General features: G+C 63.0%; 108 protein-coding genes, 2 tRNA genes and 1 pseudogene (2 of these 111 cut by a window edge). 56 read left to right on the forward strand and 55 right to left on the reverse strand.

Annotation, left to right across the window (positions count from 1 at the left end; translation table 11 throughout):
* Positions 1 to 581 carry the 3' portion of an arylamine N-acetyltransferase family protein gene (locus JGU71_RS26945; RefSeq protein ID WP_199708147.1) on the forward strand. Its footprint begins 256 nt before the window's first position, so the window shows 581 of its 837 coding nt (coding positions 257-837); the start codon falls outside the window, past its left edge; the stop codon is at positions 579 to 581.
* A gap of 22 nt (positions 582 to 603) precedes the next feature.
* Here JGU71_RS26945 and JGU71_RS26950 read toward each other — a convergent pair whose 3' ends face one another.
* The 7 genes from JGU71_RS26950 to JGU71_RS26980 all read right to left on the reverse strand — a co-directional run bounded on the left by JGU71_RS26950 (position 604) and on the right by JGU71_RS26980 (position 6268).
* Positions 604 to 1407 carry an ABC transporter permease gene (locus JGU71_RS26950; RefSeq protein WP_199708150.1) on the reverse strand — a complete coding sequence of 268 codons (804 nt, stop codon included), beginning with the start codon at positions 1405 to 1407 and terminating at the stop codon, positions 604 to 606.
* Positions 1404 to 2402 (reverse strand): ATP-binding cassette domain-containing protein, encoded by a 999-nt coding sequence (locus JGU71_RS26955; RefSeq protein WP_199708152.1) that lies wholly within the window; start codon positions 2400 to 2402, stop codon positions 1404 to 1406. The genes JGU71_RS26950 and JGU71_RS26955 overlap by 4 nt, the downstream gene beginning before the upstream one ends.
* A gap of 128 nt (positions 2403 to 2530) precedes the next feature.
* A complete protein-coding gene (gene dinB / locus JGU71_RS26960) occupies positions 2531 to 3751 on the reverse strand; it encodes a DNA polymerase IV (protein WP_199708154.1) in 1221 nt (406 codons plus the stop codon).
* A 25-nt stretch (positions 3752 to 3776) separates the two neighbouring features.
* The gene (locus JGU71_RS26965) at positions 3777 to 3995 is read right to left on the reverse strand and encodes a hypothetical protein (protein ID WP_199708156.1); all 219 of its coding nucleotides are present in this window, start codon (positions 3993 to 3995) and stop codon (positions 3777 to 3779) included.
* A gap of 181 nt (positions 3996 to 4176) precedes the next feature.
* A complete protein-coding gene (locus tag JGU71_RS26970; protein ID WP_199708158.1) occupies positions 4177 to 4722 on the reverse strand; it encodes a dihydrofolate reductase family protein in 546 nt (181 codons plus the stop codon).
* A 59-nt stretch (positions 4723 to 4781) separates the two neighbouring features.
* Positions 4782 to 5375 carry an NADPH-dependent FMN reductase gene (locus JGU71_RS26975; RefSeq protein WP_199708160.1) on the reverse strand — a complete coding sequence of 198 codons (594 nt, stop codon included), beginning with the start codon at positions 5373 to 5375 and terminating at the stop codon, positions 4782 to 4784.
* Complete coding sequence (locus JGU71_RS26980; RefSeq protein WP_199708162.1) at positions 5375 to 6268, reverse strand: alpha/beta fold hydrolase; 894 nt, start codon at positions 6266 to 6268, stop codon at positions 5375 to 5377. Before JGU71_RS26980 ends, JGU71_RS26975 begins: the two co-directional genes overlap by 1 nt.
* A 109-nt stretch (positions 6269 to 6377) precedes the next feature.
* Here JGU71_RS26980 and JGU71_RS26985 point away from each other — a divergent pair, with 109 nt between their 5' ends.
* Entirely contained in the window at positions 6378 to 9578 is a 3201-nt protein-coding gene (locus tag JGU71_RS26985) for an AfsR/SARP family transcriptional regulator (protein WP_199708164.1), read from the forward strand.
* A 62-nt stretch (positions 9579 to 9640) separates the two neighbouring features.
* On the opposite strand, the gene ligA is transcribed toward JGU71_RS26985, so the two are convergent.
* The gene (ligA, locus tag JGU71_RS26990) at positions 9641 to 11632 is read right to left on the reverse strand and encodes an NAD-dependent DNA ligase LigA (RefSeq protein ID WP_199708166.1); all 1992 of its coding nucleotides are present in this window, start codon (positions 11630 to 11632) and stop codon (positions 9641 to 9643) included.
* 112 nt (positions 11633 to 11744) lie between these two features.
* On the opposite strand from ligA, the gene JGU71_RS26995 reads away from it, so the two are divergent.
* A complete protein-coding gene (locus JGU71_RS26995; protein WP_199708169.1) occupies positions 11745 to 12122 on the forward strand; it encodes a nitroreductase family deazaflavin-dependent oxidoreductase in 378 nt (125 codons plus the stop codon).
* Between the two features lie 55 nt (positions 12123 to 12177).
* Here the strand turns inward: JGU71_RS26995 and JGU71_RS27000 are convergent, their stop codons facing one another.
* On the reverse strand, positions 12178 to 13680 hold the full coding sequence (locus JGU71_RS27000) for a multicopper oxidase family protein (RefSeq protein WP_372433238.1): 1503 nt from the start codon (positions 13678 to 13680) through the stop codon (positions 12178 to 12180).
* A gap of 193 nt (positions 13681 to 13873) precedes the next feature.
* Between JGU71_RS27000 and JGU71_RS27005 the strand changes: the two genes are divergently transcribed.
* Positions 13874 to 15385, forward strand: a complete 1512-nt coding sequence (locus tag JGU71_RS27005; RefSeq protein WP_199708172.1) for a flavin-containing monooxygenase — start codon at positions 13874 to 13876, stop codon at positions 15383 to 15385.
* Positions 15386 to 15447: 62 nt separating this feature from the next.
* Here JGU71_RS27005 and JGU71_RS27010 read toward each other — a convergent pair whose 3' ends face one another.
* Positions 15448 to 16377, reverse strand: a complete 930-nt coding sequence (locus JGU71_RS27010) for an acyl-CoA dehydrogenase family protein (protein ID WP_199708175.1) — start codon at positions 16375 to 16377, stop codon at positions 15448 to 15450.
* A 115-nt stretch (positions 16378 to 16492) separates the two neighbouring features.
* On the opposite strand from JGU71_RS27010, the gene JGU71_RS27015 reads away from it, so the two are divergent.
* On the forward strand, positions 16493 to 16696 hold the full coding sequence (locus tag JGU71_RS27015) for an excalibur calcium-binding domain-containing protein (RefSeq protein ID WP_199708178.1): 204 nt from the start codon (positions 16493 to 16495) through the stop codon (positions 16694 to 16696).
* A gap of 55 nt (positions 16697 to 16751) precedes the next feature.
* Here JGU71_RS27015 and JGU71_RS27020 read toward each other — a convergent pair whose 3' ends face one another.
* The 16 genes from JGU71_RS27020 to dnaA all read right to left on the reverse strand — a co-directional run bounded on the left by JGU71_RS27020 (position 16752) and on the right by dnaA (position 32746).
* The gene (locus JGU71_RS27020) at positions 16752 to 17114 is read right to left on the reverse strand and encodes a DMT family transporter (protein WP_199708180.1); all 363 of its coding nucleotides are present in this window, start codon (positions 17112 to 17114) and stop codon (positions 16752 to 16754) included.
* The gene (locus JGU71_RS27025; protein WP_199708333.1) at positions 17111 to 17431 is read right to left on the reverse strand and encodes a DMT family transporter; all 321 of its coding nucleotides are present in this window, start codon (positions 17429 to 17431) and stop codon (positions 17111 to 17113) included. The genes JGU71_RS27020 and JGU71_RS27025 overlap by 4 nt, the downstream gene beginning before the upstream one ends.
* Before the next feature lie 89 nt (positions 17432 to 17520).
* Positions 17521 to 17997 carry a MarR family winged helix-turn-helix transcriptional regulator gene (locus JGU71_RS27030; protein ID WP_199708183.1) on the reverse strand — a complete coding sequence of 159 codons (477 nt, stop codon included), beginning with the start codon at positions 17995 to 17997 and terminating at the stop codon, positions 17521 to 17523.
* Between the two features lie 78 nt (positions 17998 to 18075).
* A tRNA-Ala gene (locus JGU71_RS27035) sits at positions 18076 to 18148 on the reverse strand.
* 45 nt (positions 18149 to 18193) lie between these two features.
* Positions 18194 to 18304, reverse strand: coding sequence for a DLW-39 family protein (locus JGU71_RS30075; protein WP_233530165.1), 111 nt, complete (start codon positions 18302 to 18304; stop codon positions 18194 to 18196).
* A 30-nt stretch (positions 18305 to 18334) separates the two neighbouring features.
* Positions 18335 to 18408 (reverse strand) — tRNA-Ile (locus JGU71_RS27040).
* A 114-nt stretch (positions 18409 to 18522) separates the two neighbouring features.
* On the reverse strand, positions 18523 to 19731 hold the full coding sequence (locus JGU71_RS27045; RefSeq protein WP_307829916.1) for a DUF3566 domain-containing protein: 1209 nt from the start codon (positions 19729 to 19731) through the stop codon (positions 18523 to 18525).
* A complete protein-coding gene (gene gyrA, locus JGU71_RS27050; protein ID WP_199708186.1) occupies positions 19728 to 22241 on the reverse strand; it encodes a DNA gyrase subunit A in 2514 nt (837 codons plus the stop codon). The genes JGU71_RS27045 and gyrA overlap by 4 nt, the downstream gene beginning before the upstream one ends.
* Positions 22242 to 22282: 41 nt before the next feature.
* Positions 22283 to 24331: a DNA topoisomerase (ATP-hydrolyzing) subunit B gene (gyrB, locus tag JGU71_RS27055; protein WP_199708189.1), complete on the reverse strand. Its 2049-nt coding sequence runs from the start codon at positions 24329 to 24331 to the stop codon at positions 22283 to 22285.
* Between the two features lie 228 nt (positions 24332 to 24559).
* Positions 24560 to 25486, reverse strand: coding sequence for an alpha/beta fold hydrolase (locus tag JGU71_RS27060; protein WP_199708192.1), 927 nt, complete (start codon positions 25484 to 25486; stop codon positions 24560 to 24562).
* Between the two features lie 45 nt (positions 25487 to 25531).
* Positions 25532 to 26662 (reverse strand): PDR/VanB family oxidoreductase, encoded by a 1131-nt coding sequence (locus tag JGU71_RS27065; protein WP_199708195.1) that lies wholly within the window; start codon positions 26660 to 26662, stop codon positions 25532 to 25534.
* A complete protein-coding gene (locus JGU71_RS27070) occupies positions 26662 to 27558 on the reverse strand; it encodes a metal-dependent hydrolase (RefSeq protein ID WP_199708199.1) in 897 nt (298 codons plus the stop codon). The genes JGU71_RS27065 and JGU71_RS27070 overlap by 1 nt, the downstream gene beginning before the upstream one ends.
* A 99-nt stretch (positions 27559 to 27657) precedes the next feature.
* Positions 27658 to 28230, reverse strand: coding sequence for a DUF721 family protein (locus tag JGU71_RS27075; protein WP_199708201.1), 573 nt, complete (start codon positions 28228 to 28230; stop codon positions 27658 to 27660).
* A 62-nt stretch (positions 28231 to 28292) separates the two neighbouring features.
* Complete coding sequence (recF, locus tag JGU71_RS27080; RefSeq protein ID WP_199708203.1) at positions 28293 to 29465, reverse strand: DNA replication/repair protein RecF; 1173 nt, start codon at positions 29463 to 29465, stop codon at positions 28293 to 28295.
* A gap of 3 nt (positions 29466 to 29468) precedes the next feature.
* Positions 29469 to 30653, reverse strand: a complete 1185-nt coding sequence (gene dnaN, locus JGU71_RS27085; protein ID WP_199708204.1) for a DNA polymerase III subunit beta — start codon at positions 30651 to 30653, stop codon at positions 29469 to 29471.
* A 500-nt stretch (positions 30654 to 31153) separates the two neighbouring features.
* Positions 31154 to 32746: a chromosomal replication initiator protein DnaA gene (dnaA, locus tag JGU71_RS27090; RefSeq protein ID WP_199708205.1), complete on the reverse strand. Its 1593-nt coding sequence runs from the start codon at positions 32744 to 32746 to the stop codon at positions 31154 to 31156.
* 501 nt (positions 32747 to 33247) lie between these two features.
* Between dnaA and rpmH the strand changes: the two genes are divergently transcribed.
* The 9 genes from rpmH to JGU71_RS27135 all read left to right on the forward strand — a co-directional run bounded on the left by rpmH (position 33248) and on the right by JGU71_RS27135 (position 43554).
* A complete protein-coding gene (rpmH, locus tag JGU71_RS27095) occupies positions 33248 to 33391 on the forward strand; it encodes a 50S ribosomal protein L34 (RefSeq protein WP_199708206.1) in 144 nt (47 codons plus the stop codon).
* A 27-nt stretch (positions 33392 to 33418) separates the two neighbouring features.
* Positions 33419 to 33823 (forward strand): ribonuclease P protein component, encoded by a 405-nt coding sequence (gene rnpA, locus JGU71_RS27100; RefSeq protein WP_199708207.1) that lies wholly within the window; start codon positions 33419 to 33421, stop codon positions 33821 to 33823.
* Complete coding sequence (yidD, locus tag JGU71_RS27105; protein WP_199708208.1) at positions 33820 to 34155, forward strand: membrane protein insertion efficiency factor YidD; 336 nt, start codon at positions 33820 to 33822, stop codon at positions 34153 to 34155. The genes rnpA and yidD overlap by 4 nt, the downstream gene beginning before the upstream one ends.
* A 4-nt stretch (positions 34156 to 34159) precedes the next feature.
* Positions 34160 to 35299: a membrane protein insertase YidC gene (yidC, locus tag JGU71_RS27110; RefSeq protein ID WP_199708209.1), complete on the forward strand. Its 1140-nt coding sequence runs from the start codon at positions 34160 to 34162 to the stop codon at positions 35297 to 35299.
* Positions 35300 to 35349: 50 nt separating this feature from the next.
* Entirely contained in the window at positions 35350 to 35916 is a 567-nt protein-coding gene (locus tag JGU71_RS27115) for a Jag family protein (RefSeq protein ID WP_199708210.1), read from the forward strand.
* A gap of 103 nt (positions 35917 to 36019) precedes the next feature.
* Complete coding sequence (gene rsmG, locus JGU71_RS27120) at positions 36020 to 36691, forward strand: 16S rRNA (guanine(527)-N(7))-methyltransferase RsmG (protein WP_199708211.1); 672 nt, start codon at positions 36020 to 36022, stop codon at positions 36689 to 36691.
* A 3931-nt stretch (positions 36692 to 40622) separates the two neighbouring features.
* A complete protein-coding gene (locus JGU71_RS27125) occupies positions 40623 to 41618 on the forward strand; it encodes a ParA family protein (protein ID WP_199708213.1) in 996 nt (331 codons plus the stop codon).
* Entirely contained in the window at positions 41615 to 42634 is a 1020-nt protein-coding gene (locus JGU71_RS27130) for a ParB/RepB/Spo0J family partition protein (protein WP_199708214.1), read from the forward strand. Before JGU71_RS27125 ends, JGU71_RS27130 begins: the two co-directional genes overlap by 4 nt.
* Positions 42635 to 42828: 194 nt before the next feature.
* Positions 42829 to 43554, forward strand: a complete 726-nt coding sequence (locus tag JGU71_RS27135) for a GNAT family N-acetyltransferase (RefSeq protein ID WP_199708215.1) — start codon at positions 42829 to 42831, stop codon at positions 43552 to 43554.
* 34 nt (positions 43555 to 43588) lie between these two features.
* Here the strand turns inward: JGU71_RS27135 and JGU71_RS27140 are convergent, their stop codons facing one another.
* From JGU71_RS27140 to JGU71_RS27175, 8 genes are all read right to left on the reverse strand, one after another.
* Complete coding sequence (locus JGU71_RS27140; RefSeq protein ID WP_199708216.1) at positions 43589 to 44788, reverse strand: N-acetylmuramoyl-L-alanine amidase; 1200 nt, start codon at positions 44786 to 44788, stop codon at positions 43589 to 43591.
* A gap of 126 nt (positions 44789 to 44914) precedes the next feature.
* Complete coding sequence (gene trxA, locus JGU71_RS27145; RefSeq protein ID WP_199708217.1) at positions 44915 to 45238, reverse strand: thioredoxin; 324 nt, start codon at positions 45236 to 45238, stop codon at positions 44915 to 44917.
* Positions 45239 to 45286: 48 nt separating this feature from the next.
* Positions 45287 to 46300, reverse strand: coding sequence for a thioredoxin-disulfide reductase (trxB, locus tag JGU71_RS27150; RefSeq protein WP_199708218.1), 1014 nt, complete (start codon positions 46298 to 46300; stop codon positions 45287 to 45289).
* An 80-nt stretch (positions 46301 to 46380) separates the two neighbouring features.
* Positions 46381 to 47097: an RsmA family anti-sigma factor gene (locus JGU71_RS27155; RefSeq protein WP_199708219.1), complete on the reverse strand. Its 717-nt coding sequence runs from the start codon at positions 47095 to 47097 to the stop codon at positions 46381 to 46383.
* Between the two features lie 108 nt (positions 47098 to 47205).
* The gene (gene sigM / locus JGU71_RS27160; protein ID WP_372433240.1) at positions 47206 to 47757 is read right to left on the reverse strand and encodes an RNA polymerase sigma factor SigM; all 552 of its coding nucleotides are present in this window, start codon (positions 47755 to 47757) and stop codon (positions 47206 to 47208) included.
* A gap of 278 nt (positions 47758 to 48035) precedes the next feature.
* Positions 48036 to 52064: a lipid II flippase MurJ gene (locus tag JGU71_RS27165; RefSeq protein ID WP_199708221.1), complete on the reverse strand. Its 4029-nt coding sequence runs from the start codon at positions 52062 to 52064 to the stop codon at positions 48036 to 48038.
* Positions 52061 to 54499 carry a glycoprotein gene (locus JGU71_RS27170; RefSeq protein WP_199708223.1) on the reverse strand — a complete coding sequence of 813 codons (2439 nt, stop codon included), beginning with the start codon at positions 54497 to 54499 and terminating at the stop codon, positions 52061 to 52063. Before JGU71_RS27170 ends, JGU71_RS27165 begins: the two co-directional genes overlap by 4 nt.
* Complete coding sequence (locus JGU71_RS27175; RefSeq protein WP_199708225.1) at positions 54496 to 55068, reverse strand: NUDIX hydrolase; 573 nt, start codon at positions 55066 to 55068, stop codon at positions 54496 to 54498. The genes JGU71_RS27170 and JGU71_RS27175 overlap by 4 nt, the downstream gene beginning before the upstream one ends.
* 77 nt (positions 55069 to 55145) lie before the next feature.
* On the opposite strand from JGU71_RS27175, the gene JGU71_RS27180 reads away from it, so the two are divergent.
* On the forward strand, positions 55146 to 56636 hold the full coding sequence (locus JGU71_RS27180; RefSeq protein ID WP_199708226.1) for a CCA tRNA nucleotidyltransferase: 1491 nt from the start codon (positions 55146 to 55148) through the stop codon (positions 56634 to 56636).
* A gap of 17 nt (positions 56637 to 56653) precedes the next feature.
* Here the strand turns inward: JGU71_RS27180 and JGU71_RS27185 are convergent, their stop codons facing one another.
* Both JGU71_RS27185 and JGU71_RS27190 read right to left on the reverse strand, forming a co-directional pair.
* The gene (locus JGU71_RS27185; RefSeq protein WP_199708227.1) at positions 56654 to 57511 is read right to left on the reverse strand and encodes an SRPBCC domain-containing protein; all 858 of its coding nucleotides are present in this window, start codon (positions 57509 to 57511) and stop codon (positions 56654 to 56656) included.
* The gene (locus JGU71_RS27190) at positions 57508 to 57825 is read right to left on the reverse strand and encodes an ArsR/SmtB family transcription factor (RefSeq protein ID WP_199708228.1); all 318 of its coding nucleotides are present in this window, start codon (positions 57823 to 57825) and stop codon (positions 57508 to 57510) included. Before JGU71_RS27190 ends, JGU71_RS27185 begins: the two co-directional genes overlap by 4 nt.
* Before the next feature lie 79 nt (positions 57826 to 57904).
* On the opposite strand from JGU71_RS27190, the gene JGU71_RS27195 reads away from it, so the two are divergent.
* The gene (locus tag JGU71_RS27195; RefSeq protein WP_199708229.1) at positions 57905 to 58510 is read left to right on the forward strand and encodes a hypothetical protein; all 606 of its coding nucleotides are present in this window, start codon (positions 57905 to 57907) and stop codon (positions 58508 to 58510) included.
* A gap of 4 nt (positions 58511 to 58514) precedes the next feature.
* Here the strand turns inward: JGU71_RS27195 and JGU71_RS27200 are convergent, their stop codons facing one another.
* Entirely contained in the window at positions 58515 to 59315 is an 801-nt protein-coding gene (locus JGU71_RS27200) for a hypothetical protein (protein WP_199708230.1), read from the reverse strand.
* 138 nt (positions 59316 to 59453) lie between these two features.
* Between JGU71_RS27200 and JGU71_RS27205 the strand changes: the two genes are divergently transcribed.
* Positions 59454 to 59903 (forward strand): hypothetical protein, encoded by a 450-nt coding sequence (locus JGU71_RS27205; RefSeq protein ID WP_372433241.1) that lies wholly within the window; start codon positions 59454 to 59456, stop codon positions 59901 to 59903.
* Here JGU71_RS27205 and JGU71_RS27210 read toward each other — a convergent pair.
* The gene (locus JGU71_RS27210; RefSeq protein WP_199708231.1) at positions 59896 to 61212 is read right to left on the reverse strand and encodes an MFS transporter; all 1317 of its coding nucleotides are present in this window, start codon (positions 61210 to 61212) and stop codon (positions 59896 to 59898) included. The genes JGU71_RS27205 and JGU71_RS27210 overlap by 8 nt on opposite strands.
* Positions 61213 to 61334: 122 nt before the next feature.
* Here JGU71_RS27210 and abmR point away from each other — a divergent pair, with 122 nt between their 5' ends.
* Both abmR and JGU71_RS27220 read left to right on the forward strand, forming a co-directional pair.
* The gene (abmR, locus tag JGU71_RS27215) at positions 61335 to 61889 is read left to right on the forward strand and encodes an ATP-binding transcription factor AbmR (protein WP_199708232.1); all 555 of its coding nucleotides are present in this window, start codon (positions 61335 to 61337) and stop codon (positions 61887 to 61889) included.
* Between the two features lie 156 nt (positions 61890 to 62045).
* Positions 62046 to 63680, forward strand: coding sequence for an ATP-binding cassette domain-containing protein (locus JGU71_RS27220; protein WP_199708233.1), 1635 nt, complete (start codon positions 62046 to 62048; stop codon positions 63678 to 63680).
* On the opposite strand, the gene JGU71_RS27225 is transcribed toward JGU71_RS27220, so the two are convergent.
* Positions 63660 to 64040 carry a VOC family protein gene (locus JGU71_RS27225; RefSeq protein ID WP_199708235.1) on the reverse strand — a complete coding sequence of 127 codons (381 nt, stop codon included), beginning with the start codon at positions 64038 to 64040 and terminating at the stop codon, positions 63660 to 63662. The two genes, JGU71_RS27220 and JGU71_RS27225, sit on opposite strands and share 21 nt — an antisense overlap.
* Before the next feature lie 115 nt (positions 64041 to 64155).
* Between JGU71_RS27225 and aroQ the strand changes: the two genes are divergently transcribed.
* From aroQ to JGU71_RS27240, 3 genes are all read left to right on the forward strand, one after another.
* Positions 64156 to 64596, forward strand: coding sequence for a type II 3-dehydroquinate dehydratase (gene aroQ / locus JGU71_RS27230; RefSeq protein WP_199708237.1), 441 nt, complete (start codon positions 64156 to 64158; stop codon positions 64594 to 64596).
* A 119-nt stretch (positions 64597 to 64715) separates the two neighbouring features.
* A complete protein-coding gene (locus JGU71_RS27235; protein WP_199708238.1) occupies positions 64716 to 65108 on the forward strand; it encodes a DUF4189 domain-containing protein in 393 nt (130 codons plus the stop codon).
* Between the two features lie 125 nt (positions 65109 to 65233).
* On the forward strand, positions 65234 to 65857 hold the full coding sequence (locus JGU71_RS27240; RefSeq protein WP_199708239.1) for an NAD(P)-dependent oxidoreductase: 624 nt from the start codon (positions 65234 to 65236) through the stop codon (positions 65855 to 65857).
* A 4-nt stretch (positions 65858 to 65861) separates the two neighbouring features.
* Here the strand turns inward: JGU71_RS27240 and JGU71_RS27245 are convergent, their stop codons facing one another.
* Positions 65862 to 67001 (reverse strand): helix-turn-helix transcriptional regulator, encoded by a 1140-nt coding sequence (locus JGU71_RS27245; protein ID WP_199708240.1) that lies wholly within the window; start codon positions 66999 to 67001, stop codon positions 65862 to 65864.
* Between the two features lie 420 nt (positions 67002 to 67421).
* Complete coding sequence (locus tag JGU71_RS27250) at positions 67422 to 68519, reverse strand: GAF domain-containing protein (protein WP_199708241.1); 1098 nt, start codon at positions 68517 to 68519, stop codon at positions 67422 to 67424.
* Positions 68520 to 68585: 66 nt separating this feature from the next.
* Between JGU71_RS27250 and JGU71_RS27255 the strand changes: the two genes are divergently transcribed.
* Entirely contained in the window at positions 68586 to 69218 is a 633-nt protein-coding gene (locus JGU71_RS27255) for a GNAT family N-acetyltransferase (RefSeq protein WP_199708242.1), read from the forward strand.
* Here JGU71_RS27255 and JGU71_RS27260 read toward each other — a convergent pair.
* Positions 69202 to 70314 (reverse strand): glycerate kinase, encoded by a 1113-nt coding sequence (locus tag JGU71_RS27260; protein ID WP_199708243.1) that lies wholly within the window; start codon positions 70312 to 70314, stop codon positions 69202 to 69204. The genes JGU71_RS27255 and JGU71_RS27260 overlap by 17 nt on opposite strands.
* A gap of 74 nt (positions 70315 to 70388) precedes the next feature.
* Positions 70389 to 71627 (reverse strand): acyl-CoA dehydrogenase family protein, encoded by a 1239-nt coding sequence (locus JGU71_RS27265; protein WP_199708245.1) that lies wholly within the window; start codon positions 71625 to 71627, stop codon positions 70389 to 70391.
* Positions 71628 to 71700: 73 nt separating this feature from the next.
* On the opposite strand from JGU71_RS27265, the gene JGU71_RS27270 reads away from it, so the two are divergent.
* A complete protein-coding gene (locus JGU71_RS27270) occupies positions 71701 to 72015 on the forward strand; it encodes a GNAT family N-acetyltransferase (protein ID WP_199708247.1) in 315 nt (104 codons plus the stop codon).
* 51 nt (positions 72016 to 72066) lie between these two features.
* Here the strand turns inward: JGU71_RS27270 and JGU71_RS27275 are convergent, their stop codons facing one another.
* On the reverse strand, positions 72067 to 72804 hold the full coding sequence (locus JGU71_RS27275) for a lysophospholipid acyltransferase family protein (protein ID WP_199708249.1): 738 nt from the start codon (positions 72802 to 72804) through the stop codon (positions 72067 to 72069).
* Between the two features lie 9 nt (positions 72805 to 72813).
* The gene (locus JGU71_RS27280; protein WP_199708251.1) at positions 72814 to 73404 is read right to left on the reverse strand and encodes a TetR/AcrR family transcriptional regulator; all 591 of its coding nucleotides are present in this window, start codon (positions 73402 to 73404) and stop codon (positions 72814 to 72816) included.
* 79 nt (positions 73405 to 73483) lie between these two features.
* On the opposite strand from JGU71_RS27280, the gene JGU71_RS27285 reads away from it, so the two are divergent.
* The 7 genes from JGU71_RS27285 to JGU71_RS27315 all read left to right on the forward strand — a co-directional run bounded on the left by JGU71_RS27285 (position 73484) and on the right by JGU71_RS27315 (position 81149).
* Entirely contained in the window at positions 73484 to 74059 is a 576-nt protein-coding gene (locus tag JGU71_RS27285) for a dihydrofolate reductase family protein (RefSeq protein ID WP_199708252.1), read from the forward strand.
* A 77-nt stretch (positions 74060 to 74136) separates the two neighbouring features.
* Positions 74137 to 75111 carry a pirin family protein gene (locus JGU71_RS27290; protein ID WP_199708253.1) on the forward strand — a complete coding sequence of 325 codons (975 nt, stop codon included), beginning with the start codon at positions 74137 to 74139 and terminating at the stop codon, positions 75109 to 75111.
* Between the two features lie 235 nt (positions 75112 to 75346).
* A complete protein-coding gene (locus tag JGU71_RS27295; protein ID WP_199708254.1) occupies positions 75347 to 76777 on the forward strand; it encodes a sugar porter family MFS transporter in 1431 nt (476 codons plus the stop codon).
* A gap of 127 nt (positions 76778 to 76904) precedes the next feature.
* Complete coding sequence (locus tag JGU71_RS27300; RefSeq protein WP_199708259.1) at positions 76905 to 77675, forward strand: pirin family protein; 771 nt, start codon at positions 76905 to 76907, stop codon at positions 77673 to 77675.
* A 20-nt stretch (positions 77676 to 77695) separates the two neighbouring features.
* Positions 77696 to 78169, forward strand: coding sequence for a DUF4190 domain-containing protein (locus JGU71_RS27305; protein ID WP_199708261.1), 474 nt, complete (start codon positions 77696 to 77698; stop codon positions 78167 to 78169).
* A gap of 105 nt (positions 78170 to 78274) precedes the next feature.
* Complete coding sequence (locus JGU71_RS27310) at positions 78275 to 79147, forward strand: intradiol ring-cleavage dioxygenase (protein WP_199708262.1); 873 nt, start codon at positions 78275 to 78277, stop codon at positions 79145 to 79147.
* Between the two features lie 13 nt (positions 79148 to 79160).
* A complete protein-coding gene (locus JGU71_RS27315; protein WP_199708264.1) occupies positions 79161 to 81149 on the forward strand; it encodes a M13 family metallopeptidase in 1989 nt (662 codons plus the stop codon).
* Between the two features lie 4 nt (positions 81150 to 81153).
* Here the strand turns inward: JGU71_RS27315 and JGU71_RS27320 are convergent, their stop codons facing one another.
* Positions 81154 to 82104, reverse strand: a complete 951-nt coding sequence (locus JGU71_RS27320; RefSeq protein WP_199708266.1) for a helix-turn-helix transcriptional regulator — start codon at positions 82102 to 82104, stop codon at positions 81154 to 81156.
* Positions 82105 to 82209: 105 nt separating this feature from the next.
* On the opposite strand from JGU71_RS27320, the gene JGU71_RS27325 reads away from it, so the two are divergent.
* The 4 genes from JGU71_RS27325 to JGU71_RS27340 are packed head-to-tail and all read left to right on the forward strand — an operon-like array spanning position 82210 to position 84843.
* Positions 82210 to 82635 (forward strand): VOC family protein, encoded by a 426-nt coding sequence (locus JGU71_RS27325; RefSeq protein WP_199708267.1) that lies wholly within the window; start codon positions 82210 to 82212, stop codon positions 82633 to 82635.
* A 1-nt stretch (position 82636) separates the two neighbouring features.
* A complete protein-coding gene (locus JGU71_RS27330) occupies positions 82637 to 83230 on the forward strand; it encodes a YdeI/OmpD-associated family protein (protein ID WP_199708268.1) in 594 nt (197 codons plus the stop codon).
* 31 nt (positions 83231 to 83261) lie between these two features.
* Positions 83262 to 83429, forward strand: coding sequence for a hypothetical protein (locus JGU71_RS27335; protein WP_199708269.1), 168 nt, complete (start codon positions 83262 to 83264; stop codon positions 83427 to 83429).
* A 22-nt stretch (positions 83430 to 83451) separates the two neighbouring features.
* A complete protein-coding gene (locus tag JGU71_RS27340) occupies positions 83452 to 84843 on the forward strand; it encodes a protein kinase domain-containing protein (RefSeq protein WP_199708270.1) in 1392 nt (463 codons plus the stop codon).
* Between the two features lie 134 nt (positions 84844 to 84977).
* Here JGU71_RS27340 and JGU71_RS27345 read toward each other — a convergent pair whose 3' ends face one another.
* The 3 genes from JGU71_RS27345 to JGU71_RS27355 all read right to left on the reverse strand — a co-directional run bounded on the left by JGU71_RS27345 (position 84978) and on the right by JGU71_RS27355 (position 87022).
* Positions 84978 to 85853 (reverse strand): L,D-transpeptidase, encoded by an 876-nt coding sequence (locus tag JGU71_RS27345; protein WP_199708271.1) that lies wholly within the window; start codon positions 85851 to 85853, stop codon positions 84978 to 84980.
* Between the two features lie 356 nt (positions 85854 to 86209).
* Positions 86210 to 86416, reverse strand: a complete 207-nt coding sequence (locus JGU71_RS27350; protein WP_199708272.1) for a dodecin — start codon at positions 86414 to 86416, stop codon at positions 86210 to 86212.
* A 108-nt stretch (positions 86417 to 86524) separates the two neighbouring features.
* Positions 86525 to 87022, reverse strand: a complete 498-nt coding sequence (locus JGU71_RS27355; RefSeq protein WP_199708273.1) for a DUF6764 family protein — start codon at positions 87020 to 87022, stop codon at positions 86525 to 86527.
* A gap of 248 nt (positions 87023 to 87270) precedes the next feature.
* Here JGU71_RS27355 and JGU71_RS27360 point away from each other — a divergent pair, with 248 nt between their 5' ends.
* The gene (locus tag JGU71_RS27360; RefSeq protein WP_199708274.1) at positions 87271 to 88035 is read left to right on the forward strand and encodes an SHOCT domain-containing protein; all 765 of its coding nucleotides are present in this window, start codon (positions 87271 to 87273) and stop codon (positions 88033 to 88035) included.
* A 91-nt stretch (positions 88036 to 88126) separates the two neighbouring features.
* On the opposite strand, the gene JGU71_RS27365 is transcribed toward JGU71_RS27360, so the two are convergent.
* Both JGU71_RS27365 and JGU71_RS27370 read right to left on the reverse strand, forming a co-directional pair.
* On the reverse strand, positions 88127 to 89170 hold the full coding sequence (locus JGU71_RS27365; RefSeq protein ID WP_199708276.1) for an ATP-dependent DNA ligase: 1044 nt from the start codon (positions 89168 to 89170) through the stop codon (positions 88127 to 88129).
* Between the two features lie 33 nt (positions 89171 to 89203).
* On the reverse strand, positions 89204 to 89572 hold the full coding sequence (locus JGU71_RS27370) for a VOC family protein (protein ID WP_199708278.1): 369 nt from the start codon (positions 89570 to 89572) through the stop codon (positions 89204 to 89206).
* Positions 89573 to 89681: 109 nt separating this feature from the next.
* Here JGU71_RS27370 and JGU71_RS27375 point away from each other — a divergent pair, with 109 nt between their 5' ends.
* On the forward strand, positions 89682 to 91151 hold the full coding sequence (locus tag JGU71_RS27375) for an MFS transporter (RefSeq protein ID WP_199708279.1): 1470 nt from the start codon (positions 89682 to 89684) through the stop codon (positions 91149 to 91151).
* Entirely contained in the window at positions 91148 to 92875 is a 1728-nt protein-coding gene (gene ilvD / locus JGU71_RS27380; RefSeq protein WP_199708280.1) for a dihydroxy-acid dehydratase, read from the forward strand. Before JGU71_RS27375 ends, ilvD begins: the two co-directional genes overlap by 4 nt.
* A 79-nt stretch (positions 92876 to 92954) precedes the next feature.
* Here ilvD and JGU71_RS27385 read toward each other — a convergent pair whose 3' ends face one another.
* The gene (locus JGU71_RS27385) at positions 92955 to 93614 is read right to left on the reverse strand and encodes a chymotrypsin family serine protease (RefSeq protein WP_199708281.1); all 660 of its coding nucleotides are present in this window, start codon (positions 93612 to 93614) and stop codon (positions 92955 to 92957) included.
* 53 nt (positions 93615 to 93667) lie between these two features.
* Positions 93668 to 94396 (reverse strand): DUF6319 family protein, encoded by a 729-nt coding sequence (locus JGU71_RS27390; RefSeq protein WP_199708338.1) that lies wholly within the window; start codon positions 94394 to 94396, stop codon positions 93668 to 93670.
* A 131-nt stretch (positions 94397 to 94527) separates the two neighbouring features.
* Between JGU71_RS27390 and JGU71_RS30280 the strand changes: the two genes are divergently transcribed.
* From JGU71_RS30280 to JGU71_RS27445, 11 genes are all read left to right on the forward strand, one after another.
* The gene (locus tag JGU71_RS30280) at positions 94528 to 95577 is read left to right on the forward strand and encodes an adenylate/guanylate cyclase domain-containing protein (protein ID WP_199708282.1); all 1050 of its coding nucleotides are present in this window, start codon (positions 94528 to 94530) and stop codon (positions 95575 to 95577) included.
* Positions 95578 to 95703: 126 nt separating this feature from the next.
* Positions 95704 to 96558 carry an MlaE family ABC transporter permease gene (locus JGU71_RS27400; RefSeq protein ID WP_199708283.1) on the forward strand — a complete coding sequence of 285 codons (855 nt, stop codon included), beginning with the start codon at positions 95704 to 95706 and terminating at the stop codon, positions 96556 to 96558.
* On the forward strand, positions 96558 to 97430 hold the full coding sequence (locus tag JGU71_RS27405; protein WP_199708284.1) for an ABC transporter permease: 873 nt from the start codon (positions 96558 to 96560) through the stop codon (positions 97428 to 97430). The genes JGU71_RS27400 and JGU71_RS27405 overlap by 1 nt, the downstream gene beginning before the upstream one ends.
* A gap of 13 nt (positions 97431 to 97443) precedes the next feature.
* Complete coding sequence (locus tag JGU71_RS27410; RefSeq protein ID WP_199708286.1) at positions 97444 to 98931, forward strand: MCE family protein; 1488 nt, start codon at positions 97444 to 97446, stop codon at positions 98929 to 98931.
* The gene (locus JGU71_RS27415) at positions 98931 to 99983 is read left to right on the forward strand and encodes an MCE family protein (protein ID WP_199708287.1); all 1053 of its coding nucleotides are present in this window, start codon (positions 98931 to 98933) and stop codon (positions 99981 to 99983) included. The genes JGU71_RS27410 and JGU71_RS27415 overlap by 1 nt, the downstream gene beginning before the upstream one ends.
* Positions 99983 to 100993 carry an MCE family protein gene (locus tag JGU71_RS27420; protein WP_199708288.1) on the forward strand — a complete coding sequence of 337 codons (1011 nt, stop codon included), beginning with the start codon at positions 99983 to 99985 and terminating at the stop codon, positions 100991 to 100993. The genes JGU71_RS27415 and JGU71_RS27420 overlap by 1 nt, the downstream gene beginning before the upstream one ends.
* Positions 100993 to 102081, forward strand: coding sequence for an MCE family protein (locus tag JGU71_RS27425; protein ID WP_199708289.1), 1089 nt, complete (start codon positions 100993 to 100995; stop codon positions 102079 to 102081). Before JGU71_RS27420 ends, JGU71_RS27425 begins: the two co-directional genes overlap by 1 nt.
* Entirely contained in the window at positions 102081 to 103184 is a 1104-nt protein-coding gene (locus JGU71_RS27430; protein WP_199708290.1) for an MlaD family protein, read from the forward strand. The genes JGU71_RS27425 and JGU71_RS27430 overlap by 1 nt, the downstream gene beginning before the upstream one ends.
* The gene (locus JGU71_RS27435) at positions 103181 to 104350 is read left to right on the forward strand and encodes an MlaD family protein (RefSeq protein ID WP_199708291.1); all 1170 of its coding nucleotides are present in this window, start codon (positions 103181 to 103183) and stop codon (positions 104348 to 104350) included. The genes JGU71_RS27430 and JGU71_RS27435 overlap by 4 nt, the downstream gene beginning before the upstream one ends.
* Before the next feature lie 102 nt (positions 104351 to 104452).
* Positions 104453 to 105175 (forward strand): hypothetical protein, encoded by a 723-nt coding sequence (locus JGU71_RS27440; protein ID WP_199708292.1) that lies wholly within the window; start codon positions 104453 to 104455, stop codon positions 105173 to 105175.
* 44 nt (positions 105176 to 105219) lie between these two features.
* Entirely contained in the window at positions 105220 to 106140 is a 921-nt protein-coding gene (locus JGU71_RS27445; RefSeq protein WP_199708294.1) for an Rv1363c family protein, read from the forward strand.
* Between the two features lie 3 nt (positions 106141 to 106143).
* Here JGU71_RS27445 and JGU71_RS27450 read toward each other — a convergent pair whose 3' ends face one another.
* Positions 106144 to 106662 (reverse strand): ribonuclease H family protein, encoded by a 519-nt coding sequence (locus tag JGU71_RS27450; protein WP_199708295.1) that lies wholly within the window; start codon positions 106660 to 106662, stop codon positions 106144 to 106146.
* A 244-nt stretch (positions 106663 to 106906) separates the two neighbouring features.
* Here JGU71_RS27450 and JGU71_RS27455 point away from each other — a divergent pair, with 244 nt between their 5' ends.
* Positions 106907 to 108163 carry a DUF445 domain-containing protein gene (locus JGU71_RS27455; protein WP_233530200.1) on the forward strand — a complete coding sequence of 419 codons (1257 nt, stop codon included), beginning with the start codon at positions 106907 to 106909 and terminating at the stop codon, positions 108161 to 108163.
* Between the two features lie 14 nt (positions 108164 to 108177).
* On the opposite strand, the gene JGU71_RS27460 is transcribed toward JGU71_RS27455, so the two are convergent.
* Entirely contained in the window at positions 108178 to 108789 is a 612-nt protein-coding gene (locus tag JGU71_RS27460; RefSeq protein WP_199708297.1) for a TetR/AcrR family transcriptional regulator, read from the reverse strand.
* A gap of 169 nt (positions 108790 to 108958) precedes the next feature.
* Between JGU71_RS27460 and JGU71_RS27465 the strand changes: the two are divergent.
* The 6 genes and pseudogenes from JGU71_RS27465 to JGU71_RS27490 form a co-directional block, all read left to right on the forward strand.
* Positions 108959 to 109639, forward strand: a pseudogene (locus JGU71_RS27465) (energy-coupling factor ABC transporter permease); the annotation flags it as partial.
* Positions 109616 to 110041, forward strand: coding sequence for a PDGLE domain-containing protein (locus JGU71_RS27470; RefSeq protein ID WP_233530201.1), 426 nt, complete (start codon positions 109616 to 109618; stop codon positions 110039 to 110041). The pseudogene JGU71_RS27465 and the gene JGU71_RS27470, both read left to right, overlap by 24 nt.
* Positions 110038 to 110796, forward strand: coding sequence for a cobalt ECF transporter T component CbiQ (cbiQ, locus tag JGU71_RS27475; RefSeq protein ID WP_199708298.1), 759 nt, complete (start codon positions 110038 to 110040; stop codon positions 110794 to 110796). Before JGU71_RS27470 ends, cbiQ begins: the two co-directional genes overlap by 4 nt.
* Entirely contained in the window at positions 110793 to 111515 is a 723-nt protein-coding gene (locus JGU71_RS27480) for an energy-coupling factor ABC transporter ATP-binding protein (RefSeq protein ID WP_199708299.1), read from the forward strand. Before cbiQ ends, JGU71_RS27480 begins: the two co-directional genes overlap by 4 nt.
* Positions 111516 to 111590: 75 nt before the next feature.
* Positions 111591 to 114887 carry an exodeoxyribonuclease V subunit gamma gene (gene recC, locus JGU71_RS27485; protein ID WP_199708300.1) on the forward strand — a complete coding sequence of 1099 codons (3297 nt, stop codon included), beginning with the start codon at positions 111591 to 111593 and terminating at the stop codon, positions 114885 to 114887.
* Positions 114884 to 115343: the 5' end (the start) of a UvrD-helicase domain-containing protein gene (locus JGU71_RS27490; RefSeq protein WP_199708302.1), read on the forward strand. The gene runs 2846 nt beyond the window's last position; 460 of the gene's 3306 nt are visible here — the first part of the coding sequence; the start codon lies at positions 114884 to 114886; its stop codon lies off the right edge, out of view. Before recC ends, JGU71_RS27490 begins: the two co-directional genes overlap by 4 nt.

The raw sequence follows: 115343 nt of genomic DNA on the forward strand, positions 1-115343 counted from the left end.
TGCTGGAGGTCCTGGAGAAGCTGGGATTCGACGTCACACCACTTGCCGCGCGCGTGCTGTGGTCGGGCGAAATCGACGCTGTTCCCAAGCGGTCGCACATGTTGTTGCGTGTCGACATCGACGGTCGGCCGTGGGTTGTCGACGTCGGTTTCGGCGGAATGACGCTGACCGGTGTGCTGAGTCTGGAACGCGACGTCGAGCAGGCGACACCACACGAACCGTTCCGCGTGATCGATCTCGACGGCGACTATGCGATGCAGGCAAAGGTCCGCGACACCTGGAAGACGACGTACCGGTTCGACCTGCAGCGGCAGTATCGCGTCGACTACGTTGCGACGAATTGGTACCTCTCGACCTCGCCCGAATCGGGCTTCGTGCAAGGTTTGATGCTTGCGCGCCCGGCCGCAGACCGCCGTTTTGCGCTCAACGGCCGCAGGTTGGCTGTCCACCATCTCGACGGTCCGACAGAGCGAACGGAGTTCACGACCGCTGCCGGACTCATCGAGTGTCTGGAGGAAACCTTCCTGGTCCACATGCCAGATTGGCGACCGCTCGAAACGGCCTTCGGCCGGCTGACGTAGGCGAGCTGGACGACGGAAGCTGCTAGCGACTGACCGCCTTCTGATACCTGTAGATGGCCAACGGCACGAAGATGACCAGCAGCAGCACGATCCACAGCAGAGTCGCCGCGATCGGATTCTGCATCGGCCAAGCGTCCGACACTTGCATCGCAGAGTTGGTGTTGCCGAACAGTTCTCGCGCCGCCTGCGTGAGCGCCGATACCGGATTCCAGTCGGCTATCGCCTTGAGCACCGTCGGGAACCGCGAGCTGTCCACAAAGGTATTCGCGACGAACGTGAGCGGAAAGATGATCATGAAGGTCGCGTTGTTGAACACCTCGGGGGTGCGGATCCACAACCCGACGACCGCCATCACCCAGGAAACGGCGTAGGCAAATAGCACAAGCAGGCCGAAGGCGGCAAGCGCTTCCAGCAGTGACGTTCTGACTCGCCATCCCACGAGCAAGCCGGTCAGCGACATCACGATCAGGCTGATCACGTTGATGATGATGTCGCTCGTGGTGCGTCCGACCAGCACGGCCGCGGGTGACATCGGCAGTGAGCGGAATCGGTCGATGATGCCCTTCTGCAGATCCTCAGCGAGGCCCAGGCCGGTGAAGGTGCTGCCGAAAATCACTGTCTGCGTGAAGATTCCGGCGATCAGAAACTCTCGATACGAGATGCCCTCCATCGGGATGACGCTGCCGAAGACGTAGGCGAACAACAGGACGAACATGATCGGCGAGAGCACCGTGAACACAAGCAGGTCGGGCACTCGTTTGATCTTGATGACGTTGCGTTTGGCGATCGTGAGGCCGTCGACCGCCGCCATCTGTATCGCGTTCATCGGCTGTACTCCTTGCTTGTCGCGATCTGGTCTTCGTCGTCGCCGCCGGTCTTTGCTTCGGCCTCGTGGCCGGTCAGGGAAAGGAACACATCGTCGAGCGTCGGTCTGCGTAGCCCGACATCGCGCACCTTGATACCGCTGGCGTTCAGTCGAGCCAGCGCATCGGCCAACGCAACCGCACCGTCGGATACCGGCACCGTGAGTTGCCGAGCGTTGGTGTCGGTCTTGATCTCACCGACTGCGAAGCCGGTCAACGTTTCCCGCGCGGTGCCGAGGTCCGCGGGATCTACGACGGTGAGTTCGATACGCTCGCCGCCGATCTGGTCCTTCAGCTCATCGGCCGTTCCCAACGCGATGACCTTGCCGTGATCGACAACAGCGATCTTGTCCGCAAGGCGATCTGCTTCCTCCATGTACTGCGTCGTCAACAGCAGCGTTGTGCCACCGGCAACCAGTTCTTCGATCACATCCCACAACCCGATGCGGGCGCGAGGGTCGAGTCCGGTTGTCGGTTCGTCGAGAAACAACACAGGAGGATCGGCAACCAGGGCTCCCGCGAGGTCGAGCCTGCGGCGCATGCCACCGGAATAGCCCTTCACCGGACGATCGGCGGCGTGTGCCAGTTCGAAGCGGTCCAACAGTTCGCGGGCGCGGACCTTGGCACGCTTTGTGCCGAGGTGGTAGAGCCGCCCGACCATTTCGAGGTTCTCCGCACCCGTCAAATACTCGTCGACGGCCGCGTACTGGCCTGACGCTCCGATGTGCGCACGCAATTGGCGTGCCTGCTTCACGACATCGAACCCGGCGACCTCGGCGTGGCCGGAATCGGGTTTCAACAAGGTCGTCAGCACTCGAACCGTCGTTGTCTTTCCTGCACCGTTCGGGCCGAGCAGGCCGAAGACCGTGCCTTCGGGAACGGTCAGTTCCATCCCGTCGAGAGCGACTACATTCCCGTATCGCTTGACCAGGCCTTCGGCCACAATCGCGTCGGTCATCTCGTTCCTTCGCTGGTTCTGTTTCGGATATCGGTTGGTCGCTTGTCCACTCGCCGAGGGTAGGTCGGTAGTTCTCGAAGCGCACATGAATTAGGACTGGAGAAACTGTCACGGCTCATCGGTTCACCTCAGTCCGGAAGCATCGGGACGGTCATACCTTGGTCGCGGCCGATCAGCACCGCTTTGGTCACCGCGGTCGACCCGAACCGATCCCGGAGCGAATCGATGGTGCAGTCGAGCGACCCGTTCGAATCGGCGTCGAACGGCAGCGCAAGCTGAATTGCGTCGTCGTCGTCCAGATTGCTCAACGACAATCCGATCAGGGTGCACCCACGCTCGGCAATGAGTGGCAGTGCGTCGTCGAGCAGTCCCCGAGCCACCTGCAGGATCAGGTCGTTGCGTGCGGTCGGCTCGAACACCGTGCGAGATCGCGTTGCTCTGGTGAAGTCGTCGAATCGCAACCGCAACACGATCGTTCGAGTAACCCGGTGCGCCGAACGTAACCGCTTGCCGAGCCGCTCGACGATTCCGACGACGATCGCGTCGAGTTCCGCGGGTGGGCGTGGCCTGCGACCGATTGCCCGCTGCGAACCGATCGACCGTCGCCGTTTGCCGACCTGCACGTGTCGTGGATCCCGCGCCCACGACAGGGCGTACAGATGCCGCGACGACGCCCGGCCCAGAATCGACGACAACGTGGACTCGTTGCGTTCGGCGATCTGCCCGACCGTTCGAATGCCGTGCTCGTGCAATTTCTTTGCCGTGACGGCGCCGACGCCCCACAGCCGCTCGACCGGTAGCGGGTGCAGAAACTCGAGCTCCGTTTCCGGCGGCACAAGCAACAGTCCGTCCGGCTTGCCGACCGCACTCGCAACCTTCGCCAAGAACTTGGTTCGGGCGATGCCCACCGTGATCGGCAGCCCGACCTCGTCGCGAACCCGCTGCCGCAGCTTCTGCGCGATCTCCGACGGCGAGCCGGCGATCTTGCGCAGACCACCGACGTCCAGAAAGGCTTCGTCGACCGATATGCCTTCGACCAGCGGCGTCGTGTCGCGAAAGATGTCGAAGACCGCCTTGCTGGCGTCGGAGTAGGCCGACATCCGGGGCCCGACAACCACTGCCTGCGGACACAATCGCAGTGCCTCCCGACCGTTCATCGGCGACCGCACCCCGAACGCTTTGGCCTCGTAACTCGCAGCGAGAACGACTCCCCCACCGACCAGCACCGGACGACCCCGCAACGTCGGATCGTCGCGCTGCTCGACAGACGCATAGAACGAATCGAGATCCGCGTGCAGGATCGTCGCCTCGGTGCGCGGAACAGCTGGATGGGAAATCGACACGAACATATGTTCGCATCCGGTACCGACAGGTTTACGCGACCTGCAGAACCGGCCTGCGCAGCAACTGCAGCGCGTGCTCGTGAGCGGCAGCAGCGATGGCGCTCTCGCGGGCGCTGTCGGGACCACCCTGGGCCGCGATGTGCTCGTGCAACTTGGACTTGGCCTCGTACCAGGCAGCAATCGTCTCGACACTGGCGTCGGCGCTCGGACGACCGATCGACAGGGCGGTCATTTCGATCAACACGTTCATTTCGATCCTCCTCGTCTCGGGCGCCGGCTGCTTGATTGTTCGGCTACTGGGAACTACATCGCCGGTTCTGCCTCTATTGATACGTCGAATCACCGACACGTTTTTCGACACCCCGCGCAGACGAATGTGGCATCGGTCCCGCATAGCGGTGCCGATGCCACATTCGCTCCTCGATAGCTGCCTACGCGGGCGTGTAGGTCAGGATCACAACACCCGATCCGAGGACCTTCGTGTCTGCCAACTGCAACCGCGCCTCGGCTGACGGCCGGAACAGGATGTCCTCGGATGCACCCTTCCCCCAGAACAGTGGATGGATCCACAGGTGAATTTCGTCGAGCAGATTGTGCTCGAGCAGTAGCCGTGCGACCGGACCGTGGCCGTACATCACGATGTCGCCGTCGGTTTCTTCCTTCAGCGCGGCAACTTCACCGGCCACATCGGACCCGAGCACCGTCGTGTTGTTCCAGGTCGGATCCTTCAACGTCGTCGAGGCGACGTACTTCTTCATGCTGTTGAACTTGTCCGAGAATTCGTCTCCGCTGCGCTGCGTCCACGCCTCGGCGAAGCCGTCGTAGGTCCGTCGGCCCATCAGCATGGCGTCGCTGCGCCGCAGCAACCCCGCTGCGAACTCCATGGCGCTCGGATCGAAGTAGTCGAAGGACCACAGTTGCGGATCTTCCATAACTCCGTCGAGGGTCACGTACGTCGATTCGATGATCTTTCCCATTGTCTTACCCTTCTGTTGTTGGATACTGCTGAATTCGGATGAGCCCGAGTGTCGAGATATCAAGTCGGACAGGGTTGCTCGGCGCGGGCGTCACGGAGTGCGTGTGCCCACCAGATCAGTTGGTCGACGGTTGTGCGTACAACTTCGTCGAGATTGGATGGCGCGGTCCGCGCTTTCGGCCAACTTCCGTCGGCGGCGAACTGCTCCCAATAGCAAGGCAGGCTGACGCTGTTGCGGATGGTGACGGCGTTGAGTTCGCTGAACACTTCCCGCAATTGCGAGGCGGCATGCAAGCCTCCTGATTCCCTACCGTAGGAGACGAAGGTGACCGGCTTGCCTGCCCATTCGTCGTAGAACCAGTCGATTGCGACCTTGAGCGCTGCGGGAAAACTGCGGTTGTACTCCGGTGTGACGATCACAAACGCATCCGCTGCGGCGAGGCGCGGTGCCAGTGCCGCTACCTGCGGCGGGCGAACTTCGTCGTCACGCATCGTGGCCGGTAGGTCGGTCTCGGCAAGATCGATCGGGTCGAGGGACAGTTCGGTCCGGCGGCGTGCCTGCTTGGTGAACCACGCTGCTGCGGTGGGCCCGAACCGTCCGCTGCGGGTGCTTGCGATGATGACCGCGACCCGAAGCGGACCGTCGGTGCGCATCACTTGCCGCCGGCGTCGAGGAACGATCCGATGATGGGAAGCAGAACCGCGGGCTGCTGCACGAGGGTGATGTGCGACGTACCGGGGATGACGGCCAGTTGCGACTTCGGCAGACCCTGCGTGCCCTCGATACCACCGCCGAGCAGGCGGTACATCTCGGTGGTGTGTTCCGGGGTCACGATGTCGTTGTCGGCGGCGATGATCAGTGTCGGCGCCTGGATGCCCTTGATCTGCTCCGGCGTGTAGTTGATGGTGCTTTCGTCGGTCTCCTTCATCCGCTGCAAGGTCTTGTCGAACTGGTCCGGATGCGGTGCGATGGCAACGAATTCGTCCTTGAACGGTGTCCCGTCCATCATCTCCGACGTGATCTGGCCGACGCCTTCCGTCATTCCCGGCTGCATGCCCGACGTGTTGTACGAAACGGTCGCCAGGACAGCCTTGCGGACCTTCTCGGGATGGCTGACCTCGATTTCCAAAGCGATGCCGGCCCCGATGCTGTAGCCGAAGAAGTCGGCCTGCTCGACGCCGATCTGATCGAGGAGATCGAGGGTGTCGTCGGCCATCGTCGCGATGGTGACCGGTCGGTCGATGTCGGCGGTGTGGCCGTGAGCTTGCTGCTCGATGGAGATGACCTGACGACCCTCGGCGAGACCCGGAAGCAACTGGCCGAACGACGTTCCCGTTGCCGAAAGTCCACCGTGCAGCAGGACGAGCGGCGGCTGACCGTTGGCCTCGCCGTGCACCTCGTAGTACATGTTCAGGCCGTTCACCGATGCGTAGCGGCCGGGCTCGGCGGCGGTGTCGGCGCTCGAGTCGGTGTCGCTTCCGCATCCGGTGAGTGCAAGAGCTGCCACCGCGACTGTGGCTGCGACGGCGGTAAAGGTCTTCTTCATCGTGTTCTCCCTGGTGAGTGGCTTGTTCCTGCGTTGTGGATCACTCTGCTCGGGGCGGCTTACGCTTTGTTTACGGTCCGTTGTCGTCGGCATAGTTAGGCTTGCGCCGATGCGATTCGGAATCTTGGGACCTGTAGCGGCATGGACAGATGCCGGTGAGTCGGTTGTCGTCTCGGGCGTGAAGGTCCGCGCGTTGTTGGCGGATCTCCTTGTCCATGCAGGACGCCCGGTGTCGGCGGACCGGCTGATCGACGACATCTGGGGTGAAGCGCCGCCGGGCAACGCACCCGGCACGTTGTCCGCCAAGGCTTCCCAGCTACGACGCGCGCTGGAAGATGCCGAGCCGGGGGCGCGCACACTGGTGGTGTCGCCGCCGCCCGGCTATCGGCTCGACGTCGCGAAGGCCGATGTGGACGCGCTTCGCTTCGTGGAACTGACGACGGCTGCGCACGCGGCCGCCGACCCCGCACGAACAGCCGCGCTGCTGTCCGAAGCGTTGGACCTGTGGCGTGGTGCTGCCTTTGCCGACTTCGCCGACGAACCGTTCACGCAGGCGACGATCGCCAAGCTCGAAGAACAGCGACTGGTCGCATGTGAGGATCTGGCGCAGGCACGGCTGGCGCTCGGTCAGCACGCGCAGCTGGTCGGCGACCTCACCGACCTGGTGACGCGCAACCCGCTGCGGGAACGCCTGCGTGGTGCCCACATGCACGCGCTGTACGGGGCAGGCCGCCAGAGCGATGCCCTCGACAGCTTCGATCAGCATCGGAACGCTCTTGCCGACGAACTCGGACTCGATCCGGGTGCCGAACTCGTTGCGCTGCAGCGCGCGATCCTTGCTCAGGACCCTGCCCTGACTCCTACGGTCGCAGCTCCGGTGCGACACGTGCGACCGTCGAATCTGCCTGCGCCGCTTACCGATCTGATCGGCCGCGATGCGGCGCTCGCCGAGCTCGCCGACGCCCTCGACACCCAACGGTTGGTCACACTCACGGGTCCCGGTGGGGTCGGCAAGACTCGCCTTGCAATCGCCGCGGCTCACTCGAAGTCCCCCGCGGACGGTGCGTGGCTCATCGAGTTGGCCGGTTTCGAGCGCGTCTCGACGACCGACCTCGCCGATGTCGTTGCGCAGACCCTCGGGATTCGCGATGGGGGCGAGCAGACCGACCCGATCGCACGTCTCGGTGCAGCGCTGCACGATCAGAATGTGCTTGTCGTGCTGGACAATTGCGAGCACCTGATCGATGCGGCAGCCGATCTGGCGGACAGTCTGCTCAGCGCGGCCGCCGGGGTGCGCATCATCGCGACGAGCCGCGAACCACTCGGCTTGGTCGGTGAGTACGTCTTCGGCGTCGCGCCGCTCGAACGTGACAGTGCCGTAGCTCTTTTCGCGACGCGGGCGAGCGCGTCCGCACGTGATTTCACACTCGACGACGAGACGACCGGACCTGTGAACGTGTTGTGCGCGCGGTTGGACGGCATTCCGCTTGCACTGGAATTGGCAGCGACTCGCGTCCGGGCACTCGGCGTGCACGAGATGGTTGCGCGCCTCGACGATCGTTTTCGTCTGCTCGCAACCGGTTACCGCGGTGCCCCACCACGGCAACAGACGTTGACCGCGATGATCGACTGGAGTTGGGATCTGCTGGAGGCCGACGAGCAGGCGGTACTGCGCAGACTCGCCGTCCACGCCGACGGCGCAACCCTCGCTGCGGCCGAGATCGTATGCAGCGGAGTCGATGTCGATCGCGATGCCGTGCCCGATCTACTGGTCCGTCTGGTCGACCGCTCGCTCGTCACCGTCGTACACGGCGGCAGCGAACCACGCTATCGACTGCTGGAATCCATTGCCGCATATTGTGTTCCACGATTGCGTGATGCCGGCGAGGAGGTCGACACCCGAACGCGCCATCATGCGTACTACCTGGAGTTCGCCGAACAGGCCCGCCCGCATCTCTACAGCGCCGAGCAGAAACGCTGGTTGCGTCGACTCGACGCGGAGTCGGCGAACCTACGCGCGGCGTTCGACGATGCGGTGGCCTCCGGTGACGGTGTCAGCGCACTGCGTCTGACCGATGCGCTCGGGTGGTACTGGTTTCTGCGGGGACGTCTTGCAGAAGCACGGCGTTCGTTCGCGGCCGCCCTCGCCGCCGGCGTGGATGCGTCTCCCGAGCTGCGTGGCCAGGTGCTCACCTGGGACACCGGGTTCGGCTTCGTCTCCGGCGTTGGGACCGATCGGGACACATTGCGTGACAACGCTTTACAACTCATATCAGACCAGCACACCAAAGCACGTGCCCAGTGGTTTCTCGCCTACACCGCCCTGGACCTCGGCGATGTCGAGGCTGTCGAAGTGCTGTTGGATCAGGCGCTGCCAGCTTTCACGGCAGTCGACGACCGCTGGGGTATCGCAGCCGTGCACATCGTCAAGGCCAAGATCGCGCACCTCGGCAGCGATATCGACGCACTGCGTAGCAGCAGTGAGCTGAGCGCCGAGTTGTTCGCGGCGTCCGGTGATCGCTGGGGAAAGCTGCAAGCAACTGGGTGGCTCGGCGGTCATGCCGAACTCGTCGGCGACCTCGATCGGGCCACCGCCCTGCACAGCGACGGTTTACACATCGCCGAGGAGCTCGAGCTGTGGCCGGAGGTGTCGGGTCATCTGTCCTGGCTCGGCTGGATTGCCATGCAGCGCAGTGATTTCGGGCCAGCCATCGAGTACTGCGAGCAGGCGTTGAAGTTGGCTGCCGAACAGGGGTCGATAGCGGGCCAGGTGTTTGCCCTGATGGGTCTCGGCTTCTCGACCCGCAAGGCCGGAGATCTCGATCGCGCCGAGCAGACACTGCAATCGATCATCGACTTCAGTCCCCCAGATCCAGAAACCGGTCCACCGCTGTACCTTCCGAATATCCTCTGCGAACTCGGCTTCGTCGCGGAACTACGTGGTGACGCCGACACGGCATGGCGGTTCCACGCGGACGCCTACCGAATGTCGGTCGACTTCGCAGCGCCCCGCGATATCGCTTATTCGCTCGAAGGGCTTGCGGGCGCAGCATCGGTCGCGGCCGACTACACCGTCGCGGCCCACCTGCTCGGGGCGGCCGACGCTCATCGCGCGACGGTTGGCCTGCCGACGGCACCGACGGAGCAAGTCGACCTGGACCGCATCCTCGAGCGACTAACTCGTGCGCGGGACAGGTCGGAAATCGACACCCTGATCGAGGCCGGACGCATACTCGCGACAGATGAGCTTGCAGCGATCGTCGCCGCCGGCCACAACACTCGGGCCTCAACAGCCGAGCTGCGTCGATAGTCGGGAAGCATGTGGTCCAGCCGTCGGACCCCCGAGACACACCTACGCGGGTGCGCCGAGATCTAGACGACCTTCGCGGCGATCAGCAGGTCCCAGATCTCGCCCTGGTCGATGACCTCGACGCCGAGCTTCTCGGCTTTGGCCAGTTTGCTGTCGCCCACCCCTGCACCGGTGATGAGCAGGTCCGTGTTGGCCGAAACCGAGGAAGCTGCCGTCGCACCCGCCTGCTCACAGAGGCGTTGAAACGTTGGGCGAGCGACTTTTTCGCCGGACCGCGGGTCACTGATAGCGCCGGTGATCACCACAGTCTTGCCTTCCAGCGGTGCGCCTGCTGCAATGACCGGCGGTAGATCCTCTTCGCGTACGTCCAGGGACACGCCTGCCGCGCGCAGCTTTTCGAGTTCCGGGCGCAGGCGTGCCAGGTGTGCAACGAGGGAGGCGGCGACCTTCGCGCCGATGTCGTCCACTGCGACGAGCCGTTCCTGTCCCGCGTCGGCGATCTCTTCGAGAGAGCCGAATCCCGCTCGGGCCAGACGCGCGGCAGTGCCGTCGGACGCCATCGGAATTGCGAGGCCGATCAGGGCGCGCCGCAGGCCTACCTGACGGCTCGCATCGATCGAGTCGATCATGCGCTGGGCCGAGACCTCTCCCATGCGGTCGAACTCGAGCAAGCGTTCCTTCGTCAGTGTGTAGAAGTCCGAAGGGCTTTCGAGGATGCCCGCGTCGGCCAGGCGTTCGATCCACACCTGCCCTATCGCATCGATATCCGCTGCGGCGCGCGACGCCCAGTGGATGAGCCTGCGGACCGTCTGTGCGGGGCAGGCGACGTTGGTGCAGAACAGTTCTCGGCTGTTGCCCTGCTCGGTCACCGGCTGTTCGCACGAAGGGCACACGGTAGGCGGCTCGATATCACGCTCCTCACCCGTGCGTTTTGCGGCGTCGAGAACGCCTGCCACGAAAGGGATTACGTCGCCGGCGCGGCGTACCAGCACCGTGTCCCCGATTTTGATGTCTCGGGCGCGGATGACTTCTTGGTTGGCCAGCGTCGCCTTTGTGACAGTCGTACCACCAACGAACACCGGCTCCAGCCACGCAACCGGGACGATCTTGCCTGTCTTGCCGACGTCCCAGATCACCTCGCGCAGCAACGTGGTCTTCTCTTCGGCGGCGAACTTGAACGCCAACGCGCCACGCGGCGAACTCGACCGTGTCCCGGCCGCCGCATAGGCCTCCCGATCAGCCAACCGCAGCACCGCACCGTCGAGGTCGTAGTTCAGCGCGTTACGGCCCTGCTCGATCGCGGTGATCGCGGCCTGCGCCTGCTCGGCGTCGGTGCAGTGCTGCATCTGCGCACCCGCGATACCGAGAGCTTGCAGCCCCTCTTCCAGGTCGACTGCGGCAGCATCGGCCGAGGTATCCAAGTCGAAGCCGAAGAACTGCAAGCGTCGCTCGGCGACTGTCGCCGGGTCCTTCGCCCGCAGCGTGCCCGCCGCGGCGTTGCGCGGATTGATCAGCGGCTTGTCCGGATTCGCCTTGTTGTAAGTGGCGAAGGTCGACCGCAGCATCACCGCCTCGCCACGCACCTCCACCCGCCCAGCGATGTCGATCCGTTCGGGAACGCCGTCGACCAGGGCACGCACCAGCACGGTCACGTCGTCACCCGTCGTGCCATCACCACGGGTGACCGCACGCACGAGGCGCCCGTCCTCGAAAACCAGGGCCAAGGACAAACCGTCGAGCTTCGGCATGACCACCACCGACTGCCCGGGAAAGCGGTTGAAGAACGCCACAACCTGCTCGGGCTTGGTCGCCTTCTCCAGTGACAGCATCGGACGTGAATGCCGAACCGGAGAGTGCAGCTCTGCGGGCGCGCCGACCTGCTCCAGCGGATTCGGGTCTAGCGCGATGTTGGGGTGCGCTTCGAGAAGGCCACGTAGCTCGTCCTCGATCGCGTCGTACTCGGCGTCCGCGACCAGCGGCGAACCCTGGTAGTAGGCCTCACGCAGCGCCACGATGCGGTCCGCGAGCTCCTGAGCGTGTTCCCCTGTTTCCACAACACCGGACGTTACAGATGCCCACTGACAGCAATATTCGCCCAGTCCCCAGCACACCATGGGCCCGGCGCTTCACAGCAGAAGTCCCCGTCACGCAGTAGCGTTGGCCGTCATGCAGCTGCCTCGTGCGATCGCGAGCTTCAACAAGTACGTCACCAACCGTCTTCAGGGCCTCTGGGCGTGGCTGATCCCGCCGTGGGCGGTCGTGCATCACACGGGACGGTCCTCGGGCCGCGCGTTCAAGACGCCGATCATGGGCTTCAAGACACCGGAAGGTTTTGCGATCCCGATGCTCTACGGTCCGCAGAGCCAGTGGGTCAAGAACCTGCTCGCTGCCGGTGGCGGCGAGATCCAGCGGGGTGGCAAGCGCTACAGGCTCGTCGACCCGCGGGTCGTCCCTGCGGCGGAGATAACCGCGAAGGGCATCGCCGGCGTCTATACCCGGGCCGCGACCTCGACGCTCGTCACCACGCTTGGCGAGCGCGTGTAGTCGGTCATCCCGACGATCCAAAAACGGTGCCACCCCGGCGCTAGCCGAATCGAACTCAGCCATGCCCCGCATGGTGTGGCGCGCTCGACGCTGCCGTCTCCCCCGGCGCCACCACGACGAACTGCCCCATCAAACCCTGGTCCTCGTGTCGCAGCAGATGGCAATGAAACATGTACGGCATCGATGGGTCGGTGAAGTCGGTGAAGCGCATCAGTAGCCGTCGGGTCTCATTCGGCGCTATGTAGACCGTGTCCTTGCGTCCAGCCAGCGACGGATCATCGGTGTCGAGCACCTGGAACTGAACGTCATGGACGTGGAAGTTGTGGACCTGTCCGCTGCTGTTGTGCACTTCCCACACCTCGGTGGTTCCGACCGTGACGACCTCGTCGATTCTGTTCGTGTCCATCGACTTGTTGTTCAGCGACGTCGAACTCGTCAAATCGAACCGCCTGGTGACCGTCGGGTCACCGAGGTCCGGCAGGGTCGAAAGTATTTCGGGAACAACGGCATTGGACGCAAGCGTCGAGGCTGCCCGCAGTTGCAGGATGTCGAAGGAATCAGCACCGCCAGCGAATCGATCGTTCCAGAAGCCGGCACCGAGGTCGGGCGGTGTGCTGCGCAGGACCGTCGTCGTATCCGGTGACAGTGCGACCACGATCTCAGCCCGCGCGCCGGGTGAGAGCCGAAGGTTCTGCATCGCAACCGGTTTCGCAAGTAGGCCACCGTCGGTGCCGATCAGCTGGAAGTCCTGGTCGTCGGAAAATCCGAAGTTGTACACACGAGCGTTGGACGCGTTGAGCAGACGCAGCCGGACCCGCTCGGTCGTCACGTCCAGATAGGGTCCCGGCGTTCCGTTGACCATGATCTCGTCTCCGAGCACACCCGTGTCGTTGAAGATCGCCGACGAGGCGTCGAGGCTCTCGCCGTTGAACTTCTTGTCCTGCACGATCACCGGGATGTCGTCGACGCCATAGCGGTCCGGCAATGCGGGACCGTTCGCGTCGTCGATCAGGAACATCCCGGCGATACCGCGATAGACGTGGTCTGCTGTCTCGCCGTGCATGTGCGGGTGGTACCACAGCGTTGCCGCTGGCTGGTCCACGGTCCACTGCGGTGACCACGTCGTCCCTGGTTCGACGAGTTGGTGCGGTCCACCGTCCATCGCGGCAGGGAGATGCATTCCGTGCCAGTGCAGCGTGCTCGTGACGCCGAGACGGTTGCTGACATTCATGCGAACCTTCTCACCACGCTTCGCTCTGATCGTCGGCCCGAGGTAGGAGCCGTTGACACCCCACGTCTCGGTATCCGGTCCATGGCCGAGGTCGGAGGTTCCGCTCTGCATGTCCAGGTCGAAGCTGCGGACCCCGTCTGGTCCGACCGTCGACGCCGCGAGGGGCGGTAGCTGGAGCGGCTTCTCGAAGTCGACCCTCCCGACTGTGTCTACCCGCGCGATCGTCCAGGTGTACGCCGTGACGGCGACGGCTGCGGTGGCGAGTGTCATCGCGAGCACGATTGCAGCGACCAGCATGCGGATCCAGGTCGGTCGCTGTTTCGTCATGCATCCGAGCCTGGCGTCTTCGCCGTGCACATACATCCAGGCAGCGACCCATTTCGAGGTCAGGGAATACCCCGAGATGGTGTGACGGCGGGAAACGGATATTGCCGTTACACCGAGTTTCGGGTACCAATGGTATTTGAAATGGCGTTCGGGCACGGAGTCCGCCGCCAGAGACGAGGAGGTCTCCGCACTTATGACTGTGCACCCACAACACGACCCACAACACGACCCGGAATTCGACGCAGTGATAGTCGGCGCAGGGTTCGGTGGTATCGGCGCCGCGATCCAGTTGAACCGGCTCGGCCTCGACAATCTCGTCATCCTCGAGCGCGAAGACGACCTCGGTGGCACCTGGCACGTCAACCACTACCCCGGCTTGGCTGTCGACATCGCGTCGGTCACGTACTCGTACTCCTTCGAGCCGAATCCCTACTGGTCGCGGATGTTCGCGCCTGGTGCCGAGCTCAAGCGGTACGCCGAACACGTCGCTGACAAGTACAACCTGCGTCGCTACATGCGGTTCAACACGTCCGTCACCGGCTCACGCTGGGACGAAGACGAGCAGTACTGGGTCGTCAACGTCGAGGACGGTCCGTCGATCACGGCTCGGTACCTGCTTACGGCGACCGGCTTTCTGTCCCAGCCGAAGACGCCGGACATCGCGGGAATCGATACGTTCGAGGGCAAGGTCATTCATACGACGAAGTGGGACGACACCTACGACCTGACCGATCGGCGCGCGGCGATCATCGGCACCGGCGCGACGGCGGTCCAGCTCGTTCCGCGCGTGGCTGACAAGGTCCGCGAGCTGACTGTCTACCAGCGCACCCCGATCTGGCTGGTGCCGAAGGTCGACCTCCCGATTCCCGGTGTCGTGCAGCGACTGTTCGACAAGGCACCGGCTACTCAGAAAGTCGCCCGCGTCGTCAATTCGGGCGTTCTCGAGGCGATCATGGTCGCCGGCGTGCTGCACTATCGGCAGGCGAAGATCTTCAACAAGGGCGCCGAGTTGATCGCTCGCGCACAGCTACGGGCGCAGGTCCGCGACAAGAAGACCCGCGAGGAACTGACTCCGGACTACTCCTTCGGCTGCAAGCGCCCGTCGTTCTCCAACGAATATCTCTCAGCGTTCAACAAGGACCATGTCCGGCTGGAGACCACTTCGATCGATCACATCGAACCCAACGCAATCGTGACGACCGACGGCAACCGCACCGAGATCGACACGCTGATCTTGGCGACGGGCTTCAATCTGTGGGACGTGAATTTCCCGGCCATCGAGATCCTCGGCCGCGACGGACGCAACCTCGGAAAATGGTGGCGCGACAACCGTTTCCAGGCCTACGAGGGGATCAGCGTTCCGCATTTCCCGAACTTCATGACGCTTGCCAGCCCGTATTCCTACAGCGGACTGTCGTACTTCACGACGATCGAGTCGCAGATGAAGCACATGGACCGTTTGCTTTCCGAATCCAAACGACGCGGCGCAACGACTTTCGAGGTGAAGCAGGACGCAAACGACGAGTTCCTGGATCGCTGCACCGAGAAGCTCGACGACTCGGTCTTCTACAACGGCAACTGCCAGACCTCGCGTAGCTACTACTTCAACCAGCACGGTGAGGCAGCGATTCTGCGACCCACCTCCACCCTCAACGCCCTCCGCGAGGCGAGCCGCTTCCCATTGGAGGACTATACGTACGCCTGATCGACATCCACGATCCGACGGCCGAAGGTTTCCCGTGAAACCTTCGGCCGCTGTCGTGCCGGCTACAGGGCGAGGCCGAAGGTCCGCCACGCAACCTCGCGTCGCTTCGCCCGCGCAGATCCGGCGATCCCGAGAATCGGTCGGTCCCGCTCCCACAGCGACCGCGTCTCGGCATCGACGGCCGCCCAGTGGTCGCCGAGCTCGTCGATCAGCGTCGTGAATGCGCCGAACACCCCGCCGAGCGCGGCATGAGTCGACGCCGCTGCAGGTGAGGCGGCCGCAATCGCTTGGATGGCTGTGAGCAACACCAGAATTCGCTCCACCACCGATGCCGGCCAGTTCGATCGCCTGGCAACCTGGACGAGCATTCCACATCCGGCCGCGAGCACATGAAGGTCTTCGATCGTGCGAAACGGCTCGAGGTAGTTGACGTAGGCATCACCGGGGAGCAGATCGTCGGGTCTAATCATCACATCTGACAGCTCCAGCGATGCGTGCCCAATTTCCGGCGCGAACGGCATCGCGGGAAGGTCCGTAACCTGGGCGCCTGCTCGCCCGTTCTCGAACGTCACTGCCCGGAGACTGTTCCGCCCCGACGTGTCCTCGCCGACACCCGCGATGACGACCAGAATGTCAGCGCGTGTCCCGAGCGTCACAAAGGACTTGGTGCCGGAAAGGGACCAACGGTCGACGCCGTCCTGCCTCAACGCGGTCCGGATTGCCGCTGGATGACCTCCGCCCGCCTCGGTGGCGCACAGCGAGATCGTCTTGTCCTGAGCAACGTCGCGAAGCATCGTGTGCAGCGCTGCTTGATAACCGGAGAGAAATGCGTACCCGAGGCGGTCGGCGCCGAATCCAGCGGCGGCGGCCCTGTCGATCTGTCGCGGAAATCGATCCGCAAGCTCGAGTTGTCGCTGCCAGGAGTCGTCGACCGACGTTGTCGGTGCAGGTTCCGGTGACGTCGTCAGGACGTATTCGAGAAGCCTGTTCACGTGGCTGACCGTAGCGTGGACGGTCAGGTAGCAGACTACTCAGGACACCTGAGCAATTTGAGAGTAGAAATTGTGGGTTACCACTCGCTTACTACCCGCACGAATCGAGAAAGACATGGTCGTTCGCCTCGTCTGCGCAAGCTTCCTCGGCGCAGCAATGCTCACCCTCGCTTCACCCACGATCGCATCCGCTGCGCCGGAGCCCGATTACAAAAATTGCACCGAAGCTCGCGAGGCCGGCGTGACTCCCTTGCATCGAGGAGACCCGGGTTATGCCGCGCACCTCGACCGCGACGACGATGGCGTCGCCTGCGAATAGTCAGCCGAACAGAAAGCCCGCACTTGCCGGACCAGTAGAGACTCCTGGACCCACATCACGCATCCTTCGTACGGTCAGCGAGTTTCAGCCAGATCACTCCGACGATGACAACCGCGAGCCAGAAGCCTTTTGCGGCGGTGAGTGTTTCATCGAAGAAGACTGGTCCGAGTAGCGCGGCACCGACGGCGCCGATTCCTGCCCAAACTGCGTATCCGATCCCGACCTCGATCGACTTCAGGGCTACGCTGAGGGCGAAGAGGGTGAGCAGGAAGAAGACGATCGCCACGAGCGACCAGGTCAGCACGGTGAAGCCGCGGCTTCCCCCCACTGACAGGGCGTAGCCGACTTCGAAGACTCCGGCCAAGAGAAGAACGATCCAGGCTCGGGCTTCGCTGGTCCGTTCCGCAGTGCTGCTCACGCAACACCGCTGAGTTGGAGGCCGGCGACTCCTCCGATGACGATGGCGATGCCGATCGCTTTACGCCAGTCGAGTCGCTGGTTGAACAGCAGCGTGCCCAGCAGGACGATTCCGACACCGGCAATCGAAGTCCACATCGCGTAGCCGACACCGACATCGAAGGTGAGCAATGCGCGACTGAGGAAGTAGGTAGCGATGCCACCGCTTGCGAGGGTGGCAATCGTCCATCGTGGGTTCGTGAAGCCGGCTGCTTTTCCGGCCGATATCGCGACTGCGATCTCGAAGATGACTGCAATAGCCAGATATACCCAGTTCATTGTCACTCTCTCGGTTTCTAGTTGTACGTGCATACATATAAAGCGAGGCAGGAGTCGGCGTATCTCGCAGCTGTCGATGCCGCAACGCGTCAGGTGTCGTCGGGGCTGTCGAGGTCCGCTAGAGCTCGACCGATAGGCAGTGCGTCGAGCGCGGGGTACAACTCGTGCAATCGCTGCAGAGTCCGGTCGAGGTGATTTCGAAACGGTTCGCGCGCTTGCGCCACGAGAGCTTCGCCCTCGGCAGTGATGACCGCGTAGACACCGCGCCCATCCTCGGAACAGGTGTCACGACGGGTGAGCCCTCGCGTCTCGAGTCGAACCAACAGGCGAGTCACCGAACTCTGATTCAGGCCGATCCGGTGGGCAAGGTCGTTGATCCTCAGCTCTTTGTCCGGCATCGAATCGAGCTGACGCAAGGCGCGGTACTCGGTAAGGACGAGTCTGTGGTGATCCGTCAACCACTTCCCGAGGCTGGTATCGACCGAGGCTACGAACGACGCGAGTTGGACCCAGTCATCGAACAAGTCTCCGGCAGCTTCGCCGGACTCCGATCGATTCATGTACATACATATAAGCTAGCAGGAGGTCGACCAACAAGAGAGCCCGCCCCCAATCGGGAGCGGGCTACTTGCTGTTGCGAACTGTGGAGCCTAGGAGATTCGAACTCCTGACATCTGCCTTGCAAAGGCAGCGCTCTACCAACTGAGCTAAGGCCCCGAACGGGTCGATATTGACTTGTACTTACCGGCCCGAGTCGATCGGTCAGTGCTGCGTGGCTTCGTGCCAGACATCCGCACCGCTCTGCTTGGAACGCAGCTTGGTGAGTCCGAACAACACAGCCACCGTGACACCTAGGAGCAGAAGAAGTTTCATGTCTTCCACCCTAACTTCTCGTCTCGGTAGTGGGCCTAGGAGGACTTGAACCTCCGACCTCTTCGTTATCAGCGAAGCGCTCTAACCGCCTGAGCTATAGGCCCGTGAACCTCGGAACCCGGGTAAAAATCCCACCCTGGACCGAGGCACGAGATTACCGTACGGGACCGGCGATAACCAAAACGGCCGAGTTCCCCGTGACCGGAATCAACCCGGATCTAGTCCGGATCGGCCAGCGTGACCTCGATACCGCCGACCAGATCCGAGCATTGGTTGTAGATAAACGATCCGATCGTGGCCAACGCAGTGAAAAGCACCACATTGATCAGCCCGATACCCGCCGCGTAGCCGAAGATCTGGCCCGCACTGACAAGTCCGTCGGAGCTGGAATCGGACACGATATCGGTGAACGCGTTGTTGAGCCGATCCCAGACACCCATGCCAGCGAGCACGATGTAGAGCAGGCCGACCGCAACCATCCAGATGAAGAACAGCGCAACCGAGATGACCAGCGTGACCTTGAGTGTCGACCAGGGATCGATTCGGCGAAGCTGGACCGTCGCACGCAACGGTGTGCCGTCACCAACGGCGACCGCAGCACCCGCAGTCTGCAACGCCGGGGCACTCGCCTCCTGCGGAAGCGGATGACGCACCTCGGACAGGTCCGGCATGTCCTTGGCAAGCTCGGGCCGCGCGATGCTCCGGGTCGGACCGTCGATCGCGTCCGACTTCGCCTTAGCCGCTTCCTTGCGCTGCGACTTCGCTTCCTCGACCTGTTCGCGTCCCACCTGTGGAGCACCGACAGGCGGCCTACCGACAACCGGTGCCTCACCGGGACGGTTGAGGTTCGACTGCGGCTCACGCTGGGGAGCGCGCTGCCACGGCGGTGTCGACGAGTGGTTGTGCCCGTTCTGCACCTTTGCGGTCACAGCAGACGGATCGACGTTCTTGCCGTCTTGACGCTGTTCCGGAACCGGCCGACCGCCGCGGGTCGGCGGACCCTGATGTTGCGGCGGCTCGAAGTTCGCGGGCCGCACCTGCGTCGTGTCCGCGGGACGCGAGACCGGCTGGCCCGCATTCGGCTGCTGATTGTTCGGCTGCGGAACGAGTGGCTGACGTGTCGGCAACTTCGGTTGCTGACCCTGCTGATTCGAGCCTGAAGACACCGGCGGAGGCGTTGTCGTCCGCTGCTGATCGACGGCAGGCATCGCCTGAGTCGGCGGCTGCTGCTGCGGATTCGACGGAATCGGCCGCGGCAGCGGACGCGGCTGCAACGGCTGCCGTACCCGTTCGGTCACAGATTCAGGGGCAACACGATCCTGTGCCCCCCGCTGCGGCAGAGGTCCCGCAGCGGGACCGTTCACAGGCTCGGATCGGCGAGGCTCGCCGGGTCCGCGCGGATCGTCGGGATGGTCAGGAGTACTCACTTGGGCTCCTTGGCTCCGTCTGTGGCGGCCGGAACCTCGTCCGGCTCATCGGCGTTGCGGGCAATCGCGAGCAAGGTATCCCCTTCGCCGAGATTCATCAGTCGCACACCCTTGGTCTGTCGGCCTGCCTTGCGAACCTGCTTGGCAGCAGTGCGAATAACTCCGCCGCCCGAGGTTATCGCGTAGAGCTCGTCGTCGTCGTTCACGATAAGCGCTCCGACCAGAGTGCCACGCCGTTTGTCGTACTGAATCGTGAGGACGCCCTTGCCGCCACGACCCTGCACAGGGTAGTCGTCCATCGGCGTTCTCTTCGCGTAGCCGCCGTTGGTGGCGACGAGAAGATACATACCCTCCTGCACGACGTTGAGCGACAGCAACTGATCTTCGCCGTTGAAACGCATGCCCTGAACACCGGAGGTCGCGCGACCCATCGGACGTAGCGCCTCGTCGGTCGCGGAGAAGCGGATCGACTGACCCAACGCCGAGACAAGCAGCAGATCGTCGTCCGCAGAACACAGCGACGCTCCGACCAGTTCGTCTTCACCACGCAGATTCACCGCGACGATGCCGCCGCTGCGGTTGGAGTCGAAGTCGGTCAACTTCGACTTCTTCACCAGACCCGCGCGGGTGGCGAGGACCAAGTAGGGCGCGTCTTCATAGGTCTTGAGCTGAATGACCTGTGCGATGCGCTCGTCCGGCTGGAATGCGAGGAGGTTCGCGACATGCTGACCACGTGCGGTCCGGCTTGCCTCGGGCAGCTCGTAGGCCTTCGCCCGGTAGACCCGACCCTTCGTGGTGAAGAACAGAATCCAGTCGTGCGTGGAGCTGACGAAGAAGTGCTTGACGATGTCGTCCTGCTTGAGGCCGGCACCTTGCACACCCTTGCCGCCGCGCTTCTGCGAGCGGTAGAGGTCGGTCTTGGTCCGCTTCGCGTAGCCGGTTTCGGTGATCGTGACGACCACATCTTCGCGGGCGATCAGATCTTCGTCGGCGACGTCACCGTCTGCGGCGATGATCCGGGTCCGGCGGTCGTCGCCGTACTTCTCGACGATCTCGGCGAGCTCGTCGTGGACGATCTTCCGCTGCCGTTCCGGCCTGGCGAGAATGTCCTTGAGGTCGGTGATCTCGAGCTCGATCTCCGCCAACTGATCGACGATCTTCTGCCGCTCGAGAGCAGCAAGTCGACGCAACTGCATGTCGAGGATGGCGGTTGCCTGGATCTCGTCGACGTCGAGCAGTTCCATCAACCCGACGCGCGCAATCTCGGTGGTCTGCGACCGCCGGATCAACGCGATCACTTCGTCGAGCGCATCGAGCGCCTTGACGAGTCCGCGCAAGATATGTGCGCGTTCCTCGGCCTTACGGAGCAGGTACTTGGTCCGCCGGACGATCACTTCGAGCTGATGAGTGACGTACAGGCGGATCATCTGGTCGAGGCGGAGTGTGCGCGGCACACCGTCGACGATGGACAGCATGTTCACACCGAAGCTGGTTTGCAGCTGGGTGTGCTTGTAGAGGTTGTTCAGTACAACCTTTGCGACGGCGTCACGTTTGATCGTGACGACGATGCGCATGCCGGCACGGTCCGACGACTCGTCGTGAATGTCGGAGATTCCGGAGATCTTGCCGTCGCGGACCTGCTCGGCGATGGACGTGATCAGGTTGTCCGGGTTCACCTGGTACGGCAACTCGGTCATGACGATCGTGGTGCGACCCTTGGCGTCTTCTTCGATCTCGACGACACCACGCATCCGGACCGAACCGCGTCCCGTTGTGTAGGCGTCGTGAATGCCCTGGCCGCCGACGATCAAGCCGTAGGTCGGGAAGTCGGGACCCTTCACGTACTCCATGCAGGCTGCGAGCGTCGCTTCTTCGTCGGCCTCGTAGTTCTCGAGCGCCCAGTAGATCGCGTTGGCGAGTTCCGGCAGGTTGTGCGGCGGAATGTTCGTCGCCATACCGACCGCGATGCCGCCACTGCCGTTCATCAACAGGTTGGGGACGCGGCTGGGGAGAACCGTCGGCTCTTGCGTGCGGCCATCGTAGTTGGGAACGAAATCGACTGTCTCATGGTCGATTTCGCGCAACATCTCCATCGCAAGCGGAGTGAGGCGGCACTCTGTGTAGCGCATCGCGGCAGCCCCGTCGTTGCCGCGGGAACCGAAGTTGCCCTGACCGTCGACCAGCGGGTACCGCAGCGACCACGGCTGCGCCATACGGACCAACGTGTCGTAGATCGACGCATCGCCGTGGGGGTGATAGTTACCCATCGTCTCGGCGACGGGTCGGGCCGACTTCACATAGCCGCGATCGGGGCGGTAACCGTTGTCGTACATCGCGTAGAGCACACGACGGTGAACCGGCTTGAGACCGTCACGCACGTCGGGCAGTGCACGCCCGACGATGACGCTCATGGCGTAGTCGATGTAGCTGTTCTGCATCTCCTGCTGGATGTCGACAGGTTCGATGCGGTCCCCGGCGCCGCCTGACGGCGGCAACGTGGTGTCGGTCATGTGCTCACTTTCGGTAGAAGAAGGCCGCTACTCGCAGGTGCCTAGACGTCGAGGAAACGAACGTCCTTGGCATTTCGGGTGATGAAACTGCGGCGGGCTTCGACGTCCTCGCCCATCAGGATGGAAAACAATTCGTCCGCAGAAGCGGCGTCGTCGAGGGTGACCAAGCGCAGAACGCGAACCGAGGGATCCATCGTGGTTTCCCACAGCTCTTTCGCGTTCATCTCGCCGAGGCCCTTGTAGCGCTGCACGCCGTCGTCCTTGTTGATCTTCTTGCCTGCCTCGAGGCCTGCCTTCATCAGACCGTCACGCTCGCGGTCGGAGTAGGCGAACTCGGGGTCGCTCCGCTGCCACTTCAGCTTGTACAGCGGCGGCTGCGCGAGATAGACGTGACCGTGCTCGACCAGCGGCCGCATGAAGCGGAAAAGCAGCGTGAGCAGCAGCGTTGCGATGTGCTGGCCGTCGACATCGGCGTCGGCCATCAGGACGATCTTGTGATAGCGCAGTTTCGCGATATCGAACTCGTCGTGGATGCCGGTACCGAAGGCGGTAATGATCGACTGGACCTCGTTGTTCTTGAGGACGCGGTCGATACGTGCCTTCTCGACGTTGATGATCTTTCCGCGCAGCGGCAGGATCGCCTGATACATCGAGTCGCGACCCGACTTGGCGGAACCGCCGGCGGAGTCGCCCTCCACGATGTAGATCTCGGACTTGCTCGGATCGTTGGAACGGCAGTCGGCGAGCTTGCCAGGCAGACCACCGAGGTCGGTCGCGCTCTTACGGCGAACGAGTTCGCGTGCTTTCCGAGCAGCCATCCGTGCCTGTGCCGACGAGACCGCTTTGTTCACGATCGTCTTGGCATCGGCGGGATTGGACTCGAACCAGTGCGCGATGTGTTCGTTGCACGACTTCTGTACGAACGACTTGACCTCGGTGTTGCCGAGCTTGGTCTTCGTCTGACCCTCGAACTGCGGCTCGCCGACCCGGACGCTCACGATCGCAGCGAGACCCTCGCGGATGTCGTCACCGGTGAGGTTGGTCTCCTTCTCCTTCAGCAGCTTCTTGTCGCGCGCGTACTTGTTGACGACATTGGTCAGCGCAGCGCGGAAGCCCTCTTCGTGAGTGCCACCCTCATGGGTGTTGATCGTGTTGGCGAATGTGTGGACCGATTCCGAGTAACCGGAATTCCACTGCATCGCCAGTTCGAGTTCGTGACCGATGCCCTTGGCGGTGAAGCCGACCACCGAGTTGTGGATCGGTGACTTGGACCGGTTGATGTGCTTGACGTAGTCCTCGAGGCCACCCGGATAGTGGTAGGTGCGCGTCTTCACCTTGTGCACAGGTGCTGCTGCGACCTTTTCTTCCTCGTCGTGCGACTTCGGCGCATCGGCGGTATCACTGACGTGCTCTTCGACGACATCGTCATCGGCGACCCGCTCGTCGGTGAAGGTGATGGTCAGGCCCTTGTTCAGGAACGCCATCTCCTGCAGGCGGCGCGAGACCGTCTCGAAGTTGTACGTGGTGGTTTCGAAGATGTCCGGGTCGGCCCAGAACCGGGTCGTCGTTCCGGTCTTACGTGTGGGTGCGCCCTTGACGAGGGTGCCAGGCTTCGCGTCCTTGTACTCCTGCGTCCAGTGAAAACCGTCGCGATCGATTTCGACCTCGAGCCGCTTCGACAGCGCGTTCACCACCGAAATGCCGACGCCGTGCAGACCACCGGATACCGCGTAGGAATCGGAGTCGAACTTGCCGCCTGCGTGCAGCTGGGTCATGACGACCTCGATCGTCGGCACACCCGAGGAGTGCATTGCGACCGGAATACCACGACCGTCGTCGATGACCTGGACGCCACCGTCGGCGAGCAAGGTGACCTCGACCTTGGTCGCGTGACCCGCCATGGCCTCGTCGACCGAGTTGTCGACGACCTCCCAGATCAGATGATGGAGGCCACGTTCACCGGTCGAACCGATGTACATACCTGGCCGTTTACGAACCGCCTCGAGGCCTTCGAGAACGGTGATGGAAGAAGCACCGTAATCCTTCGCCGTGGACTCTGATTTGCCCTTGCTCGAACTTTGCGCAGCCACGGGTCGGTAGCACTCCTTCTTCCAAGATTCCGACGCACCGCTCCCCCAGAGCCTTTCGAGGCGAACTTTCACAGGGAAAGCGCCGCCCGATCGGCGTTGTCGAACGTGCGTCGGCGATATCGCCGCCAGTTACTCCTACATCTTACTGGTACGCGCAGGCTACAGTGCGCCTATGACACCCCTGAGACCGTCGAGAATCGATTAACTCGACAATTCTTGGGTGAAACCCTACGGCGTAACCCTCGATGACCGTTTTGTGGCGAGACTGTCCACAAACCCGGTTGTGAACTCCGCGAGCGTTTCGGCATGCGATATCGGCGACCAGTGCCCGGAATCGATCTCGCGCCGAACGAGGATGCCGGTGATCGATTCGACGTCTTCGTAGACCAGCGGACGCACCGCGCGATCGCCGGTACCGACGATCAACTGCACCGGAACGCTCACACGTCGGAGGTCCGGACTCCACAGCCGGCTCCGGATGTTGGCGCGATAGAGCTTCTGGTTGACGAGCATGTCGTTGCGCAGTGTCGGTGCAGTCGTGACAGACGTGGTGTCGAACCCGTCGAAGAGGCCGATAAAGGCTGGCCAGCGACCTGAAAGAAACTTCAAGGCAGGCTCCGACAGACCCGGAACCATAAACGCGAAGGTGTACGACGACGCCAACAGTTGCGTTCCGATCTTCGCGAGGTTGCTCGGCGTCGGATTCGACAGGCATTTACGGACGAGCTGACCGAGCAGATCCAGGTTCGGTCCGGAAACACAGGTGAACGAAGCAACCCTCTTGTCTGCGCCGGGGGTACTGACAACTTCCCAGCCGACGACGCCACCCCAGTCGTGCGCGAGAAGATGCACAGGCTTGCGCGGGCTGACCGCGTCGATCACGGCAAAAACATCGGTGGCGAGCTCTTCGATCCGAAAGTCGTCGACCTTGGTCGGGATCGTGCTTTCGCCTGCACCTCGATTGTCGAACGACACGACGCGATACTTCTCGAGCAGGTGCGGCGCGACGTGGTCCCACAGTTCGTGAGTATCCGGCCAGCCGTGCACGAGCAGGAGCGTTTCACCCTTCGGATTGCCCTGTTCGAACACAGCGATTTCGATGTTGCCGTTGGAGACGAAACGTCGCGTCACTTCCGTGGAAATCTTCGGTGCCATTGGCTGTTCTCCAAATCAATTGGTGCGTAACAGTTTTGGTATGTCTCAGAGATCGAGGACGAGTCGTCCACCGTCTGCTCGCGACACACAGATCAACATCTCGTTCTGTTTCTCTTCGGCAGTGAGCCGGTTTTCGCGATGTTCGGGCTGCCCGTGCAGCACCTTCACCCGGCACGTTCCACAGAAGCCTTGCTGGCAGGAATAGCCGACAGTCGGCATCTGCCTGCGGATCACAGCCAGTGCGGTTTCGTCCGCGGGCACCTCGAGTACCTCGCCGCTACTGACCAACTGCACTTCGAACGGCGTTCCACCTTCGACCGTAGGAGCCGAAAATCGCTCGTAATGCAATGCGGCCGAAGGGGTTTCATCGAACTCACGACGCACGGCATCGAGCATCGGCGTCGGTCCGCACATATAGACCGCGCCACCTTCCGGTGCCATCGACAGGAGCTCAGACGCGGTCGGTATGCCGTACTCGTCGTCGGGACGCACAAACACCCGGTAGGGATCCCACGACTCGATCTCGTCGAGGAACGGCATCGACTCGCGTGATCGACCGGAATAGACGAAACGCCAATCCATGCCAAGTTCCCGAGCTGTACGAACCATCGCAATGATCGGAGTGATTCCGATACCTCCCGCGATGAACAGCGCACTACCGGTCCCGATCAGGGGAAAACCGTTGCGCGGGCCGCGAACCGTGACCTGCGACCCGGCTTCGAGTTCGTGCATCTCGATCGATCCGCCACCACCATCGGCGATCCGCCGGACCGCGATCGTATAGACACTGCGGTCGGTCGGGTCGCCGCAGATGGAGTACTGCCGACGTTTACCGGACGGCAGGTGGAAATCGAGATGGCAGCCTGGTTGCCATGGCGGTACATCGCTGCCGTCGGCTTTTCCGAAACTCAACTGAACGACGTTCTCGTCGGACGCGACGACGACACGATCCCGCAGCACCAGTTGCATCGCCGAATTCGGATTGTGGCCTGCATCCGCGCGGTCGTAGTCGGTGCGTTCTATTCGGGCGATGTATACGCGCTCGATGAGCTTGCCCGCGACGGTGAAGACCCGATCGGCGCGTGGCTTGCCGCGGAGATCTGCCGGCGGCGCATCACTGACGCGATAGCGCTTCTTCGAGGGGCGGATCCTGGGGACGTTGTCGAGGAGGGTCATCAGCTCGCCGCTCGTGCGGCAGGTGAACTGGCCAGATATGCCACTGCCTGGGCAGTGGACCCTTCCTTGCTCGGGTGATAGCCGGGCAGAAAGTAGGTCGACATACGCAGCAGCAACGTGGCCGGGTTCGGCAGCACGCCGCGACGAGCAGCATGGAAGTAATCGGACCAGTGCGGTTTGCGCCGGTGCTTGCTCTGCGGTGCGAGCGCCGGATCGTTCGCCATCAGGAATCGCACACCACGAACCCACAGGTAGACGATCACCGGAATGACCAGAGCCTGCGTCCGCGCACGGCGGATGTAGCGCTTGTCGAAATACATCAGCACGTCGTAGGCGACGGCTCGATGCTCGACCTCTTCGGCTCCGTGCCAGCGCAGCAGATCGATCATCGTCGGATGCATGTCGGCGCGATCGAGTCCTTCGGCATTGAGGACCCAGTCACCGAGGAATGCGGTGATGTGTTCGATCGCGGCAATCAGCGCGAGGCGTTCGACCAGGTAGTTCTGCTCTTTGAGTCCCGTGATGGGACGCGGACCGAGCAGTTTGTCGAACAGCCAGTGCAGCTGGTCCGTGAACGGCGTGGGATCGATTCCATTGCTCGCCAGGTGATCGAGTACACCGGTGTGTGCGCCGGAATGCATCGACTCCTGTCCGATGAATCCGATGACGTCGTCGCGCAGTTTTTCGTCGTCGATGAAGGGCAGTGCCTCTTTGAACGTTGCGACGAACCAGTCTTCACCCTCGGGAAGCAGCAGGTGAAGCACGTTGATCGTGTGGGTCGCGACGGGGTCTCCCGGGATGTAGTGCATCGGCACATTCGCCCAGTCGAACGCGACCTGGCGTGGTTGCAGCACCAGATTTTCGGGTTCCACAACGTGAAGTGTCTCCGTTGACATTTCTACTACTCCCTAGACAATCAGTGAAAACTAAATGTAACAGGGAGTAGCGCTTACTGCTAGTGGCCGACAAACCGCTGGTCAACCGCATCTTGCGGCTCAGCCGTAGGTATCGCGGGGACCTCGACCCTTCACGTGACGCTCACCTTTGCGCCAACTCGGCGCAACCGGTCCCGTGATCCGCAACGACGTCACCGACCCGTGCCCGACCGCGGCATTGATCTTCGCAAGGATCTGCCCCTGCATCATCCGGAGCTGCGTAGCCCACGCAGTCGACTCGGCAGCGATGCTGAGGACACCGTCCTTCAAGGTCGTCGGCTCCGCATGCGATGCAATGTCCTCCCCGACCACCTGCGGCCATCGACCGAACACGGTTCCCTCGGCAACCTTGCCCGACCAGCCGCGAGATTTTGCTATCGATCCGGTCAACGAGCCGAAAGCTTGGGGATCGCGATCGTCGGGTCCGGATCCGGACCAGCCCCGCTTTCGTCCAGGTCGGTATCGGCCCTGATCCGACTTCGGCGACGCCCGACCCTGGCCGACGGCCTTACCGCTCGCCCTCGCGGCGGCACGAGCATCCTCCAAGGCTCGGCGTGCAAGGTCGATACCGCGCAACTCCGGCTTGTCACCGGTCGGTTCGGCTGGTGTTCCAGCGTCGGAATCCGATCCCATTCCCACTCCTTAGGCGCTTCGCGCTCGTGAGTCCTTTTGGAGGTTCCGACCTCCGAAAAGACTCACGAGGTACTGACCACTCGCGACACCCTGCCGAGATCGGTTTGCTCCGTCGATACTTCCACGATGTCGGCCTCCAGTTCAGCCGGAACATCGTCACCGACAGCCGCGGTGATCAGAACCTGCTCCGCATCAGCGGCGACCGACGCCAGCGCCGACCGCCGTCGACGATCCAGCTCAGCAAATACGTCGTCGAGCATCAAAACCGGATCGGAACCATCGGCGCGTAACAACTCGTAGGACGCCAACCGCAACGACAGCGCATACGACCACGACTCACCGTGGCTGGCGAAACCCTTCGCCGGCTCGCTGCCGAGGTACAGCTCGAGATCGTCACGATGTGGTCCGACGAGACACACACCGCGTTCGATCTCCTTCGACCGCACGGTCGCCAGTTCCTGCAGAAAGACGGCTTCGAGTACCTCGGCATCGTCCCGGACAGGTTCCCGTGCAATATCGAGAAACTCGGGCGGCAACGAGTCGCCGAGACTGCTCTTGTAGCGCACACTCGACGGCCGCGATTCCGGCGCGATCGACCGGTAGGCCTCGATGAGATACGGCGCCAGCTCGTGGACCAACTTCAACCGCTCCGCGACCAGGATCGAGCCGTGCGCTGCAAGGTGACCGTCCCAGACGTCCAGCGTTCCGAGGTCGGCTCGACGCGAGCGGGCAGCGGTTTTCAACAGCGCTGATCGTTGCCGCAGCACGCGGTCGTAGTCGGACCGCACAGCAGCCAGACGCGGCAACCGTGTTGTGCTCAACTCGTCGAGGAATCGACGGCGCTCCCCTGGATCACCACGGACAAGCGCGAGATCTTCCGGCGAGAAAAGCACCGTTCGCAGGATTCCGAGAATCTCGCGGGTGCGACGAGCTGGACTTCTATTGATCCGCGCGCGGTTGGCGAGCCCTTGATTCAGTTCGACATCGATCGTCAGTTCGCGCCCGAGATTGACAACGGTCGCCCCGATCAGCGACTTCGACATTCCAGTACGAATCAGCGGCGCCTCGGAGGCAACCCGGTGCGACGACAGTGTCGAAAGATAACCCAACGCCTCGAGCAGATTCGTCTTGCCATTGCCATTGGAACCGAGAAATACGGTTCGTCCTGGTTGTAGTTCGATGCCGACCTTGTCCCACGACCGAAAATCGTGCAACGACAGGGCTCTGACGTACACCCGTCAGCCCGGCAAGCGAACCGGCATCAACAGATACGTGTAGTCGCTCTCCGGCGCCGTGAAGCTACCCGAGGCAGCCGATTCAGGCTCATCGTCGGACGCTGGACGCAGCACCGCAGGCCTGCTCGGTGTCGTGAAACCGAACGACACCCGATCGCTGTGCAGCGAACCGAGACCGTCGATCAAGTAGCCGGGGTTGAACGCGATGGTCAGCGCAGTGCCTCTGAAGTCAGCCTCCAGCGCTTCCTCTGCACGACCGGCGTCTTCCCCACCAGCGGAAAGCAACAATCCTTCGTCGGAGAACTCGAGTCGAACCTGAGCACCGCGGTCCGCGACGAGTGCAACACGCTTGATGGCCTCGATGAGTGGTGCGACGTCGAGAGTCGCCATCGACGTGTGTTCCTTCGGCAGCAGCTGCCTGAACTTCGGGAATTCGGCGTCGAGCAGGCGAGTCGTGGTCCGTCGACCCGAGGTCACGATGCCGAGCAGACCTTCGGCACCGACCGTCGAACCGCCACCGAGCGACAGTTCGACTCGCGAATCCAATGGTCCGACAAGCGTTTTCGCAGATTCCGACAGCGTCTTCGCTGGAATCAACACCGCAGCCTTCACATCGGCCTTTGCGGGTTCCCAATCGACGTGCCGCACTGCGAGCCGAAAACGGTCGGTCGCAGCGAGCACAACCTTGTCGCCCTCGATCTCGACGCGAATACCCGTCAGCATCGGCAACGTGTCGTCCTTACCGGCCGCAACGGCAACCTGACCGACCGCTTCGGAGAACGCGTCGACCGACAACGAGCCGGTCTTGCCGGGCAGTTCGGGAAGCTGTGGATAGTCCTCGACAGGCATCGTCGGGAGAGAGAACTTGGCACTGCCGCACGCAATCAGGACGCGGGTGCCGTCGACGGTCACATCGACAGGCTTGCCTGGCAGCGACTTGGTGATGTCGGCAAGGAGTCGACCTGACACGAGCACCTCGCCATGACCGGCAACCTCTGCCGAGATACGCATCTGCGCGGAGACCTCGTAGTCGAACCCGGAGACGGTCAGGCCGTCCTCGGAGGTCGCGAGCAACACCCCGCCGAGTACAGGAACCGGCGGCCGGGAAGGAAGGCTGCGGGCGACCCAGGCGACAGAATCGGCAAAGTCTTCTCGAGCGACTCGAAACTTAATGCTCGCAAGCTCCATCGCCCGGCTTTTCCTCTCGGTCGGTTGGGGTTCCAACGTCGTCGAAGTCTGACACACGACGCCGACAGACACGCTATGCGTTCCGACTCCAACTTGAAAGCCGAACGTCGACGCTGACGATCTCTCGAAGGTGCCGTTCGACCCTTCGTCCCCAACACCTGTTTTTAAAGAGTTAATTAGAGGACTAGAACAACAACAGTATTAGGTCCTGTGGAATCTGTGGACCAAGCCCGAAGTCGCAGGTGGCCAAGCGTGGCGACCTGGGGATGGACTCGGGACAAGCTCGAGGAGCAACGTGACCGGTTGGGGACGGTTCGAGTTTGTCGACATCTCTCCCAAGTTCATCCCCAGGCATTTGGGATTACTCACAAAGTTATCCACAGGTGTGAGTTGTTTCATTTTGTTGGAATCGGAGACCTGAAGCAGGACAAAAAACGGCGGCACCCGGTGTTGCGGGTACCGCCGAAAGTTGTCCGACATCGGTGAATCCACGACGGGAGCTAGCGCTTCGAACGCTGCTTGATACGTGCCGTCAGCTCCTGGACCTGGTCGTATACCTTCCGACGCTCGGTCATCTCCTTTTTGATCTTCTTTTCCGCGTACATGACGGTCGTGTGGTCACGGCCGAAGGTCTGACCGATCTTGGGTAGTGACAGATCGGTCAGCTCGCGGCACAGATACATCGCGATCTGCCTCGCCTGGGCCAGTGGCCTGGCTTTTCCTGGCCCGCAGAGGTCGTCGATCGAAATCGTGAAGTACTCGGCGGTAACGGCCATGATCGTCGCCGCATTGATCTCCAACGTCGCCGTATCGGGCATCAGATCGCGCAAGACGATCTCGGCGAGAGTCAGGTCGAGTGGCTGACCGTTGAGCGACGCGAACGCCGTCACACGAATGAGCGCGCCCTCCAATTCGCGGATGTTGCGCTCGATCCTGCTTGCGATCAGCTCGAGCACATCGTGGGGAACATCGAGCCGATCCATGCGGGCCTTCTTACGAAGAATCGCGATCCGGGTTTCGAGTTCCGGTGGCTGCACATCGGTGATGAGGCCCCACTCGAATCGCGTCCGCAGACGTTCCTCGAGGGTCGTCAGCTGCTTCGGCGGCCGGTCGGAGGAGACAACGATCTGCTTGTTCGCGTTGTGGAGTGTGTTGAAGGTGTGGAAGAACTCTTCCTGGATACCTTCCTTGCCTTCGATGAACTGAATGTCGTCGACGAGCAGTACGTCGGTCTCGCGGTACCGGCGTTTGAACGCAACCTTGCGGTCGTCACGGAGACTGTTGATGAAGTCGTTGGTGAACTCTTCGGTCGAGACGTACTTGACGCGCATGCCAGGGAACAATCGCTGCGCGTACTGCCCGGCCGCGTGCAGTAGGTGCGTCTTCCCGAGGCCGGAGGCACCCCAGACGAACAGTGGGTTGTAAGCCCGTGCCGGAGCTTCGGCGATTGCAACGGCCGCGGCGTGCGCGAAGCGGTTGGACGCTCCGATCACGAAGGTGTCGAACGTGTACTTCGAGTTGAGGCTGTTCGTACCCGAGGACGACGACGGCGCATCGGCCGGCTTGGTGAAGTAGGACGGCCACGAACTCTGGATGCTCGCAATCGCCTCGCGCTCGTCGTCGATCTCGTCGAACGCGGAACTGCCGTTCGCTCCGGTGAGCCGGCGTCGCCGAAAATCTGTTTCCGTCGACATGTCGTCGTCGACGTCGTGGGTCATCCGTTCGGGTCCGGAGCGAGTCCGGTTGCGCGGCTCCGGACCGGGGTGCGGTGGTGGGTCCATCGCAATTTCAGGTGTTTCGGACGCTGCTTCGGCTGCGGCGATACGGACGCCGAGACCTTCTACCTGAATGCCGAGATGGCGTCCGAGGGACTGCAAAATCGGTTCGCGGAGGTCGCGCTCGATGGCTTCTTGTGCGAAAGACGACGGGACGGACAGCAACGCGAATCCCTGGGTCAGCGTCAGCGGTTTGACCAGCGCGAGCCACGCTTTGTGCGCGTTCGTCAGAGGAGTGGTCGATCCGTCCGAACCACTGTTGAGCGCTGCAACCACGTCAGGCCATACCGCTGCGAGTGCATTTTGGTCGTCGTTCAAGACGGGTGCCTCCTCTTGTGGAGATTCGATGAGGCTTGGGTACGACTGCACCGAACCCCGGTGTGGAGCGACCCCGAACCGCGCCACGTAGGGATACGAATATGCCACCCCGGTGCTGTCTCCACACAATTATCCACAGATGTGGAGAAACACAGGGATGTTACTTGGATCTCCTGCGACCCGGAACAAATCGCCCTCACCTGGGCTTTTTCGGACAGTTTCTGATAAGCCGACCCTAAGTAAGCCTGGTCGAGGTCTGGAACCTGTGGAATCTGGGTGCAGCGAGTTTGACCCGACCAGGGCGACCCGATTACCCTCGTACAGTCACCCGCTGGTGAGGTGGCCGCTTCGTGCTGGCTGGGCTTGCTCGGTTCACGATCCTCGGATCGGCCGTTGCTTGCGTTGCGTCACCAGTGTTGGACCAAAGTTGTTTTACCACCAGATTTGCAAGTCCCCATTGGGCACCACGAGGGTGCCTACGATTTTCGAGGAGTGTTCACCGTGGCCAAGGGCAAGCGGACGTTCCAGCCGAACAACCGACGCCGCGCGCGTGTTCACGGCTTCCGTCTCCGGATGCGGACCCGTGCGGGCCGCGCAATCGTTTCTGCGCGTCGCCGTAAGGGCCGCGACACACTGACCGCCTGATCGATACCTTCGGGTTCGGACGCTCGGGTGTTGCCTGAGCCACATCGGTTGCATCACCACGCAGACTTCTCCCGGACGGTGCGCCGCGGCCATCGAATCGGGAGGCGTGACCTCGTCGTGCACATTTTCGACAGGAACCGTGCTGCCGATGATGCGACCTCCGAACCTGTTCTCGGCGTCGGTGGACTCCGAATGGGTTTGATCGTGAGCAAGACCGTCGGCAACGCCGTCACACGTCATCGTGTTGCGCGTCGCCTGCGGCACAGCTTTCACAGCTTGATCGACGACGTCGACCTCAGTGTCGACGTCGTCGTTCGTGCATTACCCTCCGCTGCGTCTGCGTCGTCCGCGGATCTCGAGCGCCAACTTCGCGCCGGGCTGTCGAAAGTTCGCCAGCGCTCGATGTCCCCCGCCGAAAATACTCGGCGATGATGGCGCAACGATTGCAGACCTCGGTCGCGTTCGTCAGGAACGCTCCCGTTCGGTCTCTCGTTTTTCTCGTCGAGCTGTACCGGACCTATGTGTCCCCCACTCGCATGCCGACCTGTCGATTCACCCCAACCTGTAGTGAGTACGCAGTCGACTCGCTGCGCGAATGGGGTGTCTTTCGGGGTCTAGCTTTGACGGTCGTTCGATTGGCTAAATGCGCGCCCTGGCACCCTGGTGGGTGGGACCCGGTTCCGCAGCGCAAAAGCCGCCGCGACCATAAGACCGATACGAAGCACCACTCGATGCCGAGTGTGAATCAACAGAGGAGTACATAGAGCCGTGCTCGACTTCATCTACTACCCGGTCGCCGCGATTTTGTGGTTCTGGCACAAGGTGTTCGGGGCCATCCCGTTCCTCGGGCCGGCCAACGGAATTGCGTGGGCGCTCTCGGTTGTGTTCCTCGTGTTCACGTTGCGACTGCTGCTGTACAAGCCCTTCGTCAAGCAGGTGCGCACAACACGTCAGATGCAGGAACTGCAGCCGCAGATCAAGGCGCTGCAGAAGAAGTACGCGGGCGACCGCCAGCGTCAGGCTCTCGAACTGCAGAAGCTGCAGAAGGAACACGGCTTCAACCCGATCATGGGCTGCCTTCCTGTTCTTGCGCAGGCGCCGGTGTTCATCGGTCTCTATCACGTGCTGCGTTCGTTCAACCGGACCGGTCACGGAATGGGTCAACTCGGCCTCGATCCGGCGACCAACAGAACGCTGAACAACTATGTGTTCGATGTTGCAGACGTCAACTCGTTCCTTGATGCTCGTCTGTTCGGCGCACCGATTTCGGCTGCGGTCACCGCACCGGAAACCGAGCTGATCGGCTTCGTCAACGAGAACCTCGGCCTCGGGCTCCCCTCGACTGTGGGCCTTGCACTCGTCGCCATCCCGTTGATGATCATTGCGAGCCTCGCGACGCACTTCAACGCTCGTGCGTCGGTCGCCAGGCAGAGCGAAGCAGCCGCAGCCAACCCGCAAGCCGCGATCATGAACAAGTTGGCCCTGTGGGTGTTCCCGCTCGGTGTGCTCGTGTTCGGTGTGTTCCTGCCGATCGCCATCCTGCTGTACTGGGTTGCCAACAACATCTGGACCTATGGTCAGCAGCACCTGGTGTTCCGCAAGATCGACAAAGAAGAAGAGGCCAAGAAGCAAGAGGTCCTCGAGCGGCGGACACAGAACGCACCGAAGCCAGGCGCGAAACCGATGAAGACGAAGGGTGGGGCAGTCGAGCTGACGAAGGGTTCCTCACTCGACGACAGCGACATCGAGGACGACGAAACTCCGTCGACACCGAAGCCCGGTCAGAAGCCGAAACAACCCGTGAAGCAAGCTCAGAAGAGGCCCAACAGGGGTACCAGTCAGCAACGTAGGCCTTCCGGAGCGCGGTCGGGCAATCGTGGTAGGTCGAACAAGCGAAAGCGAAGCTGAGCCGGATGCTGACAGAAAAGACGCGGGAAGAAGAGGAAACGGAAACCACAATGGGAACTGATTCCGGAAACGGAACCGACGAGGGCAGCGTTGCAGTGACCGACGTTGCCACCACCGAGGTCGATGACGCACCCGGCAAGGATTCGGCTGAATCCGACGATTACCTGATCGAAGAAGGCGAGATCGCGGGCGACTACCTCGAGCAGTTGCTCGACGTACTCGACTTCGACGGTGACATCGATCTCGACGTCGAGGGTGATCGCGCCATCGTGAGTATCGACGGCGGCAAGGATCTGTCGAAGTTGGTCGGTCGTAAGGGCGAGGTGCTCGACGCCCTGCAGGAGTTGACTCGTCTTGCCGTGCAGCAGTCGACAGGCGAGCGAAGCCGGTTGATGCTCGACGTGGCAGGTTGGCGTGCGGGTCGGCGTGCGGAACTGACGACACTTGGCCGAGACGCCGCACAACGGGTCCTCGAGTCCGGCGAACGTGAGGCGTTGAGTCCGATGACGCCGTTCGAGCGCAAGATCGTTCACGATGCTGTTGCCGGTATTGACGGAGTTTCGAGCGAGAGCGAGGGCGCCGAGCCTTCCAGGCGAGTAGTGGTAGTCCGGCAGTGAGTGGGTAGACAATCAGCAGGGCCTCCGGTCGTCGACCGGAGGCCCTGTTTGTTATCGAGAGCAAATTACATCGATGTTGTTCCGTCGCTAGACGCAGTGGAGGATGTTTCACGTGGAACGAAATGACAGCGAGACGATAGAGCCTCCGCCCGCCGCACATCGAATCTTCGGTGATCGCATCGAACTGGCAATCGCCTATTGGAAGGCTCTGTCGACCGATGGTGTCGAGCGCGGACTTATCGGTCCGCGTGAAGTGCCGAGGCTGTGGGAACGACACATCCTCAATTGCGCTGTCATCGGAGAACTGATTGCCGAAGGGGAATCCGTAGTCGACATCGGTAGCGGTGCCGGGCTGCCCGGGATCCCGCTCGCGATCGCTCGGCCCGACCTCCGGGTCGCTCTGGTCGAGCCTCTGCTGCGCCGCACTCGATTCCTCGGCGAGTTCGTCGAAGCCGCCGGCCTCGACATCACCGTGGTCCGCGGCCGCGCAGAGCAAGCCGGCGTTGTGCATGAAGTCGGTGGTGCCGACGTCGCCACGTCCCGCGCAGTTGCTCCGCTCGAGAAGCTGTCCAAGTGGTCACTCCCCCTCGTTCACGAGAATGGACGCATGCTCGCGATGAAGGGGTCCAGCGCGGCTGAGGAGATCACACGGGATCGCGCTGCGCTCACCCGACTCGGCGCCGGTGCCGTCGACGTCGTCGAGTGCGGATCGACGTTCCTCGAAACACCGACGATCGTTGTGCGCGCGGTAAGAATCGCGAAGCGGCACAAGTAGGGGCGTCGTCGTCACGGGCGCAGGAGTGGTGTGTTCTCGAGTTGATCGCACCGGAGGTAGAGCCGTGAGTGTGGTTCCGTCTTCTTGTTGCGCGAGTGGTTTAGATGCGGTCGAGCCGATTTACACGCAGTGACAGAACCCCCGATTCGAGGACCGCTTCGGGAGAACGAGCGGCGACGGATCCTTTCGCGCCTCGTGTCACGTGACTCCTCGGACCTGTTGGTCAGGTGTGCGCCCACATCGACGAGAAATTCTGACTTCTTGGTCGTACGGTCCGTCTTGTCTCGGCCAGAAATTACTTCGATGTTATTAGTGGTCGGCGGGAGTTGTTTCACGTGGAACACAACCTGTTCGACTAGGTAGCTCTCCGGAGCAGTCAGGGGCGGAGAACAGTTCTGGAGGATTCGCCATCTGCACAACACTCCCCTACGAGTCGCGGGTAGGACGGAGTTGATGGATCGCTGCTTCCCCGAAAATCAGAGGGGACCGGGTTGTCGATTCCCCGCGATTAAGACGCCGGGCGCTGTGTCTTACCCCCTTGCGCCGTGAGGTTCGGCTCGACTGCTCGGGTCCGCTGACTCGAATACGAAACGAGCGAAATCTGGGGCTACCGGTCGCTTCCCGAATAGGACACTTTGCATGCGGACGTTGCGATCTCGGTCAGCTCGTACATCGACCATTTCCAACAACCAGCAGCAGCGCGTTGATGACCGGAAGCGTCGCTGTTCGATACACCGTTCATCGCCAAGGTGAAGATGCAGTGGATTGCCTTCGTAGTGCATGTCGCGTGGAGTTGCCCGTCAAGGGCTTGTGACACGTAGAGCTCGGCGAACAAGTTTCGTAGCGTGGGCGACGCCGGGTCTCACTGCTGCAATTGGGATACAGGAGTGAGCGGTGCACAGATGGGCTTGCGTGGAGGGAAGCGCTGCCGTCGGTTCCCTGCTTCTACGCCGGGCGTTACGTGGCTTGCTGTGCTCATGGTGTCGTCTTGGAGCAACGTAGACCTGGACACCGATGTAGCCGCGGCTTTCGGTTCATTCATCGTGTTGTCGGTGACAACCTGCCGACAGTGTCGATGCCTGCGCTGCAGCTGGGATGAATGTGACTGTGTCACGGCTAGCGGTTGCTGGAACTAGTTTGATGTACGAGCTGATCGAGAGTGCGGTTGTGCGCACGCGGTGTCCGGTTCGGTGGGTGGCGTTCGAGAGCCCCTCTACTCTCACGTCGAGGATCCGATCATGAGTGGATGCTCGCGACATCATCGGCAGGCGTACCGGTCGCGTGTCATCATCGGCCGGCCTACCCGTCCCCCGGCTCCGGCGGCGTGATCGTTTGATCGCGGTCATCGATCGGGTCGGTGGTCCTCCGACGTTCCACGTGAAACATGGCGATTGCTCTGAGTGATTGGTAGCCCCAGGAGATTGCGGAGAAGCGATGTGTGAGCCGCGGCATCCATAACCGTCGGACGACCCGCCGCCAGTCCCTCCAAAGCTGGAACATGACGGTTAGGTGGGTCTGGCAAGTACTCAGGTTGCGGCGAGCGGATCGTCGCCTGCCAAGACCGGTGACTGTCGCGGATCGCTCACAGTCGATCGGAGATGCCGGTTGTGACCGACCGGCTCATCCTTGTCGATGCCCCTGCATGGATGGTTGCTCGACTACAGGCAGCTCGGTTTGGATTCGAGCGGAATCCTGACACGGTTCATCGAAGGCTTCGTGACAATGCATGTCCTACCCGATCTTGGTTCGTCGTAGTTGTCGCCGAGATGCACTTCGTGCGTGAAGCCACGAGAGTCCCGCCCAGGGGCGTGAAGGCGAAGTCCGGTCGGACCTCTCCTGCTAGCGTCGCGCCCTCGACGACGTGCAGCACGCCACCGAAGAATCGCTTCGGCGGAGGACTGCGCAACTGCCGAACTCCTTCACGCCGGTGTCGACTGTGCCTACAGGGTTACGGCATGCGCGCCCGCGACCGAGGAATGGTGCTGCGGGGACATCGACAACCCGGAACCCAACCCGACGATCCGAACGACCGACCGAACACCGGGGCGTCCAGGTCTACGCGCGCATTGCGGATCGGTCGACGATCGTGCACCGGGGCCTCGCCTGACGCTTTGTCGAGTGAGGGGTGGTGGACTTGCAATTGGCCACACAGAGCGGGCGGAGTGGATTTCGCGCAGTGAGGGTCTGCGACGCCCGTAGATCTCATCGCTCGGCGGCCGATAGATCGTGGTGTTCCCTCGCCACAATTGGATCCAGTCAGGCGAGTTGCGCGGCCCGAGAGTGGATCAGTCCTGACGGTAGGCAGAGCAACCGTGTGCGAACCGTGGTTGTTCGATCTGTTGAGATCTTCAGGCCTTCCAAGTCATGTAGTCGGTGGCACGGCTATGGCTTGCTCGGTGGGCCGACCCCGGCTACCCGGAAGAGAGCGAAGGCGCGGAGAGGTGTTGGGTGGATTCTCGACCGCCGATGATCGGCTGCACGCATTCCGTTCATTAGGGGGTGGCCGAACAACGGGCGCATCCGCATGTCCCTTACGTCGCGCCCGTCGCTGAGATCGTCTGTCGTCCCTGAGAAGGAGATGGTCGCGGAGTCGGCCCAGCTCTCACAACCTGTCGGTGTGGGTGCGCCACCAGCTGAGGTTCCACGTGAAACATGCGGTCGAGGTCACTGAGCCAGCCATCGTGTCCTATTCCCTCGACCGAGTGTTTGTGTAGCTCACTACTGCCGGTACTGGAGTGTTATTGCCAGGGACGACTCGTTGGATGGCAGTTCACGTGGCCGTTCGAGTCCGACTGCGCGGGCCAAAACTCGGATGCACAAGCATGACGTCGATTTTTGGGAGCATGGTTTGAACCGACCAAACGTGACTTTGCGTCAGATGTACCGCGAGTGAGTTCGTGGTCGTCTGCGCGATCGGGAGCGTTCTGCTGGAACGGCGGTGGGAAGTCGTGGTGGATAAAAGACCGTCGACCACAACTAGGTATGAGTCGCGAGGGCGGGTGACCGTGTCCGTGCAGTCACGTCCCACTGGTAGGTCTGAACGTCGTAATCCGTCGATGTCGGTTCGTCGTATTGGAGACGGATTCGATCTATCTGAGGACGTATTGCGACGAGCGGTGGACTGCAAATGTAGGCCAGCGTTCCGGAAGGATTCGCGACCGGGAATCGGATTGGCCGTACCGTGCGACAGCGTCCCCAGTGCATTCGGAGATGTCCGCAATGTTTCACGTGGAACGCTCGGGGACGAGCTGCGACGGTGGCGGTGATTCCCGATCAGTTGCCGCGTCGTCTACTCCAAAAACAAATACCGCACATCCCGCCCTGTCGACCGTTCCACGTGAAACATGGGCGTCCGATCGCTTGGGGCTAGGCCTTCTCGGCAAAGGAACCCGGTGACATCGCCGCACCCGAGCGATTGACAAGTGCAGCCGAATCGGCCGGGAGTCCAGGCGCGGATCGACGGACCACCTACCGCCCGACTCGATGACCCGCCTTCTGAATCTGGATCGGTGCCACAGGAATTCGAGTGACGGCGATAGGCGATCCGATGTCGCCCGTTGTCGATAGGTTCGGACATCTAGTACGGCTGAACGGGCCTCTCCGATCCGACGGCCAGCATGTCTCTGCAGACCACAATCACCCGGCGGGCGAACACAAGTTTCTTCGTCTGGTCGGGCTAGTGAGGCAACTTCTATTCGACAAATCACGTTTCGGCGTGTCGGCTGCGTGTCTCGGTTGGTTTGGCCGCGCCCGACTTCCTTATCGGAGCGGGTGCTGGCAAGCTTGGGTTCATCGCGTATGACGGTGGAGCTGACGCCGACCAGAGCCGCTCGGTGAAGCACGATCGCTGCGACGAGCCGATCATTTCTGGGGGGCGACTCCTGTTGAAGTCATAGACTTTTCGATTCGCTGTAAGGGTTAAGGAGAGCTAATGCCAGGTGGTACCAACGTTTCACGTGAAACGTCCACAGAACCACTGTTGGAGGCCGGACGTCACGGGAAGGTCGATCCTGATTTCGCTGCCGCGTACCCCGGCATCTCCCTCACCGACACCCCGATAGGCGCTGCTGCGCAACGTGCAAGCCAAGTCCTGCACCCGGAGTCTGTAGCACTTCCGAAGCTGAAAGAACGCCGCGTGATCACGGTTGCGAACCAGAAGGGTGGCGTTGGCAAGACGACGACTGCAGTGAATCTCGCATCCGCGCTAGCACTGCAAGGGCTGACAGTTCTCGTCGTCGACCTGGACCCGCAGGGTAATGCCAGTACGGCCCTCGGGGTCGATCACCGCTCCGGAATTGCGTCCAGCTACGAACTGCTGCTCGGCGAGACAACGGCGAAGGAAGCCATTCAGACGAGCCCGCACAGCCCGCGTCTGCTTTGCATTCCGGCCACGATCGACCTTGCCGGCGCCGAGATCGAACTGGTGTCGATGGTTGCGCGTGAAGGTCGATTGAAGACGGCACTGAGCGATGCCGCACTCGAGGAATTCGAGATCGACTTCGTGCTGATCGACTGCCCGCCGTCCCTCGGACTGCTGACCGTTAATGCAATGGTCGCAGCCAAGGAAGTCCTGATTCCTATCCAGTGCGAGTACTACGCGCTGGAAGGTGTCGGACAGTTGCTTCGAAACATCCAACTTGTGCAGGCACATCTGAATCCCTCACTGCACGTATCGACCGTAATTCTCACGATGTACGACGGTCGAACGAAGCTCGCGGATCAGGTCGCGGACGAGGTTCGCAACCACTTCGGAGAAGCTGTTCTTCGCGCGGTGATCCCGCGCAGCGTCAAGGTCTCCGAGGCCCCTGGCTACGGGATGACCGTGCTCGACTACGACCCGGGTTCGAGGGGTGCAATGAGTTATCTGGATGCAGGGCGTGAACTTGCTTCTCGCTCCGCCGGCGTAGTTGGGAGCGTGGAGCGATGAGTCAGGCACGCAACAAGGGTGGTCTCGGCCGCGGCCTTGCAGCTCTGATTCCAACCGGACCGACCGGCGGTGGACCCGGTCTCGGCAGTGCAGCTGCCGACGTCATCATCGGCGTCGAGCGATCGAGCGCCGCGTTGAAGCTGGCCGGTGCGAACGAAACGAAGGCACGTGCGGAAGCCGCGGACGAGGCTGAACTGGCTCCGGCTGGCGCCGTATACCGCGAGATTCCACCCGGTCAGATCAAGCCGAATCCGAAGCAGCCGCGCCAGGTCTTCGAAGAGGAAGCGCTCACCGAGCTCGTCCATTCGATCCGTGAGTTCGGGCTTATGCAGCCGATCGTCGTTCGACGGACAAGCCCGAAGAGCTACGAGCTCGTCATGGGCGAGCGCCGTTGGCGAGCAAGTCAGCTCGCGGGCCTGGAGGCGATTCCGGCAATCGTTCGGGAGACCGCGGACGAGTCGATGCTCCGCGACGCGTTGCTCGAGAATATCCACCGCGTTCAGTTGAATCCCCTCGAAGAAGCAGCCGCGTATCAACAGCTGCTCGAAGAGTTCGAGGTGACTCATGAGGAACTCGCGAACAAGCTCGGCCGATCGCGTCCCGTCATCACCAACATGATCCGGCTGCTGAAGCTTCCGATTCCAGTGCAGCGTCGCGTCGCTGCCGGTGTTCTGTCGGCGGGTCACGCGCGTGCTCTCCTCGCTCTCGAAGCCGGAGCGGACGCGCAGGAGGTCCTCGCAGCGCGCATCGTCGCCGAGGGACTGTCGGTTCGCGCGACCGAGGAAGCTGTCACGTTGGCCAACCGGGAGGACGCAACTGCGCTGCAACCCGCTGCCCGACGCAAGCCGATTCAGATGCCAGGACTGCAGGATGTGGCCGAGCGACTGTCCGAGTCCTTCGACACGCGCGTCACCGTCAGCCTCGGCAAGCGAAAAGGCAAGATTGTCGTCGAATTTGGATCGGTCGACGACCTTCAACGCATCGTCGGATTGATGGAGAAAGAAGGGGCAATTTAGCCCATTTCGAGGGGGTTCCGGCCATACGCGGTCGATACGTCACAGTGACAGGTCGTCGAAACGGCCCTTTGGAGCCGTAACTCTCACCTGACAGGCGGTTCGCATCGCCTATCCTTAGCAGTGGCCAGTGCCGAATTCGCGGTGCTGGATTTCTCGAGCCGATCACATTCGGTGGGTATGGAGGCTGAGCGAGCGTGTCGACCAGCGTCACCGCCCTCACCCTCGACCGCCTCGACACCCTCCCGACCCACTCTCGACGATGTGTGTTCTGGGAACTCGATCCAGCAGTGGCAGCGACATCCAAAGAATTCACGGATCCGGTATTCGAGAAGGAAGCTTGGCTGTCGTCGGTGCTCCTCGAGTGGGGCTCCTGCGGACAGGTCGCGACAGTCGACGGATTCCCGGCAGGTTGTGCGCTCTACTCGCCGCCGAGCGCTGTTCCCCGCGCGACGCTGTTCCCGACCTCACCCGTCAGCGCGGACGCCGTCCTATTGACCACACTGCGCCTCGAGCGCGGAGCTGGCCGGGAAGACGTCGCCAACGACGACGCGCTGGCTAGCAGTCTCGTACAGGCAGTCGTCGCCGATCTTGTCCGCCGAGGTGTTCGTGCTCTTGAATCCTTCGGCATAGTCAAGACCGACGAAGAGAACGATCCCGATTCTGCGGCAGCCGACGCAACACCGACCGCCACAGCGGCACTCGACTGCTCGCCGACGACCTGCATGATTCCCGCGGACTTTTTGGAAAGCGTCGGATTCGAAGTCGTTGCGCCTCATCATCGATTCCCTCGACTGAGGCTCGAATTGGACCGCGACCATGGTTGGAAGGCCGACGTCGAGTACGCCCTCGAGCAGTTGCTGGCCGCCGCGCAGATTACGGTTCCGGATTTTGGCTACCGAACGAAGGCCGGTGCCAGATAGCGGATTTCGTCCCAGGTGAGACGAAAGCCGATGATCAGCCGCGGTCGGCCGAAGCCAACTCTTCCGCCAGCAGTTCGGCGAATGTGTAAGTGCCGGTTGGCTGATCGTCTTGGCCGAGCAGGTAAAGACGTTTGACGGCAATCAGGATCGCCTCTGCGATGACGTCACGGAATCGTGGATTCGTGAGCACGGCAGCGTCGTATTGGTTTGTGAGATAACCGATATCGACCTGCACGGTCGGCATCTTGGTGAGGCGCAACAGATCCCACGTCCGACCGTGAACTCTGCAGTCCTGCAGCGAGGTTCGAGCAACGACCTCACGTTGAATGAATCCGGAAAGAACCTGGCCGATCATCGACGTGGAACCGTGCGAATTGCCGAAATGGAAGCTCGCAACGCCGTTCGCGGACGGGCTGCCGTTCGACGCGCAGCGCAACGAGATCATCAGGTCGGCGTCGAACGAGTTGGATGTCTCAGCGCGTTCGACATCGGTCGGATTGGTGTGATGCGGCCGCGACAGGAACGTCTCCATGCCGGTGGCCGCCATCCGACCCTCCAGCCTGCTTGCGAGGTCCCAGAGAATTTCGGATTCGAACATGTCGCCGAACTCGGTCCAAACGGTTCGCCCCTTGTCCGGGCCACCGAGACCGGGATCGATGACGATTCGCTTCCCCGTGAGCTGCGGACCCGACCGGTGGACGAGTTCCTCTTCACTGATGCGGTGCGGATTGCCACCTGTGACGCGAGCGCCAAGCAGCTCGAGCGAACGCAGTGTGTCCGGACCGCAGATTCCGTCCGACGCGAGACCGATCTCTCGTTGGAACGAACTCAAGCCCTCGTGGGTCTGCGGACCGAAGTAGCCGTCGACGCGGTCGACGTAGAAGCCGAGGTCCTGCAATCGGCGCTGCAGGGTTGCGACGTCGTCACCGTAGAGGGGTGCGGACAATTGGTAGAACATCGTCCGCGCGCCCAGGCTGTAGGACGCCTCTTTGAGCGACCTATACGTCGCTGGACCTACAACGCCGTCCACAAGCAGGCCACGTTGCTGCTGAAACGCCCGTACGGCGCTGTCCAATGCCTGGTCGAACGCCACATCGGGCGCGATCCAGTAGGTGTCTTCGCCGTCGTCCGGATCGATTGTTTCGCCGTTGTCGTGCAGATAGCCGAGACGGACCAACGTGCCTCGTACCTCTGCTACGGCAGCGCCATGATCGCCGTGACTGAGTCGATGCATTGCGTCAGCGCCTTCCTGTTATCGGCCGGTGTGCGCGCGAAACCGCGCGCACACATCGGTCGATTGTCTCAGAAGCTGCGCAGCCACGGGCACACGAGGGCAATTCCGCCTGGCGGCGAGTCGGTCTCAGATGACGTCGGACAGCTCGCGCAGGAGAGCAGCCTTGCCTTTGGCGCCGACGATCTGCTTCGCTGGCTTGCCACCCTGGAAGAGGATGAGCGTCGGGATCGACATCACCTGGTAGTCGCGCTGCGTACCCGGGTTGGCGTCGATGTCGAGCTTGGCGATGGTGAGCTTGTCGCCGTGCTCTTTCGAAATCTCCTCGAGCACGGGCGCAACCATGCGGCACGGGCCGCACCAGGTTGCCCAGAAGTCGACGAGAACCGGCTTCTCGCTGGTGAGGACATCGTCAGCGAACGATGCGTCGGTGACGTTGATGATGTTGGACATGGTTGCTCCTGGTGTGTTGGAGAAAAACTTGGGTGGTTGGCTTGTCGATCAGCCCACGGCGACGGCGTGACCCGCGTTGTCGACCGTGTTGGTGGTGATGTCGCCGCGTTCCGACAGCCAGCGCTCGGCGTCGATTGCTGCGGAACATCCGGTGCCAGCAGCGGTGATGGCCTGGCGGTAGGTGTGGTCGACCAGGTCGCCTGCGGCAAACACGCCCTCGACAGTTGTTGCGGTAGAGGGCGATTGGACGCGGACATAGCCTGCCTCGTCGAGTTCCACCTGACCCTTCACCAGTTCGCTGCGTGGATCGTGACCGACGGCGACGAACATGCCCGTCACATCGAGCTGGCTCTCTTCGCCGGTGATGGTGTCGCGCAGCGTCACGCCGGTGACACTGTTCTCACCAAGCACCGCCACGACCGACGAGTTGAGTACGAAGCGGATCTTGTCGTTCGCCTTCGCGCGCTCGAGCATGATTCGCGATGCACGGAACTCCTCGCGGCGGTGCACGATCGTCACCGAGCGAGCGAATTTCGTGAGGAAGGTGGCTTCCTCCATGGCAGAGTCGCCACCACCGACGACGACGATGTCCTGTTCCTTGAAGAAGAAGCCGTCACACGTCGCGCAGGCACTGACGCCACGTCCGAGCAACTCCTGCTCCCCCGGAATGTTCAGATAGCGGGCTGCAGCGCCCATCGCGAGGATGATCGCGTGCGCACGGTAGGTATCTCCGTAGACGGTGACGGACTTGATCGGACCTGACAGGTCGATCTCGTCGACATCCTCGGTCCGAATATCCGCACCGAAGCGCTTTGCCTGCTCGCGCATCTCTTCCATCAGGTCGGGGCCCATGATGCCGCCGCGGAAGCCTGGGAAGTTCTCGACCTCGGTCGTCGTCATCAGTGCGCCACCGAATTGAGTGCCCTCGAAGAGTAGTGGTTCGAGTTCGGCGCGTGCCGCGTAGACAGCAGCGGTATATCCAGCGGGTCCGGAGCCGACGATGATGAGGTCGCGGACGCTCGATTCAGCGGCCTGTGCAGAGGGGGCGTTCACTTCGGACATGTGTCCTTCCGGGTACGGACTGGTTGATTCATTCCGATCAACACCAGCGTAAAGGGTGTTGTTCCCGCATTCGCGTCGAGTCAGCCGATGTCCGACCGTGCTCGCAACTGTGGATCGTCCGCCTTGCAGCCTGTTCCGACGACCACAGCGGTCACGGTCGGCGGTGTCGGGCCGCCGACGAGCAGGAGGACCGCATCCTGGCCGCGAAAGGTCACTGGTGCTGCGCCCAGTGGTTTTGCTGCTGGATTCAGACCGTTGGCTGCAAGACACTCGCCGAGATTGCCTGCCAGCGCACTGGGGACATCTTGGCGTCCAAGGAGTGTCAGCGCGGTCGGTGCCAGTTCGTCACCCAGGTCGACAGGTGTGACCGTCGAGGTCGGCCGTGCTTCGACCGACCCGCTCGGCGTCGGCTCGCGCAGCACCACCACAGCAAAGACGACAGCCACTGCGGCCGCGACGGCTGCTCCCGCTCCGAGCGCCCAACGGCGACGGTTGACGAATCGCGGATGCGAGGTCAAGGACGTTACCGACGTCAAACTGTGCTCGCGCGCAATCGCGGCTTCCATGCGGGCGGCGACGTCGTCGGGAATCGTCGTCCCGACGCCTGTGTTGCGGCCGAGATCGCCGAGTTGGGCAGCGACCCGATCGAGGGCGGACATCGTGCGCATCGCGTCATCGTCGGCGCGGACGAGTGGCCAGAGTTCGCTGGCTACGTCTTCGGGGAGGGCGCCGGCGTGCAGATCGGCAAGCAGTTCGACGGAGTACGGCGGCTGCGGCACGCCGCTGCGACTGCCCATCTCACGCCTCCACCTGATACTCGATCACGAATACTGCGACACCACACGACGTACTGGGCGCGAGGTTCGGAGAACTTCCTACCCCACACTAGTTTCGACGTACCGATATCAGATTCGGTTCCCGGGATCACGAAGATAGTCCAATTTTTCCGCAAGTTTGAGGCGTCCTCTGGCACAACGGCTTTTGATCGTGCCCGCCGGAACGCCGAGGGCTTGCGCGGCGTCCGATACCGAGTAGCCCTCGACGTCGACGGCGACGAGTGCGGCGCGTTGTTCGGCAGGCAACGACATCAAGGCTTTCTGTACTACGAGGGACATCTCGAGGTCTGCGTAGTGGTTGCGGTCGTCTCGTGGCTCGTCGGATTCGTCCGTCGTCAGCGATACGGTCGGGCGTGACTTGTTTCGGCGGATGCGATCGAGACAGGCATTCACGACGATCGCGTGCAACCAACTCCGTACCGCGGCATCCGCTCGGAAGTTCGCTGCCTTGCGATGCGCGGAAAGCAAAGCTTCTTGAAGTGCGTCGGCGGCGTCTTCACGTGTGTAGGAAGTCCGAAGCGCTGTCTGCCAGAGATGGTCGTAATGGCGACGCATCAGCTCGGCGAACGCGTGGCCGTCCCCAGCTACGTGGGCAGCAAGCAGATCGACATCAGTTGACACCACTCCCCGCCCCCCTGGATTCCGCACTCCGACTGTGTCGACCCCATCCGTCGACTTCCCCGACGAACACAATAAGCGAGAACCGTCGTTCAGGTGCGACCAAGCCCGTCGGAATGCTGATATGCCCCCCTGCCGGCATACCAACAGACTCCGCTGACGATCGGAACTCGGGTAGGGAGTTCCAGTGCCTCCCTCGTGGGGAGCGCGAATAGATAGTACCCAGACCATCAATCGTCTAGCAAACCGACAGTTACCTTTTGCCTACCGAAGAAACTGTGTCAGCGGGGCGCGGTGAAGATCAGGTCTGCGATGGTGGATTGGTTCTGGTTGCCCTTCTCGGCAAGCTTGGTGATCCAGACCAACACGTAGCGGACCGGCTGATCGCTGGTCACCGGAATCTGCGTTATGCCGGGACCCAGTGTCGCGGAACCGATTTCCTGAGTCTGATCGAGCGTCGGGTTCGTCGAAGGCGACGACCTGATCTCGACGACCGTGCCCGGACTCGGCGAGTTGATCGCCACCTCCGACAGCTTGGTCGGCTCTGGCAACGTCACCAGCATGCCGATACCCGATTTCAATTTCGGGAAAGGCTCGGAGTATTGATCGGACTCCCAGACAGTGTTCGGATTGCCGTCCAGCACCAGTTTCGCGGCCTCGGGGCTGTCGGGTGTGCCCTGACCCGGCAGCGAGAACTCAGCGACAGCGCTCGCAGGGACCACAATGCCCCCTGGCGCAGGTGCATCGGTTGCGCCCGAAGGCGCCGCGGGAGCCGACGTGAAGCCGGGGACGGTGAAGCCCTCGTCCCCGCTGCCGGTCAGCTTGTTGGCCAGAAGAGCACCCGCAGTTGCAAGGAGAATGATGACCACGGCACCGAGGCCGGCGATCATCAGCATCGTCCGCTTGGACCTGGCCTGTTCGGCTGCGAGTTCTTCCGGATCGGCGAGCGAATGTCCCGACGAACCGGGCGCACGCTGGCCGAGACGCAGCGCAGGCATCAGGTCGGTCTTCTGATCGACAACAGAAGCCTGGTCGAGGACGTGCTGGACCGTGGCGGCGGTGCGAACACCACGATTCGTTTCGAGTGCCCGCACAGCGACGGCGGAGATCTCGAACGGCACCTCCGGGCGGACCTCCCGTGGCTCGATCGGGGCACCGTCGGCGCCACGAGTGGCAGGCAGGAGACCGCCGACCTTCGCAACGGGGATCGCGGTACCGGACACTCCGCCGGGAGTAGCGCCGGCCAGGGGCCAGCGAGCGGTGATCAAGGCGTAAAGCATGGCGCCGAGGCCGCGGACGTCGGATTGAGCATCCGCGTCGGCCAACGTTCCGGGGAATGCGAGCACAGCGTCGCCGGCGACACTGATGCGAACGCGATCGGGATGATCGATCGACAAGGCGCCGCCACTGCGGTGTGTGAGCTCGGCTGCCGAGGCGAGCGCTCGGATGGCTCGGGCTGCGCCGATCGGCGACGGCGTCGTTTCCGCCATCTCCGCGAGGGAACGTCCCGGCGTCCATTCGGCGACGACGATGCCACCCGAACTGCCACGGACGACGTCGAGTACGCGGGCGAGACCGGGGGAATTGATGCGCCCGAGTCGCAACGTCCGAGACAGGATCGCCTGCGGACCCTCATCGAGGGTAGAGGTCGGATCTGCTGCCTGTTCCGAGTCGACGAAGGTCAGTGCGACCTCGCGATCGAGCTTCGTGTCGAGGGCCTGCCAGAACGTGAGCCCTCGAGAGCCACCGTGTGCGGCGAGAAGTCGGTAGCGACCACCGGCGACGGATGCGCCAGGAACAAGTTTCGGTCCGCGAGGAGCACGCCGAACCGTCGGATCGTCGAAGCCTGGTCGTGGCGGTCGAGGCTGCCCGGGTATCGGACCGTCTGCGTCGTGCGGCAGCTGACGAGGCCGGACCGGAGTGGTCGCGTCGGACGGCTGGGAAGACGAGGGGGTCGGACCGGACGCTGCGGAGCCGTCCACGGGAGGACGAGGAGGTGCGGCGGGTTCGGCTCGGTCGGGCGATGTGGGGGCCTTGCTGAACCGCACGGTCTCGTCGGCGGGCTTGGTGTTCGATGTCACAGTGTCTGTCGACACACCACCAGCACCGATGCCGGAAACGGTGGGCTTCGAGGTATCTGCGGCGGTACTGCCGACGGGCTTGCCGGCGATCGAATCGTCGCCCATCCTCACTCCTTCACGAGTTTGTCCCCAAGCTGGTCCCGCTGGTCCCACGTGGGGCCGACCACCCGTCCTCTGCCGAACAGGGTACGGGAACTCACCAACGCCAGTGATATCAACCGCATCGACCCTGATAGTCGGGATGACCATCGTTTGGGCGTCCATCATCGGGTCGTATGCCGGTTCCGGCTCGGGTTCGATAACGCGCGTCCCACCGAGTCGTCGTCGCAACGCCACTGTTATGGCGACGATCTCGGGAACGTTTGCGATTCTCAGAATTGTAAACGTCACAGCGAGCATCAGGAGACCGCCGATACCCACACGAAGCAGCGAACCGACGCCGCCGAGCCCTTCGGTTAGACGGTCGAACCGGAGCAGCCAGTCGATTCCGCGCATCACACCCGCGCCGACCAGCGCTGCAACGAGGACGATCCACACCGTCTTTCCGACGTTCGCCAGTCGTAGCGAGCCGAGGCTTCGGCGCAGCAATATGGCGCCGATGATCGCGCCGAAAAAGAAGCCGATGCCGTTCGCGACGCCGAGCAGAATGACGACGTCGTCGGCGTCGTTGGCTACGACGGGTGCGAGAGCAGACAGACCGACCTTGACGACCGTGATGCCGAGGATGATCCAGGTCGGGGTCCATGCCTTCTCTCGCGCGTAGAAGACACGGAGGTGGATCAGGACGACCGCGTAGGGAATGAGAGTGAACGCCGAGCAGCTGACGGCGAAACCGAGTCTGCTCGAGTCGCCCGCAAAGTTGCCGTAGCCGTACAGCGCCTCGCCGACCTCGGTGCCCGCGAAAGTGAGCAGAACGACGACTGGGATCAGAGCGATCATCGTCAATCGGGTCGCGATCGAGAGATCGTCGACGACAGCGGGAGTGTCGTCGCTCGCAGCGTTTCGGCTGAGCCGAGGCATGATCGCAGTCAGTACTGTCACGCCGAGGACGCCGTAGGGAAGTTGCAGCAGCAGCCATGCATTGTTGTAGATAGCAGGGCCGGCGGCATCGAAGTGCGAGGAGATGCGGGTGGCGAAGACATAACCGAATTGGCTGATGACGACATATACGACGATCGCTATCGCCATGCCGCCGAACTGTTTGAGTCGAGCGTCGAGACCCCACAGCGGCCGAAGCGAGATGTTGTTGCGCCGGATCGCGGGGATGAGACTGGTTGCCTGCACGATGACGCCGAGAGTGACGCCGCCGCCGAGGACGAGCAATTTCGGGTCGCCCATGCTGACGGGGTCGAGTGAGATGTCACCGGGGACTGCGACATACACGCCGAGCACAAGGAGTACGACGACGTTGTTGAGCACCGGTGCCCACGCGCCGGGCTTGAAATCCTGGCGGGTGTTCAGAATTGCCGTGAGGAGTGCGGTCAGTCCGTAGAACAGGATTGCCGGCAGCAGCAGAAACGACAGCGCTGTGGTCAGCTGCGGGTTGACTTCACCGTCCTTCGACAGAAAGACGTACTGCGTGAGGATCGGCGCTGCTGCTGTCGCGAGCAACGCAGCGGCCGCCAACAGCGTGACCGCAGCTGTGAACAGGCGTCTGACGAACGCTGCGCCCTGATCGGGGTCTTCCATTTCGGCTCTGACCAGCACCGGGACCACGATCGCTGTCAGCACCGCACCGAGAACGAGCTCGGCGATCATGTTCGGCAACACGCTCGCGACGGTGTACGCGCTGGCGATAGCTGAACCGAGAACGGTCAGCAGCAGCACCTGCTTGAAGAAGCCGGTGATCCTACTGATCAGCGTCGCGATCGCGATCGAACCGCTCGAGGCGATCAGCTTCGAGTTGGAATTGTCGGGAGCTTCACGCCGAGCAGGCTTCTCCTCGAGCAGCACCGATGCAGGGGCCGGTGCCGACGGAATGGGCGGTGTAACCGGGCCGCCGGGACGGCTGGGAGGAATACGGACAGGCTGGGCGCGCTGCTGCTGGTTCGGCGGGGGTTGAAAGTGCGGCAGTGGACGAGGCGGAAACGCCTGCGGCGGTGCCTGGCGCAGAGGACGTTGCGGCTGATTCGGACGCTGTGCCGGATTCGTGCGACGCGGGTCTATCCACGGAGTGCGCTCCCACGGTGCCGATGGCGCCGACCGTGGCGGCGGGCCGCTACCCGTCATGAACGCTCAAACCCTTCGTCGGCTGGATCCGGCTGGCCGCGGAATCGGTGCAGCAGTCGACGTCCAGCCAACAGCAACAGCAATGCGCCTGCACATCCAGTAATTATCGCCAAGGCTTGACCGTACGCGTTGGAACGCACCGAAACGGTCGTCGGTTCGCCCAAGTCGTGACCGCCCGGTGTTGTAAGCGCAACGTCGACGAACAGGTTCCTGGTGTCGCTGACCTCGGCGGGGACCTGAAGTGGGCGGCTTCCCCGCGGTGGCAACTGCTGTTCGCCGATGTCGGTGATCTTCATCTCCGGCGGTGCATCGATGCGTAGTCGCACACGAATGCCGACCGGCAGATCGTTGCGGGCTACCAGAAGTAGCGGACTCTGTTCCGAGGCGAGGGTGTACACACCACCGGGCGAGAGCACAGTTACCGACCTGAACATCGCGTCGACGGACTGTCGCGATTGCGACAACCGCGCTTGTGCCGCCGCTTCCGCCGCGGACCGTCCGTCGTCGCGCCGACCCGACAGCGACATCGCGCGCAACAGGTCTTCGCGCAGCGGTGCGCCGAACAGTCGCGGCGTGAGTTCCGACTGCGGATCTTCGACGAGTGCACCCAGCAGTGCTGTCACCGACGCAGCTTGCGAGCCCGCCGAGGAACGGATCGATTCTGGTACCGAGTCGTCGACGGCTTGCTGCGGGTAGGTCAAGGCGAACGGCCGCAGGTCCGCAGGCCGACCGAGGAGGTCGGTGAACGACCGTGGGGTGGCGAGCCCGGAACGAAGCAGCGTCGTGACCGCCGAGAGGATCGCTGCCGCCTCGTTGCCGTCGGCGGTCCACTGTTGCGGCGGCACAAGCAACATCGATCGTGGTCGGTTGGGTTGCGGGGTTAGCGCCGACCAACTGATCGCGCCGAGCGCATCCTGCAGCCTCGCCTCGCGGGAATCGTCTTCCAGGTCGTAGCGCGCCTTTGCCGGGGTGAACGACGGCGTCTGGGGCTGCGCACCGACCGCAGCCAGTGCGGTCGCCGCAGAGATATCGAAGGTCGCGGCGTGCAGCGGTTCGGTGTTCGCCGGTGCATCCGGTGTGTTGGCCGGCGCAGAAGGCGGGACCGCGGTCGGAATGCGGACCAGGTCGGGCTGCGCAGTTACATCTTCGGTGTTGCCGTCGACCGCATTTCCGGCGACGACGACCGTCGTGGTTCCGAGCGAGCGCACGAACATGCCGGTGTCGTCGTCGATCGTCCCGGCATCGGGCCAGGTGACGCCGCGGACCGACGTCGCACCCAAGATCCCGTCGACGATGTCGGCAGGAGCCGTGATGGCGCTTGCGGTGATTTCGGAATCGTTCAACGCTGCGACCGCCGGGACATCGACCTGCGCGAACGGCATTGCGAGTGTGCACATCTCGGTGGCTATCGTGCGGAGCTGCTCCAACCATTCCGCAGCCGCTGCCGCGCCGGTACCGTCGCGCGTCGGACCGGTCGGATCGTCGGGATTTTCGAGCACGAGATAGCCACGTGCCATGTTCGACACGGTGATCAGCAGGTCTGGGTCGACGGCTATGCAGGTGCTGTCACGCAAGCGCCTCCCGTCGTCGGCGGATGGTCCGGTCGCGAATTCGAGTGCGCTGACCAGTTGCCCGAGGCGTCCGTCCTTCCGCAACGACGTCGCCAGATCGTCGTCGACGAGGCGGACCCGCTGATCGAGCGAGCCGGGGATGCCTGCGACGAGCCGGGGTCGGTCGGCTAGCGGCCACAGCAGTGTCGTCGCGACCGGCGTCGCCGTCGACGGCGCCACGGCTCTGGCGTCGTCCGCCGCTGGGTCGGACGCCGTCGGGTCCGGTGGCACACCGAGCACGGGGAGCAGAAAGCGAGCGTCGTCGAGTCGGGCTTCGTCACCGAACTCGGGAGCGCCGTTGACGTTCAACAGAAAGGGATAGATTCCCGGCTGGCTGATGCCGAGGTTCGGTGGTGCGTCGGGTCCGGGCTGGGCCGCACGCAACGGCATGGTCAACGTGAACGTCTTCTTCTGACCGGCGCCGAGGCGATCGGCGACGGTGACGAAGTCCCCGACGATGTCGAAGTTGTACTGATCGAGGCGCAACGAGGTCCGCAGCTCGGCAGATGTTGCCACTGCGGCTGCGCGTTGCATCCGGACGTTGATGTCGTCGACGGGTCGGTCTCCGACGTTGGTGACGGTTGCGCTCACGCTGACGGTCGAGTCGCTCGTTGTGGTTACCGAACTCGGGCTCACCGAGTCCACCGAGAGTTCCAGAAATCGTGGCGCGCGGTCGGTGAGCGGCTGCTCGGTGCCGGGAGCTTGGATACCGGGCTCCGAGTTGCCCGGCACAGCGATCGCGGTCGCCGCGGCCGGACCCAACGCCAGCGCCGCGCTTGCCAGCAAAGCCGTCGCAATGCGCGACTGTTTCCGCCACCGCGTCATTCGTCGCCGGCACCGACGGTCGGGCGCTGCGGATCCGAGATCGGATCGGCGAGCTGCGCGATCAATTTCCCCGCTACTTCGGCAAGTCGGCGCTCGTCGGCATAGGCAAGCCGCGACTCGAGTTCGGCGAGAGGCACCCAGGCAACCTCGGTGACCTCGATGTCGGCATCGGAGAGCTCGCCGCCGAGATAACGAAGCAGGTAGTGGTGGACGGTTTTGTGAATTCGGCGACCTTCTGCGACGAACCAATAGTCGATGCTGCCGAGCGACGCGAGCACTTTTCCGCGAATACCGGTCTCTTCGGCGACTTCACGCATCGCCGTTTGCTCAGCGGTTTCGCCCTGTTCGATGTGGCCTTTCGGCAGGGACCAGAGCAACCTGCCGCGACGGTCGGTTCGGCCGATCAGCGCTGCGCACAACGCTTCTCGTGGGCCGTCCAGTCCATCGACGACCAAACCGCCCGCCGAGGTTTCACGCACCGTCTTGAGCCGCGGTTTCGTCTGATTTCCGACCGCACCCCGGCGTCGCGGCTGGCGACGACGATTGTTGGCGCGTTCGGCTGGAGACACCCGATCAATTCTAGCTGTGTTGACGCCTCCCGCCGGAAGGGCGCTCCGAAGCAACGTCTCACCTAAGCTGCATCCTTGTGTCATCTCCAACCCCGAACGGTAAGTCGTCGAGCGGCGCATCCTCCGACGACGAGCGCCGCGCTCGGCTCCTCGCAGGCGCCGCAGTCACTTTAGGGGGACTCTCGGATGTGCTGACGCCCCTCGGTGCCTTGTTCGCGGCAGAGGGTTACGAGCTGTATCTGGTCGGCGGGACCGTGCGCGACGCGATACTGGGTCGGCTCGGGTCCGATCTCGACTTCACCACCGATGCGCGTCCAGAGGCTGTCCAATCGATCCTGCGTCGCTGGGCCGACAATCAGTGGGACACCGGTCTCGCTTTCGGAACGATCAGCGCGTCGAAGGACCAGCAGCAGATCGAGATAACGACCTACCGTGCGGATTCCTACGACCGCGTCTCCCGAAACCCGGTCGTCGAGTTCGGCGACACCCTTGCCGGTGACCTGATTCGGCGTGATTTCACCGTCAATGCCATGGCGGTTCGGATCGGCGCCGACGGATCACAGGAGTTCGTCGACCCGCTCGGTGGGCTCGATGCACTCGTAGCAGGAATACTCGACACCCCCGCGGCGCCACAGGATTCGTTCGGTGACGATCCGCTACGGATGTTGCGTGCGGCGCGGTTCGTTTCGCAACTCGGGTTCACACTTGCGCCGAGGGTTGTCGACGCGATGCGCGAGATGGCGGGCGAGATCGATCGGATCACCGCTGAGCGGGTGCAGGCCGAACTGGACAAACTTGTGCTCGGCGACCATGCGACCGACGGCGTCGACATCATTTGCGAAACGGGTCTGGCAGATCGTGTTTTGCCGGAGGTGCCTGCGATGAAGCTCGAGATCGACGAGCATCACCAGCACAAGGACGTCTATCAGCATTCGTTGACCGTGCTGCAGCAAGCGATCGACCTAGAGGACGGCGACCCCGACCTCGTTCTGCGTTGGGCGGCGTTGCTGCACGACATCGGCAAACCGGACACGCGTCGGCTGGAGCCGGGCGGCGGGGTCAGCTTCCATCATCACGAGGTAGTCGGCGCAAAAATGGTGCGCAAGCGGATGCGGGCGTTGAAGTATCCGAAGGCTCTGACCGACGACGTCGCACAGCTCGTTTTCCTGCACCTCCGGTTTCACGGCTACGGCAAGGGGCAGTGGACCGATTCGGCGGTCCGCCGCTACGTCACCGATGCGGGCGACCTACTCCCCCGACTGCACAAATTGGTCCGCGCCGACTGCACGACGCGTAACAAACGTCGCGCGGCCGCGCTACAGGCCACGTACGACGACCTCGAGTTGCGGATCGACAAGATTGCCGCGCAGGAGGACCTCGCACGTGTTCGCCCGGACCTCGATGGCAACGCGATCATGGAACTTCTCGACATTCCTGCCGGCCCGAAGGTCGGTCTGGCCTGGCGGTTTCTCAAGGAACTTCGCCTCGACCGCGGACCGTTGAGCCGCGACGAGGCCGAAGCCGAACTTGTGAAATGGTGGGAGACGCAGGGCGATTCGACGGCCTGATGTCGTTGGTCGGCTGCTCAGCCGACCTGTAGCAGGCGTGCCGCTTCGCGCACGATATGCGCGAGCGCGCCACCACCCCACTGATCGATTGCGGCGTCGATGTCCGCGGGATCGGTACCGGCTACTTCGAGCACGAGGCGTGCGCCGTGTCCCGTCCCTTCGCCGAGCGTCAGCTGGACGTCCTCGCCAGGCTCGTCGCCACCGGTGGAAAAGCTGAACGAGCGCGGCGGGTCGATTTCGGTGACGGTACCGAGCACGACGTCCGGTGCCGCGAACGCCCGAAACTGCTCGCCGACGGCGGGTGCATCTGCCCCGCCGAAGAACAGCTTCCACGCGACTTCCGCGCTACAGATGAGCTGTCGCTCGAACCTGACGCGCCAGCCGTCGTCGGCGTAGGTCACCTGCGGCTGATCGAGACCGAAGCGGGTGACGAGTTCTTCGTGGCGTTCGTCGCGGCGATCTGCTGTGGCGGAATCCGGTTCGCGATCTGCCAGAACCGCTTCCAGCGCAGCGAAGCACTGTTCCCAGCCGGTGGCGAAACTCGCTGCGCCTGCCCGGTCTCCGAAGTGATGTGTCAGTGTGAAAACCGTCCCGACCGCAGAGGAGACGAGCTGGAAATCGAGCACGTCGTCTTCCCAGGTGAACACCAGCCGATGTGGAGGTTCGATCGCCCGCACCCGCCCGCCCCCGCCGAAGCCGAAGCCGAAGCGGACGACGCCATCCGGCTCCAACTCGATCTCGACGTCGCACGGAAACCAGTGCTTCAGGTTGTCGGACGTTGTGATGGCGCGCCACACGCGGTCGACGGGATGGTCGTACGTGCGGGTCAGCCGGATCGACGGCTGGGTCGGCGAGTCGAGAAACTCCGTATTCATGATTCCTCCGCTTCCATTGTGTCGAGGTGGTCGCCGAGTAGATCGAGGCGGCGCTCCCACATCCATCGGTAGGGTTCGAGCCAGTCCGCGACTTCCATCAAAGGCTCCGCGCGGAGCTGATACCAGCGCCGTTGCGCGTCGACACGGACGGTGACGAAGCCGGCTTCGCGCAGTATCCGGAGATGCTTGGAAACAACCGGCTGGCTGACGTCGAGCCCGGTCACCAGGTCGTTGACGGACTTCGGTCCACTGCGTAGCGAATCCAGGATGTCGCGGCGGACCGGCTGCGCGAGTGCCTCGAAGATCGGGGACATACCTGCAATATGCCACTAACGATATATAACGTCAAGGGCATATAGAAGCGACTAACCACGCTACCGGGATACTTGTCGCGTGCCTCGTGAAACCGATGACAATCAGTCCGACCGCCCGCCCGCCTCGCCGCGACGATCGGGTCCGCCGCCGCGTCCGCCTGTTTCGGTCAAGCCGTTCGAGGTTGCCGCCGCGCCGAAGGCACCGACACGGCTGTTGATCGCGGGCTGCCTGTGGCTGCTCTCGGCTTTGCTCGCGCTACCTACCGTCGTGTATGCGCAGGGCAGATTCGACGAGAACTCGGCTGTGCTGCTCGAGCGTTTGACCAAGGATCGCGACAACACGGTCGCCGAGTTGGATAGCGCGCGTGGCATTGCCGACGCCTTGCCGCCCGCGATCTTGGGCGCAGTGCTGGTCGCGGTCGTCGTGCAGTTGGGCTTCGTCGCGTTGATGATCATGAAACGCAGCCGAGGTGCGCGGGCGGCATTGGTCGTGTTCGGCATCATGACACTTGGCTTGCTGGTGTTGTGGCACGACATCGTGTTCACCGAGCCGGCACCGATCTATCAGATTGTGTTTGCGCTGCAGGCGGTTTCGCTGCTGGCAGCGATGCTCGCGATGTTCGGTGACGCACCGACTGCCTGGCTGCGTGGTGAATTCGGAGTGCCCGAAAGCTCGCAGGGCTAGCGAGCTACCAGACGATGAGCGCGGACCCGGCAACGATGGCGTTGCGGATCTGCGCGAGGTCGAGCTTGCCGGTGACGCTCGGCACGTGAATGAGGAACCGCACGTGATTGTCTTCGCGGACCGCACGCACGATGCTCGCCTCGTTGGGTAGGTGCGCCAGCGGAATATGGCGTGGCGGAACGACATTGGACGGCACGGGGAACCCGAACCAGCGGACGCTACGGATATCGAGCCGAACGAGGTCTTCGCGGACGGATGCGTCGACGACGGCAACAAGCTTCTTCACCGGGTTGGTGGCCTTGATCAAGCCGGAGTCCAGCGCTTCGAGCTCCCAGTCGAGACCGCGGGTGTTCAGCCAGGCGACGACGGCCGCAACGGACACGAGACCTTCCAGCTCGACCTGCTCGGCATCGAGTCGCGTCGGGACGCCGGGAACAACGCGGACCCCCGTCGCGATTCCGCGGACCTCTTCGATGAGGTGACCGTCCCAGTCGACGTTCACCAGCTCGATCTCGCCTTCGAAGAGTGCGCCACGACGGCGTGCGACGAGTCGTTTGAGGACGCCGCGCAGCTGCAGTCCGTGCACCTTGATGTCGATTTCGCGCCCGAGGAAGCGGCTGAGAATGCCGTCGGTCAGCACAGTCATCACCACGTCGGGTAGCAGGGCAGTCACCGTGCCCGCACCCAACGTCGCCACCGGATCTACCCAGGAGGTCGTCACGGCTGCCCACTGGTCCAGCCAGGACTTGCCAACTCCGGCGGCTCGAAAAGGCGACCAGGACTTCGGATCGAAATACGAGGTCATGATTGGTCGAGAATACTGGCGATTTGCCTGTGTCGCCGCGTGTCGTACAACATGTGCCGCCGATCGGGTGCCTGAGCTGCAGACACGCGTCGATTTCGGCTCGGCGGTCCCGCACGCCGGGTATGGAACCGTTCTTCGGTGGCACGCATCCAAGTGGGTATGGGTGGATTCGAGTACAGCTTCGGCACAGGTGCGGCTGAGCCGACGTTGTGGTCCTCGAGTGCAGATCTCGACCTCGGTCCGCCCGGTGCGTTGGACGCGATATCGCTCGATTTCGACGGCGACGGTCGTACCGACGACGCGATGTGGGATTCGGATGCCGACGGCGTCGCGGACAGGTCGGTCCTCGACCTCGACGACGACGGCACACTCGACGCCTACTTCGCGGATCCGTCGGGCACCGGTGTATGGAATCAGCAGGTGCCTGGCCCCGGGTCTGTGTTACCGGACATGCACAGTGCTGTTCCGGGCGTCGACGATGTGCTGGACGCCGATGGCGACGGCCGGTTCGACACCCTCGTCCTTCCCGACGCGACTGTCACCGACACGGACGGTGATGGCTATCTCGACGCGGTGGAGTTCACGTAGACCCTTGTCCGGCCGTAATTCTGCGCTGGTTCAGCGCGATTGCGACGAGGCCGATGACATAGAACCCGCTGACCGCAACCGCGACCGCGACCGAGTGGCCGTCGGCGGGAACGTTTGCCGCTGTGACGACCAGAGCGAGAACGAAGGTGATGTTGAAAACGGTGTCCTGCAGCGCGAATACCTGCCCACGTCGGGCGTCGTCGATTTCGATCTGCATGGCCGCATCGCCCGTCAGCTTGATCGTCTGTCCCGCGAGACCGAGGAAGAACGCACCGGCAAGCAGAAGCTGCTGGGACAGCGTTGCGACCAACCCGACCTGAACGACCGCTGCGAAGCACAGCGCGACGACGATGGTCCGGGAGCGGCCGAGGCGCGGGATGAGAAACGGCGCGACGATGGCTGCGATCAACATCCCCGAAGCTGTCGCAGCAACGGCGACCCCGAAGCCGACGAGCCCGTTCGGGACGTTGCCGCCCTCCTCCGGCTCGCGCAGGATCAGCACCATGATCAGCGTGTTCGAGCCGAAAACGATTCGATGCGAACCGATTCCGATCATTGCCGTCGTTACCCCGGGCGAGTTCCAGACCGCTGCCGCTCCGGTCCGTAGACCTGCGGCGACGACGCGGATCGCGTCGAATCCGGTAGGTCCGGCGTCGAGGTCGACGTCGGGTCCGAGTGCGCGGGCGGCAAACCGGGCTGCGGCGACTGCACCGATTACAGAGCCGAGCGCGCTGCCGATCACGGCGACGGCGGATGCGGTGTCACCTTCGCCGATGACTGCGATGAGCGCGACTGCTGCAGCCGCACCGATGCCGGCGAATCCTGACGCGACGGTTGCGAGTACGGAGTTCATGGGGACCAGCCATGACGGCTTGACGACGTGTGGCAGTCCTGCGGATACGCCGGCCATGACGAATCGGCTCACGCCGACAACAGACAGAGCGAGCAGGAGCAGCAGTGATTCGCCCGCGCCTGCGAGGAGGCATGTTGCGACAACGGCAATCAGGATCGCGCGAACGATGTTGGCGACCAGCAGTACGAGCCGCCGATCCCAGCGGTCGAGGAGAGCCCCGGCGAACGGGCCGATGATCGAGTAGGGCAGCAGCAGCACTGTGAAGCCGGCGGCGACGGCGAACGGGTCGGTCTCGCGTTCGGGATTGAACAGGATTGCGCCGGTCAGAGCGGCCTGAAACATGCCGTCGCCGAACTGCCCCGCAAAGCGGACGGTGGCAAGTCGACCGATGTCGGGACTTGCTCTGATCGCGCCGACAACGCGGGTGATGCCGCGCTCCGGGTCGTCGTCGATCACGGAGATGGACTCTAGGCGCTTCGCGCTCGTGAGTCTTTCCGGAGGGCGGACCCTCCAAAAAGACTCACGACCAAAATGGGGTGTAACGTTGTAATCATCATTACAACGAAAGAGGAGCAAGCATGAAACACGCACCACGGGGTCGAGGATTCGGACGTCCCGGCGGTTGGCAGCAGGCCGACGTCCCCGAGGCCGCAGACGCGTCCGACTGGTTCGCAGGCCGACTGCCGAGCGACTGGTTCGACGGCTCGGCCAGCGTCGAAGTCGATCGGGAAGAGATCGTCGTCATCGGCACCTTGCCCAAGCCGGACGAAGCAGAATCGGACGCAACGGCAGAAGGTCGGGTCGCTCGCTTCCGGGAAACGACACGGTCCGCGCGTATGCAGATCGCCGACGAAGCCGAAGCCCGCTACGGACGCAAGGTCGCCTGGGGCGTCAAGGTGGACGACAAGACAGCGCTCTTCACCCACCTCGCGGTGCCGGTGATGACGCGACTACGCCAGCCCGAGCGCAAGGTTCTCGACACACTCGTCGATGCCGGCGTCGCTCGGTCCCGTGCGGACGCCCTGGCATGGACGGTCAAACTTGCGGGCGAGCACGCCGAGGAATGGCTCGCCGAACTGCGCGGAGCGATGAAGAAGGTCGACGATCTGCGGACCGAAGGCCCGAAGTTGTGACGTCCAGATAAATCGGTTGTCACCCATCGTAATGAGATCTATCGTTGTTCTCGACTGTCGTCGATGATCGGAGAAGGACCCTTGCTCCTGTAGAGGTAACTGCAGCTGCAGCCCGCGTCGCGCGCTGCGTTATCGCCGCAACCTCTGGAGGGCACCATGGCCTCTCGTTCCATTGCTATTTCCGACCTTGCATTCACTTGGCCTGATGGCACAACACAATTCACCGGTATCGATGCTGTATTCGGTCCGGGTCACACGGGCGTGGTCGGTCTCAACGGTTCCGGAAAATCGACGTTGCTGCGTTTGATCGCGGGCGACCTCGCGCCGGATCGCGGGTCGATCACGGTCGGCGGACGGATCGGCTATCTGCGCCAGAGCATCGCCCTGGATACCGGACGGCATGCCGACGAGATACTCGGCATCGATGGAATCCGAAAGGCGTTGCACCGTATCGAATCCGGGACAGGTTCCGCGGACGATTTCGACGTGGTGGCCGGCCGCTGGGATGTCGAGGAGCGTGCCGTCGCGTTGATCGGTTCGCTCGGACTCGGGCACATCGTGTCCGAACCGGCGCAACTCGATCGACCGGTGTCGACGCTCTCGGGCGGCGAGGCAGTACTGCTCGGATTTGTCGCGGAACTACTGCAGGACCCGGATGTGCTGCTGCTCGACGAGCCGACCAACAATCTCGATCGCTATGCGCGACAACGACTCTACGAGGCGGTCGACGCGTTCGGGGGCAGCGTGTTGACCGTGAGTCACGACCGCGACCTGTTGGATCGGGCCGACGACATCGCCGAGCTGCGCGCGGGATCGATGCGGTTGTTCGGTGGCAATTTCACGACCTATCAGCAGATCGTGGAGCGGGAGCAGGAAACTGCGAGAGCGGCGATCCGCGATGCTCGCGGCGACGTCCGCAAACAGAATCGGGAGCTTGTCGAGGCGCGGATCAAACTCGATCGCCGGCTGCGGACTGCTAAGAAGGCGCAGGAGGAGAAGCGGGTGCCGAAGATCCTTTCGGGTTTGCGGAAAATGGCTGCGGAGGAGTCCGCGGGCAAGCTTCGCAACAATCACATCGAGAAGGCTGCCGATGCTGCGGCCACACTCGCGCAGGCCGAGACGCAGCTGCGCGACGACCGTGAGATCCGCCTGGATCTGCCTGCAACGCGGCTCTTTCCGGGTCAGGACGTGATCGAGCTGACCGACCTCCGGCTTGCGTGCGGTCCTGTTGTGTCGCTGGCTGTATCCGGGCCCGAGCGGATCGGATTGATCGGGCGCAACGGCATCGGCAAGACGACGCTGCTGCGGGCAATCGTCGATGCGGGACCGCGTGTGCCGTGGCGATGGTTACCGCAACGCCTCGACATCTTCGACGGCGACCGTTCGATCGCCGACAATGTCGCAAGCGTTGCACCGCAGGCGTTGCCGGAACAGATTCGTGCGCAGTTGGCGCGCTTCCTGTTTCGAGGATCGGATGCGGACAAACCCGCGGTGGCGTTGTCGGGCGGCGAGCAACTGCGGGCGGCTCTTGCCATGCTGCTGCTGGCCCAACCCGCACCGCAGTTGCTGCTCCTCGACGAACCGACGAACAACCTCGATCTGCCGAGCCTCGCCCACCTGACGCAGGCGCTGTCGAATTACCGTGGCGCGCTGATTGTTGCGAGTCACGACATCGCGTTCCTACGGCAGATCGGTATCACGCGGTGGGTGGAACTCAACGAGAACGGTTTGGTGCCTGCCGATGACATGGCCTCAGGTCATCCCGAAGCGTCAGGTCATCCACTGCACTAGCTGGATCACGACGCCGTTGGGATCGAGCATCTGGAAGTAGCGTTCACCCCAGGGTTCGGTCTCGATGGGCGTCGCGATCAGCACGCCCTCGGCGGTCAGCCGTTCGTATTCGGCGTCGATCGCGTCGACGACGAACACAACGAGCAGGCCCTGCCCCGCGGACCCGGCCATGCTCGCCGGCTTGAACGTGCCAAGACCCGTGCGCAGGTAGATCAGGTTGAAGCCTGCGTCGGGACGCGACAGGGATACGAAGCCGTCGGCGGACATGTCTTCGGTGAAACCGAGATGCGTTTTCGCGAACTCGGCTGATGCCGTCGGGTCGGCGACGTTGAGTGAAATTGCCGATGACGTGATCTTCATAGGGGTTCCTTCCCGGCGCGCCGGTACGCGCATTCCTCTACAACGTACGACGTACGGAGAATGTTCCCGGCTTGTCGACCGAATCTGATTGCGCGCGATTGCTACCGTTGCCATTGTGACGTCTCCCGCACCGATTCTCCTGCTCAACGGCCCGAACCTGAACATGCTCGGCGTGCGTCAGCCCGAGGTGTACGGCAGCGAATCATTGGCCGACGTCGTTCGCCGGACCCGCGAAGTGGCCGAGGCCAACGGCCGCGCTCTGCTCGATTTTGCGTCCAACTCCGAAGGCGAACTGATCGACCGCATCCATCAGGCGCGCGGCGAAGTGTCGGGGATCGTGATCAACCCCGCCGGCTTGACCCACACCTCCGTCGCCCTGCGTGACGCGTTGGTCATTCCCGAGGTCCCGATCGTCGAGGTTCACATCAGCAACGTCTATGCCCGCGAGCCGTTCCGGCATCACTCCTACGTCTCGCCCATCGCCGCCGCCGTCATCTCCGGGCTCGGCACATACGGCTACGTCGCTGCCGTGCAATACCTCTGTGAAACCTCTTGACCTGCGCCGACGCCTGCGTTAAGCCTTCTTTAAGGGACGCGTAACCGGCTTCATGAAATCTCTTCCTCATCGAACGAGCGCGGAACCCCCTCCGCCCGTACCGCACAGGGAGAAACATCATGAAGCTCACCAACACAGTTGCCCGCACCGCCGCAATCACCGCCATCGCAGCAGGTGCAGTCGCGATGGCCGCGGCTCCTGCATCGGCGAACAGCTACGACAACTGGGGCGCGATCGCCATTTCGATCGACACCGGCGCGACGGCCTACGCCATCGACTACGGTTCGGCCGGTGCTGCCGAGAGTGCCGCCGTTGGGTCGTGTGGCCAGTACGACTGCCAGGCGGTCGTGAACTTCGCGAACGGTTGCGGTGCGGTCGCGCAGGCACCCAACGGTGCGTGGGGCTGGGCCTACGCCGCGGACCGCGCGGGCGCGGAAGCAAGCGCAATCGGCGCGACACCCGGCGCAGGCGCTCGCATCATCACCTGGGCCTGCACGACCGGCCACCTCTGACCCGTGGAGTGAGGGCGCCCTGACCACGTCCGACGTGGTTGGGGCGCCCCTCGTTCCGCGTGGGGCGGCGGCATCGCAGAAAAGTGGTATTCCACTGCCGACCTGGGAGTTTTACCGTTCGTTGCATGAAAATTGCAATGTTCGGCGTGACGGGCAATGTCGGTAGCGTGTTGTTGGAGCAGGCGCTCGATGCCGGTCACGATGTAGAAGTTCTCGTGCGGTCCCCGGGCAAGCTCGCGACTCGATCGCCGCACCTGTCGATCACCGAGGGTGATGCGTGTGACGCTGCGGCCGTCGAATCCGTGGTCGCCGGCACCGACGCCGTACTCAGTACTTTGGGCGGATTTCGTGGACCGGAAAGTCTCAGTGTCGGTACCGCCGCGATCATGGGTGCGATGGCCCGCCACAGCGTGCGGCGCATCGTGATCATGCAGGGCTTTCACCTGCACATCGAAGGCGATCCGCGGAACGTCGGCAAGCGTCTGATCGGGCCGATCATGAAGACCGTTGCGCCTGCGATCGTGCGTCATGCGGCGATCATGGGAAAGGCGGTGGGTGAGAGCGACCTGGACTGGACGATAGTTCGAGCTCCACGTGTCATCGCAGGCGGACCGACGGGTCACATGCGGACGGGCATGTTGAAGATCGGGCCGTGGAGCACCGTGACCTGCGGTGACGTCGCGTCGTTGATGCTCGAGTGCCTGACCAGCGACCGGTTCGTCGGCGACGCCCCGATGATCGCTTCGTAACTGCTCAGTCTGCAGTCCAGGGACCGCCGCGTACCGCTTTGTTCGCCAGCACTCGCTTCTCGTTGTCGCGAAACCGTGGCTCGTAGTGGTTGAAGAAGATCCTTCCCACCAGATCGCGTCGACTACGGACCCCCGTCTTGTCGAAGATGCTCTTCAGGTGCTGCTGCACGGTGTGCACGGAGACGACCAGGTCGGTCGAAATCTGCGTCGTCGATGCGCCTTGCAAAACCAGGCGGGTGACGTCCTTCTCCCGCTCGGTGAGTCCATATGCCGACATCAGCAGTGGATTGATTCGGCTCGGATGCGCCGGTTCGATTATCACGGCGATCCGCCGCTGGCCTGTCGAGGTGAGGCAGGCGCCGTGCAACACGAGCCACCTGCCGGAACGTGACCGTATCCGCGACACCGCCACGTCGCCGGGTCGGCTGCGATCTTCGGCCGAACGCAAGGTCCTTCCAGCGAGTGTCGTTACAGCAGAGGGCAATTCGCCTCGATCCCAATTTCCGTCCGGTAGCTCGGCCAGCCAGTGCGCTACCCCTGGCGTCGCCGATTCGATGTCCCAATTCTCGTTCAACACAAGCAGACCCGGCGAATCCACGTATTCGGGTTCCGCCGCTTGGCCGAACAGCAGCGCGCGGCGAGCGCCATCGGCGAGGCTCGGCGCCACCGCCGCGATGAACGATTTCTCCAGCTCGGTGAACATCGGCTTGTCCGCGTCCCGATAGAGACCGAGAGCACCCCACACCTCGCCGGTTCGAGTGCGCAGCCGTGCGATCAATTCCTGATCGCCGCCCATCGACATGTTGCGTCGCCATCGTGGACTGCTGGACGGATCGCCGTCGGTTGCCTCGTGGAGGGTCGAGATGCCCGTCGACGATCGAATGACATCGGGGACCGACTGAGCATCGTCCTCGTAGTACTCGGCCGCCAGCCACTCGCCGGAGAATTCGGGTAGACCGACATGAAAGTGGCTTGTCATCAGCAACGACGCCGGGTCGACGGTGTACCAGCACGGTGTCTGGAAGAAGGGGACCACGCTGCCGACGACCTCGGTCACCTCGTTCCACAGCGTGACGAGATCCCGCGGTTGGGTGCACAGCCGCGCGACCTTCTCCGTTGCACGCTGAACAGAGTCGACGCTCACGGAGCCAACGCTACGAGCACACCGCACCGAAACGGAATACCAGGTTTGTGTAGGTCTGGCTCCGGTGTTGCACGACCTCCCGCCCGCGGCGAACGGACGGGAGATCGTTCTAACCGGTGGCTGTCCCCCTCATCTTGGACAAGCGAGCAGCTTGCATCAATTAACCTCCACCGATTTGTCGGCACACACGTCGCCGCCGCTCACGGGACGCCCGCTGCGGTCGGATAAATGCTCGTGTGGCTCAACTATTTGCATCCCAGCTCGGAAGAACGGTCGGAAAGTACGTCGAATAGACGCACTTCATCAGTTCGTCCGGCACCGTCTTCAGACTCGAGCCAGGGATCGTCCCAAAGGACGCTGGCCGATCCTATGACCTCTCCTTTGGTGCCGCAACCTGCAGCGCACCGCAGGACTGCCGTGTCAGTCGGTATTTCCGCGGGTTCGGCCGGGGTCGACCGTCAAACCTGGGTGTCCAGGATCGGTTGCGGGAACGGGATCCGGTTCGTCCGATTCGCCGATGACCTTCATTTCGATGAGGCCGAGTTGCGGTCCGCCCTCGTGACGGATCACGGCACCCGAACCGTTGACGACGGTCCACCCGCCGCCGAATCTGCGCAGGCGGATGTTGGCAACTTCGGCTCGATCGGTCTTGCCGGTGAACACCTCAGCCACCGCTTCGAAGATTCGCTTCACATCGTCGGGATGCGGCGCGTCGCGATTGTCGACCATGCCTTTCCACTGGATACCCGTCGGCGGATCGGTGATCCACTGAATCAGCCGCATCCGACTCAAATCCATCAGCACTATGTGGGTACTCAGAGCTACCTGCGACATCGCCCCCAGCGCCGCTGACTCCAACGATCGTGGCAACGGGCTGTTCGCAGAAACGTCGTGCAGCAACCCTCGCCACACCTGGTTGTCCTGTTGCGCGGCAAGCACGAGGTGCGCGACACCGCTCCTGCCTGCAGAGCCCCGGACTCTGGCCAGCCCGTTCCAAGTCGATCCGGCATGCGGTTCTAGCACTCGACTGATCAAGCCGAGGCCGTCGTCGACACTCACATATCGAAGAGCTTCGGGAGCGGTGAAGGTTCGCCGGTCGGACGCGACGACGTCCGCAGAAAACAGATCGGGCAGTGTTGCAGGAAGCTCGACCAACCGCAGCGTGGAATCCCAGTCGAAGGCAAGGGCAGTGGCCGGCGAGGTCTGCGGCTCCGAAGTCGAGGGGCCGATCCACAGCTGGACCCCGTGGACCTCCGTAGGTCCGATGATCGGCTCGAGTATCAGCCGTGTCGATTGGCCTGGCATGAGTTCTCGCGTCGTGTCGTACCGGATCTTCATGGTCCGGACGAGTTCGATCTCTCCAAGGACCCACCGCTGGACAGCATCCGAGAGCCGACCGCCGACGCGTTCCTTGAGCGCTCGTTCGAGGGACGTCCGTGCTTTCGCCTGCCCGTCCCTGCCGACCAACCGAGGGTCGCCCTCCAGCACGTCCACGACGAACCAGCCCTTGTCGGTCATGTCTCCCCCTGCAGCTCAGCGTGGTTGTCACCCTAGCTGTAGCCGAACAGGCGACAATGAATGTCTATGCAACCCGAACCGATCGTTCGTACATCGAAACGCGGTGACGTTCGTGCCGCGGCCCGCGTTCTTGCCGATGCCTTCGCCGACGATCCGTTGATGGCCTACATCTGGCCGGATCGCGAAGCGCGGAGCGCCTCCCTGCCAAGATATTTCGAGGTCTCGCTGCGCCATGTGCACTCGGCGGGAGGCGGAGTTCAGGTGGTGTGCGACGCAGGCGGAAGGATCGCAGGCGTGGCGGTCTGGGATCCGCCGAACCGGTGGGAGCAATCGACGACGTCCGCCATTCGCGCTGCGCCCGGCCAACTTCTGGCTCTCCGGACGAGAGTTTTTGCCGCGTTGCGAGTTCGGGGCACTCTCGAAGAGCGGCATCCGCGGCATCCGCCACATTGGTATCTGTCGAACATCGGCACGGCGTCTGCCGTTCGAGGGGCCGGCTACGGCAGAGCATTACTGGACAGTCGGCTGGCCGACTGCGATGCCAACGAGCTTTCGGCGTATCTGGTCTGCACCCGCCGCGAAAACATTGCCTATTACGAAAAGTTCGGATTCGTTGTGACCGAGAGCTTTTCGCTTCCCGGCAACGGTCCTGAGCTTTGGTCGATGGTCCGCGTGGCTGCCGTCAGAACTGTTCCGTGATCCGCCGACCCACTCCTTCGAGCAGTTCGGCAGCATTCGCGATCGACCGCTCCAGGACCGGTTCGATGTCGGACAGCGTGTAGACCTCGGTAAAGCCGGCTGACCGGAGCTGCTCGTCGCTGAGCACGCTACGACCCGCGACTGCGACGACCGGAACTCCGACCGCCTGCGCCCGCGTCGCGACACCGATCGGAGCCTTGCCCGCCAGGCTCTGCTCGTCGAGTGAGCCCTCACCGGTGACGACGAGGTCCGCGGCGGCGAGAACCGAGTCGAACCCGACCATCTCGAGGACGATGTCGATCCCGGGACGCTGCTGCGCATCGAGGAAGGCCATGGCTCCGAAACCGGTTCCGCCCGCGGCACCTGCGCCGGGTTCGGTGCTGACATCGCGACCTATCGCAGCAGCTGCGATCGAAGCCCATTGCGCCAGAGCAGCTTCCAGCACAACGAGGTCGGCCGCATCCGCACCTTTCTGCGGTGCATAGACGGCGGTCGCCCCGTTGTCGCCGAGCAGTGGATTATCGACGTCACAGGCGAGGACGAACGTCGCGGCCGCAGCGGCGGGGACGAGTTCCGACAGGTCGATGCGGGCGGCACCCGCCAACGCCGCGCCGCCGCGCGGTACCTCGGATCCGTCGGCGTTCAGAATTCGAGCCCCGAGCGCCTGCATCATCCCGGCACCGCCGTCGGTCGATGCGCTGCCGCCGAGGCCGATGACGATCTCGGTGGCGCCGCGTTCGAGCGCATCCTTGATGACGAGGCCAAGTCCGAATGTGCTGGCCGTCAACGGTTCTGCGCGGCCGTTCGGCAGCAGAACCAGTCCGACCGCCGCGGCCAGCTCGACGACCGCTGCAGACCCGCGTCGGGCGTAGGTTGCAACTACCGGCGCGCCGGTCGGTCCTTCGGTCGCAACCGATACAGCCTGCCAACCTGCTGCGACGGCGGCTGCGACGGTGCCGTCGCCCCCGTCGGCAACTGGCACGCGATGCACGGTCCACTCCGGCTTTCCGTCGAGAATGCCTGCCGCAAGTGCGTCGGCGACGTCGGCGGCGGTCAGCGATCCTTTGAACTTGTCAGGTGCGACGACGACGCGCATGGGGCCTCGCTCTTCTCAGCGTTCCGCAGATATAGCAGCGGGCCCCGCCATTGTGCGTTGGCGAACGCGGACCCTCAACTCGAGGAGCGGCCCAAGAGGCCTTTCGCAATATGGGTGACCTGTACTTCGTTGCTGCCGGCGTAGATCATCAGCGACTTCGCATCTCGCGCCAGTTGCTCGACGCGGTACTCGGTCATGTAGCCGTTGCCGCCGAACAGTTGCACCGCTTCCATGGCAACTTCCGTGGCCGCACGCGAGGAATACAACTTCATTGCCGATGCCTCCGACAGCGAGACCTTCTTGCCTGCGGCCATGCGTTCGACAGCCGAGAACACCATGTTCTGCACGTTGATCCGTGCGACCTCCATCTCGGCGAGCTTGAGTTGGATCAGCTGGAACTTTCCGATTTCCTGACCCCAGAGGGTGCGGCTCTTCGCGTAGTCGAGGCTGAGGCGATGGCATTCGTTGATGATGCCGAGCGACAGCGATGCGATGCCGATCCGTTCGGCCGAGAAGTTCTCTCGTGCGCTCTCCTTGCCGTCACCCGATGCGGCCGTTTCGGATTCGCCGAGCAGGCGGTCCGGGGTGAGGCGGACGTTGTCGAAGAACAGTTCGCCCGTGGGCGAGGAGTTCATACCCATCTTCTTGAACGGCGCGCCCTGCGTCAGACCTTCCATACCTTTGTCGAGCACGAAGGCGAGCACCTTGCGGTCGCGACGGTCGACGGCCGCGTCGCCGTCGTCGAGCTTGGCGTAGACGATGATTACGTCGGCGTACGGGCCGTTGGTGATGAACGTCTTCTGCCCGTTGAGCAGGTAGTCTTCGCCGTCCCGCTTCACGTAGGTCTTCATGCCGCCGAAAGCGTCCGAGCCGGAATCGGGTTCGGTGATCGCCCAGGCGCCGACTTTGTCGAAGGTGACGAGTTCGGGTAGCCACCGCTTCTTCTGTGCGAGTGTTCCACGGCTGCGAATCGTCCCCGCGGCAAGACCGAGGCTTACCCCGAGCGATGCGACCAGGCCGAGGCTGACCCCGGCAAGTTCGCTGTTGAGTACGACGCCCATGCTGCCCGCGCCGCTGAACACACTCTCCGAACCGGGTTTCGCAGCGTCGCCCGATTCCTCACGGGCGAGCGATTTGTCGAGCGACTCCTTCGCCATCGCGTCGATGCCGAAGGTCTTGAACAACTTTCGGATGATGTCGAACGGCGGGAGTTTGCCGCTCTCGAGATCGTCGACGTGCGGGCGGATCTCCTTGGTGATGAAGCCCCGTAGCGCGTCGCGAAACATGATGTCGGTGTCCGACCATTCGTACATACCCTCGAATATAGAACAGGTTCTCGTCTGTGGGTCCGTGGCCTGGCGCTGCCCGACGAGTAATGTCGCCGCCATGGAGACCCGCGTCGAGAAGAACGTCGACCTCAATCGCTTCGAGATCCACGTCGGCAATCAGATAGCGGGGCTTGCCGCGTACGAAAGTGCCGCTGCGAACCGAGCTTTCACGCACACAGAGGTCTATCCGCAATTCGAGGGACAGGGCCTGGCGAAGATTCTGATCAAGTACGCACTCGACGCGACGCGCGAGGAGGGCCTCGGCGTGCTGCCGTTCTGCCCATTCGTGAACAAGTACATCTCGAAGAATCCCGAGTACCTCGACCTCGTCCCCGAGTGGGCGCGGGAGAGGCTGGGCCTGCCGACCTCGTGAGCACTTTCGGTGCGCGGAACCTCCGAAAAGACGCACGAGCGGAGTAGCCGCCTAATACCGCGCGACCGCCTCGTCGAGCGCTGCCTGCATGCCCTTGACGACGTGACGCGTGATTTCGCCAGGACGGGCCGGTAGGTCGGTCTCGGGTGTGTCGATGAAGAAGCTGGCCGATTTGTAGGACTCCTGTGTGGGTCCGTAGCTGAGTCCGACGTAGACCATCGCCGGTTCGATGCCGAGTTTCTGTGCCCGGCTGGTGATGTGGCCGATGCCGCTGCCGACCGACTGCACCTTGGTCGGGTCGGTTTCGTTGCAGGTGCCCTCGGGGAAGACTGCGATGTTGTCGCCCATCGCCATTCTTTCGGCGCAGACGTCCATCATTCGTTGCCCTGCTGCGTTGACCGCACGAATCCCGTGGTTTTTGCCCCGGAATACCGGTAGCCCACCCATCATCTCGACCTTGGCGCGGCGTTCCTCGTCGAGGAACAGTTCGTCTTTGGCGAGGACGCGGGAGTGACCGATGGTCGGACGGATCGGGCTCCGCGCAGCCATTGCCGCGACGGTGTACGGATCCGTTGTGCTCAGGTGATTGACCGCCAGAATGATGCGCCTATCGGAACGGACCAAATCCTGCAACGCCTTCTTCGCACCGGCGCGATAGGAGATGCGCGGACGGTACTTGAAGCCCAAGATCGCGTAGGACAGCTTCGCCTTCAGCACGTTCTGCTTGTGTGCGAGGTAGTAGTCGTACACGGCTTCGTAATTCTCGAGCCGGACCTCGGGTGGTTCCATTCTTCGACTCTACGAGGGTCCGCTTGTTGTGGCAGGGCCGAGTATCCGGTGGACCAGTTCGGTCACTACTTCGTCGAGTGGAAATCCCGCATCGATCGATGTTGTGAGCTGGTCGAACAGCAGTCCGTCGAGTGCGTAGTGCAGCATCGCGATCTCCTTCGCGCCGCCCGGCAGTCCCGCTTGCACGTTGTAGTCGACGTCGCCGCGATAGCCCGATGTCAACGTCGCGCGAAGTATCTGTGCAAGACCGGGTCGACGTGTTGCCTCGATGCGCAGCTCGAACAACGCGCGCATCAGGTCGGGAGCGGCGGTCGTCCGTTCGACGATGTAGCGGACGTAGTCGGTTGCGAGTTCGATTCCCGGCGTGCGTGCGGCGAGTTGTTCGAGTCGTTCCGGGTCCGGCGCGATCCGTTCGAAAACCCGCTCGCCCAGTGCGCCGAGCAGCTCGTCACGAGTGCGGAAGTAGTTGGCCGCGGTGCCCTCGGGCGCTTCGGCTTCCCTGTCGACCGCCCGATGGGTGAGCCCGCGTGTGCCGGCCGAGGCGAGAACGCGCAGCCCGGCGTCTGCTAGCTGTGCGCGTCGTTCGGGGTTGGCGACCATGAGGATCAGGCTAGCACCGACCACAACAGCTGTGGTACTTTAACCACAACAGCTGTGGTGGATAATCGGAGGAGTTCACATGCGAAAGCTGACGTATTACATCGCCACGTCGATCGACGGATACATCGCGGCGCCGGACGGTACGGTCGACGCATTTACGGTCGTGGGCGACCACATGTCGACCATTGCAACCGACTATCCGGAGACGTTGCCGAAGCATGTGTGGCCACATTTCGGGGTCGACGCCCAGGCGACAGGCACAAAATTCGACACGATTCTGATGGGTCGCAAAACGCTCCAGCCGGCTCTCGACGTAGGCCTCACCAACGCCTACCCCCACCTGCGGACGATCGTCTTCTCACGATCGCTGCAGCTCGACGACCCAACTGTGACGGTGACAGCGGAGGACCCCGTCGCCGTTGTCGCTGATTTGAAACGCGAGGACGGCCTCGGCATCTGGCTCTGTGGCGGCGGCACGCTCGCCTCGGCACTTGTCGCCGAGATAGACGAATTGATCGTGAAGACCTACCCCGTGCTGCTCGGTGCGGGAATCCCGATGTTCGTCGGGGGTGAGTACACGCCGGCCGAGTTCGAACCGACCGAAACGAAGGTCCACGAGAACGGTGTGGTCTTCTCCCGGTACAGACGGCGATGAGGTGGGAATATCTCACTGTGCTGGATGTTGAGAAAGGCAGTAGTTAAACTCTCAACTAATTCTTCGAGGAGGCCACCATGCCCGCCGTGACCGTAGAGAACATCTTGACGCTCCCGCGCATCGCCGAGCCGGATGTGTCGACACGTCCGCGCCCGGTGGTCTCGGTGACGACCGCTCCGACGGGGTACGAGGGCGAGGGCTTCCCGGTTCGCCGGGCATTCGCGGGCATCGACCTGCGCGCACTCGATCCGTTCATCCATATGGACCAGATGGGCGAAGTGAACTATGCGCCCGGTGAGCCGAAAGGCACCCCGTGGCATCCGCACCGCGGCTTCGAGACGGTCACCTACATGATCGACGGAATCATGGAGCACCAAGATTCCAACGGCGGCGGCGGAACCATCGGAGGCGGCGACACCCAATGGATGACCGCAGGCGGCGGGATTCTGCACATCGAGACTCCCCCAGAGCATTTGGTTGCATCGGGTGGTCTGTTCCACGGCGTACAGCTGTGGGTGAACTTGCCCAAGAACAACAAGATGGCGGCACCCCGCTACCAAGACATCACAGGTAGCAAGGTGGCGCTCGCGTCCTCACCGGACGGCGGTGCTCTGGTGCGTGTGATCGCGGGCGAAATCGCGGGACAGCACGGTCCAGGATCGACCTACACGCCGATTGCGCTGTCGCACAGCACCATCGCACCCGGCGCGACGTTGACACTGCCATGGAATCCAGACTTCAACGCCATCGTGTACGTGCTTGCGGGTGCGGGCACAGTCGGGGCCGAGCGGCGCCCGATCCGAATGGGCCAGACCGCCACCTTCGGCGCCGCTCGATCGGGAGACACGATCACGATTTCCGCATCGGATCAGCAGGATTCGCGCAACGAGTCGCTCGAGGTCTTCGTCCTCGGCGGCAAGCCGATCCGTGAGCCGATAGCCATGGCGGGACCGTTCGTGATGAACACGAAGGCCGAGGTCCTGCAGGCCTTCGAAGACTTCCAGGCGGGACGGCTCGGGTCCATCCCAGCCGCTCACGAAGCAATCGGCTGACACCAGCGGCGTCGATGGGTGTATCACGACGTTCGGGCGAGATGTAGTCAGGCGCACCAGGCTTGGGCGTTACCCACGGGTAGCGCCCATCGCCATGTCGTGGGGTCCGGGCTTCTTTTCGGAGGCAATAAAAGTTCTTTCCAAGATCAATTGACTGTGACCTGTGTCACGGCGCATGCTGTGCCAAGTCGTGGTGTTTTCGAGGAATTCTTGCCCTCCCGAAGGAAGTCCCATCATGAGTGAGCACGGTGCGATCGCCGAAGAACCCATCTTCGACGACGAAGAACACACAGGTCGCGGAGTTGTCCGAATTGCGTCGGTCGCCGCGCTCGGTGGCTTCCTTTTCGGGTACGACAGCGCCGTCATCAACGGTGCGGTGTCCTCGATCGAGTCCTATTTCGAAGTCGACTCCGATGCCCTCGGCTTCGCGGTCGCTTCGGCACTACTCGGCGCTGCTGCAGGTGCGCTGACCGTCCGCCGCTTCGCCGACCGCTACGGCCGATTGTTCGTCATGAAGATCGCGGCCGTGCTGTTCCTGGTGAGCGCGTTCGGCACCGGCCTCGCGGTGAACCTCGAAATGTTGATCGTCTTTCGAATCGTCGGCGGTCTCGGCGTCGGCATCGCATCGGTGATCGCACCCGCTTACATCGCCGAGGTGTCACCCGCCCGAATACGAGGTCGGCTTGCGTCCTTGCAACAACTCGCCATTGTCACGGGCATCTTCATCTCGCTGCTCGTCGACTTCCTGCTTGCCAGCCTCGCCGGCGGCGCTCGCGAGGAACTGTGGCTCGGGCTCGAAGCATGGCGATGGATGTTCATCGCGATGTTCGTCCCCGCTCTTGCCTACGGCCTGCTATCGCTGACCATCCCGGAATCACCACGCTTCCTCGTTGCGACCCATCGGATTCCAGAAGCCCGCAAGATTCTGAGTGCACTGCTCGGCGAAAAGGGCGTCGACATCAAGATCAACCGCATCCGTGAGACGTTGGAGAATGACGTCAAACCGTCGTGGAAGGATCTGCGCGCACCCAAGAGCGGTCTGCTGCCGATTGTCTGGGTCGGCCTGGGGCTCTCCGTCTTTCAGCAGTTCGTCGGCATCAACGTGATCTTCTACTACTCGAACGTGCTGTGGGAGGCCGTCGGGTTCAGTGAGGACGGATCGTTCGTCATTACCGTCATCACGGCTGTCGTCAACATTCTGACGACGTTGATAGCGATCGCCTCCATCGACAAATTCGGCCGAAAACCGCTGCTGCTCATCGGATCGGCGGGCATGGTCGTCACGCTGCTCACGATGGCTGTCATCTTCGGAACGGCCGCCACGGACGCAGACGGCAAGCCATACCTCGAAGGTGCCGCCGGACCGATCGCACTCGTCGCCGCGAACCTGTTCGTCGTCGCGTTCGGTATGTCCTGGGGGCCCGTCGTCTGGGTGCTGCTCGGTGAATCGTTCCCCAACCGCATTCGCGCTGCGGCCCTGTCGTTCGCGGCAGCCGGTCAGTGGGTGGCGAACTGGGCGATCACCGTCTCCTTCCCGAGCCTCAAAGATTTCTCGCTGGGCTTCGCCTACGGGTTCTACGGAATCTGCGCCGCCCTCTCGTTCGTGTTCGTCTGGAAATGGGTCGAGGAAACGAAGGGCAAGGAACTCGAGGATATGCATACTTGACGTCTCATGCGCTGGTCGGGGTAGGTATCGATTGCGCCCCGACCACGCGGAGGTCCGTCAATTCGCGGCCTATTCGACGAACTCCTAATAGGCTTACCCCATCGGGGGTAGGCAGGAGGAGGTCGGCATGGCTGCGCCCGCAACACCGCATATCGACGTCCACCGTGGTGGCGATCGACTGAAAACCCGTGTCTCCTGGCTTGATTCGAAGCATTCGTTCTCGTTCGGCGAACACTACGATCCGGACAATACGCACCACGGCCTGCTGCTCGTCAACAACGACGACATCGTCGCGCCGGGCGAAGGGTTCGACACGCACCCGCATCGCGACATGGAAATCGTCACGTGGGTGCTGCAAGGCAGTCTCGTGCACCAGGATTCGCTAGGACACTCCGGAGTGATCTACCCCGGACTTGCCCAGCGAATGAGCGCCGGATCCGGCATTCTGCACTCGGAGAAGAACGATGCGTGGCGGATCGGTGGCGAGATGCATTCCGAGCCAGTTCATTTCGTTCAGATGTGGGTCGTTCCGGATCAGCCGAACAGCACACCCGGCTACCAGCAGCAGGAAATCGGCGACGACCTCCGCTCAGGCGACCTCGTGACCGTGGCCTCCGGCATGGATGTGTACCGCGATCGAGCAGCAATTGCCATCCGGAACAAGCACGCCGCACTACACGCCACGCAGTTGCAGCCTGCAAAACCGGTAGTCCTCCCCGATGCGCCCTTTTTGCACGTCTTCGTGGCTCGCGGTGAGGTCGAGATGGAGGGCGTCGGTACGCTGTACACGGGAGATGCTGTGCGCCTGACGAATTCGGGTGGTCAGCGAATCGTGTCGGAATTTCCCGCCGAGGTGCTCGTGTGGGAGATGCACGCGCGTCTGTCCGGCTGGGACTGACCTCTCGGCCAAGGAGTGCCATGTCGGACCAGCCACCGTATCCACCGCCGTACCAGCCGCCCGCCTACAACGCGCAGTACGCTGCCCCTGCCTACAACTCGCCGTATCCGGCGGGACAGTACGGATCTCAGGTCCCGCAGGGGCGCAACGGGATGGCACTGGCCGCGCTCATCGTCGGGATCATTGCGCTGCTCACCTGCTGGAGTGTCGTCGGCGGCATCATCGGTGGCGTCGTAGCAGCGATACTCGGATTCGTCGGTCTCTCTCGGGCCAAGAAACAAGCAGGCAACGGACGAGGGATGGCGATCAGCGGCCTGGTGACCGGAATACTCGGACTCGTTTTCGGGATCGTGTTCATCGCCATCTACATCGGGGCCTTCCGAAGCGTATTCGGCACCGACTACTCCGATTGCCTCGATCGGGCGGGAACGAACAGTTCCCGAATCTCCGATTGCGTCGACTACTGGGATCCGAACACCAGCCGCTCACGGTGAGTTCACAGCTCGCGCACAGACTTTGCAGGTTTTGCCCATAGCGAGGTCGGCAATGCTGGTGGGCAACGCTCCCGATCAGGGACGGGTTGAACGGTGGAGGACTACGTGAACGACGACATCGAACGCAGTAGACGACGGATCAGCCGGCGCCGCGCACTCACACTCGGAGGGGCGGTGGGTTTGGGCGGCGTCCTGACTGCGTGCGCCGCGGATTCGGGATCGGGGTCACCCGCAACAGGCACCGCGACCGCCACGACTTCGGCAACGTCGTCGGCAACGACAGCAGGCTCGACGGTCGAGGAACTGCTTGCACGTGCACCGCAGTGTGCGCTGAGCAAAGAGGAGACGCAGGGACCGTACTGGTTCGACGTTGACTCGATCCGCAACGATCTGCGCGAGGATCGACCGGGGACGACGTTCGTTCTCGCCCTGCGCGTGCAAGACGGTGCCATGTGCGCGGTGGACCCGAGTGCTGGCGGTATCGCGAACGCGGTCGTCGAGATCTGGCACTGCGATGCAGGTGGCGTCTACTCCGGGTTCGAATCCGGGTCGAGCGGTGGACCCGGCGGCGGGCGGCCCGGACAGTCGAGCACGGGTGGCGAGACCTCCGACGGCAGCTACAGCTCGGGTGATCAGGAAGCGACGCCGACCGACGACGCTACCTACCTGCGCGGCGCACAGACGACGGACGCGAACGGAATCGCGCAATTCACCACGATCTTCCCCGGCTGGTACCCGGGTCGTGCAGCGCATATCCACCTCAAGGTGCACGTGGATCGCAAGACCGTACTGACCAGCCAGCTCTTCTTCGAAGAAACGCTGCTCGACGAGGTCTATGCAACGGCTCCGTACAACAGCCATACGGGCAGTCGAACGACGAACGCGAGTGACAACATCTACGACGCCACCGGGCTCGTCACGACTGCCTCGACGGCCGACGGCTATCTCGGCGCGATCAACCTCGCCGTCGAGCGGTAGGCATACTGGACCGGTGACGACAGATGCAACTCAGCAGAACCCGGCTACCGATTCGATCTCCTCCGGTCTCGATCTGAGCCATCGTGACGCAGACACCCGGGTCCAGGACGACCTGTTTGCGCACGTCAACGGTCGATGGCTGGAGGACTACAAGATCCCGGCCGACCGCGCTGTCGATGGAGCCTTCCGCAAGCTCTACGACCAGGCCGAAGTCGACGTGCAGACCATCATCACCGAGGCAGCGGCGAGCAACAGCGCGCCCGGCACGGCTGCGCAGCAGATCGGTGATCTGTTCGCGAGCTTCATGGCCGCCGACGCTGTCGAAGCGGCCGGTCTCGACCCGATCGCCGACGAGTTGTCTGCGATCGCAGACGCGGGCGACCACGACACCCTCGCGGCGGTACTCGGCAAGCTGCAGCGGGTCGGCGTCGGCGGTGGCGTCGGCCACTACGTCGACACCGACGCCAAGGATTCCTCGCGCTATCTGATGCACTTCAGCCAGTCCGGCATCGGCCTGCCCGACGAGTCCTACTACCGCTCCGACGAGCACGCGGGCATCCGGACCAGCTACGTCGAGCACATCGGCAAGATGTTCGCGCTCGCAGGCGTCGAGTTCGATGCGGCCAGGGTGCTGGAGTTGGAAACGAAACTTGCCGCGCAGCACTGGGACGTCGTCAAACGACGCGACGCCGAACTCGGCTACAACCTCGTCACCTTCGATGCGCTGATCACGGGAAGTCCGGGATTCAACTGGATCGCGTGGGTCAGCGGGCTCGGGTCCACGTCGGAGGCGTTCGCCGAGATCGTGGTTCGGCAACCGAGTTACGTCCGTTCGTTCGCGTCACTGTGGACCTCGGAGCCGCTCGACGATTGGCGCGCCTGGCTGACGTGGCGGGTGCTGAATGCGCGCTCGCCGTACCTGACGTCGGCGTTGGTCGACGAGCATTTCGACTTTTACGGACGCACGCTGACGGGAACCGAAGAGAATCGGGAGCGGTGGAAGCGCGGCGTTTCCCTCGTGCAGGATCTGCTCGGCGAGACGGTCGGAAAGCTGTACGTCGAGCGGCACTTCCCGGCATCGGCGAAGGCTCGGATGCAGGAGCTCGTCGAAAATCTGCGAGAGGCGTACCGGCGCAACATCACCGATCTCGAGTGGATGAGCCCCGAGACCCGGACTGCCGCCTTGGCCAAGCTCGATAAGTTCACCCCGAAGATCGGTTACCCGGACAAGTGGCGGGACAGCTCGGGACTCGAGATCGCGGCGGACGACCTCGTCGGCAACTACCGGCGTGGCTACGCGGCCGAATACGACCGTGATCTGGCCAAACTCGGCGGACCGGTCGACCGCGACGAGTGGTTCATGACACCGCAGACCGTCAATGCCTATTACAACCCCGGTATGAACGAGATCGTGTTCCCGGCCGCGATACTGCAGCCGCCGTTCTTCGATGCCGACGCCGACGACGCAGCCAACTACGGCGGCATCGGTGCGGTGATCGGGCACGAGATCGGGCACGGGTTCGACGATCAGGGCGCGAAGTACGACGGCGACGGCAATCTCGTCGATTGGTGGACCGACGCCGACCGCACGGAGTTCGGCAAGCGCACGACGGCGCTCATCGAGCAGTACGGCGAGTTCGAGCCGAAGGCGTTGCCGGGTCACAAGGTCAACGGTGAGTTCACGATCGGTGAGAACATCGGCGATCTCGGCGGTCTGTCGATCGCTCTCGTCGCCTACGACATCGCCCGCAACGGCAACCCCGCACCGGTGATCGACGGATTGACGGGGTTGCAGCGGGTGTTCTTCGGTTGGGCTCAGGTGTGGCGGACGAAGGCGCGCAACGAGGAAGCTCTGCGTCGTCTTGCGATCGACCCGCACTCACCGCCGGAGTTCCGGTGCAACGGCGTCATCCGCAACATCGACAGCTTCTACGAGGCATTCGACGTCAACCCGGGTGATGCGTTGTATCTCGAACCCGATCAGCGCGTGAAGATCTGGTAGCCGTTCACGTTTCGGTGACGTAGCGGCCGCCGAGTTCGGTACCGATGCGGGCGAGTTCGGCCTGCACGGTCGGCGGGTCGAGGACTTCGACCATCGTTCCCCAGCCCGCGAGGTTTCGCGCGATGTCGAGTGGGGTCGGTGCCGCTATGCGGACCTGCTCGCGGCCGTCGTCGCTGCGCCCTTCGCTGTGGCAATGCCTGCCGAAGTGGTCGTTGAGTATCGGAAGATAACGGCCGTCGATCAGCACGGTCGCCCAGGTGCGTGATCGGCGTTGTTCCATTTCGCCGACGACTTCCTCCCACGCCGCCGCGAGGGTGAAGTCGTCGGGTCGTTCGGCTGGTTCGTCGGTTTGGACGGCGGTGACGATGCGATCGACACGGAATGTGCGCTGGCCCTTCTCCGTTCCGGCGATCAGGTACCAGATGTCGTCTTTGTCGACGAGCCCCCACGGATCGACGAGTCGCTCGGATTGTTGCCGCGCGTTGTTGCTGTAGGTCAGTTGCACCTTCTTGCGCCGCACGACGGCGACCTGCAGTAGGTCGACCATCTCGGGGCGCCGCCGCGTGTTCTCACCCCACCGCGTCGAGTCGATCATGGTTGCGTCGGCAGCAGCCTCGGCGTCCGCTCGAAAGGTCTGCGGCAGTGCACGAACCAATTTGCGCAGCGCGGCCTTTGCCTCTCCCGACACGGCCGCGGCTGGGCCGACAAGAAGGAACAGGGCCTGCGCCTCGGTCGACGACAACCCGCTGAGGTCGGTCCTGGCGCCTCCGACCAGCGACCACCCACCACCGCGGCCCGGTTGCGGATAGACGGGAATGCCTGCCGCCGAGAGTGCTTCGAGGTCGCGACGGGCGGTCGCGACCGACACTTCGAGTTCCTCTGCCACCTCGGCGGCGGTTACTCGACCACGGGATTGCATGAGGAGGAGGGTGGCTACAAGCCGGTCTGCGCGCATAGATAAATCTTCCTCAACAAAGTGCTCAGTTGATGAGCACTTTAGCTGGAAAGATAACAGATATCAGAAAGCAAGCCACCCAGAGCGAACCGAAAAGGACCCAAAATGTTGCGAGGACTCACCACAACAAACTTCTTCGCCGACGACGTCGCGGCCGCAAAAGACTGGTACACAAAGGTCTTCGGCGTCGAGGCGTACTTCGCTCGTCCGCTCGAAGGCCCGCCCGCCTACGTCGAGTTCCGCATCGGCGACTACTCGCACGAGTTCGGAATTCTCGACAGCCGGTACGCAGCACACGAGGTCGGTAAGCCAGGTGGCGCGGTGACCTACTGGGCCGTCGACGACGTCGAGGCAGCATTCGCCGAATTGATCGGCCATGGCGCGACGGAACACCAGAAGCCGACCGAACACGGTCCGGGCTTCGTCACCGCGTCGGTCGTGGATCCGTTCGGCAACGTTCTCGGCGTGATGTTCAACCAGCACTACCTCGACATTTTGGCCACGAAGACCGCAGCGGCAGCGCAGGCCTGACATGGAAACGATCGTCGCGAGCAGCGCAGAGCAGTGGCGGGGATGGCTCGTCGCCAACGGGCAGACGGAGAAAGAGGTCTGGCTGATCATCCATCACAAGGACAGCGGCACGCCAAGCCTGCGCTACGCCGAGGCGATCGAGCACGCACTGTGCTTCGGCTGGATCGACGGGTTGCATCGCAAGCGTGATGCGCAGAGTTCCCAGCTGCGCTTCACGCCCCGCAAGCCGACCAGCTCGTGGAGCAAGGTCAACCGGGACCGTGCGGAGAACATGATTGCCAAAGGCCTGATGGCCGAGCCGGGGCAGGCACTGATCGACCTGGCCAAGGCGCAGGGAACGTGGGAGGTCGTCGTCGACGGGGACGGCTCGGCCCTCCCTGCCGATCTGCAGGAGGCCCTCGACGCCAACGACGCCGCACGCGGATGCTTCGAGAAGTTTCCGCCCTCGGCCCGCCGGCTGATCCTCGAGTGGATCGTCACTGCGAAGCGCCCGGAGACCCGGGAACGACGCATCGAGAAGTCGGTCGCGCTCGCGGCGCAGAACATCAGGGCGAACAACCCCGGCACACGGCAGCCGAAAGCCGATCCCGCCTGACCATCGGCGGCCGATCGCGCTACCGTGAATCATGGGTATGTACGGCGAGATCTTCGGATCGTCGAAGCTTCGCAAAGAGAGCGGCGAAGACGCGGGAACGGGCGAGGAAGCCGAGTGGGGCGCGCTCGACCTCGACCGCGGAGTCGTCTACCTGGACCGACGCGGTCCGGCGGTCGACGCGGACGACGCGGTCGAGTAGGTCGTCGCGGTATCCTCGCACGGTGACTCTCGAACCCGGATCGGTATTTGCCGGGTACACGATCGAGCGGATGCTCGGCGCAGGCGGGATGGGGTCCGTCTATCTGGCCCGGCATCCGCGTCTACCGAGACACGATGCCCTCAAAGTCTTGACGGGCGCACCGGCGGCAAATTTCGACTACCGGCGGCGCTTCGAACGTGAAGCCGACTTCGCGTCCCGGCTTCGGCATCCGAACATCGTGTCGATCTACGATCGCGGCGTCGCCGAAGGTCAGCTCTGGATCGCGATGGAGTACGTCGAGGGAATCGACGCCGCGCATCTGATCACCGGAGGCCGCGATTCGGTCGAACCGATGCGTGCGATCGAGATCATCCGTGATGCCGCGAAAGGCCTCGATTTCGCACACCGCAAAGGGCTGCTGCACCGAGATGTGAAGCCCGCCAACATCTTGGTCACAGGCGACGAGGACGAGGGCGAACGTTCGCTCATCGCCGACTTCGGCATCGCGCGGTCGATGGACGATTCACACCGCCTCACCGCGGAGGGCGACGTCCTCGGAACGCTGGCCTACGCTGCGCCCGAGCAGCTGGAAGGTCGCGACGTCGATTCTCGCGTCGACGTCTACGCGCTCGGCTGCACACTTTTCGAACTGCTCACCGGCAGCAAGCCGTATCCGTACCCCACGATGATGGCCGTGATGAAAGCGCACCTGAACGCGCCGCCACCACGCCCGACCGATACGGTCCGCGCGTTGCCGTCGGGGATCGACGGCGTCATCGCCAAAGCGCTGGAAAAGAATCCGGATCGGCGCTACGCCTCTTGCCGCGAACTGGCCGAAGACGCGATGCAGGCGCTGACGGTTCCGATGCGCCGGCCATCGCTGGCCAAACCGTCTGCTCCTCCCGAGCAAACGCGGTCACGGCACGAGGTGACGCAGCAACGCCCGCTGACCGACCCAACCAGGATCACCGACCGGGCGCAGCATTCCGCCCCGAACCACTTCTCGGCGCCGCTGCAACGAATCCACGGTCAAGGGCAGCACGCCGCGCCTGCGCATCAGTCGTCGCCGAACCAGCGCGTCCCGCTGAGACCTATGCACGCGCAATCCCAACCGATCCAGCCCTACTACCCGCCGCTGCAGCATTCACCCCAGCAGGGCGTAACAAGCAATGGGCTGGCGTTGTGGTCGATGATCAGCGGCATTGTCGGCTTGGTCAGCTGCTTCACGCTCATCGGCGGCTTCGCGCTGAGTCTCACGGCGATCGGTCTCGGCATTGCTGGACAGAAGAAGGCGAAGGGCGGTGCCGGGCGGTCGGGCATGGCTATTGCGGGTATCGCCCTCGGCGTGGTGACGCTGATCTTGACGATCGCCTTCACCATTTACGTTGCGACGACGGACACCACAACAACCTGAGGGCGCTTCGCGCCTCGTGAGTCTTTTTGGTGCGCCCGCCCTCCGAAAAGACTCACGAGCGGCGGAGCCGCCTACGAAAAAACCCGCCGAGGCGGTTGGCCTCGGCGGGTTGGTTCGTACATCGGATCAGGGTGTTATGCGCCCTGGATGTTGACTGTGTCGCCGTTGCGGACGTTGTCGAAGAACCACTTCGCGTTCTCGGTGCTCAGGTTGATGCAGCCGTGGCTGACGTTCGAGTTGCCCTGCGAACCGGTCGACCACGGTGCGGCGTGGACGAAGATGCCGCCCCAGGTCACTCGCGTGGCGTATTCGACATCGAGCTTGTAACCCTCGGGAGCAGTGATCGGCACGCCGTAGGTGGAGGAGTCCATAACCATCTCGCTGAACTTCTCGAGCACCTTGAACGAACCGTTCGGGCTCTCGTGGCCCGGCTTGCCGAAGGACGCGGGGAACGTCTTGACGACGTCGCCGCCGATCTTCACGACGAACTCGTGAGAAGAAGCGTCGCCGACGCTCGTGAAGTCGTCACTCACGCGGAAGGCCGAGGTGGTTCCGGCAACGTTGACCGTCACCGCGGTGTTGCGGGGCCAGTACTCGTCCGGGTTCCACTGCACGTGGGTGTCGTTGATCCACTCGAAGCTGCCGGGGACGTTGGCCGACGGCGAGATGACGATCGAGTTCTCGGCTGCGGTGCGGTCGATGATCGGCGTCTTGTACGTGATGTCGATCGAGCGCTTACCGCCGACGATTGCGCCGTTGCCCGGCGTGATCGTCGGATTGAGGCTGCCGGGCACCGAGAACGGCTGCGGGGCCATTCCTGGAGGGGCCGCGGGGATGATTGCGGGAACTCCTGGGATGTCGGGCCCACCAGGCCAGAGCGGTTCGGCTTGCACCGGCGCGACCATCGCGAGTCCGGTCACCGCAGCGCCGGCAACGGCGAGCGTGACGCGAAGTCCCCAGCGGACTGACTTTTGCGACGATTCAACCGTGCGCGCTGTCGTGTTGCTCATACCTTTTTCTGCCATCTCTTCCCTCGTTCGCACGCAGAAGCGAGCCAAAAATCTTCGTTTTCGGGTCCCGACCCTTGCCTGTGAAGCCATCGAAATCGTGATGAACTTGTCACCTGCCACTGCCATTAACACACATAGTTACAGCAGAGGCCAATCGCATCGGCCTATTGCATGGGGCAATTGGTGCCAATGTGATTGGAGTAACGCTATGGGGCGGTTTCTGCGTCGAAACTCTCAGTTACGTCGAAGCCGAGAGTACCGGCCGATTAGTTGCGATGTTGTGCGGCATGGCAATCGGAGAAATGCGCGCAATGTCGTGTTTCTCGAGTCGCATTCCGCCGGATTTGCCAACGTGGTCATTCCAAACGGAAACCGACCTTCAGCGTGACCTGAGTGTGCGCAACTTTCCCGTCGACGATGTGGCCTCGAGTCTCGACCACCTCGAACCACTCGAGGTTGCGGACCGTCGCACTTGCCCTCGCGATCGCGTTGGCTATGGCGGCATCGGAGCCGTCTTTCGACGATCCAACGATTTCCGTCACGCGATAGACGTGCTCACTCATGATCCGCTCCGATCGATGGCTTCCCTGGTGCGTACTCGGACGTGTTCGCTTCGTATTGTCGCGCCTTGTCGTTGTCGCGGATGGCGAACGGGCGAGCCGGCTGACGGCTCAGCGCGTCGAGAAGACCCCGACCGGGGTTGCGACGCAGACAGCGCCCGCGAGCGCGTTCCAGGCGATCGCAGCGGACCCGGCACAGACGACGCCCTGATCGACATCGGCAACAAGTGCGTTGGACCCCGTTCCCGCAATTGCGAGCGACAGCGACCCCCTCTCGACCGACACGATCGCGACGCTGCCCGGCCCGAGCCCGAGCGCTGCCGGCACGCCCCCTGTGCCCTCGCTGGCCCCCACGCCGCCGGAAACACCGACACCGAGCGCCGAGGCGCCATCGATCGATTTGGCATAGCCGATGCCACCGAGACCGTAGGCCGCTGCGGTGCCACGATCCTCGACCGCAGAACCACACGCCGCGGCAGGTTCGACGACCGTCATCTGCTGACCGCTGGTCGAGACACACTGCACCGCCTCTGCATGTGCGACGGCAGGGCTGAAAAGAACAGAGCCGAGTGCACCGGCGCCACAGACAACAAGACCAACGAACTTCATGTGCGAACCTCCCCGACGGACGTACGAGCGGTCGCAAGCTTACCCACGCCAGGCATCGCCGACGGCACCGTTCGGTATCGGAAGGTGAACACCTCCGAACATTGCGGCCGGAGTGACCGGTGCGCTCCGGATCACATTCGGCCGCAGTAGGTTTCGCTACGAGCGCGAGCGGGCATTCAGAACGAGAATTCGCCGCGTGAAGCAACGTGACGCGGGCTACCCAACACGATGTCGCGAGGTGCCGGACAATGTCGAGAACTCACTCTGCAGCAGGAGACGACGCGCTCGCTGCCGTTGCCGCCAGGCATGGACTGTCCCTCTCGAGCGTCGAATCGCTGCTGGTCGCCCTGGAGCGTGGTCAAGGGAGGATGGCTCAGTTCAGCGTGCCCGAACTCGGCGGTCGAGGGCAGTGGATGCGCGGTGGCATGACGATGGTGAGCGACCTCTTCGACAACGCCTTGAAAGCCAGAGTCGACGCCGTCTGCACCGAACTGTCCGATCTGCTTGCCTCCGGTGCTCTCGGGACGGTGACCTCGCATCCGATGCAGTCGTCGGGTGACTGGTGGCCCGCGGAGTTGGGGGTCCCGTCGTCGTCGGGCTCACAGAACAGCACCCGATACGCGTACTTTCCGGGCACGCGACGACTCGCCATTCATGCCGGTGCCGGCGTCGAGGTGTACGACACCGGCGACCACACGATCAGCGGTGTTTCGCAACAGCAAAGCAGCGGATCGGGCCGACTCGAATTTCGGAGTCAGCACGGCACCTTCGACGTCGCAAGCTTGAGCCGGGTCGGCGCTGCCTCCGAGTTTGCGTCCGAGTCCGACGAGCGTGTCGATCGGGAAGCACCGGCACCAACTCCGGCAGCCGCACCAGCACCGCCGCGCGCGGCGTCGTCGGACGCGGAGTCGGTAGTGGCGGCGATCGAAGCCCTCGCCCGGCTCCGGGAGCAGGGGCTTCTCACCGACGACGAGTTCCAGTCGAAGAAGACCGAACTGCTCTCGCGCCTCTGAGGATCGGTCGGAAGATGGCCTTCCACGGCGTCAGGGGTTCCCTGCCTCCGCTGGACGGCGTCGGCGGCACCCTCACGCCGCGTCGACTGTCCTACTCGCCGGCGAGCACGTCGGCGAAGTCGTATCGCACGGGAACTTCGAGTTGGTCGTAGGTGCAGGACAGCGGATCTCGGTCGTCGCGCCACCGCAGGAACCGCGCAGCGTGCCGCAGGCGATTGCCTTCCATCTGGTCGTAGGCGATTTCGACGACCCGCTCGGGACGCAACGGAACCCACGTGCGGTCGGCGCCGGACTTCCAGCGATTGGTATCGCCATCGGAGACGACGTCGTCACCGACGCGCAGCGGCTGTAGCTCAGCGAGCAATTGTTTGCGACGGACCTCCGTGAAGGCCGAAGCGCCGCCGATCATTTCGAGCTTGTCGCCGTCGTAGAGTCCGAGGAGCAGCGACCCGATGCCGGGCACACTTTTGTGCGGTCGATATCCGACGAGCACGCAGTCGGCGGTCCGAGCGTGTTTGACCTTGATCATCTCGCGCTTGTCGGGGACGTAGACGCCGTCGAGCTTCTTGGCGATGACGCCGTCCAGCCCGGCGCCCTCGAAGGATTCGAACCAACCCTCTGCCGTCGCAGCGTCCTCGGTTGCGGACGTGACATGGCAGGACCCGCCACCCGCAACGACTTCGAGCAGTTTCGCGCGCCGAACGCTCAGCGGCTGCCCGGTGTAGTCGGTGTCGTCGAGTGCGAGCAGATCGAACGCGACGAACTGCGACGGCGTTTCGGTCGCGAGTAGTCGAACGCGACTGTCGGCCGGGTGGATTCGCTCCGACAATGCCTCCCAGTCGAGCCGCGTCCGACCGTCGATCTCGCGCGGCACGACCAATTCACCGTCGACGATGCATCGCGTCGGCAGTTCCTCACGCGCGGCGTCGACCAGCTCAGGGAAGTAGCGCGCTAGATCCTTGCCGTTGCGGGAGCAGATGAAAACCTCTTCACCATCACGAAAGATGATGGCGCGGAAGCCGTCCCACTTCGGTTCGTACAACCACGCGGACCCGCCGCCGTCCGGCTGAGCAGGTACAGCCTTGGCGGGCTTGGCGAGCATCGGCTTGAGCGGTGGCTTGATCGGAAGGCGCACACCTCGATGATTGCACGCCGCCGAGCCGCGCAGTCACTCCCGATTGGGCATGGCCTGCACAGCCCAGCCGTTGCCGTCCGGATCGTTGAAGAAGACGAAGTCGCCCCACGGGAACCGCTGGATCTCGCCGACCTCGATCCCACGCTCCACCAGATCGGCTCGGGCGGCATCGATGTCGGCGACGACAACCTGCAGGCCCTTGACCGAGCCCGGCTCCGAGTCGGTGATGCCTGTGCCGATCGAGATCGAGCACGCGGAACCTGGCGGGGTGAGCTGCACGAAGCGCATCTGCTCGTTGACCTGGTGATCGTGATCTGCGTTGAATCCGACCTGCTCGTAGAACGCCTTCGCTCGATCGACATCGGAGACTGGTACGGAGATGAGCTCGAGCTTGTAATCCATTGCGATACTCCCGATTCGAATGGTTGGCGGTTCGTCGATGGCAATGTTATGACGTCGCACCGACAGTGTTGGATCGAACGATCTTTCTTCGGGCGTAGATTGAATCGCTGTGGCAGGAGAACTTCCGCGTTTGAAGTCGCCGTCGGGCAGGTGGATCGTCCTTGCGACGGTGCTCGGCTCGTCGGTTGCCATGCTGGACGGCACCGTCGTGAACATCGCGCTGCCGAGGATCGGCGACGCGCTCGACGCCGACGTCGCAGGCCTGCAGTGGACGCTCAGTGGCTACACCCTCACCCTCGCATCGTTCATTCTGCTCGGTGGCGCGCTGGGTGATCGACTCGGCCGTCGCAAGGTGTTCGTTTGGGGAACAATAGGTTTCGCTGTCGCGTCGGTGCTGTGCGGACTGGCCTGGAACATCGAAGTGTTGATCGCGGCGCGCGTGCTGCAGGGCATTGCCGGCGCAATGCTCACACCGGGCAGCCTCGCATTGATCTCCGCCTCGATCGATCCCCGCGATCGAGGCGCAGCGATCGGACTGTGGTCAGGGCTCGGCGGCGTCGCAGGCGCGATCGGTCCCCTGCTCGGTGGCTGGCTTGTCGAGGTTGCCAGTTGGCGCGCGGTATTCCTTATCAATGTGCCCCTCGCGGTAGCGGTCGTTCTCGTGTCGTTGCGACACGTGCCCGAGAGCAAGGATCCGAACCCGCCGTTGCGGCTGGACGTCCTCGGGGCGTTCGTCGTCGCGCTCGGACTCGGCGCGCTCACCTACGGACTGATCGACGAGACCATCCTGCTGGCACTGATCGGGCTGGTACTGCTCGGCGTTTTCGTGGTCATCGAAATGCGCAGCACCCATCCACTTGTGCCGCCGTCTCTGTTCGCATCCCGAATCTTCACCGCCGCCAACCTCGTCACCTTCGCGGTGTACGCCGCACTCGGTGGCGTGTTCTTCCTGCTACTGCTGCAACTGCAACTCGTCGCGGGCTACTCGCCACTCGCCGCCGGTGTCTCGACCATCCCGATCACGGTCCTGATGCTCGTCCTTTCCGCGCGGGCGGGCCGCTGGTCGCAACGGTCGGGTCCACGCGTTCCGATGACACTGGGTCCGGTCCTCGCTGCGATCGGCCTGATCCTGATGTTGCGGATCGGGCCGGACGCCAACTACCTCCTCGACGTGCTGCCGGGTGTCGTCGTCTTCGGTCTCGGGTTGTCGGCACTCGTCGCACCGCTGACCGGGGCCGTGCTCGGGTCGGTGCCGACCGCCGAATCCGGCATCGCGTCGGGGGTGAACAACGCCGTGGCACGAACGAGCCAACTTCTCGCTGTCGCCGCACTGCCCGGCTTGGCCGGACTCTCCGGAGGCGCGTTCGCCGACCCGGTGCAGTTCGCCGACGGATTCCGCGTCGCCATGTGGATCTGCGTCGGGCTGCTGCTCGGTGGCGGAGCCATTGCCGCGATCATGATCGGTAAACCAGAACGTGACGTAACCAGCGTCGACGAATCTGTTGACTGCAAGCCCCACTGTGCGATCGTCGGCCCTGCGGTCGCTCCAGGTGTGGCTGTAAACGAAGGAGCAAGATGACAACAACCGACCGAACCGAATCCGACACCACCGATTCGATCGACATCAAACCCCGCAGTCGCGACGTCACCGACGGACTGGAGAAAGCCGCAGCTCGGGGAATGCTGCGCGCGGTCGGGATGGGCGACGACGATTGGGTCAAGTCCCAGATCGGCGTCGCCTCGTCCTGGAACGAGATCACGCCGTGCAACCTGTCGCTCGACCGACTGGCAAAAGCCTGCAAGGACGGTGTGTTCGCAGGTGGTGGCTACCCGATGGAGTTCGGAACGATCTCGGTATCCGACGGCATCTCGATGGGTCACGAGGGTATGCATTTCTCGCTGGTCTCGCGAGAGGTGATCGCGGACAGCGTCGAAACGGTGATGATGGCCGAGCGGCTGGACGGTTCGGTGCTACTCGCGGGCTGCGACAAATCGCTACCGGGAATGCTGATGGCTGCTGCCCGACTCGACCTCGCGAGCGTCTTCCTCTACGCGGGTTCGATCCTGCCCGGCATCGCGAAGATGTCGGACGGCAGCGAGCGTGAAGTCACCATCATCGACGCTTTCGAGGCGGTCGGAGCATGTTCACGTGGGCTCATCTCGCGTGCCGATGTGGACGCGATCGAACGCGCGATCTGTCCGGGCGAAGGTGCCTGTGGCGGCATGTACACCGCGAACACGATGGCCAGTGCCGCCGAGGCGATGGGAATGTCGTTGCCCGGCAGTGCCGCTCCGCCCGCGACCGACCGCCGACGTGACGGATATGCACGCCGCAGTGGCCAAGCGGTCGTCGAGTTGCTGAAGCGGGGCATCACCGCCCGCGACATCATGACGAAGGAGGCCTTCGAAAACGCGATCGCTGTCGTGATGGGGTTCGGTGGCTCGACGAACGCTGTCCTGCATCTGCTGGCCATCGCGCACGAGGCCGAAGTTGAACTCACGTTGGAGGACTTCGCCCGGATCGGTGCGAAAGTGCCGCACCTCGCCGACGTCAAACCGTTCGGCCGCCACGTCATGACAGACATCGACCGCATCGGTGGCGTGCCCGTCATCATGAAGGCGTTGCTCGACGCCGGATTGCTGCACGGCGACTGCCTTACGGTCACAGGCAAGACGGTTGCGGAGAACCTCGCCGAAATCGCGCCCCCCGATCCGGACGGCAAGGTGCTGCGCGCGTTGTCGTCTCCGATACATCCGACCGGCGGCATCACGATTCTGCGCGGATCGCTTGCACCCGGCGGCGCCGTGGTCAAATCCGCGGGCTTCGATTCAAGTGTATTCACCGGCACCGCAAGGGTTTTCGACCGCGAACGGTCTGCCATGGATGCGCTGGAGGATGGCACGATCGCCGCAGGTGATGTAGTCGTGATCAGGTACGAAGGCCCCAAGGGTGGACCAGGCATGCGGGAAATGCTTGCGATCACCGCTGCCATCAAGGGCGCCGGCCTCGGCAAAGACGTCCTGCTGCTCACCGATGGACGCTTCTCGGGTGGAACGACGGGCTTGTGTGTCGGCCATGTCGCGCCTGAAGCAGTCGACGGTGGACCGATCGCGTTCGTCCGCGACGGTGACCGAATCGCGCTCGACGTCGCGACCGGAACCCTGGACATCCTGGTCGACGAGGCAGAGTTCGAAGCGCGCAAGCAAGGCTGGGAACCGCTGCCTCCGCGCTACACCCGCGGGGTGCTGGCGAAATACGCGAAGCTGGTCGGGTCCGCCTCGTTCGGCGCGGTCTGCGGATAGTCGCGAACGCAAATCGGGTGCGTTGCCTGGACTGAAGAAGTCCGGGCAACGCACCCGAGTGCGTTGTAAGTGAAGTGGATCAGATGGGTCGGAAACCCGCACCCGCGCCGCCGCGTGCGTTGGCGTCGTCGAGGATCGTGGTGATGTTCGTACCGACCTCGGGTCCGATGCACGGCACTGCGAGGTAGGCGTTGACCATCCCGACGAGGGTGGTTCCGATGACGACCGGACCGCCGGAGTCGCCTTCGATCACGCACATCTGGTTCCAGGTCTCGATCCGAGAATCGAAGATGTCGCCGTAGGAGAACCCGCAGGTGTTGCCCGTGGTGCGTCCTTCTTTGCAGACGATGCTGGGGAACTGCGCCGGGCCGCCGATGCCCGTGATCGTGACATTGCCGATCCGATTGACCGGGACGACCTTCGCACGGTCGAACTCGATGACCGCGTAGTCGAGATCTTCGTTCGAGTAGGCGAAGCGTCCGACGATGCCTGCGTCCGGGTTGTGCTCTGCTCTGACGAACGATCCCGCGCCACCGCAGTGGCCAGCGGTGATACCGACGAGCCTGCCGCCGGCGTCGTTTCCGATCGTGGTCAAGCTGCACTCGTACATGTCGTCGATGATGATTCCCGAGCCCCCACCGAGAGTCACGTTGCCTGGTGCTGCAGTGGCACTTCCGGCGCTGAGAACGGTCGCGGCCGCTGCCAAACCGACAGCAATAGTGGCGATCTTTTTGAACATGTCCCTCCAGACGTCGAGGAGAACCATATCAATAGGATTGGTTTACCGGGTCGTCACAACTTTTCGCCTGTCGATCCCAACTCTGCCAGCGCGTGTCGGGCTTCCTCCAACTGCCGATTCAGGTCGGCAATACGGTTCGCTACGGCTTCGCGCGCAGTGGAGAGCATGGTGTCGATCGCATCGCGTGCCGCTGCGTCGTCGAGCTCGGCCATTGCGCGCTCGACCGCATCCGGACGAACGGGTGCCGCCTTACCGGGTGGCCTGCTTCCGTACGCGACGCTGACGGTCCACGAGTTGTCGAGGGTGCCGTGAATCGTGACGGTGACGCCGTCCTGCACCTTCTTGGGTCCACGTGCCGATCGCGACGGAGTCTTCGCGGGAGTGGCTACCGGCGCGGGCGCTGCGGGGGTCGGGGCGAATCGTGGCGTCGTATCGACAGGTGCCTGCTGTCCAACCGGAGCTGTATCAACTTTTGGCGACCGGCGCCTGCTCACCGGCTTGGCGGGCGCTGCGGGAGCGTCTTCGGCGGCGGTTCGCCGGGTCATCCGCAATTCGTCGGCCTCGAAAGGCAATTCGTCGTCGACGCCACGTGGGCGGACGGTCACCGTCGTGCCGCTGATCCGGACGACCTTTGCGGACGCCCCTGCTTCGAGACCTAGGCTCGGTGTCGGCTCGCGCAGGTAGACGGTTGCCCGCTCACCAGCTGAAATCGCAGCACCAAGGGTCGCAAGATCCTCCTGCGAGAGCGGCACATCTGCGGCTGATCGGCGACGCGGTGGCATCACAACCCCTTCTTCGGCACGGACTTGTCCTGGGACACCCTGGCACAGGGCACCGACACTCACGACCGCAGGCGACGTGTTGTACTTGCGTACGTATTGCGCGCCAGCACGCTTCGGCGAAACGGAGGATCGTGAGTACGACACCGGAGTGGTCGAAAGTCGTCGGCGCAGAGATCGCGGCCGATCTGCAAGGCGATGCGATTCATACGCTCGATCAGGTCGCTGCGCGGGTCGGTTCTAGTCCAGCGCGCATTTCTCGGTTGTGGATGGCACTCGGCTTCCCCGTCGATCCCGCAGCGGAAATGTTCACCGAGGCCGACGTATCCGCGCTGAAGATCCTTGGTGGTCTCGTCTCCGACGGCGTCATCGACGACAACACCCAGCTCTCGATTGCCCGGACCCTCGGGCATTCGACCGCGAGGCTTGCGGAATGGCAGGTCGACGTCGTCGCGGCACATATTCTTCAGTCCATTCCCACCGGCGCGGACGCTGCCGCCGATGTCGACGCGGTCCGCAAGGTCGTGCACAACGTCACCGACGCAACGGTTCCCGCGCTCGGTGAGCTGCAGGACTTCGCGTGGCGCAGGCATTTCGCTGTCGCCGCGAGCAGGTCGGCCGGCGGACTCGACCCCGATCCGGCCTCGCGCGAGTTGGTCGTCGGTTTCGCGGACATGGTCGGCTACACACAGCTGACTCGTCATCTCAGCTTCGAGCAGTTGACGCAATTGATCGAGACGTTCGAGTCGGGGACGGCGGAGGTGATCGCCAAGCACAACGGTTGGGTCATCAAGAATCTCGGGGACGAGGTCATGTTCGCTGCCGAGCGTCCGATCGACGCCGCTCGAATCGCATTCGAGTTGCACGAATTGGATACCGGAGCTGTCGATGCGCCGGAATTGCGAGTCGGGATGGCGGCGGGACCGGTCCTGCAACGGCTCGGCGACCTGTACGGCTCGGTCGTCAACGTGGCTGCTCGGTTAACCGGAGTTGCACGGCCGGGAACGGTTTTGGTGGACGCGGTCCTCGGGGATCGACTCGATGACGAACATGAACTGATCGTCAAAAGGCTCCGACCTGCACGGGTTCGCGGTTTCAGCCGTCTGGACGTGCGAGTGCTCCGCCGTGAGGGGTCCTTTACTGCAGACCGGACGGTTTCGCGAGGCCGAAGGCAACATCGCTAGAAGTGGAAGCTGACGCTCTGGAGTGTTGTTATGCTCCCACTCACACCGGGCTGAACATGTGCCCTACTGCATAGTAGGGTGCGTCGACGCCGATTGCCCGTCGGCGCCGCCCCGAAAGGAGTTCGCGTGCACTCTACCGAGAGCCCGCCCAAGCAGTCGCAGGCCGCGGCCGCGGCGAATTGGGCCAAGGGCTACTGGCACGACCACCCGAGGCGGTCCGTCGAAACCTTCGGCAGACAGATCACCATGGGTATTTCGGCCATCGCGCAGATGTTCGGCGACATCTTCAGGGGCAAGTTCCCGTTCAACGAATTCATCAAACAGTGTGGATTCATGGCCAGCGTGTCGGCCGCGCCGACATTGATCGTCGCGATTCCGATCGGCGTCGTCGTCTCGGTCCAGGTCGGATCCCTTGTGGCGCAGGTCGGAGCGACATCCTTCATGGGAGCGGCGACCGGCCTCGGCATCATCAGGCAGGGCGCGCCGCTCGTGACGTCGTTGATGATCGCGGGCGCGGTCGGTTCGGCCATTTGCGCCGACCTCGGTTCGCGAACCATTCGTGAAGAAATCGACGCGATGAAGGTTATGGGTGTCGATCCGATGCGCCGCCTCGTCGCTCCCCGCCTCGCAGCAGCGATGCTGGTCAGCGTGTTGCTGTGTGGCTTCGTTGTTTTCGTCGGCTTCCTAACGACCTACCTGTTCAACATCTTCGCCCAGAGCGGTACGCCAGGCTCATTTATCGGGACGTTCGCGGCCTTCGCCAATGCCAACGACCTTCTTGTTGCGCTCTTCAAATCGGTGATATTCGGCCTGCTTGCGGCGATTATCGCGTGCGACCTCGGCTTGAACGCCAGAGGCGGTCCTGGCGGCGTCGCCAACTCGGTGAACGCCGCCGTCGTCCAGTCGGCCCTCATGTTGTTCGGAGTCAACGTTCTCGTGACCCAGATCTACGGCACCCTCTTCCCAGCAAAGATCGCATGATGTCAGTCAAGCCATCGACTTATGTGCCGCCCGCGCTGCGGCCGCTGTATGCGCTCAAAGGAATCTTCACCGGCTTCTCGGGCCTCATCTCCCGTGGTGGCCACATGGCCTTCTTCTTCGTTCGCGCAATGGCGTCGATCCCGTTGGCGCTGCGGCACTATCGCAAGGAAGTGTGGCGGCTGCTGTCCGATGTGACCTGGGGCAACGGGTCCATCGTGGTCGGCGGTGGAACGATCGGCGTCGTCATCATTCTCAGTGCTTTCGGCGGTATGACGATCGGGCTCGAGGCGTACACCAACCTCAACCTGCTCGGGCTCGGTCCGCTGACCGGCGCTATCTCCTCGTTCGCGAACACCCGCGAATTCGGTCCGCTGCTTGTGACGCTCGGCTTCGCCGCGCAGGCAGGCTGTCGCTTCACGGCGCAGCTCGGCTCGATGCGTATCGCCGAGGAGATCGACGCTCTCGAATCCGTCGCCATTCGCCCGTTGCCGTACTTGATCAGTACCCGCGTGTTTGCGGCGATGGTCGCGATCGTTCCGCTCTACGGCCTCGGGCTTGCGGCGGCGTACATCACGACGAAGCTGACCGTGCAGTTGATGGGTGGCGCCTCGGGTGGCACCTACATGCATTACTTCTACCAATTCCTCATCAGCACGGACATCATCTACTCGTTCATCAAGGTGATCGTGTTCGTCATGCTGGCGACGTTCATTCAGTGTTACTACGGCTTCTTCGCCTCCGGCGGTCCGGAAGGCGTCGGCGTTGCGGCCGGCCGCGCGATCAAGGTCACCATCGTGGTCGTCGTTATGGCCAACTTGCTTCTGACACTCGGCATTTGGGGAATCGACCCCGGCATCAGGCTCTCGGGTTAAGGGAATTGCATAGATGATTATCGATCCGAGCGGGCGTGGCCCGACCATGCGGCAGCTGTTCATTGCCGGCATCGCACTGATTGTCGTGGTCGTGCTCGCGACAACGCTGTTGATGCTTCGTTACTCGGGCTACTTCGACGACAAAGTCAAAGTTGTAGCCGAGCTGACGACCACCGGTGACGGCCTGCCCGCGAACGGCGACGTCAAGTACCGCGGCATTCTCGTCGGGAGCGTCGAGAGCGTCGAGGTCGCCGCGATGGGCACGATCCAGAAGGTCGATCTGGCAATGCGGCCGAAGCACATCGACGGGATCCCGTCGACTGTGACGGCACGTGTAGTGCCCGGCAACGTCTTCGGCGTCACGTCGATCGAGTTGGTCGACAACGGCGCGGCCCCGGAGCACCTGTCCTCGGACACGATCATCAAAGAAGACAAGAGCAAGGGCACGGTCGCGCTGCAGGACACGTTGACCACGATCCGCACGATCTTCACCAAGATCGATCCGCTGAAGCTCGGTCGCGTGCTCGGCTACATGGCGGAGGCCTTCGACGGCAGCGGCCGCGTGCCTGGCTCGACGGTCGAACGCCTCGACCGTTGGCTCACCTCGGTCGACGCCGCGTTCCCTGACCTCGGTGCCGATCTCGCCAACTTCAGCGCTGCGGCGAACGGTCTCAACCAGTCTGCGCCGGAGTTGCTCGATGTACTCGGTACGTCGGTGACGACGGCGAACACGATCGCCGAGAAGCGTGGCCAGCTGGTCAATCTCCTCGCCGGCGGTGCGGGAACAACGGACACCCTCAACGAGTTGTTCGCCCGAAACCCGAACGCGGGCAAGGACGTAGTTGCCGGATTGGCTCCGACGTTCGGCGCTCTCTCCTCGGACCCGGCGTCGATTCCCGCCGCGATCGCCAACCTGAACACGGGTCTTCGCGCTCTGGACGCGACCTTCCACTACGGTCCGTCGAATCAGATGGTCTGGAGCCTGGACGTCTCGTTCACACCGTTCCGCCCCTACACCCGCGCGGACTGCCCGCGATACGGCGACATGGCCGGACCGAGTTGCTTCACAGCACCCGAGGTATCCAACCCGAGCATCTTCGCCCCCGAAATGCTGCCGAAGCGACTTGATTCCGCAGGACCGGTCGGACTGCCTCTGCCCGTAGGTATCCCGGGTATTCCGGGCTTGCCGTCGATGCCCGACCTCCAGATCCCCGGCATCACCCCGGCTCCCGCTGCTGCTCCGCTACCCGGAGCGCCGGCAGCACCCGTCAATCCGTTCCAGGGCACACCGTTGGAGGGCTTGTTCCCACCGGCGACACCGGCCTCTGCGACGACATCCGGTGCGGTGCAGCCGATCGCGTACCGCGATGCGGGTGCGGTGCAAGCATTTGTCGGCAAGAAGCCAACCGCCTCTCAGCTCTTCCTTCTCGGAGGAGCATTTACAGGCGCCCAGATTCGGGCCGTCGAAGCATCTTCGGTGACCGACGGAGGTAACCGCTAGTGAGTATTCGTAAGCCGCTGATCGGCTTCAGCCTGTTTGCGATCGTGTCGATCTTGCTGACCTGGGTCATCTGGGAGACCCTGCAGCGCGCTGTCGACGGCGACACCAGGTCGTACTCGGCCACCTTCGGCGACGTCCTCGGGTTGCATCCCGGTGACGACGTTCGTATGGCCGGTGTGCGCGTCGGCAAGGTCGAAGACATCGAAATCGACAAAGACAACAACGCTCGGGTGAACTTCATCGTCGAGTCCGACCAGCAGGTCTTCTCGAACACCAAGGCGCTTGTTCGCTATCAGAATCTGATCGGACAGCGCTTCGTCTCGCTCACTCCTGGTGAGGGTCAAGCAGATCCTCTCGAAAGCGGTGGCGAGATCCCGATGTTCAGCGCACCGGGTGTGCGGCAGACCGAGGATTCGTTCGACGTCTCCGCATTGCTCGGCGGTTTCGAACCACTCTTCCAGGCGCTCGATCCTGCGCAGGTGAACAACCTGTCGGAGACGCTGATTCTCGCGCTGCAGGGTGACGGCGTTTCGTTGAGCTCGTTCATCACGCAGGCGGCCAGCCTTGCGAACGAGTTCCAGCAACGAGATGTCCTCCTTGGCGATGTGATCACCAACCTCAGCGGCGTCATGTCGGGTCTGGCGAATCGCAGCGGCTCGCTCGAAACGTTGCTTGCACAGACCCGTGCACTGATCGGCGGTCTGTATGCCCAGGGTGAGACGCTGAAGAACTCGACCGATCAGATCTCCGATGCCACGACATCACTCGTCGGTCTGGTTACTCAGATCCGACCTGCACTCGAGGCTGCGCAGTCGTCGACCAACGCAGCGTTCAACGTCTTCATCGCCAACGGCTCGAAGCTCGATCTCGCAGGTGTCGACGGCACCGAGGCCCTCACGGCCATCGCGCGGTTCACGAGTGACGGTGCTTACGCAAACGCTTACGTATGCACGCTCGACGTTTCACTGTGGGGCGTACTGCTCCCCCGTCCGATCTTCAAGGACGTCGGCGATCTGATCTTCGGGCAACAACATTCGGAGGTGTGCCGCTGATGGCCCGTATCCCACGTCCCAACTTCGCTGCCAACAAGTACTTCTGGCTCGGCATCCTCGGTTCACTCGTAGTCCTTGCGATCGTCCTTGGCTCAGGTGCGCTCAAGGTCATCGGCTTCGGTGAGAAGACGATCGACGTCGAGTTCGCGCAGGCCGCAGGCACGAAGGCAGACGACAAAGTTCGTGTTGCAGGCTTGGAGATCGGCAGAGTCAAGAGCCTCAAGCTCGAAGGCGATCACATCCTTGCGACCCTGCAGGTGAAGAACGACCTCGAATTCGGTCCGGATGCGCATGCGGCGATCAAGCAGGCATCCATCCTCGGTCAGACCTATATCGATCTGGATCCGGGCGACGGCAGCGGATTGCCGGACAACCGCATTCCGGTATCCAATACCCAGGTCCCCTTCAGCCTCGCGAAGGTTGTGCAGGACCCGAAGTACAAGTCCCAGTTCGAACGTCTGGAGAAGCTGGACACCGACAAGATCGCCGAGTCGCTCGCCGTGATGGGCGAGCAGCTCGGGGATTCGCCGCAGCTGACCGCGCAAGCGTTGGACAGCGTCGGTGTGTTGGCGAAGGTCATCGACAAGCGGCGCGACGAAGTCGATGCGATGTTGAAGAACCTCGGCGACGTATCCCGCGTTCTCGGCGACAACCGCAACAGCATCCTGCTTGTTGTTACCCAGGGCGCAGCGATCGGTCAGGCAATCATGGAACGGCAAGGCCTCGTTCAGCAGCTGCTCGACAACGTCGGTTCGTTGTCGGCTCAGCTGCAGGCGATCGGTGCAGGCAACGACGGCCAACTCGGCCAGCTCATCAGGGACCTCAACACGATGTCCGAGGGTCTCGAGAAGAACAACGACAACTTGGTTCGTTTGCTCGAGATCATGCCTGTGACAGTCAGGCAGTTCACGAACGTCACCGGTAACGGCAATTACGGTGACGTGAATCTGCCGTGGTTGTTCCCGGACAACTGGCTGTGCCGCGTCAGCGTTATCGAGGGGTGCCAGTAATGAGAATGCTGCAAATAGGCAAGCTTGCGATCGTGTGCGCCGTTGGCGTCGCGGCTGTCGGCTGCTCGTCGGTGGATCCCTTCGAAAGCAAGATCGAAGTGACCGCTGATTTCGAGAACATCGCAGGTATGTATCCGGGCAACGAGGTTTCCGTTCTCGGTTTGCCCGTCGGAACCGTCGAATCGGTCGAGCCGAAGGGCAGCTACGTCACCGTCACGATGTCCTACGACAGTGCGGTCAAGGTGCCGGCGGATGCGGTGGCAGCGCTGGTATCGCCTTCGCTGGTGACCAATCGGCACGTCGAGCTTGCGCCCGCGTACACCGACGGCCCGACGCTGGCGAACGGCGATCACATTCCGATGGATCGCACCCGCACCCCTGTCGAACTCGATCGCGTTCTCAAAACCGTCGACGAGCTCGCCGCGTCCTTGAAAAACCAGCCCGGCAGCACGGAAGGTCCGCTGTCCGGCGGCATTCTGATCCAGACGCTCGAGGGCAACGGTGACAAGATCCGTGACACCTTGGCGGCGCTGAACGGCGCATTGTCTCTCGGTGTCACCAACCGTGATGCCTTGTCCAACGCCATCATTCAGCTCAACGAGCTCACCCAGGTGATCGCGCAGAACGATCAGTCGGTGCGCGACTTCAGCGGCAGTATCACCAACGTCACTGGCCTGCTTGCCGAGCAGGCACCCGGCTTGCAGGCGGTGCTCGCACAGCTGAACGACTTCTTGGCGAACACGAGCGCGGTTCTCGCTGAGAACAAAGATCAGCTCGGCGGCGCGTTGACCAGACTCGGCTCGACGACCACCATGCTCAGGCAGAATGCCGATCGTCTGAAGGAAGTTGTCGACGTCACGCCGATGTTGATGCAGAACATCGACAACACAGTTGCTCAGACAGCCAACGGTGGCGCAATTCGACTACACGCGCTTATCGACAAGGGCCTACTCGACAACGAGTTGCTCAGCCTGTTCTGCGAACGAATTCAGATGCGATCCGACGGTTGCCGTACCGGCAAGCTCAAGGATTTCGGTCCGGACTTCGGCCTCACTGCGGCACTACTAGGAATGACGGGGCAGCCGTGATGACGATAGTGCGAAAGCGAAACCAGAAGAGAACCGTCGTCACCGCGTTCGCGGTGGTCGGCATGTTGACGACCGCCGGTTGTGGTTTGACCGTCGAAAAGCTGCCGCTGCCGAAGCCCGGTGTCGGTGGCGAAAGCTACATGTTGAATGCTCAGTTCACCAACGCACTCAACCTGCCCGACCAAGCGAAGGTGAAGGTCGGTGGCTCGGACGTGGGCGTTGTCACCGACATCACGACGTCGAACTTCGTCGCGAACATCGAGATGAAGATTCGCGACGATGTGAAGCTCCCTGAGGGGACGCGCGCTGAACTCCGGCAGGCCACGCCGCTCGGAGACGTTTTCGTGGCCCTCCAGATGGCACCCGACACCGGCGGTAAGACTCTCGGCAACGGTGACTCGATCAAGTTGGAGCAGACATCGACCGGAGCCTCGGTCGAGGAACTGCTGTTGTCGGTGTCGCTGCTCCTCAACGGCGGTGCCATCAACAAGATCTCTTCGATCGTCAACGAGCTCGACTCCGCGGTCGGCGGCAAGGGCCCCGTCCTGTCGCATCTGATCGTCGAGATGACCAACGTCGTCGGCAGCTTGAATGCGAATACCGATCGGGTCGACAGCGTACTGCGCGAATTCGACGAGACCCTGGCGACGCTGAATCAGCGCAAGGCTGAGTTGGGCGACGTTGCTGCAGCGCTGCCCGCGATGATCAGCACGTTGGCCGAAAACAATCAGGCGATCGGTGATTTGCTGCAGAAGGTGTCGGTCACGACTGCCGCGCTCGGCGATTTCTCGAACACAACCGGTACCCAGATGCGTGACCTGCTGGACAGCACCGACAAGCTGATGAACGGGCTGGCCGAAACGCGCGACACGCTCGGTCCCGCAATGGACGCGCTGCACTCGATCACGCCGAAAGTCGCGGCCACCGCTCAGGGAAGCACTCTCGCCGTTGCTGCGACGGTTCAGTACCTCAGCATCGCCGCACTGTGGGGTGATCCGACGGGCAGTCGCCTGCCGGACGGCTCCGATCTGAACGCTCTCGCAGGCAGCTTCATCGAGGTTCTGCAGAAGGTCTACCAGCGCCTGAACGGAGGGACCCGATGAACCGCGCGAAGGGTTTACTGAAAAACAAGGTGGTGCTGTCCAACATCGGGCTCACGATCATGCTGATCGTCGGAATCACCTACCTCACCGTCGGCGTCGCTCGAATCAACCCGTTGAGGGACACCTATACGGTCACCGTGAACATGGACCGGTCGGGCGGTCTGCAGCCGAACAGCGATGTCACCTATCGCGGCTTCCGGGTCGGCAAGGTGACGGACGTTCGGTTGACCGAAAAGGGCGTCGTCGCCGATGCTCAGATCGAGGGTGCCTACGACATCCCGATGGGCGGCGAAGTACAGGTTGCAGCCCTCTCGGCGGCAGGCGAGCAGTACATCGACTTCCGCCCCGATTCCGACGAGGGTCCGTATCTGGAAGACGGCTCGGTCATCGAGTCGGAGAACGTGAAGACTCCGGTGCCGATCACCCAGGTGCTCGAAAACGCGAGCGACATGGTCAGTTCGATCCCACCGGATCGTTTTGCAACGATTCTCGACGAACTGGACAAAGCACTCGGTGGCGGACCCGACAACCTGCGTGGCGCAATCAACGGCATCAGCGTTGTTGCTGCGGGTCTCGACCAGTTGCTTCCGCAGACGACCGGCTTGTTGTCGAACCTGCGGGTAATTGCATCGACCACGTCGGAAATTCAGCCCGACCTGCAGATCTTGACCAACAACACCGGTGTGCTGTTCGACCAGGTCGTGGCGGCTGACGGAGAGCTTCGCGAATTCCTCGACCTCGGCCCTGGCGAGATCTCGACGCTCGGCGGAGTCGTCGCGGAGACGGCTGATCCGATGACGAACCTGCTGCAGAACTTCGTCACCATCGCACGCGCAGGCCAGTTGCGGGCACCGGCACTCGCAGCACTGTTCCCCGGTCTGCGCGACGGCACAGCCGCACTGGCAGTGCCTGCATACAACGGCGAATTCCACACGGTGCTCGATATCTGGCCGCGTTCGACCTGCGAGTACGACACTGTGCCTGTCTCGCCCGCGAAGGTAGGCGACGGCCGTGTGAGGCTGTGGAACTACTGCGAAACGACGCGTCCAGAGCTCCAGATTCGTGGCGCCGCGAATGCTCCTCGCCCGATCGAGCCCAACAATGGTTCGAGTATTCCGCCGAACGTCGACCCGAACCAGCTGTCCACTCTGTTACCCGGTCGGTGACAGACGCGGCCCCGGCGGGCATACTCGCTGGGGCGCACGGCCCGCGATTGCGGGCGCACCAGCGATTCGGCGATCACCGCTGAGAAAGTTTGAGATTTACTGATGCCCCCTGCGAACGAACCGTCCGAAGTCGACCTGAACAAGGAGGACGGTCCGCAGCAGTCGGCCGATGCCGTGCTCGACGACGACGCAGCAGCTGAGCACGCCGAGTCGGACGAGACCGAGGTCGCGTACGAAGAGGAAGCTTCCGAAGAGGACGACGTCGACGGCGAAGAAGGCGATGACGATACGACCCAAGCGGGAAGCAACCTGCTCAAGCTCGGCGCGCTGATCGGGGCGGCCCTGCTGATCGCGGTCACTGCAGTCGCGGCGTTTTTCATCTACAAGTACAACGACAAGAGCGGCGAGCTGGACGACCAGGTCGCGAGCACGATCGCCCAATCCCAGGCCAAGGACGCGGCCTGCGAGTACGTCAATGTGCTTGTCAACTACGACTTCTCGACGATCGACGACTGGATCAAGAAGGTCTCCGATGGTGCGAGTGGGCAGTGGAAGAAGGAATTCGACGCGTCCGCGCCTGCGCTGAAAGAGGCCTTTGCTGCAGATCAGGTCAAGGGGCAGGGCGACAATCCCGAATGTGGCGTGAAGTCTGGCAATGCCACGAACGCACAGGTTGTGATCGTCGTGGCGCAGAACATCGCGACCGCAAAGTCCGAAGGCAAGTTCCTGCCCGGACCGACGATTTCGGTTGTCATGGACATGGAGAAGACGGACGGCCGATGGTTGGCGACGACCTTCAACGCGCCGTTCCTCGGGGGTCAATGACGGTTCGCCCACCCCGCGAACTTCTACGAAAGGCTCCAACTTAGATGACCGACGAACCGAAGTCGGAAGACGTCGAACCCGAGGGTTCGAAGGCACCTGATGCCAAGTCAGAAGCCGCAAAGCCCGAAGCCGCAAATACTGAAGCCGCAAAGCCGGTCGAGGTGACGAAGACCCCCGCTACGACGCCGGCGAAGAAGGCCGCGCCGGCAGCGAAGGCAGCAGCAACGGCGAAAGCGACAGCTGCCAAGTCGACTGCAACGAAGGCGACATCAACGAAGGCGACTGCAACAAAGGCGACTTCGACCAAAGCCGCAGCGGCGAAGCCGAAGCCGGCCAAATCCGGTTCCGGATTTCTCTCGGACAAGAAGCTCGTCGCCGTCGCCGCGCTTGCTGCGGTAGCTCTCATCGCTGCCGTCGTGTTCGGTGCTCTCCTCTGGAACAACCAGCGCAACGTCACCGCACGCGACGAGGCCAAGGATGCAGCGTGCGCGTACGCCAAAGTTGTCCTCGACATCGACTACGACAACTTCGATCAATACGTGACCGACGTGCTCGCCGGTGCTACTGGCGATTGGAAAGAACAGTTCCAGCAGGACACTGCGACGTACAAGGACGTCTTCACGAAGGCGCAGATCGTGTCGAAGGCAGAGACGGTCGATTGCGGTGTGAAGTCGGGTGACACGGAGAAAGCGTCGGTCGTCGTCGCGATCGGCCGCTCGATCACGGGCGTCCTCACTCAGGGGCAGCCGCAACCGAGTCAGGTTGCCATGGTGATGGACCTCGAGAAGATCGGTGACAGCTGGATCGCCAGCAACATCGATGCGCCGCTGTTCGGACCCGAGTCGTCGGACACGCCGGCACCCGGAGATCCCGGTCAGCAGCCTGCGCCAGCGCCAGCGCCGGCACCAGTGCCAGCACCGGCTGAGCAGCCCGCGCCAGCTCCGGCACCGGAGCCCGCGCCGTAAGACCTAGAACAACGTCATAGCTTCGGAAGCCGGAGTTGGAGCCACCCGTGGTTTCGGCTTCGGCTTCGTTGTCGTCTCGGCTAGTGCGGCTGATGCTGCCGCCTCGCGCGCTGCTTCACCTGCCAAAGCATCGGCTTGTTCGTTGTAGTAGTTGCCGACGTGTCCGCGCACCCAGCGGAAGCGGACTGGACCGGAGCGAGTCGAGATTGCCTTGTCGAGCGATTGGATGATGTCGAGATTCTTCACCGGTGCGCCGGCAGATGTCCGCCAGTTCTTGCGCTTCCAGCCGGGGAGCCATTCCGAGGCGCACTTGATCGCGTACTGCGAGTCGCTCTCGATCAGCAGCGGCTCTTCGCCGGGATGAGAAGTAATCGCTTCCAGCACGGCGAGCAGTTCTGCGATCTGATTCGTCCCGACTGCGCCCCCGCCGCTTGCGCTTGGCCCACTGTGGTCGACCCACGCCCAGCCGATCGGTCCGCCAGGGTTACGTAGGCAGGAGCCGTCTGTGCTGACGATGATCATGGCGCCGAGTCTATTTCGTCCCGCCGACAATGTCGGTAGGCGACACCTACTATCCGATGCCCGCAATAGCGGCGGGTGGTTGTGGGCGTACGGCTGGAATCAACAGTCCAAGGACGGCACCGGCCAGTCCAACTCATCCCCCGCGAGGAAGGCCACCTGCCTAGGTTGTTCGGTCGCCGCTACGGGAGCTTCGCGGCTAGTCTTCGAGCACTGGTCGGAGGTGATTTTGGATAGTCACTTGGTGATGGAACTGATAACCGTGCCGTTGTTCACGGGCGTCATCGGCTACATCACGAACTGGACGGGTGTGTTGATGCTGTTCACCCCGTTGGAGTTCCATGGTTTCCGAATGCCTGGGCTGAAGTTCGCGTTTCCGTACTTTCCGCGACGGATCCAGGTGCTGCCGATCTACAAGGACGGCGAGCGGCTCGGCTGGCAGGGCATGGTGCCGTCACGCGCTGAGAAGATGGCGAGCCTGGCGATAGATCGCAGTCTTGCGAAGGTCGGCAATATCTCCGACTTCTATCAGCAGCTCGACCCTGACAAGATCGCCGATCATTTCCTGACCGTGGCGCGACCGGTGATCCCGGCTCTGGTCGACCGGGTCATGGAGAAGGAGAACCCCTTCCTCTGGCGAACCCTGCCGGAGTTCGCAAAGGACTTCGTCTATCGGAAGGTCGACGAGGACCTGCCGAAGAACGCGGGCAAGATCAACGAGGAGTTCGTCGCCCATCTCGACGACCTGATCGATGCCAAGTCGATGGCCATACGATTTCTCGTCGAGCATCCGAAGTTGCTGAACGACGTGTTCCGAGAGTTCGGGGCGAAAGAGCTGAAGTTCATGCAGAACTTCGGTTTCTACTTCGGCTACCCGATGGGCTTCACACTTGTTGCGCTGCTGCAGGTGTTGCCCTACTGGTGGGTGCTCCCCATCGGCGGCATGGTGCTCGGCTGGGTGGTGAACTACCTGGGCATCACGATCATCTTCGAGCCGATCCAGCGGACCAAATGGGTGCCGTGGCAGCAGGGTCTGATGTTGAAACGGCGACCGGAAGTAATCACCGGGTACGCCAAGATCCTGTCCGAGCACGTGGTGACGATGGACAACATCGTGGACGAACTACTCAACGGTCCACGGTCGGACCGCACGATGTTGATGCTCGACAAGATCATCTCCGAGACGATCGACGACTCGGTCGGTCGCGGAATGACGATCGTGAAAACCGTGGTCGGACCGCAGCACTACGAACGCTTGAAGTCCGACGTCGTGCCGATTGCGCTCGAATTTTTTCCCGACCTGGCCCAGGACAGCGAGTTCATCGACGAACAGAAAGGTCGCATAGCAACTTTCGTCGAGGTCCAGATGAGCAAGCTCAGCCTCGAAGACTTTCAGTCTGTGTTGCGTGGTGCCGTCAAACAGGACGAATGGCTGCTCTTCGTGCACGGCGGGATTCTAGGCGGTCTAGCCGGCTGTCTGCATCTGGCGATCTTCGGCGTCTGACCTTGTTGGCGTTGTCACGCCAGTGCCTGCACCGCTTCGGCATAGTTGAGCAACGTTCGCAGACCGTCGGTCACCAACCGTGCGGAGATGGAGGGGTCCATCGCTCGCTGAATGCCGAGTCCGATCCCGAGGCTGAGCAGGCTGCTTGCCGCGTCCTCGACCGGCATCGGCAGCGTCACGCCTATCGACGCGGTTGTCGACTCCAACAGGGCCACAACCATTCCCCGCACGATGCCGAGCGCGGAAACCAGCGCCGCCCGCAGTTCTTCGTCGTCGCGCGCGGTGACGAAAAGTTCGAATTCGAGCATCGTCCAGCCGACGTCACCGAGTGTCTTTTCTGCCCAGGCCTGAAATTGGTCGAGGCGATCCTCGATGCTGCCCGGTGCCGATAGCAGTTCGGCCACCTCGGCGAACTTGCTGGTGTGGATGAGGTCGAGTACTTCGAGACTGAGTTCCTTCTTGCTTTTGAAGTTCGAGTAGACGGCGCCTTTGGAAAAGCCCGCGCTCTCGGCAACACGTTCGAGCGAGGTCTGCGCGTAGCCGTCGGCCAGAAAGAGATCTCTGGCGGTCGATATCAGGACTGCACGTGTCTTGGCTTGACTCTCTGCCCTGGTCAGACGGGTCATGCGCGCTCCTGAGCTGAGGTCGGTATCGGTGTACCAAGGGTATCCCAAGGCGGCTTCGCCACTCGTGAGTCTTTTCGGAGGGCCCAACCGCCAAAAAGACGCACGAGCGAGGAAGCCGCCTCAGAAAATTCATCTGTTCAATTGAACAGATGAACGGAGTAATGTCCTGATGATGGAGACGACCATTGCGATGCATATGAGCGACGGAATCGTCGATGCACCAACATCATTGCTGTTTGCAGTGATCGCGATTGCCGGTCTCGCCTACGCATCGTTGCGCGCCCGTGCGGAACTCGACGAGAGAGCGGCACCCATGGCCGGCCTCGTCGCAGCGTTCATCTTTGCGGTCCAGATGGTCAACTTCCCGATCCTGCCCGGGGTGAGCGGGCACCTGCTCGGTGGCGCGCTCGCTGCCATCCTCGTCGGCCCCTACGTCGGCGCGTTGTGTGTCGCGATTGTCCTTGTCGTGCAGGCGTTGCTCTTCGCCGACGGCGGGCTGACGGCACTCGGCACGAACATCACGAATATGGCACTGATCGGAGTCGCTGCCGGTTACCTGCTTGCGCGTCTGCTGCTCAAACTCCTGGCCTCGCGCGGCGAGGCGGGGATAGCTGTCGTGGCCTTTCTCGCTGCGCTCGGCGGCACGGTGACGGCTGCCATGGGATTCGTCCTCGAATACGCAATGGGCGGTGCATCGGGGTCGTCCTTGGGTGAGGTCACCGGGTACATGCTGATCACCCACGTACTCATCGGTGTCGGCGAGGGCCTCATCACGGCAGTGACAGTGACCGCGGTGGTCAAGGCCCGTCCGGACCTCGTCTACCTGTTGCGGGCCACCGATCACAGTCGCACGGCCCTGCAGGATGATTCGACTGAACAGGAAGCGACGGGTCCCTCCAACAAGACCACCTTCCTGGTCGCATTCGCGGCATCCGCATTTGTCATCGCCGGGCTCGTCTCCTACGTGGCGAGCTCGCAACCGGACGGCCTCGACGCGACAACCCAGCGCGGCTGCACGGTGACGGAGGTCGACGGTGCCGAGCAATTGACCGGCGAGTGCATCGCTCAGTCCGCGAAGGAACACCACTTCGCCGACACTCCGCTGGCCGACTACACGATCGGCGGCAACTCCACGCTGACCGGTGTTGCCGGAATCCTCGGTGTGGCAGCAGCATTCGCTGCGCTTATGGTTGTCGTACGCATTGTTCTTGTCGGACGAAAGCACACCGACAGGACCAGCGTCTCCTCGTGAGCGCGACGCATTCGCTCCACCTGCCAGGGCACTCTCGGATACATCGAGCGCCCGCTGAAACGAAGATCGTTGCGGCTTTCGTGGCCGTGTCCGCGGTGGTCGCAACGCCACGCGAGATGTTCTGGCCGTTCGGTGTGTACGCGCTACTCGTCCTGGTGGTGTGGCGGGTCGCAGAGATACCGCTACGTTGGATCGCACCCAGACTGTTGATCGAGCTACCGTTCGTGGTTCTTGCTGTGCTGCTGCCGTTCGCCGAAGGTGGACCCCGGACTGACTTTCTCGGGATGTCACTGTCGAACCAGGGCCTGGTCGCCGCATGGGGCATCCTCGTCAAAGGAACACTCGGCGTTGCTGTTTCACTAACCCTCGCCGCGACGACGAGTGTGCGAGATCTACCCGGCGGACTGACCCGGCTACGTGTTCCCGGGCTGATCGTCACCATCGTCGTGCTGATGCTGCGCTATGTCGACGTACTGGTCGGCGAGGCGATGCGGATGAAGGTCGCACGAGTGTCTCGCGGCGACGATCCGCGTACGTTGCGCCAGGCCGGCGCAACGGCACGTGGGGCAGGAGCATTGTTTCTACGTGCCTACGAGCGCGGCGAACGTGTGCATGTGGCGATGCTGTCGCGTGGATTCACCGGCGCTACACCGGATTACGGATCCCCGATTGCCACGACCCGATCGTGGCTCGGCGCGATGGTGCCCGCGGTGGGCGCTGTACTGGTCTGCATGCTCGCGTGGTGGTTGCGATGATCGAAACCGATGTGACAGTTGCTGTTCGGGTGACGGACCTGTCCTACTCCTATCCCGACGGCACAGTGGCGCTGCACGAGGTGAACCTCGCCGTCTCGGCGGGCGAACGCATCGCGGTACTAGGCCCGAACGGTGCAGGCAAGTCGACGCTGATGTTGCAGCTCAACGGAGTACTCACTGCGAGCGCAGGGTCGGTGCGGATCGGTGACACCATCCTCGACGGCAAGACGGTTCGCCGGATAAGGCAGCGAGTCGGCCTCGTCTTCCAGGATCCCGACGACCAACTGTTCATGCCGACAGTCGCGCAAGACGTCGCGTTCGGGCCTGCCAACTTCGGTGTGAAAGGCGCGGCACTCGACGAGCGGGTCCGCGAGGCCCTGGCCGCCGTCGAACTGACTCATCTTGCCGATCGTTCTCCGGCGCGGCTTTCGGTCGGCGAACGCCGGCGCGCGGCGCTGGCGACAACGCTCGCCTGTCGCCCTGACGTCCTTGTCCTCGACGAACCTGCAGCGAACCTCGATCCCGTCGCCCGTCGCGAACTGGCCGCTGTACTTCTGGGCCTGCAGACGACGATTCTGATGGTGACACACGATCTCCCCTACGCCGAGAAGATCTGCGAGCGCGCGGTGATCCTGGATTCCGGCCGTATCGTCGCCGACGGTCCGATTGCGGATATCCTCACCGATCGCGAACTGCTCGAGCGCCATCGGCTAGCTTGACGGTGGCTGGGTATATACAGGTCTGAGCAAAGCCAGGCCTGCAAACAAACGACCGACGAGTGACGGGGGTGCGGTGTGCTGAAGACCCATCGCGCCGAACGGTCCAGCACGCTGGCTACTGCGCTCGCAACTGTGCTGGCGACCCCGCTCGCCGACCCCTTCTCCCCCGAGATCGTCGCCGTGCCAGCAAAGGGTGTCGAACGCTGGCTCAGTCAGCGGCTGTCACTGTCGCTCGGCGCAACCAGCGGTGACGGAGTTGCCGCGAACATCGAGTTTCTCAGTCCGACAACACTTGTCGACGAGATACTGGCGACGGCACATGGCACGACCGCACTGGACGATCCGTGGTCCTACTCGACGGTCGTGTGGACGATACTCGAGGTCGTCGACGCATCGTTGGACGAACGTTGGGCCGGAGTCCTTGCGCGTCATCTCGGGCACGGCGCGTCCGATCACCGAGCTGGTCGGCGCTACTCGACGGCTGCGCATATCGCCGATCTCTTCCGTGGATACGGCTCGCAGCGGCCGCAACTGTTCGTCGACTGGGCTGCCGGTCGTGATACCGACGGGCTCGGGTCCGACCTCGACCCGGACCTGCTGTGGCAGCCGGAGCTGTGGCGTCGACTGCGGGATCGGATCGGTGTGGACAATCCGGCGCAACGATTGGATGAGGCCTGCCGACGAATCCGTGAGGAGCCCGAACTGCTCGACCTGCCGGACAGAGTGTCGCTGTTCGGACCGACGCGTGTAAGCGCCGAACAGCTCGCAGTGCTGACCGCGTTGAGTGTGCGCCGCGACGTCCATCTCTGGCTGCCTCATCCGAGCCCGGTGCTGTGGACGAAGTTGTCGACTGCGACGGTGGCCCGACGAGACACACGCCGCGCAGACGACGACACCGCGATGCAGGTCGAGCATCCGTTGCTAGCCAGCTTGGCTCGTGACGTCCGTGAGGTGCAATCACGTCTGATGGCAACGGGCGTTTCCTACGACGACGTCTATTACGCTGACCCCCAACCAGATTCGGATACGTTGCTGCACAGAGTGCAGGCCGACATCCGCTCGGACCGACTCCCGACACCCGGCACAGACCTCGATACGACGCTGCAGATTCATTCGTGTCACGGCGCTCCCCGCCAGGTGGAGGTGCTTCGGGAGTGCCTGTTGCGCCTGTTCGACGACGACTCGACGCTGGAGCCCCGCGATGTTCTGGTGATGTGCCCGGACGTCGAGACGTTTGCGCCGTTGGTGCGGGCAGCTTTCGGGCAGGGCGAACTGCGCCATCCCGGTCACAAACTTCGCGCTCGACTCGCCGATCGCGCTCTGCGACAGACCAATCCGCTGCTCGATGCGGTAGCGACATTGCTCTGGCTCGCAGACGGCAGGGTTACCGCGAGCCAGGTCCTCGACTTTGCGGCGACGATTCCGGTGCGGCGCCGGTTCGGCTTCAGCGATCAGGACTTGGAGCGGCTGCGGGAATGGTCAGGCGAGGCAGGCGCGCGGTGGGGGCTGGGCCGTGCACAGCGGTCCGCGTTCGGACTTGCCGACTTCCCGCAGAACACGTTCACGACGGCGCTGGACCGCATTCTGCTCGGCGTGGCCGCCGACGAGACCGAGGTCGCCTGGCTGGATCTCGCACTTCCGCTCGACGATGTCGACAGCAACGATATCGATCTCGCGGGTAGGTTCGCCGAATACATCGATCGCCTCGCAGTGGTGCTGCACGCTCTGCGCGGTCCTCAGCAGGCCGCGGCGTGGACGGCAGCGTTGACCCGTGCGCTCGATCTGCTGACCGACGTAAGTCGTTCCGACGCATGGCAGACCGCGCAGGCCCACCGCGAACTCGGCGCGGCGACCGAGCACAGCGGGACGATCGAGCTGCGCCTTCCCGACGTGCGGGTGATGCTGGCAGACCGCCTCGCCGGCCGACCGACCCGCGCCAACTTCCGGACCGGCGAGCTGACCATCGCGACGCTTGTGCCGATGCGGTCGGTGCCTCACCGTGTGGTTGTATTGCTCGGCTTGGACGACGAGGTGTATCCGCGTGCCGCAGGACTCGACGGCGACGACGTGCTGTCTCGCGACCCCTGCCTCGGCGAGCGAGACCCTCGTAGCGAGGACCGGCAGCTGTTGCTCGACGCAGTGATGTCGGCGAGTGAGAAGCTGCTGATCTTCTACACCGGGGCCGATCCACTCACCGGTGCTCCGCGTCCTCCTGCTGTGCCGCTCGGCGAGTTCGTCGATGTGGTGAAAGCAACGGTAGCCACCGCAGCGGCGGCTGCCGTCGTTACCCAGCATCCGTTGCAGCCGTTCGATTCTCGCAACTTCACCGGTCCGGTCCCGTTCAGCTACGACCCTGCTGGGCTTGCCGGAGCGCGGGCTAGACAGACGCCTCCGCTGCCTGCGCCTCCGCTGCTTGTAGCGCCGCTCCCGCCGCGCCAGGGCGACGTCAACCTCAACGAGTTGGTCGAATTCTTCGAACATTCGTCGCGCGCCTTTCTCCGTCAGCGACTGAATGTCCGTGTTCCCGAGCGGGACGACGACGTAGCCGATGCGCTCGGCGTCGAACTGGATGGGCTCGCCAAGTGGGATATCGGTGAACGAATGCTGACCGCACGTCTCGCAGGTGCGCCGATCGCGGAGTTGCGTGCTGCAGAGTGGCGCCGCGGGACGTTGCCGCCTTTCGCGCTCGGCTCGGCGGTGCTCGACGACGTGTCACGCACTGTCGAATCGCTGTTTGCCGCCGCCGCACCCGTGCACGTCGGCGCCGCCGAAACTGTCGACGTCGCAGTCGAACTCGGTAACGGTCGCCGACTGACAGGTACGGTCACCGGTGTGCACGGCCACGTGGTTGCCGCGGCATCGTATTCGAAACTTGCGCCGAAGCACCGCCTGAGGGCCTGGATCCTGCTTCTCGCGTTGGCCGCGTCGCACTCTGGCCGGTGGGAGGCGATCAGCACCGGCAGGGGGTTCGGTCGCTCGTTGCGGCGCTCGTCGCTGCTTGCCCCTCGCGACCCCGTCGCCGTGCTGAACCAACTTGTCGACCTGCGGGACAGAGGTCTCGAACAACCACTTCCGATGGCGACAGCGGCCTCGGCGGTCTACGCGGAACGTCGGTCCACCGGCAGCAATCCCGACGACGCGCTGCTGGCTGCTTCGGACGAGTTCGGCGGGCCCTACGGCGAAGTCAACGATCGCCATATCGCCTACATCCACGGCGCCATTCCTCGGTTCGAGGTGTTGGCGGCGGACGTTCCCCTCGCGGACGAATCCGATTGGGGACCGAACTCCGGTGCGGAACCGACCCGATTCGGCACGCTTGCCTGTCGGCTCTGGTTCCCGCTGCTCGCGTCGGAGTCGGTGACGCAGCCATGACCCGACAGGGCGCGATACCTGCATCGAGTGGTTTCGACTTGCTCGGTCCATTGCCAACGGGCACAACTGTTCTCGAAGCAAGTGCAGGGACGGGCAAGACATATGCGATCGTCGGCCTTGCGACCAGGTACGTTGCCGAGGGTGTGGTCGACCTGTCGCAACTGTTGCTGGTCACCTTCAGTCGCGCGGCCACCCGCGAACTGCGCGAGCGGACCCGGGAGCGGCTGACCGGCACCGCCGTCGCGCTTGCGAACCCGGTCGAAGCGCGAGCAGGCAAAGACGAGTTGATCAGGTATCTCGCAACCGGAACCGATGCCGAGGTAGCAAGGCGCAGAGCTCGTTTGGTCCGCGAGCTGTCCAACTTCGACGCGGCGACCATCGCGACGACCCACAGCTTCTGCCAGCGCATGCTGGACGCCCTCGGTATCGCGGGCGAGCGGGAACCTCAGGCGACTC

It is taken from the genome of Antrihabitans stalagmiti, assembly GCF_016482825.1.
GTDB classification, from domain to species: domain Bacteria; phylum Actinomycetota; class Actinomycetes; order Mycobacteriales; family Mycobacteriaceae; genus Antrihabitans; species Antrihabitans stalagmiti.

Coding starts and splice junctions, on each gene's coding strand:
- JGU71_RS26950 (WP_199708150.1), bottom strand. CDS start 1,407: ATGAACGCGATACAGATGGCGGCGGTCGACGGCCTCACGATCGCCAAA.
- JGU71_RS26955 (WP_199708152.1), bottom strand. CDS start 2,402: ATGACCGACGCGATTGTGGCCGAAGGCCTGGTCAAGCGATACGGGAAT.
- dinB (WP_199708154.1), bottom strand. CDS start 3,751: ATGTTCGTGTCGATTTCCCATCCAGCTGTTCCGCGCACCGAGGCGACG.
- JGU71_RS26965 (WP_199708156.1), bottom strand. CDS start 3,995: ATGAACGTGTTGATCGAAATGACCGCCCTGTCGATCGGTCGTCCGAGC.
- JGU71_RS26970 (WP_199708158.1), bottom strand. CDS start 4,722: ATGGGAAAGATCATCGAATCGACGTACGTGACCCTCGACGGAGTTATG.
- JGU71_RS26975 (WP_199708160.1), bottom strand. CDS start 5,375: ATGCGCACCGACGGTCCGCTTCGGGTCGCGGTCATCATCGCAAGCACC.
- JGU71_RS26980 (WP_199708162.1), bottom strand. CDS start 6,268: ATGAAGAAGACCTTTACCGCCGTCGCAGCCACAGTCGCGGTGGCAGCT.
- JGU71_RS26985 (WP_199708164.1), top strand. CDS start 6,378: ATGCGATTCGGAATCTTGGGACCTGTAGCGGCATGGACAGATGCCGGT.
- JGU71_RS26995 (WP_199708169.1), top strand. CDS start 11,745: ATGCAGCTGCCTCGTGCGATCGCGAGCTTCAACAAGTACGTCACCAAC.
- JGU71_RS27000 (WP_372433238.1), bottom strand. CDS start 13,680: ATGACGAAACAGCGACCGACCTGGATCCGCATGCTGGTCGCTGCAATC.
- JGU71_RS27005 (WP_199708172.1), top strand. CDS start 13,874: ATGACTGTGCACCCACAACACGACCCACAACACGACCCGGAATTCGAC.
- JGU71_RS27015 (WP_199708178.1), top strand. CDS start 16,493: ATGGTCGTTCGCCTCGTCTGCGCAAGCTTCCTCGGCGCAGCAATGCTC.
- JGU71_RS27025 (WP_199708333.1), bottom strand. CDS start 17,431: ATGAACTGGGTATATCTGGCTATTGCAGTCATCTTCGAGATCGCAGTC.
- JGU71_RS27030 (WP_199708183.1), bottom strand. CDS start 17,997: ATGTACATGAATCGATCGGAGTCCGGCGAAGCTGCCGGAGACTTGTTC.
- JGU71_RS30075 (WP_233530165.1), bottom strand. CDS start 18,304: ATGAAACTTCTTCTGCTCCTAGGTGTCACGGTGGCTGTGTTGTTCGGA.
- gyrA (WP_199708186.1), bottom strand. CDS start 22,241: ATGACCGACACCACGTTGCCGCCGTCAGGCGGCGCCGGGGACCGCATC.
- JGU71_RS27060 (WP_199708192.1), bottom strand. CDS start 25,486: ATGGCACCGAAGATTTCCACGGAAGTGACGCGACGTTTCGTCTCCAAC.
- JGU71_RS27065 (WP_199708195.1), bottom strand. CDS start 26,662: ATGACCCTCCTCGACAACGTCCCCAGGATCCGCCCCTCGAAGAAGCGC.
- JGU71_RS27070 (WP_199708199.1), bottom strand. CDS start 27,558: ATGTCAACGGAGACACTTCACGTTGTGGAACCCGAAAATCTGGTGCTG.
- JGU71_RS27075 (WP_199708201.1), bottom strand. CDS start 28,230: ATGGGATCGGATTCCGACGCTGGAACACCAGCCGAACCGACCGGTGAC.
- dnaN (WP_199708204.1), bottom strand. CDS start 30,653: ATGGAGCTTGCGAGCATTAAGTTTCGAGTCGCTCGAGAAGACTTTGCC.
- yidD (WP_199708208.1), top strand. CDS start 33,820: ATGATGGCGCAACGATTGCAGACCTCGGTCGCGTTCGTCAGGAACGCT.
- JGU71_RS27115 (WP_199708210.1), top strand. CDS start 35,350: ATGGGAACTGATTCCGGAAACGGAACCGACGAGGGCAGCGTTGCAGTG.
- rsmG (WP_199708211.1), top strand. CDS start 36,020: ATGTTTCACGTGGAACGAAATGACAGCGAGACGATAGAGCCTCCGCCC.
- JGU71_RS27125 (WP_199708213.1), top strand. CDS start 40,623: ATGCCAGGTGGTACCAACGTTTCACGTGAAACGTCCACAGAACCACTG.
- JGU71_RS27130 (WP_199708214.1), top strand. CDS start 41,615: ATGAGTCAGGCACGCAACAAGGGTGGTCTCGGCCGCGGCCTTGCAGCT.
- JGU71_RS27140 (WP_199708216.1), bottom strand. CDS start 44,788: ATGCATCGACTCAGTCACGGCGATCATGGCGCTGCCGTAGCAGAGGTA.
- trxA (WP_199708217.1), bottom strand. CDS start 45,238: ATGTCCAACATCATCAACGTCACCGACGCATCGTTCGCTGACGATGTC.
- trxB (WP_199708218.1), bottom strand. CDS start 46,300: ATGTCCGAAGTGAACGCCCCCTCTGCACAGGCCGCTGAATCGAGCGTC.
- JGU71_RS27155 (WP_199708219.1), bottom strand. CDS start 47,097: ATGGGCAGTCGCAGCGGCGTGCCGCAGCCGCCGTACTCCGTCGAACTG.
- JGU71_RS27165 (WP_199708221.1), bottom strand. CDS start 52,064: ATGACGGGTAGCGGCCCGCCGCCACGGTCGGCGCCATCGGCACCGTGG.
- JGU71_RS27170 (WP_199708223.1), bottom strand. CDS start 54,499: ATGACGCGGTGGCGGAAACAGTCGCGCATTGCGACGGCTTTGCTGGCA.
- JGU71_RS27185 (WP_199708227.1), bottom strand. CDS start 57,511: ATGAATACGGAGTTTCTCGACTCGCCGACCCAGCCGTCGATCCGGCTG.
- JGU71_RS27190 (WP_199708228.1), bottom strand. CDS start 57,825: ATGTCCCCGATCTTCGAGGCACTCGCGCAGCCGGTCCGCCGCGACATC.
- JGU71_RS27200 (WP_199708230.1), bottom strand. CDS start 59,315: ATGACCTCGTATTTCGATCCGAAGTCCTGGTCGCCTTTTCGAGCCGCC.
- abmR (WP_199708232.1), top strand. CDS start 61,335: ATGAAACACGCACCACGGGGTCGAGGATTCGGACGTCCCGGCGGTTGG.
- JGU71_RS27220 (WP_199708233.1), top strand. CDS start 62,046: ATGGCCTCTCGTTCCATTGCTATTTCCGACCTTGCATTCACTTGGCCT.
- JGU71_RS27225 (WP_199708235.1), bottom strand. CDS start 64,040: ATGAAGATCACGTCATCGGCAATTTCACTCAACGTCGCCGACCCGACG.
- JGU71_RS27235 (WP_199708238.1), top strand. CDS start 64,716: ATGAAGCTCACCAACACAGTTGCCCGCACCGCCGCAATCACCGCCATC.
- JGU71_RS27240 (WP_199708239.1), top strand. CDS start 65,234: ATGAAAATTGCAATGTTCGGCGTGACGGGCAATGTCGGTAGCGTGTTG.
- JGU71_RS27250 (WP_199708241.1), bottom strand. CDS start 68,519: ATGACCGACAAGGGCTGGTTCGTCGTGGACGTGCTGGAGGGCGACCCT.
- JGU71_RS27255 (WP_199708242.1), top strand. CDS start 68,586: ATGCAACCCGAACCGATCGTTCGTACATCGAAACGCGGTGACGTTCGT.
- JGU71_RS27260 (WP_199708243.1), bottom strand. CDS start 70,314: ATGCGCGTCGTCGTCGCACCTGACAAGTTCAAAGGATCGCTGACCGCC.
- JGU71_RS27265 (WP_199708245.1), bottom strand. CDS start 71,627: ATGTACGAATGGTCGGACACCGACATCATGTTTCGCGACGCGCTACGG.
- JGU71_RS27270 (WP_199708247.1), top strand. CDS start 71,701: ATGGAGACCCGCGTCGAGAAGAACGTCGACCTCAATCGCTTCGAGATC.
- JGU71_RS27275 (WP_199708249.1), bottom strand. CDS start 72,804: ATGGAACCACCCGAGGTCCGGCTCGAGAATTACGAAGCCGTGTACGAC.
- JGU71_RS27280 (WP_199708251.1), bottom strand. CDS start 73,404: ATGGTCGCCAACCCCGAACGACGCGCACAGCTAGCAGACGCCGGGCTG.
- JGU71_RS27285 (WP_199708252.1), top strand. CDS start 73,484: ATGCGAAAGCTGACGTATTACATCGCCACGTCGATCGACGGATACATC.
- JGU71_RS27290 (WP_199708253.1), top strand. CDS start 74,137: ATGCCCGCCGTGACCGTAGAGAACATCTTGACGCTCCCGCGCATCGCC.
- JGU71_RS27295 (WP_199708254.1), top strand. CDS start 75,347: ATGAGTGAGCACGGTGCGATCGCCGAAGAACCCATCTTCGACGACGAA.
- JGU71_RS27300 (WP_199708259.1), top strand. CDS start 76,905: ATGGCTGCGCCCGCAACACCGCATATCGACGTCCACCGTGGTGGCGAT.
- JGU71_RS27305 (WP_199708261.1), top strand. CDS start 77,696: ATGTCGGACCAGCCACCGTATCCACCGCCGTACCAGCCGCCCGCCTAC.
- JGU71_RS27320 (WP_199708266.1), bottom strand. CDS start 82,104: ATGCGCGCAGACCGGCTTGTAGCCACCCTCCTCCTCATGCAATCCCGT.
- JGU71_RS27325 (WP_199708267.1), top strand. CDS start 82,210: ATGTTGCGAGGACTCACCACAACAAACTTCTTCGCCGACGACGTCGCG.
- JGU71_RS27330 (WP_199708268.1), top strand. CDS start 82,637: ATGGAAACGATCGTCGCGAGCAGCGCAGAGCAGTGGCGGGGATGGCTC.
- JGU71_RS27335 (WP_199708269.1), top strand. CDS start 83,262: ATGGGTATGTACGGCGAGATCTTCGGATCGTCGAAGCTTCGCAAAGAG.
- JGU71_RS27345 (WP_199708271.1), bottom strand. CDS start 85,853: ATGAGCAACACGACAGCGCGCACGGTTGAATCGTCGCAAAAGTCAGTC.
- JGU71_RS27350 (WP_199708272.1), bottom strand. CDS start 86,416: ATGAGTGAGCACGTCTATCGCGTGACGGAAATCGTTGGATCGTCGAAA.
- JGU71_RS27355 (WP_199708273.1), bottom strand. CDS start 87,022: ATGAAGTTCGTTGGTCTTGTTGTCTGTGGCGCCGGTGCACTCGGCTCT.
- JGU71_RS27360 (WP_199708274.1), top strand. CDS start 87,271: ATGTCGAGAACTCACTCTGCAGCAGGAGACGACGCGCTCGCTGCCGTT.
- JGU71_RS27370 (WP_199708278.1), bottom strand. CDS start 89,572: ATGGATTACAAGCTCGAGCTCATCTCCGTACCAGTCTCCGATGTCGAT.
- ilvD (WP_199708280.1), top strand. CDS start 91,148: ATGACAACAACCGACCGAACCGAATCCGACACCACCGATTCGATCGAC.
- JGU71_RS27385 (WP_199708281.1), bottom strand. CDS start 93,614: ATGTTCAAAAAGATCGCCACTATTGCTGTCGGTTTGGCAGCGGCCGCG.
- JGU71_RS27390 (WP_199708338.1), bottom strand. CDS start 94,396: ATGCCACCGCGTCGCCGATCAGCCGCAGATGTGCCGCTCTCGCAGGAG.
- JGU71_RS27405 (WP_199708284.1), top strand. CDS start 96,558: ATGTCAGTCAAGCCATCGACTTATGTGCCGCCCGCGCTGCGGCCGCTG.
- JGU71_RS27410 (WP_199708286.1), top strand. CDS start 97,444: ATGATTATCGATCCGAGCGGGCGTGGCCCGACCATGCGGCAGCTGTTC.
- JGU71_RS27420 (WP_199708288.1), top strand. CDS start 99,983: ATGGCCCGTATCCCACGTCCCAACTTCGCTGCCAACAAGTACTTCTGG.
- JGU71_RS27425 (WP_199708289.1), top strand. CDS start 100,993: ATGAGAATGCTGCAAATAGGCAAGCTTGCGATCGTGTGCGCCGTTGGC.
- JGU71_RS27430 (WP_199708290.1), top strand. CDS start 102,081: ATGACGATAGTGCGAAAGCGAAACCAGAAGAGAACCGTCGTCACCGCG.
- JGU71_RS27435 (WP_199708291.1), top strand. CDS start 103,181: ATGAACCGCGCGAAGGGTTTACTGAAAAACAAGGTGGTGCTGTCCAAC.
- JGU71_RS27440 (WP_199708292.1), top strand. CDS start 104,453: ATGCCCCCTGCGAACGAACCGTCCGAAGTCGACCTGAACAAGGAGGAC.
- JGU71_RS27445 (WP_199708294.1), top strand. CDS start 105,220: ATGACCGACGAACCGAAGTCGGAAGACGTCGAACCCGAGGGTTCGAAG.
- JGU71_RS27450 (WP_199708295.1), bottom strand. CDS start 106,662: ATGATCATCGTCAGCACAGACGGCTCCTGCCTACGTAACCCTGGCGGA.
- JGU71_RS27455 (WP_233530200.1), top strand. CDS start 106,907: ATGGAACTGATAACCGTGCCGTTGTTCACGGGCGTCATCGGCTACATC.
- JGU71_RS27460 (WP_199708297.1), bottom strand. CDS start 108,789: ATGACCCGTCTGACCAGGGCAGAGAGTCAAGCCAAGACACGTGCAGTC.
- JGU71_RS27480 (WP_199708299.1), top strand. CDS start 110,793: ATGATCGAAACCGATGTGACAGTTGCTGTTCGGGTGACGGACCTGTCC.